Source organism: Comamonas thiooxydans, from assembly GCF_002157685.2.
Taxonomy (GTDB): domain Bacteria; phylum Pseudomonadota; class Gammaproteobacteria; order Burkholderiales; family Burkholderiaceae_C; genus Comamonas; species Comamonas testosteroni_H.
This window is the reverse complement of sequence record NZ_AP026738.1, coordinates 5,399,387-5,511,322: the sequence shown is the minus strand read 5'-3', so window position 1 is coordinate 5,511,322 and position 111,936 is coordinate 5,399,387. Positions and strand designations below refer to the sequence as shown.

Genomic DNA, 111,936 nt, shown 5'->3' with positions numbered 1-111,936 from the left:
TTCTCATCGTCGCTACGCAAGTGTTGGCGACATCATCAAGGTGAGCGTCAAGGAAGCAGCTCCTCGTGGTCGCGTCAAAAAAGGCGAGATCTACAGTGCTGTGGTGGTGCGCACCGCCAAGGGCATCCGTCGTGCAGACGGTTCGCTCGTGAAGTTCGACGGCAATGCCGCCGTGCTGCTGAACGCCAAGCTGGAGCCTATCGGCACCCGCATCTTTGGCCCCGTGACTCGTGAACTGCGTACCGAAAAGTTCATGAAGATCGTGTCGCTGGCCCCTGAAGTTCTCTAAAGGAATAGCACCATGAACAAGATTCGCAAGGGCGACGAAGTTATCGTGCTGACCGGCCGTGACAAGGGCAAGCGTGGCGTGGTTTCTCTGCGCAAGGATGACTCCCACGTGATCGTGGACGGTATCAACCTGGTCAAGAAGCACACCAAGCCTAACCCCATGAAGGGCACCACCGGCGGTATCGTGGAAAAGGCCATGCCTATCCATCAATCCAACGTGGCTATCTTCAATGCAGCGACCGGCAAGGCCGATCGCGTGGGCATCAAGGTGAACGCCGACGGCACACGTGTTCGCGTGTTCAAGTCCAATGGCGCTGAAATCGCCGCCTAAGGAGTAACACATGGCACGACTGCAAAAACTCTATCGCGAAAAGATCGCGGCTGAACTGAAGGAAAAGTTCGGCTACACCTCCGCTATGGAAGTGCCCCGTCTGACCAAGATCACTCTGAACATGGGTGTGAGCGAAGCCGTGGCCGACAAGAAGGTGATGGACAACGCCGTGGCTGACCTGACCAAGATTGCTGGTCAGAAGCCTGTGGTGACCAAGGCCAAGAAGGCTATCGCTGGTTTCAAGATCCGCGAAGGCCAAGCTATCGGCTGCATGGTGACCCTGCGTGGCGTTCAGATGTACGAATTCCTGGACCGTTTCGTGACCGTGGCTCTGCCCCGCGTGCGTGACTTCCGTGGTATCTCGGGTCGTTCGTTCGACGGTCGCGGCAACTACAACGTTGGCGTCAAAGAACAAATCATCTTCCCCGAAATCGAGTACGACAAGGTGGACGCTCTGCGTGGTCTGAACATCAGCATCACGACAACAGCGAAGAACGACGAAGAGTGCAAGGCACTGCTCGCCGCTTTCAAATTCCCCTTCAAGAACTGAGGTGGCGCATGGCTAAAGTAGCAATGATTCAGCGCGAACTGAAGCGCGAAAAGCTGGCAGCCAAGTATGCTGCCAAGTATGCAGAACTGAAGGCAATCGCCGGCGACGTGAAGCGTTCCGACGAAGAGCGCGACGCCGCTCGCCTGGGTCTGCAGAAGCTGCCCCGTAACTCGAACCCCACTCGCCAGCGTAACCGTTGCGAGATCACTGGCCGTCCTCGCGGTACCTTCCGCCAATTCGGTCTGGGTCGTGCCAAGGTGCGTGAATTGGCCTTTGCTGGCGACATCCCCGGTGTCACCAAGGCCAGCTGGTAAGCAAGCAGGAGAGATTAAACATGAGCATGAGTGATCCCATCGCTGACTTGCTGACCCGCATCCGCAATGCACAACTGGTCTCCAAGGCCACTGTGTCGGCTCCTTCCTCCAAGGTCAAGGTTGCCATCGCACAAGTGCTGAAGGAAGAAGGCTATATCGACGGCTTCGAAGTGAAGTCCGAAGGTGGCAAGTCCGAACTCGAAATTACCCTGAAGTACTACGCCGGTCGCCCTGTGATCGAGCGTATCGAACGTGTGAGCCGTCCCGGCCTGCGCGTGTACAAGGGTCGTCACGCAATTCCTCAGGTCCAGAACGGCCTGGGTGTGGCCATCGTCACTACTCCCAAGGGCGTGATGACTGATCGCAAAGCACGTGCTGCCGGTATCGGCGGTGAAGTGCTGTGCTATGTGGCCTAACGGACATTAAGGAGAAATACTGAAATGTCTCGCGTAGCAAAAGCTATTGTGACCATCCCCGCAGGTGTGGATGTGTCCATCAACGCTGAAACCATCAAGGTCAAGGGCAAGGGCGGCGATCTGTCGCTGGCTCTGAACGGCCTGGTGACCATCGGCAACAACGACGGCAAGCTGTCCTTTGCTCCCGCCAACGCTTCCCGTGAAGCTGACGCTCTGGCCGGTACCATCCGCCAGCTGGTCAACAACATGGTCAAGGGCGTGACTGAAGGCTTCGAGAAGAAGCTGACGCTGATTGGCGTGGGCTACAAGGCCGCTGCACAAGGTTCCAAGCTGAACCTGGCTGTGGGCTTCTCGCACCCCGTCAACTTCGAGATGCCTGCCGGCATCACCGTCGCTACCCCCACTCCGACTGAAATCGTGATCAAGGGTGCTGACCGTCAAGTGGTCGGTCAATTGGCTGCTGAGATCCGTGCCGTTCGTCCTCCCGAGCCTTACAAGGGCAAGGGCATTCGCTATGCGAATGAGAAGGTCGTGATCAAAGAGACCAAGAAGAAGTAAGGAGCTGCATGATGTTGAACAAGAAAGAGCAGCGTCTGCGCCGTGCCCGTCAGACTCGCATCCGCATTGCCCAGCAAGGCGTTGCACGTCTGAGCGTGAACCGCACCAATCTCCATATCTACGCCTCCGTGGTTTCGGAAGACGGCACTACCGTGCTGGCTTCGGCCTCCACTGCAGAAGTCGAAGTGCGTTCGCAACTCGGCGCCGCTGGCAAGGGTGGCAACGTGGCCGCCGCCACGCTGATCGGCAAGCGCATTGCTGAGAAGGCTAAGGCTGCTGGCGTTGAGAAAGTGGCTTTCGACCGCGCCGGTTTTGCATACCACGGCCGCGTGAAGGCTTTGGCAGAAGCCGCTCGCGAAGCGGGCCTGCAGTTCTAAGCGGAGCGGATACAAATGGCTAAATTTTCCCCCAAAGTGCAAGACGAAGGTCGTGACGACGGTCTGCGCGAAAAAATGATCGCGGTCAACCGCGTCACCAAGGTTGTGAAGGGCGGTCGTATTCTCGGCTTCGCTGCACTGACCGTGGTTGGCGACGGTGACGGTCGCGTTGGCATGGGTAAGGGCAAGTCCAAGGAAGTGCCTGCTGCCGTGCAAAAAGCGATGGAAGAATGCCGTCGCAACCTGATGAAGGTTGCACTCAAGAGCGGCACCATTCACCACTCGGTGAAGGGCCATCACGGCGCTGCCAAGGTCGAGCTGCACCCAGCTCCCAAGGGTACCGGCATCATCGCTGGCGGCCCTATGCGCGCTGTTTTTGAAGTGGTGGGTATCACCGACATCGTGGCCAAGAGCCATGGTTCGTCGAACCCCTACAACATGGTTCGCGCAACTTTCGACGCTTTGAAGAACTCCACGACCCCTGCGAACGTGGCAGCAAAGCGCGGCAAGTCGGTCGAAGACATCTTCACCGCCTGATCGGAGTCCAGCACATGACAACACAACAAACTGTCAAGATTCAGCTGGTTCGTAGCCCCATCGGCACCAAAGAGTCGCACCGTGCGACTGTGCGTGGCCTGGGTCTGCGCAAGCTGAACAGCGTCAGCGAACTGCAGGACACTCCTGAAGTGCGCGGCATGATTAACAAGATCGCCTACTTGGTGAAGGTTCTCTGAAAGGATTGATGATGGAACTCAATAGCATCAAGCCTGCAGACGGCGCCAAGCACGCCAAGCGTCGCGTGGGTCGCGGTATCGGTTCTGGTCTGGGTAAGACTGCCGGTCGCGGTCACAAGGGTCAGAAGTCGCGTTCGGGTGGCTACCACAAGGTGGGCTTCGAAGGCGGTCAGATGCCTCTGCAGCGTCGCCTGCCCAAGCGTGGCTTCAAGTCGCATCTGCTGAAGTTCAATGCAGAAGTGACCCTGTCCGAGCTGGATAAGCTCGGCCTGGCCGAAGTCGATCTGGCTGCTCTGAAGCAAGCCGGTCTGGTTGGCTCTATCGCTAAGGTCGTGAAGATCATCAAGAGCGGTGAACTGACTAAGGCTGTCAAGCTCAATGGTATCGGCGCTACCGCCGGTGCCAAGGCTGCCATCGAAGCTGCCGGTGGCAGCATCGCCTGATTAAAGTTCTGAAAGAAGACATCCGTGGCTACTAGCGCAGCTCAAATTGCAAAGACTGGAAAATTCGGCGACCTGCGTCGTCGTCTGGTTTTTCTGTTGCTTGCGCTGGTCGTATACCGCATCGGGGCGCATATCCCCGTTCCGGGCATCGACCCAGCGCAGCTGCAGCAGCTGTTCTCTGGCCAGCAGGGCGGCATTCTCAATCTGTTCAACATGTTCTCGGGTGGAGCGCTCTCGCGCTTCACAGTGTTCGCACTGGGGATCATGCCGTACATCTCGGCATCGATCATCATGCAGCTCATGACCTATGTGGTCCCGACATTCGAGCAGATGAAAAAGGAAGGTGAAGCGGGTCGTCGCAAGATTACCCAGTACACCCGCTATGGCACTCTGGGCCTGGCGCTGTTTCAGTCCTTGGGAATTGCTGTTGCCCTGGAAAGCTCCGCAGGCTTGGTTCTGAACCCTGGTTTTGGCTTCCGCATGACTGCGGTGGTCAGTCTCACGGCCGGTACCTTGTTCCTGATGTGGCTCGGTGAACAGATCACTGAACGTGGTCTGGGCAACGGTATCTCGATACTGATCTTTGGCGGTATCGCTGCAGGCCTGCCGAGCTCCATCGGCGGTCTGCTGGAACTGGTGCGCACCGGTGCCATGAGCATTCTGGCGGCAATCTTCATTGTTCTCGTTGTGGCAGCCGTGACGTATTTCGTCGTGTATGTCGAACGAGGTCAACGCAAGATCTTGGTGAATTACGCACGCCGACAAGTCGGCAACAAGGTGTACGGTGGTCAGTCTTCGCACTTGCCACTGAAGCTGAACATGGCAGGTGTGATTCCTCCCATCTTCGCTTCGTCGATCATCTTGCTGCCCGCTACGGTGGTGAATTGGTTCAGTGCAGGAGAATCCATGCGCTGGCTGAAGGATATTGCGAGCACGTTGACCCCTGGTCAGCCAATCTATGTCATCCTTTATGCTGCCGCGATCATTTTCTTCTGCTTCTTCTATACGGCCCTGGTTTTCAACAGCCGGGAAACTGCCGACAACCTGAAGAAGAGTGGCGCTTTCATCCCCGGGATTCGTCCTGGCGAACAGACAGCCCGCTACATTGACAAGATTCTGGTTCGCCTGACCCTGGCTGGCGCGATCTACATTACCTTCGTGTGCTTGTTGCCCGAATTCCTGATCCTGAAGTACAACGTTCCGTTCTACTTCGGCGGTACATCGTTGCTGATCATTGTGGTCGTGACAATGGACTTCATGGCGCAAGTGCAGAACTACGTGATGTCGCAGCAATACGAGTCGCTCCTGAAAAAAGCGAACTTTAAGGCTGGTATTTGATGACAAGGCTGCCCAAGGGGGCAGCCTGCCAAAAGTTAGTAGACGCCCATCGATCTATCGCGGGCATTGTTTCCCGGTCGATAGGCCGATAGTGGATGGAAAGTTTTAGGAGAAAAGAATGAGAGTTTCGGCTTCGGTCAAGAAAATCTGCCGTAACTGCAAGATCATCCGCCGCAAAGGTGTTGTGCGCGTGATCTGCACTGACCAGCGCCACAAGCAGCGCCAAGGTTGATTGAAAGCATTAGAGGACTAATATGGCACGTATTGCTGGCATTAACATCCCGCCGCACAAGCATGCTGAAATCGGCCTGACCGCCATCTTCGGCATCGGTCGCACTACAGCTCGCAAGATCTGCGAAGCATGCGGTATCGAGTATTCCAAGAAGGTCAAGGACCTGACGGACGCTGATCTGGAAAAGATCCGTGACTTCCTGAATCCCATGACTCTGGAAGGTGATCTGCGTCGCGAAACCACCATGAACATCAAGCGTTTGATGGACATCGGTTGCTACCGCGGTTTCCGTCATCGTCGCGGCCTGCCCATGCGCGGTCAACGTACCCGCACGAACGCCCGTACTCGCAAGGGTCCGCGCAAGGGTGCAGCGGCTCTGAAGAAATAAGAGATTGAAAGATCATTATGGCTAAGTCTCCCGCAAACAACGCAGCTGCTCGCGTTCGCAAGAAGGTCCGTAAGAATATTTCTGACGGCATCGCGCACGTGCACGCTTCGTTCAACAACACGATCATCACCATCACCGACCGTCAAGGCAACGCTCTGTCGTGGGCTTCGTCGGGTGGCCAGGGCTTCAAGGGTTCGCGTAAGTCGACTCCCTTTGCTGCTCAGGTTGCTTCGGAAGTGGCCGGTCGTGCTGCTATCGAACAGGGCATCAAGAACCTGGAAGTCGAAATCAAGGGTCCCGGTCCTGGCCGTGAATCCTCGGTTCGCGCCCTGGGTGCTCTGGGTATCCGTATCACTTCCATCTCGGACGTGACTCCGGTTCCCCACAACGGCTGCCGCCCTCAAAAGCGTCGTCGTATCTAATTTTTTATCAAGCCCACCGCCGCCCAGGTGCATTTGCATCGCGGGCGGCTCCCGTGTTTGCGCACGGTAGATGACACAAAGGAAATCAAGTGGCACGCTATATTGGCCCCAAGGCAAAACTCTCCCGCCGCGAAGGCACCGATCTGTTCCTGAAGAGCGCACGTCGCTCCATCGCAGACAAGGCAAAGTTCGACACCAAGCCTGGTCAGCATGGCCGCACTTCCGGTCAGCGCACTTCCGACTACGGTCTGCAACTGCGCGAAAAGCAGAAGGTCAAGCGCATGTACGGCGTGCTGGAGAAGCAATTCCGCCGCTACTTCGAAGCTGCTGACCGCAAGCGTGGCAACACTGGTGCCAACCTGCTGTCGCTGCTGGAATCGCGTCTGGACAACGTCGTGTACCGCATGGGCTTCGGCTCCACTCGCGCTGAAGCACGTCAGCTGGTTTCGCACAAGGCTATCACCGTGAACGGCCAGTCCGTGAACATTCCTTCTTTCTCCGTGAAGGAAGGCGATGTGGTTGCCCTGCGTGAAAAGTCCAAGAAGCAAGCTCGCGTGGTCGAGGCTCTGCAACTGGCTGCTCAAGTGGGCTTCCCCGCATGGGTTGAAGTGTCTGCTGACAAGGCAGAAGGTACTTTCAAGAAGTCTCCTGACCGCGATGAATTCGCAGCTGACATCAACGAATCCCTGATCGTTGAGTTGTACTCGCGTTAATCTTTAGCAGCGACATTTCTGTAAACCGTCCCCACGGCGCGAGGCATCGCGCCGTGGGTGCTTCACCAGCCTTACCGGTGTAACGAGCCGAGGGTATTGAGAGGAAGTCTGCATGCAAACGAATTTGCTGAAGCCCAAGACAATCAATGTCGAGCAACTTGGTCACAACCGTGCCAAGGTTGTTCTGGAGCCGTTTGAGCGTGGCTACGGTCATACGCTGGGCAATGCCCTGCGCCGTGTTCTGCTCTCCTCCATGGTGGGTTACGCAGCGACGGAAGTGACGATTGCTGGGGTGCTGCATGAGTACTCCTCCATCGACGGTGTCCAGGAAGATGTGACCAACATCCTGCTGAACCTCAAGGGTGTGGTGTTCAAGCTGCACAATCGTGACGAAGTCACCCTGAGCCTGCGCAAGGATGGCGAAGGTGTTGTCACTGCCCGTGACATTCAGACCCCCCACGACGTAGAAATCGTCAACCCTGATCATGTGATCGCCCATCTGTCGCAAGGCGGCAAGCTGGACATGCAGATCAAGGTGGAAAAGGGCCGCGGCTATGTGCCCGGCAACGTGCGCCGCTACGGTGACGAATCGACCAAGTCGATCGGCCGTATCGTGCTCGACGCTTCGTTCTCGCCCGTCAAGCGCGTGAGCTACGCTGTCGAATCCGCACGTGTGGAACAGCGTACCGATCTGGACAAGCTGGTTCTGGAAATCGAGACCAACGGTGCCATCACCGCTGAAGACGCAGTGCGCGCATCCGCCAAGATCCTGGTGGAGCAGCTGGCAGTGTTTGCCCAGCTCGACGGTGGCGATATCGCCAGCGTGTTCGACGCTCCTGCCGGTGGCCGCGGTGCTGCTACCTCGTTCGATCCCATCCTGCTGCGTCCTGTGGACGAGCTCGAGCTCACCGTGCGTTCTGCCAACTGCCTCAAGGCAGAGAACATCTACTACATCGGTGATCTCATCCAGCGTACCGAAAACGAGCTGCTCAAGACTCCCAACCTGGGTCGTAAGTCGCTCAACGAGATCAAGGAAGTTCTGGCTTCCCGTGGTCTGACGCTGGGCATGAAGCTCGAGAACTGGCCACCAGCTGGCCTGGAAAAGCGTTAATCGCTACAATAGAGGACTTTGCTGAAATCGATCGGTTTTGGCAAAGTCCAAGTGCCTCGGGCAGTACCTGATACGGCTGCCTGATTTAATTTAGAAAAGATCTCCGGATAAAAACGGGGAGCAAAGGAAAAGCACCATGCGTCACGGCAACGGCCTCCGCAAACTGAACCGCACTTCTGCACACCGCAAGGCAATGCTGCAGAACATGATGAACTCGCTGATCGAGCACGAAGCAATCAAGACCACGGTCCCCAAGGCCAAGGAACTGCGTCGCGTCATCGAGCCCATGATCACTCTGGCCAAGGTTGATACCGTGGCTAACCGCCGTCTGGCTTTCGACCGTCTGCGCGACCGCGACAGCGTGACCAAGCTGTTCAACGTGCTGGGTCCCCGCAACGCTCAGCGTCCCGGTGGCTACACACGTATCCTGAAGATGGGCTTCCGCGTGGGCGACAACGCTCCCATGGCCTATGTGGAGCTGGTCGAGCGCGCTGAAGAAGCCGCTGCAGCAGCTGAATAAGCCAGGGCAGGCTGCAAAGCCTGCTATAATTTGGAAATACCGCGCGATGGAGCAGTCTGGTAGCTCGTTGGGCTCATAACCCAAAGGTCGGAGGTTCAAATCCTTCTCGCGCAACCAAATTGAAAAGGTCACGACAATGTCGTGACCTTTTTTTTTGACCATTTTTTCCATGGACCGGAAGGCGGCTCCGGCCTTAGCTCGTCATACCCCCGACTGCGTGCCCGAGCGCCGGCTCAGATGCTCGCGCACCCGGCTGGCGATCACCTGGGCGATTTCCGGGCTCAGCACCTCGCTGATATGCAGAACTTCGGTGTAGTGCAGATAGAGCAGTCCGCGCAAGGTCTGGAATGCCGTCTCATGCGTCGCCCCGCAGATGCCGGCATCGTTGGCCAGCACGCGCTCCACGGCACCGGGCTCAAGCAGCCGGATCTTGCAGATAGCTGCCTGATGCAGGATCTCCAGGTCTATTTCCTCAAGGCGGCTTTCCCATTCATCGGGCAGGAATCGGTTCGCTGGCATTTAGGGTGTCTCTCCTGCTGAATCCATGGGCATGTGCCCAGTGCTTGAATACTGGCATGCACGAGGTCTTGCCATTGGTTTTGCTTCTGCAAGTCTTGCCGTCGATCAAACTTTGGTAACGTAAAAGTCGGCCTGGAGTCGAAGCCATGCGGCACTGCATCATGATGCCAGTCTGTGACCCGAGCGCCAATGTCCGTCGGGGACTTCTGGCTTTTGCTGGGCTGAGGTATGGTGTCTCGATGCGCTGCAGGTAAAGAAAAGGACTTCTATGTTCGAGAAGATCGTCTCGATGTTCCGTTACTTCAAATCGGCCGTTCCGTTTCGGGTCGTGCCTGCACTGATTTCCACCCTGGTACTGACCGGTCTGCTGCTGACGCCGGTGCCTGCGGGACTGGACAGCAAGGCCTGGCAACTGGTGGCCATCTTTCTGACGACCATCGTGGCGATCATCCTCAAGGTCATGCCCATAGGCGTGATGGCATTGATGGCGATTGTCATCGTGTCGCTGTCCCAGGTGACCTCCAGTTCCTCCAAGGGGGCGATCACGGATGCGCTGAGCAGCTTTGCGAATCCCCTGATCTGGTTGATCGTGGTGGCGGTTCTGATCTCGCGCGGTCTCAAGAAGACGGGGCTCGGCAACCGCATCGGATTGCTGTTCATTGCGTTGATGGGCAAGCGCACCATAGGCATAGGTTACGGACTCGCGATCTGCGAGCTGGTACTGGCCCCGTTCACACCCAGTAACACGGCACGCGGTGGCGGCATCGTGCACCCGATCATGAAGTCCATCGCCAACGCCTTCGAATCGGACCCGGCCAAGGGAACCCAGGGCAAGGTCGGGACCTATCTGGCGCTGGTCAACTACCATTCCAATCCGATCACTTCGGCCATGTTCCTGACCGCAACGGCGCCCAATCCGCTGGTCGTGGATCTGGTCGCCAAGGCCACGGGTCAGTCCCTGCACCTGAGCTGGACAAGTTGGGCTCTGTACATGCTGCTGCCAGGGCTGCTGTGTCTGCTGTTGATGCCGTTGGCAATCTATCTGCTTTCGCCACCCGAGCTCAAGGCCACGCCCAATGCCGTGGAGTACGCGCGCGCCGAGATGGCAGGCATGGGCCCGCTGTCAGGCAAGGAGCGGGTGATGCTCGGGACTTTTGGCGTGATGCTGTTGCTGTGGGCGAATGTGCCGCAAATGCTGTTCGGCCCGGCTTTCACGCTGGACCCAACCGTGGTGGCTTTTCTCGGTTTGTTTGCCCTGATCATCACGGGGACCATCGATTGGGATGATGTGCTGTCCGAGAAAAGCGCCTGGGACACCCTGATCTGGTTCGGTGCCCTGGTCATGCTGGCCGAGCAGCTCAACAAGCTCGGTGTGGTTGCCTGGTTTGCCGATGGCCTGAAGAGCGCCATCGTCGCCAGCGGCCTGGACTGGCTGCCCGTGGCGGCGATCCTGGTGGGCGTCTTCGTCTTCTCGCACTATCTGTTCGCCAGCACCACGGCCCATATCAGTGCCATGATGCTGGCCTTTCTGACCGTGGGGGCGCAACTGATCCCGGCCGACTATGTCGTCCCCTTCATGCTGATGATGACGGCCGGTTCGGCCATCATGATGACGCTGACGCATTACGCGACTGGCACATCTCCCATCATCTTCGGTAGCGGCTATGTGACGCTGGGTGTCTGGTGGCGCGTGGGGGCCGCGATGTGCGTGCTGGAGTTGCTGATCTTCGCTGTCGTCGGCAGTGCCTGGTGGAAGTTGCTGGGGTTGTGGTGAGCAGCCATGTCAGCCGGCTGTTCGCAGGGGTTCGCCCAGGGACAGCATGAGCCGGTTGGCCCAGTTGAAGAAGGCCGTGCCCTGCAGCGCATCGGAGATGGCCGCGTCGTCGAGACCGGCAGCGCGCAGCGCATCGATATGACTAGATTCCAGCGCAGGCGGTGTCTGCGTCAAGGCCACGGCGGCGGCGACGATGGCGTTCCAGCGCGGACCCAGATCGCTGCCCGGACCTTCATCGAGCAGGCGCTGCACATCGGCAGCGCGATGCGAGAAATGTGTCGCAAAGCGCGCATGTACCGAAGCACAGTAGATGCAGCCGTTGGTGCGTGAGGTTGCAGCGGCTGCCAGTTCGCGCTCGGCGCGCGGCAAGCCGGCATCGGGGTTGTAGAAGATGTCCTTGTCGGTGCGTGTGCGTGCTCCCAGCGTGTCGGGGTCGCGTGCCAGCAGCCGGAAATAGGGTGAACGCGCGCGCGCCGCGTCCACCAGTCCCGCATGGTGGCGCTCGCTCAGCTCGCTCTCCTGCAGAGGAGCTATCCATGGCTGCCAGTCAAGCTGTTCCTGGGTGAAGACCTGGGGGGAGATGTTGTGCGTGGTGGTCATGGCTGGGCTTGCAGGGCGATGGGGGAAGATGCCGTGGTGACTGCAGCTCGTGCGCCAAGCACGCGCAGCCCCGCCACGAGGCGGATCTGGAAGGACAGGAAAGAGGCGAGCTGGGACAGGATGACGATATCGGTCTCGCTCCAGCCGGCCTGCTGCAGCGCCAGCAAGGCCTGGGCACTCGCATCGCGTGGGTGGTAGGCCAGCAGATGGGCATGGGCCAGCGCGGCGCTCAGGCGCGGGCCCAGCAAAGCCGCATGAGCCGGATCCACGGCGTAGCTGGGGCCGCTCTGGTCCTCGCGGCTCAAGGGGCCGGCCGGATAGATTCCGTAGGGACCGTGCGGGCCGCTGCCGGCCTGCAGGCTGGCAGCGCGCCCGCGCACCACTTCCGAGCTCACGGCATCGGCCAGATCGGCATCCTCGGCCGCCAGGGCGCGTGTGTAGAAGGCCGTGCTGCGGGGCTCGCCATGCAGGCCTGCCGTGAAGGCGGCCAGCGTCAGGCGCTCGCGCAGCGAGACCGCGCCGGGCACGGGCTCGGCGGGGGTGAACAGCGCGGCAAAGCTTTGCTGGGCCTGGGTGCGCGCCTCGCTGCGGTGGCGGCGCACCTGATCCAGCGAGCTGCCGGCAGCGATATCGGCGAGATGGTCGATCACATCTTCAGGAAAGCGGGTCTGTGCGGTGTTGCTCATGGTCATGCAGCTTGAAGCAGTTCGGTCCGGACTAGGGGGTGGGAAGCGCTGGCGGGAGTCTCGCTGCGGCGCCAGCCCAGAGCCGGTGCCACGACGGATGCCGTCAGCTCAATCGAGCGCAGAATGGCTTGGTGCGGCGGGTCAATGGAGTGGACCTGAAACACGATGTCGGTGGCTTGCGCCAGCGCCGTGTCGGCGCGCAGCGAGGCGATCACCTCCTCGGGCGTGCCCACATGCACGTCATAGGCTTCAATGAGCTGCTGCAGCGGCGCCTGTGGATCGACGCGCGTTGCCCATTGCGTGGACGCGGATGAAGCCAGGGCCGCATGACGCAGGGCCGAGCGGCGCAGACCGGCCTCGGCCCATTGCCGTGCCTGGGCGCGCTGGTCGGAAACCAGCAGGGTGCGCGAAGCCAGGATGCGCGGTGCGCGTCCTGTGGGCAGGGCCGCGAGATAGGCCTCGATGATGGGGTTCTGTATTTCGGACAGCGTGGCCCGGGGGCGCCCTTCGGGTCGGGGCTGTGTGCGCGAGAGCATCAGGCCGTCCCCGTTGGCGCCGGCGCGTGCTCCGCCTTCGACCGAGAACGTGGCCTGCCAGACGCGTTCCAGCAGCTGCGGGGCTGCAGGGTACAGGCGCACGCCGCCTGCCAGCTCGCGCCCGGCCCAGGCATCCCGCAGCACGGCGAAGTTGCGCGCAAAGACTGCGCCGCGCTCGCTGCCTGTGACGCCGAAGGCCTCGAAGGACTCCGCCGTACCGCCCGTGCCCAGCCCCACTTCGAGGCGGCCGTCCGACAGCAGGTCCAGCACGGCCGCATCCTCGGCCACGCGCAGCGCGTTTTCCAGCGGCAGCGTGACCACGCCCGTGCCCAGGCGGATGCGCTGCGTGCGCGCCGCCACATGCGAGAGAAAGACAAAGGGCGAGGGCAGGCCGCCCTCGCTTTCATGGAAATGATGCTGGGCGATCCAGGCCGAGTCGAAGCCCTGGGCTTCGGCATGGGCGATCTGCTCGGTGACCAGGCGGTAGCGTTCGCCGGCCGGTACCTCATCGAGCAGGCGGCTGAAGAAGCCCAGGCGCGGGGCCGGGCGCGCGCGAGCAAGAGTGTCAGGCGGGGTGGGGGACAAAATCAATGCTCCTTTTGCCGGGAATGGCGTCCATGAGTTCGCGCGTGTAGTCGCTGGTGGGGCGCAGGAACACGTCCTCCACGCTGCCTGCGTCCACCACCTTGCCTGCGCGCAGCACCGACACCGTGTCGGCGATCTGGCGCACCACGGCAAGGTCGTGCGAGATGAAGAGATAGCTCAGGCCCAGGTCCTGCTGCAACTGCGCGAGCAGGGCGAGGATCTGGGCCTGCACGGTTACGTCCAGGGCCGAGACGGCCTCGTCCAGTACCACCACCTCCGGTTGCAGCACCAGGGCGCGTGCAATCGCCACGCGCTGGCGCTGGCCGCCCGAGAGCGCATGCGGGCGCCGTTCGAGCACGGCGCTCGGCAGGCCCACGCGCTCGAGCATGTCAAGCACGCGCTGGCGGCGCTCCCGGGGCGGCAGTGGCTCGAAGTTGAGCAGTGGCTCCTCGATGATGTCGAAGACACGCTGGCGCGGGTCCAGCGAGCTGAACGGGTTCTGGTAGACCAGCTGAACCTTGCGCCGCAGCTGGCGCAGGGCCTCGCCGCGCAGGCCCGTGAGCTCGGCGCCGGCGATGCGGATGCGACCCGATGTAGGGCGTGCCAGGCCCACGATGTCGCGTATGGTCGTGGTCTTGCCCGAGCCCGACTCGCCGACGATGGCATGCGTGGAGCCCCGACGCAGGCGCAGCGACACGCCGTCCACGGCGCGGAAAACGCCGCGCCCCTGGCCGGGGGCATGGAAGTCGTGAACAAGGTCCTCGACCTCGATGGCCCAGTCCTCGGTGACGGTCGCCGCCGCGGGCGGTGTGCGACGAGGGGCGGGCGTGAGTGAAGGTGCGTCCGACAGCAAGCGGCGCGTATAGGCGCTTTGCGGTTTGCGCAGAAGCTCCAGCGTCGGTCCTTGCTCCTGGATACGACCGCCCTGCATGACGATGAGGCGATGAGCACGGTCTGCGGCCACGCCCAGATCGTGGGTGACCAGCAGCACGGCGGTGCCGGTCTCGCGGCGCAGCTCGTCGATCAGATCCAGGATGCGCCGTTGCACCGTGACATCCAGCGCGCTCGTGGGCTCGTCGGCAATGATGAGGGCAGGCCGCAGCGCGATGGCGATGGCGATCAGCACCCGCTGGCGCATGCCGCCCGACAGCTCGTGCGGATACTGGCGCGCGCGCAATGCGGGCTGGGACAGGCCCACTCGGGCCAGCAGATCGATCACGCGCGCCTCGACGGCCGCGCGGTCACGCAGGCCATGGATGCGCAGTATTTCGCCTACCTGGTCGCCCACGGTGCGCACGGGATTGAGCGAGGTGGTCGGGTCCTGCGGCACCAGGCTGACCACGCGGCCGCGAATACTGTTCCAGCGCGTGGCGTTCCATTCCGAGACTTCGGTGCCCTGCAGCCGGATGCTGCCTTGCTCGCGGCGTCCGTTGTCAGCCAGCAGGCCGATCACGGCCTGGGCCGTGGTGGTCTTGCCCGAGCCCGATTCGCCGACCAGGGCCACGACCTCACCCGGTGCTATTGAAAACGACAGACCGTGGACCACGCGCTGCTCCTGACCGCCGTGGTCGCGGTAGGCGATGACCAGGTCCTGGACTTCGAGCAGCGGGGCAGCGGCTACGGCAGGGGTTGCAATGGCGGGGCGGTCTTGCAGCAGGGTACTCATGCCGGCCTCCGCGCGAAGGAGGCGCCGATGCGGTTTGCTGCCAGCACCACGGCCACCACGACCAGGCCTGGTGCCGTGGTCAGCCACCAGGCAGTGGCGATGTAGTTGCGCCCTTCGGCGATCAGCAGACCCCACTCGGGCGTGGGAGGCGGCGCGCCGTAGCCCAGAAAGCCCAGCGTGGAAATCGACAGGATGGCCGAGCCGAACTGCAGCGCGGCCAGGGCCACCACCGAGGTCAGCGAATTGGGTAGTACATGGCGCCACAGTACGGCGGCAAAGCGTCCGCCGCTGCCGAAGGCCGCCTCCACATAGTCGGAGCGCCGCACGCGAACCACTTCGGAGCGCACCAGGCGCGCGAAGCCAGCCACGGATGCCACCCCCACGGCGATGGCCGCATTGATGGTGCCAAAGCCCAGCAAGATGATGATGGTCAGCGACAGCAGCAGCGAGGGCACGGCCAGCAGCAGGTCAACGAGGCGCATCAGCGCATCATCGACACGGCCGCCCGTGGCACCGGCCAGCAGGCCGATCAGCGTGCCCGCCATCAGGCCCACGGCCACGGCGAGGAAGGCACCCGACAAGGAGTGCACCGAGCCATGCACCACGCGGGCCCAGAGATCACGTCCCAGCGCATCCGTGCCAAGCCAGTGCGCGAGGCCGGGCTCCAGCAGCTGCTGGCCGGCCTGGCCGACGACGGGGTTCTGATGTGCAAACCAGCCCGGAACCAGGGCCCACAGCGCGGCGGTGGCAATCACCAGCCAGGCAAGGGCCAGCGTGGGCGGCAGGCGCCTGAGCCTTTGCAGATCGATCAGGACGGGGCGCAGGCTTTTTGCGGCCGGTGTCGGTGCCGGCGGGGGCGCCGGCCTGGGCGCTGCGGACGACGCGGCGCTGGAGCCCAGGGGCGTGGGAATGATGGACGAGACGGCGGTGTTCATGCCCGGTTCTCCACAGAATGACGCAAACGGGGATCGAGCAGCGGGTAGAGCAGGTCCACGGCGAGGTTGATGAGCACGAAGGCGGTGGCCGAGACGACCACCACGGCCTGGAGCACGGCCGTGTCCTGGTTGCCCACGGCCTGCTGGGTCAGCGTGCCCAGGCCGTTGAGGCCGAACACGGCCTCGGTGACCACGGCACCGGCCAGCAGCTCGCCGAACAGCACGCCGGCAATCGTCAAGGTCGGAAGCAGGGCATTGCGCGCTACGTGGTGCAGCAGCACCCAGGCGCGAGAAGCGCCTTTGGCGCGCGCCACGGCCACGAAAGGCTGGGCCAGCACGGTGTCGATATTGCGCAGCAGGATCTGGGCCAGCGGCGCCGAAATCGGGACGGCCAGCGTCAGCGTGGGCAGGATCAGGCCTTCCCAGGGGCCGGGATTGATGACGGGAATCCAGCCCAGACGGAAGGACAGGACCTGGATCAGCATGATGCCCAGCCAGAACACGGGCACGGAGACAAAGACCGAGGGCAGGGCTTGCAGGACATTGCGCAGCCAGGCCAGAGGCGCGAGGCTGGCCGCAGCCGCCAGAGCGATGGCCAGCAGCGCCGCCGTGGAAAAGCCCAGGCCTGCCAGGCGCAGTGTGGGCGGCAGGCTGGTGGCCAGGCCCTGGCTCACGGGCACGCCGGCCTGCAAGGAGTAGCCGAAATGGCCCGTGAGGAACTGAGCAAGCGTGTGCAGGTATTGCTGCCAGACGGGCTGGTCGGCTCCGTAGGCGGCGCGGATGTCGGCGATCTCCTGCGGGCCCAGGCCCAGTTCGGGGTTCAGGAACTTGATCAGCACGGCGTCGCCCGGCAACAACTGCAGCAAGATGAAGGAGGCTGTGAAAGCCGCCCACAGCACCAGGGCGGCCTGGGCGATGCGGCCGAGCAGATAGCGGCGAGGCATGGGGCGATTCCTTTGTCAGCGCTTGGCCAGCCAGGTGCTGTAGAAGCTGGGACGGCCCACGGCCTCGAAGCCCACCTCACGCACCCAGGTCGCACCCGCGAAGGCCTGGGGTTCCTCGAAGATCGGGATCACATAGGCCTGGTCGATCAGATAGTTCTGTACCTCGCCGGTCAGTGCGAGGCGCCGGTTGGCATCGGTCTCGGCCGCGATGGCATCGAACAGGCGGTTGAGCTTGCTGTCCTCGAAGGATTTGACCTTCTGGCTCACGCCGCCTTTTTGCAGCAGCACATTGCGGTTGCTCGGGTAGTAGTTGCTTTTGATCACGTCGGGGTCGGCGCGGCCCACCATGCCCGGCAGCACACCGGTCTTGTCGGGGTCCAGCGTGTCCACCGTACGGCTGCCCGAGTCTCCGGCCAGCACATTGAGCTTGATGCCCAGCCTGGCCCATTGCTGGGCCACGAGCTGCAGGGTCTCCTTGTTCTGCGGCTGGGGCAGGGATTCGTAGGTCGAGAGCACGAAGTCCTGGCCGTTCTTCTGGCGCAGGCCGTTGGCGCCCAGGCTCCAGCCGGCCTCGTCGAGCAATTGTCTGGCCCTGGCCTCGTCAAAGACCAGCTTGGCTGACAGGTCCACATAACCGGCTGCCGTGGAGGCGATCACCGAACGTGCCTGCGGGTAGCGCGGCGAGAACAGGGTTTCCACGATCTCCTTGGTATTGGTGCCATGCAGCAGGGCCTGGCGTACCTTGAGGTCGGCCACCAGGGCGTTGTCGGGGCGGATGGCGATGCTGTTGTTCACACCGCGCGTGGACGGCGCGTAGATGCTGAACTTCTGTTGCTCCACGCGCTTTTCGTCATAGGCTTGGACCTGGCGGATGAAGCCGGCCTGGCCGGCCAGCAGCGCGCCGATGCGTACGCTGTCCTCGGGCGTGACGATGAACTTGACTTCATCCAGGCGCGCACGGCCCTGGTGCGCCAGCTTGGCCGGGCCCCAGCGGTAGTCCTGGCGTGCCTTGAGCACCAGCTCCTTGCCCAGGGTCTCGCTGGCCACCACAAAGGGGCCCGAACCTATGATGCGCGTGGCATCGCCAAGCTCCTCGAACGGACGATCCAGCGTGGCCGGCGAGACCAGGCCAGAGCCGATCACCGAAGTGCCCTGGAGAAAGCCCGGCGAGGGTTTCTTGAAGAAGAATTTCACGGTCAGCGGATCGACGACTTCGCTGCGTTCGTAGTTGTTGATGACCTCGGAAACCGGCTGCTTGAGCGCCTTGTTGCCCAGTCCGTAGGTGTCGAAGTTGCGCGCCACGGCGGCCGCGTCCAGCGGCGATCCGTCCGAGAAGCTCACGCCGGAGCGCAGCTTGAAGCTGTACTCGGTGGCATCGGCGTTCACGGTCCAGGACTCGGCGATCCAGGGCTGGATCTCCAGCGTCTCGGGGTCCTGGTAGGTCAGCTTGTCCGTGATCTGGTTGAGCACGCCGCCGTTGGGATAAAAGCCGCCGGCAGGCGGATAGAGATTGGTGTGTGCCTGCTGTTCGAGGTAGACCAAGGTGCCGCCCTGGATCGGTTCCGCCGAGGCGCCGGCCTGGGCCGTGCCGGATTGCCTGGAGCAGCCGGCCAGCAGCATGCTGCCCGTCAGTACCGCCACTGCGGCCCATAGGGCGCGGCGTTGGGCGGGTTTGTTCACCGGTTGTTTTATCGATGGATCCGTCTGCAAAGGGAAAAACACGTTCATACCTCGTCGCCACATGGCGTTGAAAACTCAGGTTCCGGACGCATCGCCGCAGCGACCGACCGAATTCATGGTTTTCATGCTATCGACGCCAAATATTCGTGCTCATATATTGAGTAGCATCGTTATTCGAAAAACAACTAAGAAGCGCGAGCCTGCATATTTGCTGAGCGCATAAGCGCAGACGAATTCCTTTGTTGGTCCGGCGTGCCGCTCTCACAACAATGGCCTGGCATTCCTTTATCGAAAGCCCGCTCATGAGTCATCTCAACGAATATCTTTCCGAAAAACGCGCGGCTGTGCTGGCACGCAGCGCCGCCATTGCGGCGGGCACGGCCCAGGCCGCCAGACTCAAGGCCAGCGTGCGTGCCGAGGGGCGCAGCGGCGTGCGCCGTCTGCGCATCCGCGAGCACCAGGTCATCAGCGACAGCCCACCCGACTTCGCAGGCTACAACCTGGGCCCAAGCTCTCCCGAGCTGCAACTGGGCGTGCTGGGCACCTGCGTGACCCATATCTTTCTGATCCAGGCGGCCGAGCGCCAGGTGCCGCTGGAGAGCCTCGAAGTCGAGGTCACGGGCGTCATCGACCCGCGCGGCGGCAAGCCCGGCCACGAGGCGACACCGATCTGGCCGCACGATATCGGCTACACCGTGCATATCGATTCGCCGGCCAGCCGCGCCGAGATCGATGCGCTGTTCGAGGCTGTGGAGAGAACTTGCCCCATCCTCAACCTGCTGCGCAACCCCCAGTCCATCCGCGCCGAGGTGCGCCATACCGACTCCAGCGCGCCCGAGCGCCTGGCGGCCTGAGAACCTTTTGGAAAGACTTTTGCATGAGCTTGCCACTCGACCATATCGTCATCGCGGTCCAGGACCTGGAACGCACGATTGCCGACTATCAGTCCCTGGGTTTCAACGTGCTGCGCGGCGGCGAGCACCCCGGGCGCTCGACGCACAACGCCCTGGTGGTCTTTGCCGACGGTGCCTATTTCGAACTGATCGCCTGGCGTGCCCCCGCGCCCGATGAGCGCTGGTGGCAGCAGCTGCAGCAGCATGGTGAAGGGCTGGTCGACTTCGCGCTGCTGCCTTCCGAGACCGGCGCCGTGGTGGCGGCGGCCCGGGCGCGCGGTCTGGGCTATGAAGCCCCTTACGAGGGCGGACGTCTGCGTCCCGACGGAGAGCAGCTGCGCTGGCGCAATGCACGCGCCCAAAGCCAGGATCTTCCGTTTCTGTGCGGCGACCTGACGCCGCGTGCCTTGCGCGTGCCCGAAGGCCAGGCCCGCGTGCATCCCAATGGCGCGACCGGCGTGGCTCGCCTGGAAGTGGCGGTCAAGGATCTGCAGGCCAGCCTGGCGCGCTGGCGGGCATTGCTTGGCGATGCAGTGAGCGTCGGCGCGCTACGGGTCTCGACCGACGGCAGCACGCAGCAGGTATCGCTGGGTCTGGGCACCACCGAGCTGGTGCTGGCCGCACCCGTCAAGGCTGAGGGCCCCCTGGCCCAAAGACTGGCCACGCGCGGCGAAGGCCCTTATGCCGTCGCACTGTCGGTGCCGCAGCAGGCGGTAGCAGGGGCACTGGACGAAGTCGCCACCCACGGGGTGCACCTCGAGCTGGCACAGCATTCCGGGACCGGGGTGGAAACCGCCGCCGCCTAGGCCCAATAAGGGGGCGCTAGAATAGCGCCCCCGCTGACACCCATGCCCACTTCGGTGGGCGTTTTCGTTGCGACTGCGGCAGCCTTTGCGGGCCGCTGCGGCGCAGCGCCGCCTTTCATGACCACAGCTCTCACGCCTGCCACTCTGGGCATCGATTTCGGAACCTCCAACTCTGCTGCTGCCTATCGCCTGCCTGGCAAGACCGCAACTTTGCTGCCTCTGGAAGGGGCTGCCACCGGCATGCCCACGGCGCTGTTCTTCAATACCGAAGAGCACAGCACGCATTTCGGCCGCGATGCCATGCAGCAGTATCTGGCGGGCGAGGAAGGGCGCTTGATGCGTTCCCTCAAAAGCCTGCTAGGCAGCAGCCTGCTGCTGGAAAAGACCGCAGTGCACGAGCAGCTCGTCAGCTATCAGGACATCATCGCGATCTTTCTCAAGCGTGTGGCCGATCAGGCACGTCGGGCGCTGGACGGCCGTCTGCCGGAGCGTGTGGTGCTGGGGCGTCCCGTGCATTTTGTCGACGAGCACCCGGAGCGAGACCGCCAGGCACAGGATGCCCTGGCCGCTGCGGCGCGCGCCGCCGGTCTGGGCGAAGTCAGCTTTCAGCTGGAGCCGATTGCGGCGGCACTGGACTACGAGCAGCGCCTGGGCGAGGAACAACTGGTGCTGGTGGTCGATATCGGCGGCGGCACCTCGGACTTCACGGTGGTGCGTCTGGGCCCGCAACAGGCCGGACATGCAGACCGTACTCAGGACATTCTTGCCACCACCGGCGTGCATATCGGGGGCACGGATTTCGACCATCGCCTCAACGTGGCCCAGGTCATGCCGCTGCTGGGCTACAAGCACATCGGCCCCAGCGGGCGCGAGGTGCCCAGCAGTGTGTTCTTCGATCTCTCCACCTGGCATCTGATCCAGTGGCTGTACACAGCCAAGGCCCTGGCTTCGGCGCGCGGTCTCAAGAGCGATTACAGCGATCCGCAACTGCACCAGCGCCTGATGAAGGTACTGGATTGGCGTGAAGGCCATAGGCTGGCCGATGCGGTGGAGCAGGCCAAGATTGCGGCTTCGCAAAGCCATGCGGCCTCGGCCATAGCGCTGGACTGGCTGGAGCAAGACCTGCCGGCGGCCATCTCCCCGCAGGTTCTGCAGGAGCAGTTGCAGGCCTTGCTGCTGCAGGTCGTTGAATGTGCGCAGGACTGTGTGCGCCAGGCCGGCGTCGCGGCGCCAGACGCCATCTATCTGACCGGCGGCTCGTCGGCCTTGCGCACCTTGCGCGATGCGCTCAGGGGCGCTTTCCCGGATGTGCCGCAGGTCGAGGGCGACCTGTTCGGCGGCGTGGCCACCGGTCTGGCTTATGCCTGAGCCTGAAGTCCCCTGAGCCGCAGCGAGGCGGGGCTGCGGGGCAACCCTTGCTGGGCGTCTCTGGTTTGTACCGCGCCCGGTTGACGTGCTTATTCCTCTTCGGCGGCTCGCTTGAGCTCCAGCGCACGGTCGTAGAGTGTGTTGCGGCTGGCTCCCGTGATTTCGGCGGCCAGCTTCACGGCCGTCTTGGTCGGCAACTCGGCCAGCAGCAGCTTGAGCACGCGCTCGGCCTCTCCCGACTCCTGTTGTACGGTCACGGGGTGGAGCACGATGGCGAACTCGCCCTTGACGCGCTGCGGCGATGCCTGCAGCCAGGCAGCCAGCTCGCTGGCTGGCATGCTGGCGATGTCTTCGAACTGCTTGGTGATTTCGCGCGCCAGCGTGACGCGGCGCTCGCCCAGCATGGCCAGGGCCTGGGCCAGCTCGATGATGCGGTGCGGCGCCTCCAGCAGCACGGTGCAACGCGGCTGGTCGGCCAGCTTCTGCACGGCGGCCAGACGCTCGGCATTCTTGGTGGGCAGGAAGCCGGCAAACACAAATCCGCCTTCGCCCTGTGCCGGAGTGACGGCGCCGGCCACGCTGATGGCAGATGTCACGCTGCTGGCGCCGGGCAGCGGAATGCTGCGCAGACCCACGGCCTGCAGCGCCGCGCACAGGCGCGCCCCCGGGTCGCTGACGCCGGGCGTGCCTGCATCGCTGACATAGGCGATGCGCTGGCCTTGCTGCAGGCGCTCGATCACCAGCTGGGCGGCTTCTGCCTCGTTGTGCTGGTGCACGGCCAGCAGCTGGTTGCCGGGGCGGTCCAGCCCGTAGCTGCGCAGCAGGCCCTGGGTGTGGCGTGTGTCTTCGCAGGCGATGCAGTCCACGATCTGCAGCACATGCAGCGAGCGCAGGCTGATATCGGCCAGATTGCCAATCGGCGTCGCCACCACATACAGGGCTCCCTGCGGATAATGCTGGGAAGCGGCCGCGTCATGTGCGGCAGTCAGTGCAGAGGCGAAAGAGGTAGTCAATGGATTTCCTTGGAAAGCGGCCCAAGCCGGCGCAAAGCACAACCGCACGCGGGCAGCAGGCCGAGGATGCCGCGTTGGCCCATTTGCAGGCGCGAGGCTTGAAGCTTGTCGAGCGCAATTATCGGACGCCGGGCCGTGGTGGCGGCGAAATCGACCTGATCCTGCGTGACCGCGACGGGTCTTTGGTGTTTGTCGAAGTCCGCAGCCGCAACACCGAGCGCTTTGGCGGTGCCGGCGGCAGCATCGGCCGTCTCAAGCAGCAGCGCATCGTGCTGGCCGCCAGACACTATCTGATGCGACTTGCGGCAGCGCCGCCATGCCGCTTTGATGTGGTGCTGGTCGACAGTTCCGGGAACCAGATGCGCATCGAGTGGCTCCAAGCAGCATTCGAGGCGCTTTAGTCGCCGCGTCACAGTTGTGCGCAACACTGATGCGCAAATAACGGTTTGCTACCAAAGAGATAACAGGTGGCGGGTATCATCGGGCCTCCATGCTAGAGCAACGAATTCAACAGCATTTCATCGACAGTGCCGACCTGAAGTACCAGGCCGCCCAGGCGCTGAGCCAACCTATTGCTTCCGCCGTACAGGCCATGCTGGCCTGCGTGACGGGCGGCGGCAAGGTGCTGGCCTGCGGTACGGGCGTTTCGGCCAGCGATGCCCAGTTATTTGCCTCCCTGTGCGTGACAGGGTTCGAACGCGATCGTCCCGAGCTGGCGGCCGTGGCCCTGACTTCCGATGGCGGCCTGCTAGGCAGCGTGGGAGCGACGGGCTCGGGCGGCAATGCCAGCCAGTATCTGGCGCGCCAGGTGCGAGCGCTGGGACAGCCCGGCGACCTGCTGCTGCTCATGTCGGTGACCGGCAACGACATGGCCGTGCAGGAAGCTCTTGAGGCCGCCCACGAGCGCGACATGATGGCCGTGGTGCTGACAGGCCGCACCGGCGGCAATCTGGCCACCACCGTGCGCGAGACCGATGTACTGATCTGCGTGCCCCACGACCGTGCGGCGCGCGTGCGTGAAACCCATACCTTGATCCTGCACTGTCTGGCCGACGGTGTGGACTCTCAACTGCTTGGTGACCAGGAGATGCCTTTATGAAGTTGAAGTGGACCCGTGTTGCATGTGCGGCCCTGACTGTTGCCGCTCTGGGCGGTGCCTTGAGCGGTTGCGTGGCTCTGGTGGGCGGCGGTGCTGCTGTGGCGGGCATGTCGGCAGTGGACAGGCGTACCACCGGCACACAGGTTGAGGACCAGGGCATAGAGCTGCGTGCCGGCAATCGCATCAGCGAGGTGATGGGCGACAAGGCCCGCGTCAGCGCCACCAGCTACAACCGTGTGGTGTTGCTGACCGGCCAGGCAGGCAATGCGACGGACAAGGTAACCATCGAGAAGCTGGTGCGCGAACAATCCACCGTGCGCCAGGTCTATAACGAGATCGAGGTCGCGCCTTTCACGGCCACTCTGGGTCAGCGTTCCCAGGATTCTCTGATCACGACCAAGGTCAAGGCCAGTCTGGTCAACGCCAAGGACATTTCATCCTCGGCCATCAAGGTCGTGACCGAGAACAATGTGGTCTATCTGATGGGCATAGTCACGCCGCGCGAATCCAAGCGGGCTGCCGAGATCGCTCGTGGCGTCAACGATGTGAGCAAGGTTGTGCGCCTGTTTGAGGTCATCTCCGAAGATGAACTGGCTGCAGCAACATCCAAGGCCGCCCCTGTGGTCGAGGATCGCTCCAGCATGAACTGAGGTGAACTGACGGTCACAAAAAAGCCGGACTCGAGTCCGGCTTTTTCATGGCGCAGCGGCTCAGCGCAGGCGCTGAATCAGGCTGGAAGTATCCCAGCGATTGCCTCCCATGGCCTGTACATCGGCATAGAACTGGTCCACCAGCGCGGTGACGGGCAGGCGTGCGCCATTGCGCTGGGCCTCGGCCAGCACCAGCCCCAGATCCTTGCGCATCCAGTCCACGGCAAAGCCGAAGTCGAACTTGCCCACGGCCATGGTCTTGCCGCGATTGTCCATTTGCCAGCTCTGGGCGGCTCCCTTGCCGATGACATCGAGGACCTTCTCTACATCGAGGTCGGCACGCAGACCGAAGGCAATGGCTTCGGACAGGCCCTGCACCACACTGGCCACGCAGATCTGATTGACCATCTTGGTCAGCTGACCGTTGCCGCAGGCGCCCATATAGGTGAAGGCGCGCGAGAAGGCGTCGGCCACGGGGGCAACCTGGTCAAATACCTCCTGATCGCCGCCGCACATGATGGTGAGCTGGCCGTTGACCGCACCGGCCTGACCGCCCGATACCGGGGCATCCATGAAGTGCAGGCCGCGCTGGCGGGCCTCTGCATACAGTTCGCGAGCAACCTGCGCCGAGGCCGTGGTGTGATCGACAAAAATGGCGCCAGGCTCCATGCCCGCAAAGGCGCCGTCGTCGCCCAGCACAATGGAGCGCAGGTCGTCATCATTGCCCACGCAGGAGAAGACCATGCGTGCGCCCTTGACGGCTTCGCGGGGCGTGGCCGCATGGCTGCCGCCAGAAAACTCTTCGGCCCAGGCTTCGGCCTTGGCCGCCGTGCGGTTGTAGACCGTGACCTGATGGCCAGCCGCAGCCAGGTGCCCGGCCATGGGGTAGCCCATGACACCCAGGCCCAGAAAGGCCACAGGCGTGGAAGTGCAGGGTGCGTAGCTGCGGGAGGCGATGGTGGCTGTGCTCATGAAATCCTCTAAGACTTGGTGCGGAACAGTTCGATCATGGTAGCGCCGCAGTGCATGGCCGTGGCGGAGAGCAGGGGCCTGGGCGGCCCTGCCGCCCCGCAGCAAGGCCTGCGCTCCTCCTGTGGGAGGAGATGCCGGCGCCTTGGGGTCAGACGATGGTCAGATGTTCGGTGCCGGCCGCCAGGTCCTGAGTCCGGGCGCGCTGGCTGTTGAGCTTGATCTGCAGACGCAGGTCGTTGACCGAGTCTGCATTGCGCAGCGCATCTTCATAGGTGATGAGGTTGGATTCGAACAGGTCGAACAGCGCCTGGTCAAAGGTCTGCATGCCGATATTGCGGCTTTTCTTCATGATCTCCTTGATCTCGACGACCTCGCCCTTGAAGATCAGGTCTGCGATCAGCGGCGAGTTGAGCATCACCTCGATGGCGGCGACACGGCCCTTGCTGTCCTGCTTGGGGATCAGGCGCTGGGAAATGATGGCCCGCAGATTCAGCGACACATCCATCAGCAGTTGCGGACGGCGCTCTTCGGGGAAGAAGTTGACGATACGGTCCAGTGCCTGGTTGGCACTGTTGGCGTGCAGCGTGGCCAGACACAGGTGACCGGTTTCAGAGAACGCAATCGCGTGCTCCATGGTTTCGCGGTCACGGATTTCGCCCATCAGAATCACATCGGGCGCCTGGCGCAGCGTGTTCTTGAGCGCGGCTTCCCAGCTTTCCGTGTCCAGTCCCACCTCGCGTTGCGTGACCACGCAGTTCTTGTGCGGATGCACGAATTCCACGGGATCTTCCACGGTGATGATGTGGCCGAAGGAGTTTTCATTGCGCCAGTCCACCATGGCGGCCAGCGTGGTGGACTTGCCCGAGCCCGTCGCGCCGACCAGGATGCACAGGCCGCGCTTGGTCATGGTCACTTCCTTGAGCACCTGCGGCACGCCCAGGCCGTCAATCGTGGGCAGGGTGGTGGGAATGGTACGCAGCACCATGCCGACCTTGCCCTGCTGCATGAAGGCGTTGACACGGAAGCGCCCCACACCGGCCGGCGAGATGGCGAAGTTGCACTCCTTGGTGTGTTCGAAGTCTGCCACCTGCCTGTCGTTCATGATGGAACGCGCCAGGGCCAGCGTATGCAACTGGTTCAGCGGCTGGGGCGAGACCTTGGTGACTTTGCCGTCAATCTTGATGGCGGGCGGAAACTCTGCAGTGATGAACAGGTCGCTGCCGTTGCGGCTGACCATGAGCTTGAGCAGATCGTTGATGAATTTACTGGCCTGATCGCGTTCCATGATCGTTCCTTGAGGCGGCGTCAAAATTGGCAGAGCCCAAGTGAGAGACGCCGAGCAAGAGCCGCCTCGCGGCGAGGGCGTCGTCCCCCTGGGGGGAAGCGGCAAAGCCGCTCAGGGGGGAGGCATCATCCAGGAAAGTTTTCGGGAATCTTCGCCTTGCTGCGCGCTTCGGCCGGGCTGATGAGGTTGCGGCGCACCAGATCGGTCAGGTTCTGGTCAAGAGTCTGCATGCCCATGTTCTGGCTGGTCTGAATGGTGGAGTACATCTGTGCCACCTTGGCTTCGCGGATCAGGTTGCGGATGGCGGGCGTGCCCAGCATGATCTCGTGTGCGGCCACACGGCCCTGGCCGTCCTTGGTCTTGCACAGCGTCTGCGAGATCACGGCCTGCAGCGACTCGGACAGCATGGCACGCACCATTTCCTTTTCCTCGGCCGGGAACACGTCAATGATACGGTCGATGGTCTTGGCTGCCGACGAGGTGTGCAGCGTGCCGAACACCAGGTGACCGGTTTCGGCCGCCGTCATGGCCAGACGGATGGTTTCCAGGTCCCGCATTTCGCCGACCAGGATCGCGTCCGGGTCTTCACGCAGCGCGGACTTCAGCGCTGCCGCAAACGACAGCGTCATGGGGCCGACTTCGCGCTGGTTGATCAGGCACTTCTTGGAGTCGTGCACGAATTCGATGGGGTCTTCCACCGTCAGGATGTGGCCGTACTCGGTCTCGTTGAGATAGTTGACCATGGCGGCCAGCGTGGTGGACTTGCCCGAGCCCGTGGGGCCGGTCACCAGCACCAGACCACGTGGCTTCAGGGCCAGGTCGGCGAAGATCTTGGGGGCGTTGAGCTGCTCCAGTGTCAGGATCTTGCTGGGAATGGTACGGAACACGGCCGCCGCGCCGCGGTTCTGGTTGAAGGCATTGACACGAAACCGGGCCAGGCCTTCAATCTCGAACGAAAAGTCCACTTCCAGAAACTCTTCGTACTGCTTGCGCTGGGCATCGCTCATGATGTCGTAGACCATGGCGTGCACGGTCTTGTGGTCCAGCGGATCGATGTTGATGCGGCGCACATCGCCGTGGACGCGAATCATGGGGGGCAGGCCTGCCGACAAATGCAAGTCCGAAGCCTTGTTCTTGACACTGAATGCCAGCAATTGCGTGATATCCACGGAGATCCCTCTCTGGTTTGATACTCTGGCGCCAATTATGACGACGATTGAAAACAATCTGGGGCAGATTCATGCCCGCATGGCAGCCGCTTGCGCCAGTGCAAGCCGGCCCGCGACATCGGTGCAACTGCTGGCCGTTTCCAAGACCTTTGGCGCGGATGCGGTGCGCGATGCGGTGCTGGCCGGCCAGCGCAGCTTTGGCGAGAACTATATCCAGGAGGCCGTGGAGAAAATTGCCGCGGTGCGCGCCATGCAGCTGGCGGGCGGTGAAGCGCTGCAGTGGCATTGCATAGGCCCCATCCAGAGCAACAAGACGCGGCTGGTGGCCGAGAATTTCGACTGGGCTCAGACCGTGGACCGGTTCAAGATCGCCGAGCGCCTTTCGGTCCAGCGTCCGCAGGGCATGGCACGGCTCAATGTCTGCATCCAGGTCAATGTGGATGGCGGTGCCACCAAGTCCGGCGTCATGGCGGAGCAAGCACTGGAGCTGGCCGAAGCCATGGTGAAACTGCCCAATCTGCAGCTGCGCGGCATCATGAGCATTCCTGACGATGCTCCTGATTTCGAGGCGCAATGCGCAGTCCACAAAAAGGCCAAAGCTGTTTTTGAGTCCATCAAGGCCAGTGGTCTCGCGGGGCTTGAGCATTTCGACACGCTGTCCATGGGCATGACCGGCGATCTGGAAGCCGCCGTGGCAGCAGGCAGCACCATGGTGCGCGTGGGCAGCGGGATCTTTGGAAAGCGGAGCTACACCCCCTGAGGCGCTTCGTGCCTTCCCCTCTCTGCTTCGCGGAGGGGGACGACACCTTCGGCGCGGGGCGGCCCTTCCTCGGTGTCTCGTTGTCAGGCCGCGGCAGTTTTTAGGCTTGTACTCAAGGCCGCTTCATCTGGCACTCCGTGGGTAGATCAAGCTGCTGGGCGGAATAGACGGCATCGGTTCTGAAGCCGTAGTTCGTGCCTTCCCAGCCTGTCTTGACCAGCTTGCCGTCCACGGGGGCGATGGTGTTGACGACCTGGGGCAGCAGCAGCTGATGGTCCTTGCCGCGCATCCTGACGGGGCCGAAGACCGTGTCCATGGACATGTCCTCCATGGCCCTGGCAATTTTCACGGGCTCGGTGGACTGGGCCTTGGCCATGGCTGCGGCCAGCATGCGCGGCACAAGATCCATGCGCGGGGCCAGAAAGTCCTGATTCATCCTGGCCTTGTACTCTTTGGCCCGGGCATCGGCCTGGGCGCGGTCGGCCATGCCGGGATGCCATTCCGCGACCCAGGTCACCTGGCCGATCCTGGCCTGGGAAATGGAGGTCACGGTGCCCGGAAAGCCGCCAGCGCTATGGTTGAAGTAGCGCAGGTTGTAGCCCGAATCTCCGGCGGACTTGAGCAGCAGGGCCAGATCCTGGCCCCAGTTGCCGGTGATGACCGAATCGGTTCCGACTTCCTTGATCTTGGCCACATAGGGGGCAAAGTCCTTGATGCGGCCCATGGGGTGCAGGGTCTCGCCCACGAACTGGATATCCGGTCTTGCCTTGCCGACCATGCTGCGCCCGAAGCTGGCCCATTGCTTGCCATGGGCATAGTCTTGGTTGAGCAGAAAGACCTTGCGGATCTCGGGCTGGGTCTTGATGTAGTTGGCAATGGCCTGCATGCGCATGGCCGTGTTGGCGTCGAACATGAAATGCCAGAAGCTGCAGGACTTGCCGGTCAGCTCGGGATCGATGGAGCTGTGGTTGAGTATCAGCACCTCCTTGCCCGGGTTGCGCTGGTTGTAGCGCGATGCCGCCTGCACCAGGGCCGTGACCACCGATGAGCCCGAGCCCCCCGTCACCACCACGCGTGCGCCCTGATCGATGGCGGCCTGCAGCGCGCTCTGGCTCTCCTGGGCCGAGAGCTTGCTGTCGAACTGCAGCAGCTGGAACTTGGCGCCGTTGTAGAGGCCGCCCTTGGCATTCACGTCATCGACGGCGTAGAGCACATGGTTGCGCATGACTTCACCCACATTGGCAAACGGGCCGGAGAGCGGGTCGATGAACGCGATCTTGAACGGCTCTGCCGTCTGGGCGGATACGGTGCCGGCGCACAGGCTGGCAGCCAGCGCAAGGGCTGAGAAGCGAACTGACATGGTTTTGTCTCCAGGGAGTTGGAATTGCGCCTTGGCCTCCGGGGCTCTCAGCTGGCGCTGTTGGTGGTGGATGAAGCGCTCTTGCGGCGCCTGGGGGGCGAAGGGTTCTGCGCTGCCGGCGCCGGTGTGGCCCTGGCCGCGCGTTTGTGCGCAGGGACCACCGCAGTGCGCAGGCCCAGCACGCGCGAAGCCAGATCGGTGAGCTCGACCACCATCTCGGCCGGGCCCAGCTTGCCGTTGGGTTGATACCAGTTGTAGAGAAAGCCGGGCAGACTGCAGGCCGCCTGAGCGGTGATGCGGGTGTCGCGGAAATCGAAATGCCCGCTGGCGCGGCCTTCGTCGAGCAGTGCACAGAACTGCTTGTAGAACTGCTGGGCCACATTGCGCGATGCCTTGAGATAGGCGGGGCTGAAAGCCTGCGGTTCGCGGTAGGGGAAGAAGCCCGCCGGGTAGTGCGCAATGGTGGCGGCGATCAGGCGCTGCAGGCCGTCGATGGCTTTTTCATGTGCGGGGCGCGGGTCGTCGGCCGCAAAGTCCAGCACCGTGAAGCAGGCCTCGGTCGGTGCCCAGCACAGGGTTTCGAAGATCTCCTGCTTGTTGCGGAAGTAGTAGTAGACAAAGGGCTTGGTCACGCCAAGCGCCTGCACGATCTGCTCGATGGTGGTGTTGGCATAGCCATAGCGGTCGAACAGGGCTTCGGCGGCCTTGAGAATGCGCTCGCGCTTCTCGTCGGAGCCGGCGGTGGGCAGGCGCTGGCGGCCGCGCGGCGCCACGGGCGCAGCCGGTTTTTTTTCGGTCTTTCTGGACGTGGCGGACATGAGGGTTTGCGTGTGTCGCATTCGTTATACCAATGGGTAGCATTGTTCTACCGACAGGTATACATTGACAAGACGCCGAGCAGCAGATTGCCCTAAGGCAATCCCTGAGAACGCCCGCAAAGTGGCGCCGCTGTTCGGTCCATACGAGACACCCAGGAGACAACCATGGCTGAATCCGAGACCCTCATTCCCCTGCATGAGGCCTTGCGCCGCAATGCGCGCCAGCATCCCGAACGCGATGCCTATATCTGGTACGGACAGCACATCAGCTGGCGCCAGGTGGATGAGGCCAGCGATGCCGTGGCCGCGCATCTGCAGCAACTGGGCGTGAAGCGGGGCGAGCCCGTCGCACTGTTCATGAACAACTGCCCGCAGTACATCGTTGCGCATTACGCGGTGCAGAAGATCGGAGCCATCGTCTGCCCCTGCGGGCCGCTGAACAAGGAGCACGAGCTCGAATACCAGCTCAACGATCTGCAGGCCCGGGTCATCATCGCGGCCGATGTGCTGCTGCCCGTGGTCGACAAGGTGCGCGGCAGCACCGCGCTGCAGCATGTGCTGGCCGTGCGCTACGGCGACTGGCTGCCCGCCAGAGCCACGCTGCCCCTGCCTGCCGAGCTGCAGGCCCCCGTGCAGCCGCTGCCCGCCAATGTGACGTCCTTCTGGGATCTCATGCACAGCGGTGCCAGGCCCGCGCCTGTCGATGTGGACCTGGACGAGGTGGCGCTGATGACCTATACCTCGGGCACCACGGGTCTGCCCAAGGGCGCCATGCTGAGCTTCGGCGCGGCCGCGTACAAGACCGCCGGCGCGTCCCAGGTGACCGGGGTCGGCGCCGAGGATGTCCTGCTGGCCGTGGCGCCGCTCTATCACATCGCCGGCATGTCCATGGGGGTGAACATGCCTGTGCATTCGGGGGCGACCTGCGTGCTGCTGCATCGCTTCGATCCGCTGGCCGTGGCGCAGGCGCTGGAGCGCTATCGCGTCAGCTGGTGGTACAGCATCGCGCCCATGAATGTGGCGCTGATGCAGGTGCCCGGCGTGGAGAAGATGGATTTCAGCGCGCTGCGCCGCAACACCGTCACCAGCTTCGGCATCACCTACACCGAGGACCTGGCCCAGCAGTGGCGCCGGTTCGCGCCCAATGCCATCTCCAGCGAGGCGGCCTACGGCCTGTCCGAAACCCACACCATGGATACCTTCATGCCGGGCGATGCCATCCGTTGGGGCACGCATGGCAAGCCCGCACCGGGCAACGAGATCCGGGTGATAGATCCGGAGACCGGTGCACCGCTGGCGGCAGGCGAGGTGGGCGAAATCATCATTCGCGGCCCGGGCAACTTCAAGGGCTACTGGAACAAGCCAGAGGCCACGGCCAGGACGCTCAAGAACGGCTGGGTGCATACCGGCGACATGGGCAAGTTCGATGCGGATGGCTATCTGACCTTCATCGGTCGCTTCAAGGAAATGATCAAGGTCTCGGGCTACAGCGTCTTCCCCGAGGAGGTGGAGACCATTCTGATCAAGCATCCGGCCATCGCCCAGGCTGCCGTGATCGGTGTTGCCGATGCCCAGAAAGGCGAGGTCGTGCGCGCCTTCATCGTGCGCAAGCCGGGGCAAAGCCTGGAGGCGGACGGGCTGCTGGCCTGGAGCAAGGAAAACATGGCCAGCTACAAGGCTCCGCGCGAGGTACGTTTCATCGATGCCTTGCCGGCCACCGGCGCTGGCAAGGTATTGCGCCGCCTGCTCAGGGACATCCCCTGATCGACACACGCTGCCGGCTCCGGATCGGCGCAAGTTGCGAACCATTCAAACGAGATTCCTATGTTCAAGAAAGTCCTGATCGCCAACCGCGGTGAAATCGCCCTGCGCATCATCCGAGCGCTGCAGGAGCTGGGCATTGCCAGCCTGGCGGTGTATGCCGCCGACGATGCGGCGGCCCCACATGTGCAGGCCGCTGACGAGGCGCAGGCACTGGGAGCCAGCGGCCCGCCAGCCTATCTCGATGGCGCGCAGCTGTTGCGGATCGCGCAGCAGCACGGCTGCGACGCGCTGCACCCGGGCTATGGCTTTCTCAGCGAGAACGCGGACTTTGCGCGCGCCTGTGCTGATGCGGGGCTGCGCTTTATCGGCCCGACGCCCGAGCAGCTGGCGCTGCTTGGCGACAAGGCCAGGGCCCGTGCGCTGGCGCAGCAATGTGGCGTGCCCCTGATGCCCGGCAGCACCGAGGCCGTGACGCTGGAGCAGGCCCAGCAGTTCTTTGCGCGGCAGCAGGCCGACGGTGCCAGCGGCATCATGATCAAGGCCATCGGTGGCGGCGGTGGGCGCGGCATGCGTGCGGTCACCGAGGCCGGAGAAGTGGCGGCCGCCTACCAGCGCTGCCGCAGCGAGGCCCAGGCAGCCTTCGGCGTGGACGGCGTCTATGTCGAGCGGCTGATGAGCGGCGCGCGCCATATCGAGATCCAGCTGCTGGGCGACGGCAGCGAATGGCCGATGGCGCTGGGCGAGCGCGAATGCACGCTGCAGCGGCGCTTTCAGAAGCTGGTGGAGATCGCGCCCAGCCCCAGCCTGACGCAGCCGCTGCGCGAGCGCATCACCGAGGATGCTCTGCGCATGGCAGCCAGGCTGCGCTACGAAAGCCTGGGCACGTTCGAGTTTCTGGTCGATCTGCAGTCCGAATCCCTGCCCTATGTATTCATCGAGGCCAACCCGCGCCTGCAGGTGGAGCACACGATTACCGAAGAGGTCTTTGGCGTCGATCTGGTGCAGGCCCAGATCCGCATTGCGGCGGGCGAGCATTTTGCCGACCTGGGCCTGAATGTGAATGCCCCGCCCCGGCCGCGCGGTTATGCCATGCAGTGGCGTATCAATGCCGAAACACTCGATGCCCAGGGCAATTCCCGCCCCGGCGGCGGCCGCATTGCCGAGCTGCACTGGCCGCAAGGGCCGGGCATACGCCTGGACAGCCATGCGCAGCAGGGTGGCAGCCCGTCGCCGCACTACGACACCTTGCTGGCCAAGCTCGTCGTGCACAGCCACGCGCCGCGTTTCGAGGATGTGCTGCGCCGCTCCCGGCGCGCGCTGGCCGATTGCCGCATCGCGGGCCTGGCCACCAATCTGCCGCTGCTGCAGGCCCTGGCCCAGCGGCCCGAGATGCTGGAGCAGACCGTGCACACGCGCTGGCTCGAAGAGGTCCTGCCGCAGCTGGTGGAAGCTGCGGGAAAGATAGCTTCAAGCGAAAGTCATTCAAGGAATTCAGATACTTTTGATTCTGAAAGCAATGTATTACAAGCGCAGCAAGCTCCTGAAAATGCAGTACTGGCTCCCATGCCCGCCAGGGTCGTGCAGTGGTCTGTTGCGGTGGGCGAGACGGTGGCCAAGGGCGCCGAGCTGGGCATTCTCGAAGCCATGAAGATGCAGCATGTGCTGTTCGCGCAGGCGGCGGGCCGGGTCCAGGTGCTGCTGGCGGAGGCCGGCAGCTATGTGGCGCAGGACCAGGCCTTGCTGGTGCTCGCGCCGGCTCAGGGCGATGCGGCGCATGCCGAGGTGGTGCAGCAGCGGCTGGACCCCGACCACATTCGGGACGATCTGCAGCGTGTCAAGGATCGCCATGCCTTCACGCTCGATGCGGCGCGGCCCGATGCCATGGCCAGGCGCCATGCCCAGGGCAGCCGCAGCGCGCGCGAGAACATTGCCGATCTCTGCGATGAAGGCAGCTTCATCGAATACGGGGCGCTGGCGATTGCCGCGCAGACACGCAGGCGCAGCCTCGACGATCTGGTGGCCAACACGCCGGCCGACGGCATGGTGACGGGCATGGGCTCCATCAATGCCGCGCAGTTCGGCGAGGAGCGGTCGCGCGCCGTCATCATGTCCTACGACGCCACCGTGCTGGCCGGCACCCAGGGCGCGCGCAACCATGCCAAGACCGACCGCATGCTGGGCATCGCGCTGCAGCAGAAGCTGCCCGTGGTGCTGTTTGCCGAAGGCGGCGGCGGCAGGCCCGGCGATACCGACACCCCCGTGGTCGCGGGCCTGCATGTGCATACCTTCGCGGCCTATGCGGCGCTCTCGGGGCAGGTGCCCGTGGTGGGCATCACCCATGGCCGTTGCTTTGCGGGCAATGCGGCGCTGCTGGGTTGCAGCGACGTGATCATCGCCACGCGCAGCAGCAATATCGGCATGGGCGGACCGGCCATGATCGAAGGCGGCGGGCTGGGCGTCTTCCGGCCCGAGGAAATCGGCCCCGCCGGCGTGCAGCATGTGAATGGCGTGATCGACATCCTGGTCGACGACGAGGCCCAGGCCGTGGCCGCAGCCAGGCACTATCTGTCCTTCTTCCAGGGGCGGGTCGAGCAATGGTCCGAGCCCGATCAGCGCCTGCTGCGCCAGGTCGTGCCCGAGAACCGCCTGCGTGCCTACGATACGCGCGCAGCCATGGCCGGGTTGGTGGACGAAGGCAGCCTGCTGATGCTGAGAGCCGGCTTCGGCGCCGGCATCCACACGGCGCTGGCGCGCATCGAGGGGCGGCCCGTGGGACTGATGGCCAACAACCCAGGCCATCTGGGCGGTGCCATCGATGCCGACGCGGCCGACAAGGCGGCGCGTTTCATGCAACTGTGCAATGCCCACGGCATCGCCATCGTCAGCATGGTCGATACGCCCGGCTTCATGGTCGGGCCGGAGATCGAGAAAACCGCCCAGGTGCGCCATGTCAGCCGGCTGTTCGTCATGGCGGCCAAGCTGCGTGTCCCGTACTTCAGCGTGGTGCTGCGCAAAGGCTACGGCCTGGGTGCCATGGGCATGACGGCGGGCAGCTTTCATGCGCCCATCTTCAATGTGGCCTGGCCCACGGGCGAGTTCGGTGCCATGGGCCTGGAAGGGGCGGTGCGGCTGGGCTTTCGCAAGGAGCTCGAAGCCCTGCCGGAGGGCGCGCAGCGCGAGGCGTTGTTCCAGAAGCTGCTGGCCCAGCAATACGCACATGGCGAGGCCATGCACATGGCGGCCACGCTGGAAGTCGATGCCGTCATCGACCCTGCGGAGACCCGCGCCTGGCTGGTGCGTGGCCTGGCCGGTGCGCGCCTGCGCGATGAGCCGGCCCGGTTTGTCGATACCTGGTAGGGCGGAGGGCTAGCGTTCGTAACCGGGGTTGCGCCTGTCCAGCCTGCGTAGCAGCCCCGGCCAGTTCAGCGCGCCGGAGCCCATGCCCTTGGTGACCTGCTGCGCCTGCTGCGCCGAGGTGGCGATGATGGCCGGGTCAATCATGGTCAGTCTGCCGCCGCCGGACTGCGCGCGTACTTGGATCATGCACACCGACTCGAAGGTATACATGGCCATGAAGGCGTCGGCGACGCTTTGGCCCACGGTCAGCAGGCCGTGGTTGCGCAGCATGAAGAAATTGTTGCTGCCCAGGTCGCGCACCAGGCGAGGCTTTTCATCGTCGCGCAGTGCTACGCCCTCATAGTCGTGGTAGCCGAGTGAGCTGAGCACGAAGATGGACTGCTGGGAGATGGGCAGCACGCCATCCGCCTGCGCCGACACGGCCACGCCGTTGACGCTGTGGGTGTGCAGCACGCACCCGGCGTCCTCGCGCGCCGCATGGACGGCGCTGTGGATGGTGAAGCCTGCCGGATTGATGGGGAAGGGCGAGTCCATCACCACATTGCCCGCAAGATCGACTTTCACCAGCGAGGATGCGGTGATCTCGTCGAACATCATGCCGTAGGGATTGATGAGAAAGTGGTGCTCGGGCCCAGGAATCTTGGCGGTAATGTGGGTGTAGACCATATCGTCCCAACCCATCAGCGCGACCAGGCGGTAGGCAGCCGCCAGATCGATGCGCGTGCGCCATTCCTCGGCGCTGATCTTGCCCTGGAGGCTGGGGATGTCCTGTATCGATGTCTTCATGAAGTGAACTCATTGCTGGGGGATAGAAGATAGAGGCTTGCGTGCAGGTATCCGGGGCGACTCAGGCCATCTGCGGCACGGCATGCCGTGGGGGCGGGCGCACGGTCAAGAGCAGCAGCAGACCCGCTGAGACATACAGTGCGATCACCAGATACATGCTGTAGGTGTTGTTGCCGGTCTGCTTGATGAGCAGGGCGTTCGCATAGGGGCTGAAGGCGCCGCCCAGGTTGCCCAGACAGTTGATAAGGGCGATGCCGATGGCGGCTACCTTGGCGGGCAGATACTCGCTGACCATGGCGAAGAACAGCGGCGTGGCCGAGGCCAGGCCGATGACCCCAAGCGACAGAGCGAGCAGCGAGCCCGGCAGATTGCCCTGCAGCAGGGTCGTCGCGTACAGGCAAACTGCGGCTAGGCCTGTGCAGGCGGCAAAGTGCAGACGGCGCTCGCGCTGGCGGTCCGAGTGGCGGCCAATCAGAATCATGCCCACCACGCCGCAGGCATTGGGGATGGCGGCCAGCAGACCGACGGTCAGCACGTCCTTGACGCCCCAACTCTGGATCAGCGTCGGCATCCAGAACACCATGGTGTAGCTGGCCCCCAGCAGGCAGAAATACGTCAGCGCGAGTAGCCACGTCTTCGGATCGCGTAGCAACTGGCCGTGGGTGGCGTTGGCGGCCTTGTCGGTGGCGGAGCTCTGCTCTTGGGCGAAGCTCTCGTTGATCACATCCTTTTCGGCGTGGGTCAGCCATTTGGCCGAGCCGGGCTTGTCCTGCAGCCAGAAAAAGGCCACCACGCCCAGCACTGCTGCGGGCAGGCCTTGCACCAGGAACAGCCATTGCCAGCCGTGCCAGCCGTTGACCCCATTCAGGTATTTGAGGGTGGCACCGCTCAACGGCCCGGCCAGAACGCCGATGATCGTCGTGGCTGCCATGAAGGTGGCGATCACTTGCCCTCGGCGCGTTGACGGATACCAGTATGTGAAATACAGAATCATGCCGGGGAAGAACCCGGCCTCGAAGGCCCCGAGCAGAAAGCGTGCAATGTAGAACTGTGTCGGCGTCTGCACGAACATCATGCCTGCGGCGATCAGGCCCCAGCACACCATGATGCGCAGCAGCGTCTTGCGCACGCCGATCCGCTCCAGCAGCATGTTGCTGGGCACTTCAAACAAAAAGTAGCCGATGAAGAAAATTCCTGCGCCCAGGCCGTAGACAGCCACATCCCAGGGCAGGGTCTCCTTCATCTGTAATTGGGCGTAGCCGACGTTGACGCGATCGAGGTAGGCCACCATGTAGGCAATCAGCAGCAGCGGCAGGATGCGCCAGCTGACCTTGGAAAAGACGGCATTGGTCACTGCCGTCGATGCATCGCCGGGCTGCCGAGCGCCTGGTGTGGGGAATCCTTGCGGTGGATTGCTCATGCTGCCTGCCTCCATCATTCGTTGTGTGGCAGGCAGTCTAGGAACAGGGGACAAGATGCGTCACCACCTGTTTGGGTGGTATTAGGGTTTGTCGCCAGGTCTTGCAGTCGCCCAGGCGTCTCGCGCTCCGGCCCTGGTCGCGTTGTCGGAAGGTGCGAATGAACCCCGAGTGTCCGAGGGGAACGATCAAAACGGACATGTGGGTTCGTGAACAGCGTCTCAGTCCAGCAGGTGCAGACGCCGGGCCTGGGCGATGGCCTGCGTGCGGTTGTGTGCATCGAGCTTCATGTACAGCCGTTTCAGGTACCACTTGACCGTGTTTTCAGTCAGCTGCAGCCGTTGGGCGATTTCCTGGTTGCGTCCGCCCAGTGCCAGTGCCTGAAGCAATTCGCGCTCGCGCTGGCTGAATGTGTCGATGTGTCGCGGCTTCTTCTGCGCATCAGCCGTGCTGCGTCCTGCCGCCAGCACCTGGTGGAGATATTCGCGCGGTGCAGGCAGTGGCGCGGCGCTGGTCAGCCAGGCGCCGATGCGGTCGAGCACGGGCGGCCCCTCGTCGGCAAAGCTGCGCACAAAGCCTTGTCGGCTACCCGTGTCCAGTGCTGAGGCCAATGCAGCATCGGCAGCGCTGCCTTGGCCCAGCGCGTCCAGCGCGCAGGCATGCAGAATGCCGAGCTTGAGCGCGCGCCAGCCGCGCTGCATGAACTGCGCCTGGGCCATCCGCTGCGCAATGGCTGGCAGTGCCTGGCGCGCCTGGCCGCTGCGCACCAGTAGGCGCAGCCAGGTCAGGTCGCCAGCTTCGGCATCGGTGGCGAAGTGAAAGCGGCCTGCATCGGGCCGTTCTGCGGGCATCAGCTTCAGCGCCAGGTCATGCTGGCCCGATAGCGTGGCCATGCGCACCTTCTCCCAGCGGCAAGCCATCACCAGCCGGTGAAAATTCCATTGCAGGGCACGTGCCAGCGTCCTGTCCAGAATGGCTTGTGCGGCCTCGTGGTTGCCGCGCGCAAAGTCCAGCCGTGCCGCAGCCAGATAGCTGCCTATCACCAGATCAGTGGCCTGGGAGTCGTCAGCATGTGGCGTATGCAGGGCCAGCAACGCTTGCAGCGCATCAAGCTGGTCGGTTTCGTAGAGCAATTCGCAGCGCAGCCCCAGGCCGGGGGCTGCATACTCGCTGCGTTCATCCATGCTCTGGCCGCTGTAGCAAGCCAGAGCCTTCCGCAGTTCACCGCGCGAACTCCAGATGGCCGCACGCAACCCCTGTGCAGCTGACAGGCCGAACAAGTGCAAGGCCTTGCGGTTGTGGAGGTCGGCCTGATCCAGCAGCGCCAGCGCCGTGTCGAAGTTCATGCGCGCAAGCTCGGCATAGGCTTGCACATTGAGCATGCTGCCTCGCGCATAGTCACCTTCGGTCCATGAAAGATTGCGCTGGATGACGCGGAGCACCTGCTCCATATCGCCCGAGGCAATGAAGAGCAGCGCCTCCAGCGCCAGATAGTCCTCCCGCATCGGGCGGTCGAACGCCTGCTGGGCGGACAGCGCGCGCAACTGCTGGAAGCGCGCCTGAGCCTCCTCGACTTGATGCAGATAGGCATGCGCGCGGGCAGAGGCCCAGACAATGCCTGGATGGCTGTCCGCGATATGCGCGGGCAGGCGGGCAATCGCTTGCTGGACTGTCGCCAGGTGTCCGCTGAGCACCAGCGGGCGAGCTGCGCGGTTCACCAGCGCGGCAGCGAAATCCGGGTTGCCGCAATCGAGACCGTGTCCCACGGCTTCGGTCAGCAGGCCTCTGGCTTCCAGCCAGGTAGCTGCCTTGCAATGCAGAAGCGCGGCGCGACCGGGGTGAAGGGCGTCCAGGCGCTTGCGCAAGAAATCCTGCAGCAGCGAGTGGCAGATCCAGGCGCCGCTCTGCCCCGGCCCCTGGCTCAGCGGCGTGATGAATTGCAGGCTCCGCGCCATCTCCTCCAGCAGCGGCGCGCTGTCGCTGCGTCCGCATAGCGCATCGCACAGGGAGGGCAGCAGATAGCGCAGCACGCAGGTGTCGAGCAGAAAGGCTCGCCATTGCGGCGGCTGTTGCTCGAAGACCTCGTTGGCCAGGTATTCGGCCAGATCGGAGCGGTTGTCCTGCAGCATGTCCAGGAAGCGCGGGCTGTTTTCGCTGCGATGCAGCGCGAGCGCGCTTAGGCGCAGTGCAGCAGGCCAGCCCTCGCAGCGTTGGGCGATCAGCTCCAGCCATGGCTGGGGTGGCGGGGGGCGGCCGACATTTCCCACCTGCAGCAAGGCCCGGGTTTCGCCGTCATCGAAGCGCAACTGACGTGCGCCCCACTCCAGCAGACCCGCGCCGACCTTCATGCGCGCGAGCGCAATGGGGGAATGGGGACGGGCGCTGGCGACGATACGCAGATTGTCCGGCGCAAAGCGCAGTAGCTGATGCAGCAGTCGCACCGAGGAGCTCGATTGCACCGATTCCAGCTCGTCCAGGAACAGCACCCGCTGCCCGGGCAGCAGGGCCACGGCCTGTAGCCATGTGCCCAGATCGGCAAAGCGCGCGATGCCGCTGGCGCTGCGGCTGCCCCAACTGCGGTCTATGCAGGCCTGCAGATGGGTCAGTAGGTGCAAGGGGTCCTCATCGCATGGGTCCAGCGTCAACCAGTGGCAAAAGGTGGCGGGCGCGCTGCCCAGGTGCTCGAAGAGCAGGCTCATCAGCGTCGTTTTTCCGTAGCCAGCCGGGGCGCGCAGCATCAGAACCCGCCATTCCGGCGTTTGTTTCAGCATTCCCAGCAGCTTGCTGCGCGGCACGCAGGCGTGGCCAAGCCTGGGCGGTTGCAGCTTCCCTTCAAGGGCTGCATAAGCGCAGGCATCGACAGATGGTGTTGGAGGCGCAGGCATTCGGGTGTTTCAGCAGTCGCGGTCGGCGGCGTGAGAGTGAGCTTGGCACAAGAGCGGCGCAGCGGGTGTAGCCAACGTGCCTGGCGGGCCAGAGGCTGTACCGCTGCGTGATAAGCTGCCTAGCTGTTTTTCTATGCGGAGATAACCCCCATGCCCGGACTTCTGCCCGATATCGATCCCGATGGCCTGCTCGAATTCTCGGTGGTCTACACCGATAGAGCGCTCAATCACATGTCCAAGAAGTTCGTGGGTGTGATGCAGGACATCCTGGGCATGCTCAAGGACGTCTATCACGCCAACACGGCCGTGCTGATTCCCGGCAGCGGCACCTTCGGCATGGAAGCCGTGGCGCGCCAGTTCGCCAATCGCGAGCGGGTGCTGATCGTGCGCAACGGCTGGTTCAGCTACCGCTGGACGCAGATCTTCGATGCCGATGCGGGCCTGGGCGGCGGCTCGGTGGTCTGCAAGGCGCGCAAGCAGGGCGAGGGCAGCCAGGACCCCTGGGCGCCATGCCCGGCCGAGGATGTGGCCGAGACCATTCGCGTGGAGCGTCCCAAGGTGGTGTTTGCCCCGCATGTGGAGACGGCCAGCGGCATCATGCTGCCCGATGAATACCTGCGCACCGTCGCCGACGCCGCGCACGAGGTTGGCGCGCTGTTCGTGCTGGACTGCGTGGCCTCGGGCGCCATGTGGGTCGATATGGAAAAAACCGGCGTGGACGTGCTGATCTCGGCGCCGCAAAAGGGCTGGAGCAGCTCGCCTTGCTGCGCCATGGTCATGCTCTCGGCGCGCGCTCGCGAGGCCATAGAGCACACGCAGAGCTCCAGCTTCTCCTGCGACCTGAAGAAGTGGATGCAGATCGCCGAGGGCTACGAAAAAGGCCAACACGCCTATCACACCACCATGCCTACGGATGCGTTGCTGCGCCTGCGTGACGTGATGCTGGAGACGCGCGAATACGGCTTTGCCAAGGTGCGCGAAGAACAGATGGAACTGGGACGCAAGGTGCGTGAGTTGCTGCAGTCGCGCGGCTTCCCCAGCGTCGCCGCCGAGGGCTACAAGGCGCCTAGCGTGGTCGTCAGCTACACCACTGACGCGGAAATCCAGAGCGGCCGTGCCTTCCTCAAGGTGGGCTTGCAGACCGCCTCTGGCGTTCCGCTGCAATGCGATGAAGGCCCGGACTTCAAGACCTTCCGCATCGGCCTGTTCGGCCTGGACAAATGGCATGACTCGGATCGCTCCGTGGCGCATCTGTCCAAGGCACTGGACGATATCGGCATTGCCCGGATCTGAGATAGGTGCGGCTTGCGGCATTGCTGCCGTGACATTTTTTTCGACCCGACTTCGTAATAAAGTCGGGTTTTGTTTACTCAGTGCATCCGATATGAAAAAAGCAATCTCCGTGATCGGGTTTGTATTTGCTCTGGGCGCTGGCGCAGTGGTTCATGCTGCGCCGGTCACTACCGCCAGCGGGCTGATCTATGAAAGCCAGGTCGAAGGCAGCGGGCCCAGTCCCAAGGCGACGGACACCGTCAAGGTGCACTACCGCGGCTACTTCCCCGATACCGGCAAGGAGTTCGACAGCTCCTATGCACGCAAGCAGCCCATCGAGTTCCCGCTCAATGGCGTGATTCCCTGCTGGACCGAGGGCGTGCAGAAGATGAAAGTGGGTGGCAAGGCCAAGCTGACATGCCCCCCCGGCATAGCCTATGGCAGCCGTGGTGCAGGCCGTGCCGTTCCCCCCAATGCCACGCTGAACTTCGATGTGGAGCTGCTGGGCATCCAGGGCCGCTGATCAAGGCCTGTCGATCTCAAGTCGCTTGGCCAGGCGCTGCAGATTGGCGCGATCGAGCTGCAGCTCGCGCGCTGCGGCGGCCCAGCTGCCCCGGTGGCGGGCCAGGCTGGAGCTGACCAGCTGGCGTTCATAGGCGCTGACGGCAGCGCGCAGACCGGCCTCGGGCGCTGCCGTTGCGGTGGCCGGGTCCATGGACGCGGTGGCCTGTGCGGCGGCAGGCGCCTCGACCCGCTCCCAGAGATCGGCAAGTCCCAGGGTCACGATGCGCAGTCTGGTTCCCGCGCGGCCGGCGCTGCCGTCATTGCGGCTCAGGGCCCTGAGCACGGCGCGGCTGATGCAGTGCTCGAGCTCGCGTACATTGCCGGGCCAGCTGCGATTGAGCAGGGCCGCCTGTGCGGCCGTATCCAGGCGAAGGCCGCCGAGCCTGAGCCTCGAGCGGTTCTCCTCGAGGAAATAGCCCGCCAGCTGCAGCACATCGCTGTCGCGCTCGCGTAGTGGCGGCACGGCGAGCGGATAGACATTGAGGCGGTGATAGAAGTCCGCGCGCATGCGCCCGGCGCGGACCTCCGCAGCCAGGTCGCGGTTGGTGGCGGCGATCACGCGCACATCCACATGATGCTCCCGGTCCGAACCCAGGCGCTGCAGCTGGCCGCTTTGCAGCACGCGCAGGAGCTTGGCCTGCACGGGCAGCGAGAGTTCGCCGACCTCGTCCAGGAACAGCGTGCCCTGATGCGCCTGCTCGAACTTGCCGCTGCGCTCGGTCAGTGCTCCGGTGAAGGCCCCGCGCACATGGCCGAACAGCTCGCTCTCGACCAGGTTGTCGGGCAGGGCCGCGCAGTTGATGCTGATCATGGGCTTGTCGGCACGGCCCGACTGCGCATGCACGGCCTGGGCCACCAGTTCCTTGCCGGTGCCGGTTTCGCCGGTGACGAGCACGCAAAGATCGCTGGCGGCGACCAGGGCAATGTCTTTCTGCAGCTGGCGCATGACGGGGCTTGCGCCCTGCAGTCCGCGCTCCGGCGGCGCGGCCGCTCTGGCCGAGCCGGTGGCGCCGCGCGCGAGCTGGGACAGCTGGTGCACGCGCTCGGCCGTGGCCACGGTGGCTGCGGCCAGATTGCTGAAGGCCTGCAGCATGGCCAGCGCCGCGGGGTCGGCGAACCGGCCCGGCTCCAGCGCGTCCAGCGTCAGCAGACCCCAGGGCAGGCCGCCCAGTTGCAGCACGCAGCCCATGCAGTCATGCACATGCAGCTCGCTGATGGCCTGGCCTTTGTGCGCCACCAGCCCGTCATAGGGATCGGGCAGGGGACTGTCGGGTTCGAAGCGCATGGCCTGGCCGGCTGCCAGCAGCTGGGCAAAGCGTGGATGCTCGCCCAGGCGAAAGCGCCGGCCCAGCGTGTCCGGCATCAGGCCGTCGATCGCCATGGGGCGTAGCCATTCGCCTTCGAGCTTCAGCAGGGCGACGGCATCGGCGGGCAACAGATTGCGCAGTGCGGCCAGAAGGCGGCGCAGACGTTCGCGCTCGGACAGGTCCTGGGCCAGATCGGCTATCAGCGGGCTGACGGCGTTGAGAATGTGAGATGTTGTCATAACGACATCGAATGGTGTCAATGGGACAGCAATTGATTGATGTCATATTGACGCATGTTTTTGCAAGCCATTGTTTTGCAATGGTCTTGTTGCTGGCACGCCGTTTGCATTTATTCGCTCAAGCCTTGCAGCTGGCAAGGCAGCAACCAGGAGATTTGCATGCTTACCGAACGTCAACGCGAGATCGTCAAGGCCACCGTACCGCTGCTGGAAACCGGCGGCGAGGCGCTGATCACGCATTTCTACCAGACCATGCTGGGCGAATACCCCGAGGTGCGCCCGCTGTTCAACCAGGCGCACCAGCAAAGCGGTGCCCAGCCACGCGCTCTGGCGCACAGCGTGCTGATGTATGCCAAGAACATTGACCGCCTGGAAAACCTGGGCAATCTGCCCGCCCAGATCATCAACAAGCATGTGGCGCTGCAGGTCCAGGCCGAGCATTACTCCATCGTCGGTGCCTGCCTGCTGCGCGCCATTCGCGAGGTGCTGGGGGCGGAGATCGCCACGGACGAGGTGATCGCCGCCTGGGCCGCCGCCTATCAGCAGCTGGCCGATATCCTGATCGGTGCGGAGCGCGCGGTGTACGAGCAGACTGCGGCAGCCGAAGGTGGCTGGCGCGGTGCGCGTGCCTTCAAGTTGGTGCGCAAAGAGGCCGAAAGCGCCGAGATCACGTCCTTCTATCTGGAACCCGTGGACGGCGGCGCGGTGATCGCCCATCAGCCAGGTCAGTACATCGGTCTGCGCGTGGTGGTTGACGGCCTGGAGCAGCGCCGCAACTACTCGCTGTCGGCGCCTGCCAACGGCAAGAGCTATCGCATCAGCGTCAAGCGCGAGGCCGGCGGCAAGGTCTCCAACCATTTGCACGACCAGTTGCACGTGGGCGATACGCTGGAGCTGTTCCCGCCCGCTGGCCATTTCACCTTGCAGGCCAATGCCAAGCCCCTGGTGCTGATCAGCGGCGGTGTGGGCATCACGCCCACGCTGCCCATGCTGCAGGCCGCGCTGCCCACGGGGCGCGAGATCACCTTCATCCACTGCGCGCGCGATCGCGGCGTGCATGCCTTCCGCGAGAAGATCGATGCGCTGGCTAACAGCCACGAGCAGCTCACGCGCCGCTATTGCTACGACCAGGCGGGAGCCGGCGACGAGGTCGACGCCCAGGGCCTGCTGAGCACTGACCGACTGGCCCAGTGGCTGCCCGAGTCGCGCGATGCCGATGTCTACTTCCTGGGCCCGCGCGGCTTCATGCGCAGTGTCAAGCAGTCGCTGCGTGAACTCGGTGTGCCCGACGCCCAGGTGCACTACGAGTTCTTCGGCCCTGCGGAAGCTCTGGCCTGACGGTATCGCACCCCCTGAGCGGTTTTGCCTAGGCGGCCCACCGCTTCCCCTCTCTCTACGCGCTGCGCGCTAGGGGTGGGGGACGACACCCTCGCTGGGGCAGCCCTCGCTGGGGCAGCCCTTGCTGCGGGGCGGCGGGGCCGCCCAGGCTCTTGCTCGGCGTCCCTCGTTTTGGGCGCGCCGGTTTTGAGCGCTGTGATCTGCAAACAAATGGATGCTCATGAAAAAAGAGCTGCCTGCGCTTGGTAATGCTGAGTTTCAGTGCATAAAGCATCTGAAACCCTTGCAGAACCAGCGCAAGCAGCTCTTTTTGCTGAGGCGGCGACTTGGCTAATTGCTCTTTGAATTGGGCGATTGCCAAGTGAGAGACAACGAGCAAGGGCCTGGGCGACCCCGCCCCGGCGCAAGCGCCTCAGGGGGTCAACGGTAATACGCTTCGACCGTACCCTTGAGCTTGATCAGCAGGGGCTTGCCCTTGCGGTCCAGGGTCTTGCCGGCGGGCACCTTGACCCAGCCTTCGCTGACGCAGTATTCCTCGACGTCAAAGCGATCCTTGCCGTTGAAGCGGATGCCGATGTCGTGCTCGAACACGGCGGCCACATGGTGGGGGCTGCGAGGGTCAACGGACAGATGGTCGGGCAGTTCGGGGCGGGTGGCTTCGGTCATGATTTTTCGAGAGTCAGGGAATACAAGAGCGCTATTTTCGGTGCAATTGCAAAAGCCTGTCTCCTGTTGTCGCAATGGCGCATGACAGGCAATGCGCCGTCATCAGTACCGCAGGCATAGGCGAGCCGGCCCGACTCGCCTATGCTGGAGTCATGCTCACCGAAGAACAACGCCTGTCCCTGCAGCGCGCCAAGCGGCTGCCGCTGATTTTGCTGCTGCTGGTGACAGCCGGCTTCATTGCCACGGCGCTGGCGGGCTCGCGCTGGGGACTGGAGGGCCAGGCCGTTCCGCTATGGCTGGTGTGTCTGCGGGCCATCTGCGAGGCCGCCATGGTGGGGGCGCTGGCCGACTGGTTTGCGGTCTCGGCGCTGTTTCGCCATATTCCGCTGCCGCTGGTGGGGCGGCACACGGCCATCATTCCGCGCAACAAGGATCGCATAGGCCGTAACCTGGCCACTTTCGTGCGCGACAAGTTTCTCGACGCGCCCTCGCTGGTGGCTCTGATCGAGCGCAACAACCCGGCCCAGGCGCTGGCGGACTGGCTGACGGCTCCCGCCAACAGCCAGCTGCTGGGCAGGCAGGTGGCGCGGCTGGCGCTGGCGGCGCTGGAGATGGTGCAGGACAAGCAGGTAGAGAAGTTTCTGACCCAGTCGCTCAAGGCCGTGATGCAGCATGTGGATCTGTCGCGCGCGGCGGCATCGCTGCTGTCGGGGCTGACGGCGGGCGGGCGCCATCAGGAGGTGCTGGACGATGTGCTGGCGCGCATCAGCAGCGTGCTGCGCCAGGAACAGACCCATGTGCTGATCGCGCAGACCATCGTGGTCTGGCTCAAGCGCGAGCATCCGATCAAGGAAAAAATGCTGCCCACGGACTGGCTCAGCGACAAGGGGGCCAGCGTGATTGCCAGCGCTCTGGACAGCCTGCTGCAGGATGTGGCCCAGAACCCCGGCCACCGTTTGCGCCAGGCCTTCGACAACTCCATACAGCGCCTGATAGACGGTCTGCAGAACGACCCCGCCTACGCCGAGAGGGTAGAAAAACTGCGCAACTATCTGCTGCATGACGAGAAGCTGGCCGTCTATCTGCGCGAGCTATGGGCCGGCTGGCGCGCCCGGCTGGAACGCGATCTGGCCGACGAAAACTCGGCCATGGCACGGCGTGCCGCCGTGATGGGGCGCTGGCTGGGGCAGGCGCTGGCGCATGACGAGGCGCTGCGCAACTCCATGAACGAGCGCCTCAAGCGCTGGGCGACCACGCTGGCACCCGATGTTTCGCAGTTCATCGCCCGCCATATTGCCGACACGGTGCAGCGCTGGGATGCCGAGCAACTGGCCACGCTGATCGAGGCGCATATCGGCAAGGATCTGCAGTACATACGCATCAACGGAACGCTGGTGGGCGGGGCCATCGGCTTGCTGCTGTTTCTGATCTCGCATGCCGCAGCCTTGTGGCGCAGCCTGCTGGCCTGGCTGGGATAAGGCTTTTCATCGCCCAGCAGCGCTTGCCGGTGCGAGTGCCGCCAAAGTACTTAACAGTAAAAATTCTTTGGAAGGCCTGTTAGTTGCGGTTACAATGAGAATTATTCGCAACAAGAAGACCTTGCTGCAATCTTTGACTCAGCCAGGCATGCCCATTGAATGGCCGCATGCCGCCATGCCCCGCTGCATGGTTTAGCCACGACGATCTCCTGCGCAGATCGTGATTGCCTTCTTCATCACTCCAACAGCGCGAATGCTTCGCTGACCGGCACCTGCTTTCCGTGGCCCTGGCCATGGGGCGCAGCCTTGCCTGGTCGATGTGCCTTTTTTTCCGAACTCATCATGCCAATTCATGCAGCCGCTGCTGCAGGCTTCGCCACGGCCTGCGCCTCTTCACCTTCCCGTCCTCTGATCACCGTCCGCCGGTCGCTGCGCCCCTTGCTGGGCATGGCGTTGGCGGCTGTCGGCCTGCTGACCCACGGGCTGACCGCGGCGCAGGAAAAATCGCTGGAGACGGTGGTGGTGACGGCCTCGGGCTTCGAGCAGGAGATCAAGGATGCGCCGGCATCGATTTCCGTCATCACGCGCGAAGAGCTGGAAAAAGGCAGCTACAACAATCTGCATGACGCGCTGCGCGATGTGCCCGGCGTGAATCTGGTGCCTTCGGACAACAATTCCAACGACATCAGCCTGCGCGGCATGGGCGTGAACTACACCCTGATCCTGGTGGACGGCAAGCGCACCAACACGCGCGAAACCCAGGCCAACGGCTCCACCGGCACCGACCAGAGCTGGGTGCCGCCGCTGGAGGCGATCGAGCGCATCGAGGTGGTGCGCGGCCCCATGTCCTCGCTCTACGGCTCGGACGCCATGGGCGGCGTGATCAACATCATCACGCGTAAGGTGGCCAAACAGTGGATGGGCTCCATCCGCACCGAAGCCACGCTGCAGGAGCGCTCGTCCTCGGGCAATATCTACCAGAGCAATTTCTATCTGTCCGGCCCCATACAGACCGATCTGCTGGGCCTGAGCATCTACGGCAACTACAACAAGCGCGGCGAGGACAATATCCTCAACGGCTACAACGACTACGACAACCGCGCGCTGAACGTCAAGCTGGCGCTGACCCCCAACAAGGACCACGACATCATTGCCGAGCTGGGCACGGGCAAGCAGCACTACACCTCGACACCGGGCAAGACGCTGGCGGCCACGGCGGCACTCAGCGATCGTAAGTTCGAGCGCGACAACTTCTCGCTGCAGCACAAGGGGCGCTGGGGCTGGGCGTCCTCGGACACCTATCTGCAGCAGGAGAAGACGCGCAATCTGTCGCGCGACATGACCATCAAGAACACGGTCTTCAACAGCAGCTGGGTGGCACCGCTAGGGGCCAGCCATCTGATGACCACGGGCGTGAGCTACAACGAGCAGGACCTGACGGACACCACCACCAACACCTTGCCCAATGCCAGCCGCACCGGCATCAATCGCAGCCAGTGGGCCGTGTTTGCCGAGGACGAGTGGCGTCTGCACCAGGACTTCGCACTGACCGGCGGCCTGCGCTACGACCATGACAGCCAGGCCGGTGGCCAGGTCAGCCCGCGTCTGTATGGCGTGTGGAATCTGGCCCCGCAGTGGACGGTCAAGGGCGGCGTTTCCACGGGATTTCGTGCGCCGTCGCTGCGTCAGACCGTGGGTGACTGGGGTCAGAGCAGCCGTGGCGGCAATATCTACGGCAACCCGGATCTGAAGCCCGAAACCTCGCTGACCAAGGAAATTGGCGTGCTCTACGACAGCGGCGCCGGCACCACGGCAGGGCTGACGGTGTTCGACAACGAGTTCGAGGACAAGATCACCCGCGTGGCCTGCCCCAGCTGCGGCCCGCTCAACAGCTCGGGCCGCGTGCCCACCACCAACATCAATGTGGACAACGCCATCACGCGTGGCCTGGAGGCCTCGCTGGGCACGCAGCTGAGCAAGACGCTGCGCCTGAAGACCAACTACACCTTCACCAAGTCCGAGCAAAAGAGCGGCGAGTTTGCTGGCATGCCGCTGAACCAGCTGCCACGCCATCTGTTCAATGTCTCGCTGGACTGGAGCCCCACGGCCCAGCTCAACGGCTGGCTCAAGGCTTCCTACCGCGGCGAGGAAAGCGCGCCCACGGGCGGAGCGTCCTCGGGCAGCTTCACCCAGAAGAGCTACACCATGCTGGATCTGGGCGGCTCCTACAAGCTCAACAAGACCGTCACGCTGTACGCGGGCATCTACAACCTGCTGGACAAGCAGGTCATCTATGACGGCGTCAATTACGACACCGTGCTCGACGGCCGCCGCTATTGGCTGGGCATGAACGTCAAGTTCTGATCCTGGTCAGCGCAGCCCGTTGCCGCAATGCGCGGCAAGGGCTGCTGACTCTTCTTCTGTTTTGCTTTTCAAGGTTTTTCATGCAACAACTGATCAGCCGTCGCGCCGCCACCCTGGCATTGCTGACGATGGCCGGCAGCGCCTGGGCGCAAACGCAGGCGGTCCTGTCGTCTGCGGCCCAGCCCGCCCGCATTCAGGTCCAGCATGCCAGGGGCGTGACCGAGCTGCCCCTGGCTCCCCGGCGCGTGGTGGTGTACGACCTGGCTTCGCTGGACACCATGCAGGCGCTCAAGCTGCCGGTGACGGGCGTGCCAAAGGTCCATTTCCCCGCCTATCTGTCGGGCTACGCCGATGCCCGTTATCAGGTGGCGGGCTCGCTGTTCGAGCCCGACTACGAGGCACTGAGCCGCATCCGCCCCGATCTGATCGTGGTGGCCGGCCGCTCGGCCGGCAAGTACGAAACGCTGAGCCGTATCGCGCCCACGCTGGACCTGAGCACTTCGGGCCAGGACTTGCTCGGCGATATGCAGCGCAATGTGACCGCACTGGCCAGCCTGTGGGGCAAGCAGGATGAGGGCGCGCAGCTCATGCAGCAGGTGCGCGGCGATGTGCAGGCCACCCGCGCTGCCGCGGCCAAGGCCGCGCCAGGCCTGCTGGTGCTGGCCGTCAACAAAAACATGAGCGCCCAGACGCCAGGCTCGCGCTTCGGCTTGCTGCATGACGTGCTGGGCATCAAGCCCGCCTTGCCCGCAGATCCGGCGCAGGCGCGCGGCATTGCGCTGAAGATGGAAGATATCGCCAGGATTGACCCCGAATGGCTGTTCGTGATCGACCGCAATGCGGGCACGGGCAGCACCAGGGACAAGGACGGCAAGCCGGTCGTGCCGTCGCGTGAGCTGTTCGACAACGACACCATCAAGAACACCCGTGCGGGCCGCAAGCAGCAGCTGGTGTTCGTCGATCCGCAGCTCTGGTATTTGCTGGGCAGCAGCGGCCCCCAGGCCATGCGGGCCAATGCGCAGCAGATTCGCGCCGCACTTGAGCGCTAGTCTCCGCGAAAGACAGCAAAGTTAATAGCTGCTTACGCCAATGAATAAAGGGTTTTAATGCATAAAAGCATTGAAACCCTTTGTTATTGAGCGCAGCAAGCTATCAAAAGTATCAGACGGCGGGCTCCGAAGGCTCGGGCGGCAGCAGCTGCTTGCCAATCAGCTGCCAGGCCTTGGCGGCATCGGCCTGGCCGGCAAACAGATGGCAGCTGGCAGCCGTCATGGCGATGCGGCCGTTTTCGGGCTCCAGGTCAAAGGCCAGCTCGCATTGCGCAGCGGCGTTGGCCCACATCAGCAGGGCGTTGCGGTTTTCTTCCTTCTGCAAGGCGTGGGCCTCGGCCATCCAGGCCTGTGCCAGGCGAAAGGCGGCTTCCGGTTCGTTCATATCGGCCTTGTGTGCCAGATAGAACTCCTTGCCGGCGGCCTGCCAGAACGCGCGGGCCTGCTCGAAGTCCTGCGTGGCAATCTTCTGGGCCTGCTGCACCAGCGCGTTGCCGGCCTGCAGATGGGCCTGATAGGTGGATGCGTCTTGATCTTGGGGCATGGCGCTTATTGTCCTCATTGCGGGGCCCGGCCGAGCCCGCCCGCGCGCATCGCCCCTGAACAGGCCCGGGGCATTGCCGGTGCCTGCCGGCGGCTCGCCGCTAGTAGCGAAAGTCCAGCTGATGCGGGCCCTTGCCGATCTCTGCCGCCTGGGTCTGGCTGGCGCCCTCCCTGGTGGTGGCGGTGATCTTGTAGCTGCCGGCGGGCAGCTGGATCAGACAGACCGGGCCGTTGGCCGTGAAGCGGCTGCTGTCCTTGCCGGAGCTGACCTCGACCGCCACATTGGCCAGGTAGGCGCCGTCCTTTTGCGCAAACAGCAGCGACAGCGGGTAGTCCTTCATCGCGGCGCGCATGAGCGTGGATTCGTCCTCACCTATGCCGCCGCAGCTATAGCGCAGGGCGCCGGCTTGCTGCATATCGGGAATCCGGCCCTGAGCCAGAGCGGGCAGGCCGAAGCCGGCACTGGCGGCCAGGACCAGACAGGCAGCGTTTCTCAAGCAATGCATGGTGTCTCCTTTCAGCGATACACGGCTGGCCATCTTGCGGCCTGACCGCGCAGCTCCCTGTCATCCCTGCACGGTGCTGCTTGTGGGCATCCCCGGCATTTACGCCTGGTTGCCTCCGGAAACAGGTGTCTGGGCTGATGCGTCCAGGTCCGCAGGCAGACTCAGCCCGATGCTGGTGACGGACAGGTCGGAGCGTGCAAACGCCTGTCCGCTGTGCATGCGCGCAATCGCAGCCACGATGGACAGGCCCAGGCCGTGGTTGCGATCGGCCTGGCTGCGGGCTGCGTCCGCGCGGTAGAAGCGGTCAAACAGCCTGGACAGATGTTCGGCTGAAATGGCCTGGCCCTGGTTCTGCACCGCGAGCGTGACCTGGCCGGCCTGCGGCGAGCTGATCTGTATCTCTATGCAGCTTCCCGGCGTGGCATAGCGGGTGGCATTGCCCAGCAGATTGGACAGCGCCCGGCGCAGCAAACGCGCATCGACCTGGGCCTGTGCATCGCCCTGCACCCGCACCTGCAGATCGGCCTCCTGCAGCGCGGCCTCGTGATACTCCACCACTTCGTGCGCGAGGCTGGCCAGGCTGGCCACCTGAATGCGGTGCGCGCTTTCGCCGCGATCGGCGTGAGAGAGAAAAAGCATGTCCGCCACGATGCCGGCCATGCGCTGCAGATCTTCAAGATTGGAAGCCAGGATATCGCGCAGCTCGTCGGCATCGCGGGGCTTGCGCAGAGCCAGCTCGCAGCTGCTGATGAGCGTGGTCAGAGGGGTGTTGAGCTCATGGGCCACATCGGCATTGAAGGCCTCCATCTGCCGGTAGGCCACCGCCAGCCGCTCCAGCAGCGCGTTGAACTGTGCAATCAGCGGACGCAGCTCCTGGGGCTGGTTGCTGTCGTCAAGCCTGGTCTGCCAGTCGTGCGTGAGATCCTTGGCGCCCAGTTGCCGGGTCTGCTCCACCAGCGAATGCAGAGGTGCCAGCCCGCGGCGCACCAGCCAGGCGCTGAACAGCGACACCAGCAGCGCACCGCTGACGGCGGCCAGGCCCAGAATCCAGGCCAGCTGGCGCAGCAGGGCATCGTCGGGACGGCGGTCCAGCATCAGCAGCACCTGCACGGGCTGCTGTTCCTGCTGATCCACTTGGGCTGGCAGCACGACGCTGAAGCTGCGCCGTGCGCTGTGAGCATCGTCGAGGGGCTGGTGCAGTTTCTCGAACAGCAGCGCGCCGCTGGCATAGCTGACGCGGATCGACATATCCTCGTGGCCCGTGAGAAAGTCGGACAGCATGTGCTGCATGCTGGACGCGGAGCGGTTGGCACGGGCCTGTTGCAGCAGATGCGTCACCGTGACCTGCTTTTGCTCCAGGCTTTCCTGCTGGCGCTGGGCCAGTGCCAGCCAGCTGCCCCAGTACACGGCCACGCAGACCAGGCCCAGGCCCAGCATGGTCTGCAGGGCCAGCGAGCGCGACAGCCGGCGGCTCAGGTTAGGGATCTGAGGAGTGCCTGGAGAGACGTGATCAGCGGTCATGAGTGGCTGCTATGCTGGAAGATTCATTGTTTGCGGTTTGCTGGAAAAAGGAACGGACCATGAGTCTTGGTAACGCCATCATGAACAACTACGCCTTCTTGCTGGAGATGTACGAGGACAGCTATTTCCCTGAAGAACTGGTTCGCAAGGGCGAGGATATTCTGAGAGAACTCTGTCTGCAGATAGAGCAGCAAAAGCCGCAGAATCTGGAGCAGCTGTATCGATTGGCCCACGCTGCGACCGAGCGTTTCAACGATCTGCAGCAGGAGTTCGAAGAGCAGGGCAGCGAGATAGAGACGGCGGCACGTGAATGCATTGCGGCTGACTTCGAGGCCATTGCCAAGGCTTATGGTTTTGAAGATGCGGATGTGGAGGAACTGATCGCGCTACGCGAATGGTAAGCACCGGCTATCAGGCATCAAGGCGAAGCTCCAGCACATAGCCCATGCCGCGCACCGTGTGCAGCAGGGGCAGCTCGAACGGTGCGTCGAGCTTGAGGCGCAGGCGGCGCACGGCGACCTCTACGACATTGGTTTCGCTGTCGAAGTTCATGTCCCAGACCTGGGAGGCCAGCTCGGTGCGCGACAGCACTTCGCCCTGGCGCCGCAGCAGCAGACTCAGCAGATTGAACTCCTTGGCCGTCAGGTCCAGTCGCTGGCCAGCACGTGTGGCGCGGTGACGCAGCAGATCCAGTTCCAGATCGGCCATGCGCAGCACAGTGGCTTCGGGTGTGGCCGTGGCCTGCAGGCCGCGGCGCAGCAGTGCATGAACGCGGGCCACCAGTTCTGAAAATGCAAAAGGCTTGACCAGATAGTCATCGGCGCCGGCCTGCAGTCCTTTGACGCGGTCCTCCACCTGGGCACGGGCCGTGAGCATGAGCACTGGCGTCTGGCGCGACTGGCGCAGAGCCGCCAGCACGGCCAGGCCGTCGATGCCGGGCAGCATGCCGTCCAGAATGATGAGGTCGTAGGGCTGCTCGGTGGCCAGATGCAGGCCGTCAATGCCGTTGTGCGCGGCATCAACCACAAAGCCTTCCTCGCCCAGGCCTTTTTGCAAGTATTCGGCGAGTTTGGTTTCGTCCTCGATGACTAGAAGCTTCATGCGCAGATTGTCGAGCAAGTCGGTCGCTTGCGAAGATGACAAATTTGTCATCTTGAGGTCAGAACCCTGTGGGGGCCGCGAGGCTAGATTTGCTCCGCTTGCACAAGACTGCCAATGGAAGGGCAGGCATGCCGGCGGAGCATCACCATGACATTCATCACCAAGGCGGCCGCTGTGTTGCTGGGCAGCGGTTTGGGCCTTTTCGTGCCCTGTGCCTGGGCGCAACAACCTGCGCCCGCAACAGCAGCGGCAGCCGCCCCCATCAGCCTGCAGGCCGCACTGGCGCTGGCCATGGAACACAACCCCGGTCTGCGGGCGGCAGCGCAGGCCCTGGCGGCCAGCGAGGGGGCATTGATACAGAGCCGTGCCAGACCCAATCCCGAGCTGGCCTATTCGCAGGAGGACACGCGCCGCGAAACCAGGTCCATGACTCTGCAATGGAACCAGTCCATAGAGATCGGTGGCAAGCGCGAGGCCCGCATGAAGGCGGCCGGGCATGGTCGCGAACTGGCCAGGGCCGAGCTGGAGGCCGCGCAGGCCGGTCTGCGCGCCGATGTGCGCACGGCTTTTGCCAATGTGCTGGCCGGCCAGCAACGCGTGCAGCTGCATCAGAAGACGCTGGAGATCGCCAGCAGTGCCCGCGATGCCGCGGCCAAGCGCGTGCTGGCAGGCAAGGTGGCTCCGCTGGAGGAAACCAAGGCCCGCGTGGCCGAAAGCAGTGCCGAGCTGGCGCTGGCGCAAGCGCGCTCCGGTCTGCGTGTGGCGCGTCAGCAGCTGGCGGCGCTGTGGGGAGCGCAGCCTGCGGCATTTGGCAGCGCAGTGGGGGAGCTGGCGCAACTGCCTGTGCTTCCCGATGAAGGCCTGATGCTGGAAAAGCTGGAGCACTCACCGCAGATGCTGCGCGCGCAGCAGGCCGTTTTTCAGGCCAGGTCCGTCGCCGAGCTGGAGCGTGCCAAGCGCCTGCCCGACCCCAGCGTGAGTCTGGGCATGAAGCGTGCGCAGGAAGTGGGCCGCAATCAGCTGGTGGTGGGTATCTCGGTGCCGCTGCCGATCCTGGACAGCAACCGCGGCAATCAGCTGCAGGCGCTACGTCTGGCCGACAAGGCCGAGGACGAGCTGCTGGCCACGCGCCAGCAAATGTACGCACAGTTGCAGCAGCAACGCGAGCAGTTGCAGACCAGCCGGGCCCAGGCCGAGCAGCTGACGCAGCAGGTCCTGCCGGCGGCCGAATCCGCTTACGAAGTCGCTGCCAAGGGCTTTGCCCTGGGCAAGTTCAGCTATCTGGAAGTGCTGGATGCCCAGCGCACGCTGGCCGAGGCACGCAGCCTCTATCTGGAGCAACTGGTGGCCACCCATCAGGCGGCTGCGGACATCACCCGCCAACTGGGCGATGTGCCCGGTCTTGAGTAAGAACAAGCACGTATCATGAATTCCACATCCCCTAAGCCCCGCCGCACGGCGATTGCCATCGCCATCATTCTGGCGCTCGGTGCGGCCGCTGCTGCAGCCATTGTCTACGGTACGCAGCCGGCGGCTGCAAGCGCTGAAGGTCACGGTGCTGCAGAGAAGAGTCATGCCCATGAAGAAAAGAACGGGCATGAGCATGACGAAAAAGAGGGGCATGACCATGGCAGCGAGCCTGGGCATGAACAGGCAGCAAGCACCGGAAAACCCGCAGCCGAGCCCGAATCCGCTCATGCCGATGATGAGGATGAAGGCCTGCTCAAACTCGATGCCGAGCGTGCCAGGGCTGCGGGCGTGGCGCTGGCCGAGGCCGGCCCGGCGTTGATAGCCAGCATGCTGCAGTTGCCGGGCGAGATTCGCTTCAACGAGGACAGGACGGCCCATGTGGTGCCGCGGGTGGCGGGCGTGGCGGAGAGCGTGGCGGCCAATCTGGGGCAGGTGGTAAAGAAGGGCCAGTTGCTGGCCACCCTGACCAGCCCTGCGGTATCCGAGCAGCGCAGCGAGCTGATGGCAGCGCAAAAGCGTCTCGCACTGGCGCGCACCACCTATCAGCGCGAAAAGCAGCTGTGGCAGGAAAAGATATCGGCCGAGCAGGACTATCTGCAGGCCCAGCAGGCGCTGCGCGAGGCCGAGATCGCGTCCGCCAATGCGCAGCAGAAGCTGGCCGCGATCGGTGCCGGCTCGGGCTCTGCCGGGGCTTTGAACCGCTTCGAGCTGCGCGCACCCTTCGATGGGGTGGTGGTGGAAAAGCATCTTTCCGTGGGCGAGGCCGTGCAGGACAGCACGGCCGTGTTCACCATCTCCGATCTGCGTTCGGTCTGGGCCGAAATGAAGGTGGCCGCCAGCGACCTGCCCTTTGTGCGCGTGGGCGAAAAGGCCACTGTGCACGCGACGGCATTTGAATCGAAAGCCACGGGGACGGTGGCCTATGTGGGCGCGTTGATCGGGCAGGAAACCCGCACCGCACCGGCACGCATCACCCTGGACAACCCGGACGGCATCTGGCGTCCGGGTCTCTTCGTGAATGTGGATCTGACGGCATCCAGCCAGAAGGCGGCGGTGACGGTGGTCAGTGCGGCCATCCAGAAGATCGACGGCGACAAGCCCGTTGTGTTTGTGCCGGTGGACGGTGGCTTCAAGGCGCAGACCCTGAAGCTGGGCAAGACCGATGGCCAGAACACCGAAGTGCTGCAGGGTCTGAGTACAGGCCAGCGCTATGTGAAGGACGGCAGCTTCGTCCTGAAGTCCGAGCTTGGCAAGGCAACGGCCGAGCATGTGCATTAAATGGAACCCCCTGAGGCGCGGAGCGCCTTCCCCCAGGGGACGACACCCTCGCCTGGGCGGCCCCGCTGCGAGGCGGCCCTTGCTCGGTGTCTCTCCGTCAGGTCGCATATGAGCGCGGGCCCTGAATCCTGTTTTGGAGTTTGAATGTTTGAGCGCATCATCCGCTTTGCGATTGCCCAGCGCTGGCTGGTCATGCTGGCCACGCTTGCCCTGGTGGGCCTGGGTATCTACAACTACCAGCGTCTGCCCATCGATGCCGTGCCAGACATCACCAATGTGCAGGTGCAAATCAATACCTCGGCCCCCGGCTATTCGCCGCTGGAGACCGAGCAGCGCGTCACCTTCCCCATCGAGACCGTGATGGCCGGCCTGCCGGGCCTGGAGCAGACCCGCTCGCTCTCGCGCTACGGCCTGTCCCAGGTGACCGTGGTGTTCAAGGACGGCACGGACATCTACTTTGCGCGCCAGCTGGTTAACGAGCGCATGCAGCAGGCGCGCGATGCCCTGCCTGCAGGCGTGGCGCCTGCGCTGGGGCCTATTTCCACGGGGCTGGGGGAGATCTACCTGTGGACCGTGGAGGCCGATGACGGCGCCACCAAGCCCGACGGCAAGCCCTACACGCCCATGGATCTGCGCGAGATCCAGGACTGGGTCATCAAACCCCAGCTGCGCAATGTGGCGGGCGTGACCGAGATCAACTCGATTGGCGGTTTCGCCAAGGAATATCTGGTGGCTCCGCAGCCGCAGAAGCTCGCGGCCTACGGTTTCACGCTGGCCGATATCGTCGCGGCGCTGGAGCGCAACAACGCCAATGTGGGCGCCGGGTATATCGAGCGCCAGGGCGAGCAGTACCTGATCCGCGCACCGGGTCAGGTGGGTGGCATTGCCGATATTCGCGAAGTCATCGTGGGGTCGGCACAAGGCCAGCCGATTCGCGTGCGGGACCTGGCCGATGTGGGCCTGGGGCGCGAACTGCGCACCGGTGCGGCCACGGACAACGGCCGCGAAGTGGTGCTGGGGACGGTGTTCATGCTGATTGGCGAGAACAGCCGTGCCGTGGCCCAGGCCGTGCATGAACGCATGCAGGTGATCAACAAAAGCCTGCCGCCCGGCGTGAAGGCCGTGACGGTGTACGACCGCACCAATCTGGTGGACAAGGCCATTGCCACGGTCAAGAAGAACCTGATCGAAGGCGCGGCGCTGGTTGTGGCGATCCTGTTTCTGTTCCTGGGCAATCTGCGCGCCGCGCTGATCACGGCGCTCATCATTCCGCTTTCCATGCTGTTCACCTTCACTGGCATGGTGCAGATGCGCGTCAGCGCCAATCTGATGAGCCTTGGGGCGCTGGACTTCGGCATCATCATCGACGGCGCGGTGGTGATCGTGGAGAACTGCGTGCGCCGTCTGGCCCATGCCCAGGCGGCAGCGGGCCGGCCGCTGACCCGCAGCGAGCGCTTCGAGGAGGTGTTCGCTGCGGCCAGGGAAGCCCGGCGTCCCCTGCTGTTCGGCCAGCTCATCATCATGGTGGTCTATCTGCCCATTTTTGCGCTCACCGGCGTGGAAGGAAAGATGTTCCACCCCATGGCGCTGACGGTGGTGATTGCGCTGCTGGGCGCGATGCTGCTGTCCATCACCTTCATTCCCGCCGCGATTGCGCTGTTCATGGGCGACAAGGTGGCCGAGAAGGAAAACCGTCTCATGGGCTGGGCGCGGCGTGCCTATGCACCGGTGCTGGACAAGGTCATGCATGCGCCGGCCGTGGTGCTGACGGCGGCAGCTGTCATCGTCGCCCTGAGTCTGCTGCTGGCCACGCGCATGGGCAGCGAGTTTGCGCCCAATCTCAACGAAGGCGACTTTGCGATTCAGGCGCTGCGCATACCGGGCACCAGCCTGACGCAGTCGGTGCAGATGCAGATGCAGATCGAGAGCGAGCTCAAAAAGCAGTTCCCTGAAATCGAGCGCGTGTTTGCGCGTACCGGAACGGCCGAGATTGCGTCGGACCCGATGCCGCCCAATATCTCGGACGGCTACATCATGCTCAAGCCGCGCGAGCAATGGCCCGATCCGGCGCGCTCGCGTGACGATCTGCTGGCTGCCGTACAAGAGACTGTGGAAAAGATTCCGGGCAGCAACTACGAGTTCTCGCAGCCGATCCAGCTGCGCTTCAACGAGCTGATTTCCGGCGTGCGCAGCGACGTGGCCGTCAAGATCTTCGGCGATGACATGGCCCAGCTGGAGAAGTCTGCGCAGGCCGTGGCAGCCATGCTGCAGAAGATCCCCGGTGCCTCCGAGGTCAAGGTCGAGCAGACCACGGGCCTGCCCATGCTCACGGTGCAGATCGATCGCGAGAAAGCTTCGCGCTACGGCCTGAACATGGGCGATGTGCAGGACGCCATCAGCACGGCTTTTGGCGGGCGCGAGGCCGGCACGGTGTTCGAGGGAGATCGACGTTTTGCCATCCAGGTGCGCCTGCCCGAGGCCATGCGCAGCGATGTGGACGGCATAGGCCGCCTGCCGATCGCGCTGCCGCGCGGCGGCGACGGGCGTCTGGGCTTTGTGCCCCTGTCATCCGTGGCAACGGTGGAGCTGGCGCCGGGGCCCAACCAGGTCAGTCGCGAGGACGGCAAGCGCCGCATCGTGGTCAGCGCCAATGTGCGCGGCCGCGATATCGGCTCCTTCGTGGCCCAGGCCCAGCAGGAGCTCGAAGGCATTGCCCTGCCGGCCGGCTACTGGACGCGCTGGGGCGGAACCTTCGAGAACCTGGAGTCCGCCCGCAAGCGCCTGATGATCGTGGTGCCCGTGGCGCTGGCGCTGGTGTTCACGCTGCTGTTTGCCATGTTCGGCAACGTGCGCGACGGTCTCATTGTCTTCACCGGCATTCCGTTTGCATTGACGGGCGGGATTGCGGCGCTGTGGCTGCGCGGCATTCCGCTGTCCATTTCGGCGGCCATCGGTTTTATCGCCCTATGCGGCGTGGCCGTTCTCAACGGCCTGGTCATGATCTCCTATATCCGCAGCTTGCGCGAGCAGGGCATGGATCTGGAACAGGCCGTGACCGAAGGGGCGCTCACGCGCCTGCGTCCCGTGCTGATGACAGCCCTGGTGGCATCGCTGGGCTTTGTACCCATGGCGATTGCCACGGGCACCGGGGCCGAGGTGCAGCGTCCTCTGGCCACGGTGGTGATCGGCGGCATTCTCTCGTCCACGGTGCTGACGCTGTTGGTGCTGCCGCTGCTGTACAGACTCGGCTACCAGAAGCGCCAATAGCCGTGCAAGCGCCAGCGCTCTGACCGGCGTTGAAATGTCTTCTGCACAGGGCCGATGCGAATGCATCGGCCCTTTTTGCATGGCGCTTCGTGCCGAGCAAGGCCCGCGAATTCCGGGCGCTGGCGCGATGCGAGGAAACGGATTGAAACACGGACGTCATCGGCATGACATGAGCTTTTCCTAGATTCTTGCCGGTCGAAACCTGTCGACATCAAAGCGAAAGACTCCATGCAAAACAAGCGTTTGATCAAGGCGCTGGCGCTCGCCTGTCTGACGGCCGCCACGCTGGCCGCCTGTGGCGGCAGCGATGACAGCCCGCCTGCTCCCACGAACCCGACCAATCCTACGACCCCCACGACCCCCACCGAGCCGGCCAAGCCGGAGATGCGCTGTGCTCCCTGAGCGCGGTGACAGACAAGGCTTCACCATGATTTCGCGACGCAACCTTCTACAGGCCGGCAAGAACGCCGCCTTTTCCGCTGCCGCACTGGCGGCCTTTCCGCCCAGCATCCGCCGTGCGCTGGCCATTCCGGCCAACAATGTCACGGGCACGGTCATGGACGTGCAGCATGTGGTGATCCTGATGCAGGAAAACCGCTCCTTCGATCAGTACTTCGGCACCCTCAAGGGGGTGCGCGGCTTTGGCGACCGGATGACGATTCCCGTGCCCAACGGCCGCAAGGTCTGGCAGCAGGAGCGTGCCAACGGTACGGTGATCACGCCCTACCATTTGGACGGAACGGCCAACAACGCGCAGCGCGTCTCCGGAACCCCTCATTCCTGGCTGGACAGTCAGCAGGCCTGGGACAACGGCCGCATGTCGCGCTGGCCCGTGGCCAAGACGGACACCTCCATGGGCTATTTCAAGGAGCAGGAGCTGCCCTATCAGTTTGCGCTGGCCAATGCCTTCACGATCTGCGATGCCTACCACTGCGCCATGCACACCGGCACCGACGCCAACCGGTCATTCCACATGACGGGCACCAACGGTGCCATACCGCAGAACGTGGCTTTCGTGAATAACGAGTGGGATGCCATCAACGGCGTGCCTAGCGATGCCACCACCGGCTATACGTGGAAGACTTATGCCGAGCGGCTGCAGGAAGCTGGGGTGAGCTGGATCAGCTACCAGAACATGCCTGACGAATGGGGCGACAACATGCTGGGTGCGTTCCAGAGCTTTCGGCGCGCCAATCTGGCCTCAGGCTTTCCCGTCTCCAGCGGCGGCGCACCCAATGCGCCGTACACCAGCACCGGCCAGGCCTTGCCCTACCATGCCTATGACGCGGCCAGCGACAACGCTGCCAACCCGCTGTACAAAGGCGTGGCCAACACCTTGCCCGGCAACAAGCCCGAGGAATACCTGGACGCCTTCAAGCGCGATGTTCGCGAGGGCAAGCTGCCCCAGGTGTCCTGGGTCAATGCACCGTCCATCTATTGCGAACACCCCGGCCCATCCAGCCCGGTGCAGGGCGCCTGGTTTCTGCAGGAGGTGCTGGATGCGTTGACGGCCAATCCCGAGGTCTGGAGCAAGACCGTGCTGCTGGTCAACTTCGACGAGAACGACGGCTACTTCGACCATATGCCTTCGCCCTCGGCGCCATCGCAGAATGCCGACAAGACCTATGCAGGCAAGACCACGCTGCCGGAGGCCGATCTGCAGGCCGAGTACTTCACGCATGGCGCGCCGGCAGGCAGCCGCAGCCAGCCCGCCCCCGATGGCCGTGTCTATGGTCCCGGGCCGCGTGTTCCGCTGTATGTGATCTCGCCATGGAGTCGTGGCGGCTGGGTCAACTCGCAGGTGTTCGACCATACGTCGGTGCTGCGTTTTCTGGAGGCCCGCTTTGGCGTGAAGGAACCCAATATCAGCCCGTTCCGTCGTGCGGTATGTGGAGATCTTCTGAGTACCTTCAACTTCAAGACGCCCAACAACGAGACCCTGCCCGTGCTGGCCGGACGATCCACACGCGATGTTGCTGACCAGCTGCGTGCCGATCAGCAAAAGCTGCCCGCCGTGCCGGTGCCGCGCGATATGCAGCTGCCTTTGCAGGCTGGCGGTACGCGTCCGTCGCGGGCTTTGCCCTACGAGCTGCATGCCAGTGCGCGCTGCCAGAGCAACGGCCCTGTGGAGCTGGTGTTTGCCAACACCGGCACGCAGGCGGCCGTCTTCCATGTCTATGACCGCTACAAGTTGGATCGCACGCCGCGCCGCTATATGGTGGAAGCGGGCAAGACGCTGTCCGATACCTGGGATGCCGTGCGTGACAATTTCGGCAAGTACGATCTCTGGGTGCTGGGTCCCAACGGGTTTCACCGCCACTTCAAGGGCGACCTGAATCGCCTGGGCAGTGCGCAGGCTGCCCCCGAGGTGCGTGTCTGCTACGACATCGCCAATGGCAATGTCTACGTGGATCTGATGAACAAGGGTGCTCAGGCTGCGGTGTTCACCATCACACCCATGGCCTACCTGAGCGACGGCCCATGGACGGTTAGCGTTGCCGCTGCCGCCAGCGCCGAGAGGCATTGGGAGCTGAAGGCCAGCGGCCAGTGGTATGACTTCGCCGTAACCTGCAACAGCGATCCGGCGTACTACCGGCGCTTTGCCGGTCGCGTGGAAACCGGTCAGCACACGATCAGCGACCCGGCCATGGGCGAGGTATAGCGACCATGCTGCGCCTTTGCTGACCTGTCTGGCATGCACCATTGGCCCTAATATGGCGGTCTTGTATGACGATGGATGCCTGCCATGACTTTCCCTGCACTGCGCGACCTTGTTGAAGACCTGCGTCATGCCCGGCCTGCGCTATGGGCCGGGCGCAGCGAGGGTGCTCGGTCCACGCACTCTATAGACGCAGCTCAGGTTCAGCAGGCTGTACAGCGTTTTGAACGTTTTGCACCCTTGCTGGCGCAGCTGTTTCCAGAGTTGCAGGCGTCTGGCGGACGTATTGAGTCGGCGCTGCTGCTCGTGCCGCAGATGCAGCAGACTTTGCAGCTGCCCGAGCAACTGGGGCGGCTCTGGCTCAAGGCCGATCACAGCCTGCCGGTAGCGGGCTCCATCAAGGCACGCGGTGGCGTGCATGAGGTGCTGGAGTATGCGGAGCAGATCGCTTTGCAGCATGGCCTGCTGGCCGATGGCGACTATCTGCAACTGGCCTCCGACGCTGCGCGTGCGGTGTTCGCCCGGTACCAGGTGGCGGTAGGCTCCACGGGCAATCTGGGCCTGTCGATTGGCGTCATGGCTTCGGGCCTTGGCTTCAAGGCAACGGTCCATATGTCTGCCGATGCCAAGGAGTGGAAAAAGCAGCGCCTGCGAGCCCGTGGCGTGCAGGTGGTGGAGCATGCCGGCGACTATGCCCAGGCCGTGGCTGCGGGCCGCGCGCTGGCCGACCGGGATACGCACTGTCACTTTGTGGATGACGAGCATTCGCTTTCGCTGTTGCTTGGCTATGCGGCGGCGGCTCCGCACTTGGTCGCGCAACTTGCAGAGAACGGGATTGCCGTGGATGAGACGCATCCTTTGTTTGTCTATATTCCCTGCGGCGTTGGGGGGGCGCCCGGCGGCGTGGCGCTGGGTCTGCAGCAGGCATTCGGGCCACATGTGCATTGTTTTTTTGCCGAGCCCGTGCAGTCGCCCTGCTTCATGGTGGAGATGCTGGCCGGTGCTGCAGCGCTGCCTGGTCTGGAAGCCCATCCTTCGGTCTATGAGCTGGGCCTGAACAACCAGACCGAGGCCGATGGCCTGGCAGTGCCGCGTGCATCGGAACTGGCTGCCGACGTGGTGCGTGGCTTTCTCGGCGGCGTGTTCACGGTGGAGGACGAAACCCTGTTTCGCCATCTGTGCCTGTTGAAGGATAGAGAGGGGCTGCAGATCGAGCCATCGGCCGCAGCGGGCTTTAGCGGTCCGCGCGCCTTGTTGGAGAGTGTTGCGGGTCAGGACTATCTGCAGCGCCAGAAGCTGCTGCCGCACATGGCAAACGCCACACATATTGTCTGGACCACGGGCGGCCTGTTTGTCCCCGACGAGGAGTACGCGAGGTTTCTGGCGCGTGGACGCGAGCTGCTGAACTGAGCACCTTGCCTGGTTACCTGGGTCTTGGCGCCGTGCCTGCTTCACTCATCAGCATCAGCAGGCTGCGGTTGAAGTCCTCCACCACCAGCAGGCGGCCCGCATGATCGAGGCCCATGCCCGTGGGGCGGCCGCCGGGACGCAGTCCGGGCCTGGCGTCCCAGTTGCTCAGCCATTGAATGGGTTTGCCAGAGGGCCGGCCCTTGTCGTCGCGCGCAAAGCCCACTAGGCGTTGACCGTCCGCGCGTTGGCCGTGCCAGGCCACCAGCAATTGCCCGCCAAACGCGCTGCCCACAGGCGTGGCCAGCATTTGCAGTGGAGCCACGTGGGCGGGCCAAAGCATATGTGGAGCCTCGGTCTTGCTGCAGTCGAAGCGCTTTTCATAGCCCTGTGCGTTCTGGCGTGCGCCTATGCAGTAGGGCCAACCGTAGTCGGCACCCGCGCGCAGCAGGTTGAGCTCCTCGGGCGGCTGCCTGGGGTCGCGGTAGTCGATATTGTTTTCGCCTTGCCAGACGGTGCCTGCCGCAGGGCCGTCGGGCATCACGGCCAGCGCCATGGAGTTGCGCAGACCGTTGGCAAAGGGTTTGAATTCCTTGACGGGCTGCTTGCCGGCCTGCAGCACCATGCGCCAGACGGCAGCGCGCGGCATGGCCGTGCTGCGCTCGGGGCAGGGCACGGCTTGCTTCTGGTCTTCACCCCGGCAGGCATCGGTGGCCGATCCCATATTGACGTAGAGGCTGCCGTCCGGCGCAAACGCCAGCTCCTTGAGCAGGTGCGCACCGTCGGCCGGCAGGCCGCTGGCCAGCAACTCGGGCTGAGGTGCCTGTCCGAGTGAAGGCACTACAGCGCGCCATATCTTGTCGGCCTCGCCGATATAGATTTTTCCGTCCGGACCGCGCGCCATGCCCGAAGGGTAGTTGAGCTTGCTCAGCAACACTCTGGCTTCCACGGCCCTGGCCGTGGTGTTGGCATTGGCGGGAGTCGCCGCGTCTGGCGGCAGCCTAAGCTCGATCAGCTGGCCCACCTGGGGCATCCAGTTGCCCATGTCAAGCACCCAGATACGGCCCGGCTCAATCTCCAATACGCGGCGCGGAAAGCGCAGGCCATGGGCGTCGTCGGCTATCAGCCCTACACAGGTGCCCGAGGGACTGGTGATGGCCAGGCGTGGATAGATACCGCATTTGCCGGTGGAGGCATAGCCGCGTGCATGCGCACCTGGGCTGGCAGCCATGAGCAGCAGCGCAGACAGTCTCAGAATCAACCGGTATTTGCGCTGCATGGCTCTCCAGGCGGTTAAAAGCGCGGCAGATCGGGATGGGCAATCTGTCCACCGCGCACCAGCATCTTGCCGTACTCGGCGCAGCGGTTGAGCGTGGGAATCACCTTGCCGGGGTTGAGCAGCGATTGCGGATCAAACGCCGCCTTGAGCGCGAACATCTGGGCGTTCTCGGCCGTTGTGAACTGGGTGCACATGCTGTTGAGCTTTTCCACGCCCACACCATGCTCGCCCGTCACCGTGCCGCCCATGGCCACGCTGGTTTCCAGAATGTCGGCTCCGAACAGCTCGCAGCGGTGCAGTTCGTCGGGGTTGTTGGCATCGAACAGTATCAAGGGGTGCAGATTGCCGTCTCCTGCATGGAACACGTTGGCGCAGCGCAGCTGGTACTTCTTCTCCATCTCCTGAATCGCCAGCAGGATGTCTGCCAGACGCTTGCGCGGAATGGTGGAGTCCATGCACATGTAATCGGGGCTGATGCGGCCGCTGGCGGGAAAGGCGTTCTTGCGCCCGCTCCAGAAGCGCAGACGCTCTTCCTCGCTTTCGCTGACGGTGATGGCCGTGGCGCCGGCGTGGCGCAGAACCTCGCTCATGCGGGCGATCTCTTCCTCGACCTCCTCGGGCGTGCCGTCACTCTCGCACAGCAAGATGGCTTGCGCCGTGAGGTCGTAGCCGGCGCGCACAAAGTCCTCCACGGCGGCCGTCATGGGCTTGTCCATCATTTCCAGTCCGGCGGGAATGATGCCGGCCGCGATCACCGCAGCCACTGCGTCGCCCGCTTTGCGCACATCGTCGAAGCTGGCCATGATGCAGCGCGCCAGCTGGGGCTTGGGCACGAGTTTGACCGTGACCTCGGTCACCACGGCCAGCATGCCTTCGCTGCCGATCATGATGGCCAGCAGGTCCAGACCAGGGGTGTCGAGTGCATCCGAGCCGAACTCGACGGGCTCGCCTTCGATGCTGAAGCCTTTGACCTTGAGCACGTTGTGCACCGTGAGCCCGTACTTGAGGCAGTGCACGCCGCCCGAGTTTTCGGCCACATTGCCGCCGATGGTGCAGGCGATCTGGCTGCTGGGGTCGGGCGCATAGTACAGACCGTAGGGGGCAGCGGCTTCGCTGATGGCGAGGTTGCGCACGCCGCACTGCACCAGGGCCGTGCGGCTGTAGGCATCGACGTCGAGGATTTTGTTGAACTTGGCCAGCGACAGCGTCACGCCCATGGGGTGAGGCATGGCGCCGCCCGAAAGGCCCGTGCCCGCGCCACGTGCAATGACGGGCGCTCCTATGGCATGGCAGGCCTTGAGCACAGCCTGCACCTGAGCATAAGTCTCTGGCAGGCAGACCAGCAGAGGGCGCTGTCGGTAGGCCGTCAGTCCGTCGCACTCATAGGGCGTGGTGTCTTCGCTCTGATAGAGCAGGGCATGCGCCGGCACATGGGGGCGCAGTGCCTCCACCACCTCGGCCTGGCGCCGAGCACGCTCGGACGGCTCGGGCGGGTGATGCGCGGCGTTGGCTGCAGCGCTGGAGGTAGCGACGAGATCGGTAAAAGTGCTGGCGAACGTCATGCCTGCAAATGTAGGGGATGCGCCCGCGCATTGGTGTGAGCTTTATTGCAAAGCTGCTTGAAATGCTTTGCGATGATGATGATATTTGCTCTTGAAACGATAGCTTTTGACGATTGATGAATAAGACTTGGAGTTGATTTATTCCCTGAAATGGCCGCTTGCATCAATCATGGTCAACCCCACATAGCTGGAGCCGGTACGCGGCGGTGTGAAGCGCAGATGCATGGCGCCGTAGCGAATCTCGCCCATGGCGTCGAGGGCGGCAGTCAGGCTCGCACGCTGATTGGAGGGCGTGGCCTTGCGCAGCGCATCCAGCAGGGTGCGGGTGTTGAGAAAGACTTCCAGCCCCAGATAGGAGGCGGGTGGCATGCCCGGCTGGCCGACGAGTTGCTGGTAGTCTTTGATGGCCGGAATCGCGCCCTTCCACGGGCTGGGCACCAGGGTGGTGAAGGCAATGCCGCGCGTATAGGGGCCCAGTCCTTGCACCACGGCACGGTTGGCCTGGGCGGCCAGGTTGTAGAAAGGCGCCGTGACATGAGCCTGTCTGGCCATGGTGATCAGACCTATGGTGGCAGGGGCGCCCGCCAGCATGATGACGCCTTGGAGATCGGGCAGGGCGGCCAGTTGTCGGGCCAGGTCAGGGGCGTTGCTGCCCGATGCCTCCACGGCCAGAGTTGCCGCGGCCTTGAGATCATTGGCGGCAAAGGCGTTCAGGGCGATCTGCAGGCTGCTTTTGCCGAAGCTGTCGTTCTGGTGAACGATGGCGATCCGCCGCAGACCTATGGTCTGCATCTGCTGCAGCATGGCCGCGACTTCAGCCTGGGTGCTGGCGCGCAGCGGATAAATGAAACGGCCCGGCTGCTGGCGCACGCTGCCGGCTCCTGCAATCACGCCCACCAGGGCCGTCTGGCCTTGCTGTACCTCGGGTTGCATGGCTGTGCAACTGGCTGTTCCCCAGCAGTTGAGCAGGGCCAGGGCTCCTTCCTGGATCAGTTGGCGTGCATTGCTGGCGGCGCGCTGTGGCTCGTAGCCATCGTCCAGTACCTTGAGTGTCAAAGCTTTGCCGTCCAGGCCTCCCTGCTTGTTGAATGCCTCCACCTGCGCCTGCATGATGCTCATCCCTTCCTTGCCGGCCTCGGCCTGAGAGCCTGACAGCGGCAAGCTGGCGCCTATGGTGAGCTTGCTCTCCTGCGCATGCAGGGTCAGGCTGGCGGTGATGCCGGCTGCCAGCAGCCAGGCGCAGCGCAATGGTGTTTGCATGGGTCTCCTCCTCGTTGTTGTGAGTCCATGGTGGGAGGGCTGCAACAAGGGTGGGAGAGGGCAACTGTGGCTATGTCGGCTGGGGGCGACGTTATGGTGTTTTGACCCGCCTATGAGATACGGGCTTGATTTGCATCGCCTCCATAGCCTTGCATCGTCATCTGCTTTCCAGTATCCACAGGCGCTTGCTGGCGCGGGTCATGGCGACGTAGAGCATGTTGCGCTGTGGGTCGCTCGCATTGGGCGAGAAGTGCCTGGGATTGACGAATGGTACGGCCACATACTCGTATTCATGGCCTTTGCTGCGTTCTACCGTGAGCAGTTGCAAGCTGGGTTTTTCATGGCGCTGATGCTGTGCGATGCTTGACTGGACCATGAGGCTGAGACGGCCCAGGAATTCATCGACGGTAAGCCCGGCGCAGATGCGCGACAGCGCTTGCAGGCTGGCCAGACACTGGCGCAGTTCGTCCTGGCTGATGGGGGCCTGGGCGAAGAACTGTCGCAACAGAGGGTGCTGGAGCAACTGCCCCGCATCCGCGCACTGGCCGGCGGGCAAGGCCAGCAACCGGGCACAGGGGGAGTCTGGAGCGATGTAGGCGGCGAGGAAGCGGCGCATGGCGGCTTGCTGTCCCATGAGTTCTGCGGCAATGCGCAGCGTGTCGGATTCCGGCGGGGCGTCGCCCAGTGCAGTCATGTCGAACAGGCCGTTGGCCAGCAGATCCCGGTCGGGTGGGCTGGCATGGCGCACGTAACGCATCAGGCCTTCGGCAGCGCTGCTCAGAATGCCTTGCGAGAGCAGCGCGCCGCCGCTGCAGCCCTGCATGGCCCATAGCATGGCCAGCACCAGGGCGATTTCGCGGCGCTGGTAGAAGCGCTGCATGCCTTTGCAGGCATAGTGCACGCCCTCGTGGGCGAACAGCCATTCAAGCAGAACCGAATCTTCGGGCGAATGCAGGATGACACGCAACACGGCTGGCGGGTCCTGCGGTTTGCGGGGCAGGCGGGCCACGGCGGCATGAATACCCAGCAATTGCCGGGCGCAATCCTCGTCATCGCCATGGCGATGTTCGAACCAGGCCGAGGCGTTGCGGTAATGGGCGTCGAACTCCACGCCAAAGCGCTGGTTCAGTTCCTCGCAGATGACGGGGCCGAAGCGATAGGTCGTGTTGAGCGTGGCCTGGCTGGTGCCTGTGGGCAGCTCCTGCAGGATGCGCTGGGCGCTGTCGCCAAAGATGGAGGAGGCGCCCGGCAGTATGTGCTGGTTGAAGTCGCCGACACCGATGAAGCGCCCGTTGCCGCGCGCCAGATGGCGCAGCACCAGCAGCGCGGCCTCGTCCAGGTCCTGCAGTTCGTCGAACAGCACGGCTTCGAAGCGCCCCTGCAGCAGCGGGAAGCCGGCATCGAAGTCCAGTGCTGCCAGCTGGCAGGCCAGCGCGTAGGTGCAGTCGCCGGGCGCATAGAACAGCGGCTCCTGGGTGGGGCCTGCGCGCAGCCGCTCATAGCTGCGCAGCAGTCGGTACAGGCCGTAGTCCAGAGCGTTGTCGCGGCAATATGCCAGCGCGCCGAGGCCGCTGTCGTCGATGTCGAGTTCCAGCATGCACTGCTTGGCCTGGGCCTCGAAAGCGAGGAAGGCGCTGATGTCCAGAGGCCGTGCGAAGTAGTCCGCCAGCTCGGGTATGTCGAGCTCGGCATGCCGTTCGACCTCTTGCGACAGCGCTTCATGCGCTTGCTGGATAAGCAGGTTCTTTTCCAGGCTGGAGGAGAGCATGGGGACAGGGTCGCCCTGCTCTTCGAGTAGGCGGGCGCAAAAATGCTCCAGAGTGAGCAGATGCAGGCCTTCGAGTCGCACGGCGGAGATCCGGTCCAGGCGCGCCTGAATGGCCTTGATGCCGGCCTCCGAGTAGGCCAGCATCAGCACGTTGCGCGCGCCCTGGGTGCGGATCAGGTCTGCGGCCTTGATGGCCAGCGTGGTCGTCTTGCCCGTGCCGGCCAGGGCGCGGATGAGCAGCGAGGACGCTTCGCTGTTGAGGGCCTGGTTCTGGTCAAGGCCGGGGTACAGCCTGGGCTGCAGGTTCATGCCGTGAGTGCTCCATCTTCGTTATCCATCGAGCAGCCCGTGCAACGAGCTGCTCGTCGGCCAGGGGCGGCGAGCAAGAGCTGCGCCACAGCGAAGCCGCCGGGTTGCAGCTCAGCCCATGGCCTTGCGCAGCCACTCTGCGAAGGCCGCACATTCCCAGCGGTCCATGATGCCGGTTTTCCAGCACAGATAGTGTGCGTGGGGACTGGGAGCATCGACATCGAACAGGCGCACCAGCGTACCGTTCTCCAGCCAGGGGGCGCCGAGCTTGTGGCGTACCAGGGCAATGCCCATGCTGGCCGATGCGGCGTCGCACATCAGACCGATGTCGTTGAACTGCGAGCCCTCGTTGGGCTCGGCCATGTCGAGGCCGGTCGCGGCGAACCATGTGCGCCAGGGCTCCAGCGGGCTGCGCAGCAGCGGCATGCCTTCCAGGTCGTCCGGGCGCTCGAACGGGCCATGTTCGCGGATGAAGCTGGGCGAGGCCAGCGGTGTGACAGTGTCGCGGGCTAGCTCGATATGCTCCACATCGGCATAGTGGCCGGCGCCGAAGCGCACCATCAGGTCGGCGTCCTCGCCGATCACATCCAGCAGCGGAATCGACACCTGCAGCGCGATGTCGATCTCGGGGTAGGCCTCGGTGAACTGGCGCAGGCGCGGGATCAGGATCACGCGCGCAAAGGTGGGGGTGACGGCCAGCTTCAGGCGTCTGCGCCCAGGCGAGGCTGACGCTCCCGGAAAGCGTTGCAAGGCGCCCAGGCCTTCACGCACATGGGCCAGATAGGAGCTGCCGTCCGTGGTCAGCGAGAAATCCGTGCGGCCGAACAGCCGCGCGCCCAGAATCTGCTCCAGCTGCTTGACCCGGTGGCTGACGGCGCTGGGCGTGACGCACAGCTCCTCCGCCGTCAACGTGACCGAGCGCAGCCGCGCCAGAGCCTCGAAGGTGAGCAGGCACTGTATCGGCGGAATCCGCCTGGCCGTAATGCTGTTCAAGGCGCCGGGGCTGCGGGTCATATGATCAATCCCAAGCCCAGGGATTTAGCGGAACACAACGGTCTTGTGACCGTTGAGAATGACACGGCGCTCGCTATGCCACTTCACGGCACGGGCCAGCACCTGGCTCTCGGTGTCGCGGCCACGGGCCGTCAGGTCTTCCACGGTGTCGGTGTGGTCGGCGCGTGCCACGTCCTGCTCGATGATCGGGCCCTCGTCGAGGTCGGCCGTCACATAGTGGGCTGTGGCGCCGATCAGCTTCACGCCGCGGTCATGCGCCTGGTAGTAGGGCTTGGCACCCTTGAAGCTGGGCAGGAAGCTGTGGTGGATATTGATGGCGCGGCCGGACAGCTTTTTGCACAGGTCGTTGGACAGCACCTGCATGTAGCGCGCCAGCACCACCAGCTCGGCGCCTTCCTCCTCGATGATCTCGTACTGGCGCTCTTCGGCCTGGGCCTTGGTCGCGGCAGTCACGGGAATGTGATGGAAGGGGATGTTGTAGCTGGCCGCCAGCTGATAGAACTCGCGGTGGTTGCTGATGATGGCCTTGATCTCGATGGGCAGCAGGCCCGACTTCCAGCGGAACAGCAGGTCGTTGAGGCAGTGGCCTTCCTTGCTGACCATGATGACGGTCTTGATGCGCTCGGCCTTGGAGTGCAAACTCCACTGCATTTGATATTGATCAGCTAATTCGGCAACGGATGCCTTTAAAGAGGCGGCGTCTTTGCCATCGCAGGCAAACTGCACGCGCATGAAGAACAGACCGGTTACCGGGTCGTTGTACTGCGCTGCTTCTTCAATATTGCCGCCTTGTTCAAGCAAGAATCCGGAAACGGCATGCACCAGGCCCAGTCGGTCTGGGCAGGATAAAGTCAAAATATAGGCTTGGGTCATAGCTCGGCAATTGTCGCAGCAAGGCGAGGACCCTGCGGACAAAGGAAATTCATGAAAAGCGAGGAGGGGCATTCTCCGCTCACACCCTGGGTGATTGTCACCCTCTATTTGTGCGTGGGGATGCTTTGGTTGGGGGCGCAGGCGGGCGTGCTCGGCTATTTTGATGTATCGCTGAATCGACAGTCGCTGCGTTGGCAGATAGGCCTGTTCATTGTTTGGTTGCTGGCGACAGCGCTGGTTGCACTTTTGTTCATGCAGCGCAAGGCGCGCGCCGACCAGCGTGGCCGGGAGACGGCGCAGGAGCTGGAGCTGGTGGTGCGTCACGCACCGGCCGGCATGGCTCGCGTGCATGTGGGCGGGGCCGAGATTGTCTGGGCCAATGCCAAGCTGGCGGGTTGGCTGGGGCGCAGTGTGGAATCGCTGCGCGGCCAGGATTTCCGGGTGCTGGTGCCGGTCCATGACCGGGACGAGGTGGTTCTGCAGCTGCAGCGCCTGCTGGACGGCAGCACCGACTACTTCCAGGTGCTGCGCCAGTGCGTGCATGCCGAAACCGGCAAGGTCACGCCCGTGCTGTGCACCACCAGCCGCGTGGCGGCTTCGGGTGTGGGCGGGCCGGTGGCCCTGGTCTGCGTGCTGCAGGATCTCAGCGAGATGGTGAGTGCGCGCAACGCCATGATGCGCAGCGAGACCATGCTGCGCCTGGCGCTGGAAGGCAGCGGCAATGGCGTGTGGGAGTGGGACGCGCTCGAGCAGCGGCTGAACTTCTCCACGGGCATGAGTGCCTTGCTGCGCTATCAGGGCCAGGATCTGGCCCGCGAGTTCGATTTCCATCAGCGCCTGCACCCTGAAGATGCCGCAACGGCGCGTGCCCAGGCTGAGCAAGCACTGGAGCAGGGCAGCATGCTGGTGCTGACGGCACGTCTGCTGTGCTTTGACGGTCTGTATCGCTGGTTCCGCGCACGCGGCCAGGCCTACAAGGACGAGAGTGGACGCCTGATACGGATTTCGGGCCTGCTCTCCGACCAGACTGCGAGTCGCGAGGCCGATGAGCGCAGCCGCCTGGCTTCCACCGTGGTGGACAACACCATCGAGGGTGTGGTGGTGACCGATGCACACAGCCGAATTCTCTCGGTCAACCACGCGTTCACGAAGCTGCTGGGCTTCAGCGAAGCGGAAATGTTGGGCAAGACGCCGCGCATGTTCAAGTCCGGCCGGCATGACAAGGCCTTTTATGACGCCATGTGGGCCAGCATGCATGCCACAGGGCACTGGCAGGGCGAAATCTGGAATCGGCGCAAGAATGGAGAGGTCTTTCCCGAGCGCATGTCGCTGAGCGCGGTCAAGGATGCCAACGACAAGGTGACGCATTACGTCTGCATGTTCACCGATATCTCGGCCGAGAAGGCGCGCGAGCAGCAACTGGAGTTTCTGGCCCATCGCGACACCTTGACCGGTCTGCCCAACCGCTCTCAATTCACGCGCATGCTGGGCGAGGCGGTGGAGTTGAGTCAGAGCACCAACCGTCGCATGGCCGTGCTGCTGTTCAATATCGACCGTTTCAAGGACGTGAACGACAGCTATGGTCATTCCATCGGCGACGAGGTGCTCAGGCATGTGTCTGTGCAGATGCAGGGCGCTTTGCGACACGGTGACATCATTGGCCGCCTGGCGGGCGATGAAATCTGCGTGGTGGCGCAATCCATTTGCGGCCGCGACAGCGCGGTGGACGTGGCCGAGCGCTTGATGGCAGCAGCCGGCCAGCCCTGGACCACGCCAGATGGCCTGTCGGTGGTGGTCAGCGTCAGCGCAGGCATCTGTCTGTATCCCGACCATGCATTGACAGCCGACGATCTGCTGCAGGGCGCCCATGCTGCGGTGTATGGCGCCAAGGCCAGAGGCTCCAATGCCTGGTGCTTCTTCCATGAGAACATGACCCAGGCCGCCCGCGAGCGTCTGGCGCTGGAGGCTCGCCTGCGCCGTGCGCTGGAGCTGGGCCATATGCGTCTGTATTACCAGCCGCAGATCGATCTGGCGACGGGGCGCGTGGTGGGGGCTGAAGCCTTGTTGCGCTGGCTGGACCCAGAGGAAGGCCTGATCTCGCCGGCCCGTTTCATTCCCGTGGCGGAAAACTCGGGCGTTATCGGCCCGCTGGGCCTGTGGGTGCTGGGTGAGGCCTGTCGCCAGGGCCAGCAATGGCGCGCTGCCGGTCTGCCCGATCTGACGATTGCGGTCAATGTCTCGCTGCATCAGTTCTTGCTGACCGATATTGCCGGGGCTACGGCCGATGCGCTCAACAAGTCGGGCTTTCCGGCCAGCCTGCTGGAGCTGGAAATCACCGAAAGCGCACTGGCCGAAAAGCCCGAAGAGGCGTTGGCCGTGCTCAACCGTCTGCGCGAGCTGGGCCTGCGCCTGGCCATCGATGACTTTGGCACCGGCTATTCCTCGCTGGCGCACCTCAAGCGTTTTCCGCTCGATCTGCTCAAGATCGACCAGGGCTTTATCCGCGACATTCCGCACAGCGCGGACGATATGACCATCAGCAGCTCGGTCATTGCCCTGGGTCATGCCATGGGTCTGAAGGTCCTGGCCGAAGGCGTGGAAACCCAGGAGCAGCTGAGCTTCCTGCAGCAAAAAGGCTGTGACTACTTTCAGGGCTATTTCTGCAGCCGGCCCTTGCCGGCCGAGGACTTCACGCGCCTGCTGGAAAAGACCCGCGAGGGTCAGTCGCTGGTGGCTGTCGCGACCGCGGGCTGAGGATCACAAGCGCTGCAGCAGCCCGTCAAGACTTGGGCGCGGGTCTGTTTTTCCATTGATCGCGCAGTTGCTGGCATTGATCCTCGGAGGCGTTGCCCTCCAGTGTCAGCTGTTTGTCTGCTTTCATCGTGATGGCAGTCTGCGCTTTGTCTGATTGGGCTATGGCCACTTTTTGCTTGAAATCGCCGGGCAGCCAGGTCGGCACGCCGATATCGCTGCGCACATGGCCGCGGCCCGCCACCAGCAGCACGCTTTTGCCGGGCTGGCCCAGCTCGCGCACCGCTGTTTCAGTCACCCTGGCCATGGCTTCGTCGCGAGCCAGCTGAATGCGGGCCATGGGCGCGAACTGCGATTCGGGCAGCAGGCCGCAGTGGCCATCCTTGATGGCGTCGAGCTGCAGCTGCCAGCCCGCAGCCGGCAGGTGTGCGTCGTAGCGGGACTCGCCCATGGCCTGCTTCATCCGGGGGCGCGGCAGATTGCCGCCGAGCACGGGCACGCCGGCTTTCACGGCAGCCATCACCACCGGGCCATAGTCCTGCCAGGGCCAGCCGCCCGGGCCGCCGCCCTGGGCCCATTGCAGCGCGGCCTTCACTTCCTCGTCGCTGGCCGATGCCGGCAGACTCCGGGTGCTGCCGCCTGCGGGGGCCATCTCGACCACCAGGGCTGCGAGCCTGCCTTGCGCTGCCAGGTGGCGCACGGTAGCGGCTTCCCACTGATGATGGGCGATCTGGTCATGCTGCTCGCCGAGCAGAATGACCGGTGTTCCGGCCCACTGCCCCAGTGTCTGCTGCCATTCGGTGTCGGAGGTCAACTGAGCGCTTTGATGGGCGCAGCCGCCCAGCAGCAGGGCGCTGGCTAGAGCTGTCAGGGCCAAAGGATTGAAACGCTGGCGCGGCTGCGCCGCAGAAATGAAAGTCCACATATGAGCTGATTGCGTTCGTCTGAGACGGGGCATGGCTTCGTAGCTGTAGATTTCGTACCGGCTTTGCCCACCGAGTTTTGCCGCGATACTGCGGGGCATTGCCCCTGTCGCGCGTCCATTGTCGTGCCTTGCCGGATTCCCGTGCACATGTCCGTATTGCTTCCCCCCGCGTTTCTGGCCCGTGTGGCCGCCACCCTGCTGCTGGCCTGGCTGGCCGCCCAGCTCTGTCTGATGCTGCATACGCCGCTGCCCTGGATGCTGGGGCCGCTGATTTCCATCTCCCTGCTATCGATTGGTGGAGCGCCCACCCAGAGCTGGGCCAGGTTGCGCGATCTGGGGCAGTGGACGATAGGCGGCGCGCTGGGCCTGTACTTCACGCCTGCAGTGACCGAACTGGTGGCCGGCCTGTGGTGGGCGATTGCGTTGGCCATTGCCTGGGCCTTGCTGCTGGGCTGGGGCTTCGGGCGCTGGCTGTATCGCGTGCAGGCAGCCTCCATGCTGGCGCAACCGGGCATGGACGAAGAGCGCTTGCGCGCCACGACCTATTTCTCGGGCGCGATAGGCGCAGCCTCGGAGATGACGCTGCTGGCCGAGCGCGAGCATGCACGCACCGATCTGGTGGCCGCGGCGCATAGCCTGCGGCTGGTGATCGTCACGGTGAGCATTCCTTTTGCCTTGCAATGGGCGGGGCTGCAGGGCGACCCCGGCCTGACGCTGCCCAGCGTGCGCAATGTGCAATGGCCGGGCTTTGCCTGGCTGGCGCTGGCCACTGGCGCCGGGGCATTGCTGATGCTCAGGCTCAGGCGTGCGAACCCCTGGTTTCTGGGCGCTCTGGCCGTATCCATGGGCCTGACCATGGCAGGCCTGGAGCTGTCCGCCGTGCCGCAATGGCTGATGAATGCCGCCCAGCTGGTGATCGGCGTCAGCCTGGGGGTGCGCTTTCGCCGTGAGTTCCTGCACACGGCGCCGCGCTGGCTGGGCATGGTGGCGCTGGGTACCGTGGGGCTGATGGCGGTTTGCGCGGGCTTCGCCTGGCTGCTGCACGGTGCCACAGGCCTGCCCTGGGTCACCTTGCTGCTGGGCACATCGCCGGGTGGCATTACCGAGATGGCCATCACCGCCAAGGTGCTGCAGCTGGGCGTGCCCGTGGTCACGGCCTTCCAGGTCTGCCGGCTGATTGCCGTGCTGTTGCTGGTGGCGCCGCTTTACCGCTGGCTGAGCAGTGCGCCGCCGAAGACGCAGCCATAATCCGCAGCATGCCAAAGCGCTGGAAGCTCTGCCTGATCATCAGTGTCTGCGTGGGCCTGCTGCTGGCCGGACTTCTGATGTGGATGGCCTGGGACCACAATCCCCAATGCGAGATTCACTGCGCAGGGCAGGGCATTGACTGGGGTCACTGGCTGACGCTGGGCGCGGCAGGGTGGCTGCTGGGTTTTTTCGGCTGCATGCTGCCTGCCAGCGTGTTGATGCTGTTGTGCAGAAAGTCATAGCAGCTCACGATTTCCTGATAGGTGCTGCAGCGTTATTCAGGCATCAAAAAAGCCACTCTTTCGAGTGGCTTTTTGCAAGGTGTTCAGTGAATGATGACCGGCTGCTGGGCCAGGCCCGTGTAGGTGTCGAGAATTTCCTCCACCTCCTCCTCGGTGGGGGCGTCCTGCTGCCAGGCGAGGATCTGCTTCTGGAACATTTCGGCCCAGGAGCCATCCAGATACACCTCCTTGCCCGAGCGCTTGTCCACGATTTCAAAGCCGTGGCGCGGCAGTTGGTGGGCTTGCTCGGTCTCGGCCTTGGCTTTGCCTGCCGGAACGTCTGCCTCCATATCGGGACGCAGATGGAGCACCGCAAAGGATTCAGAGTCGTAAAGCATTTGCATGGTGTTCCTCCTTTCACTTCCGTTATGAGCATGCCTGCCATGGATATGGCGACAGGGTGCCGCATTTCAAGGTGGAAATGCCTGCTCTTGGCACTTGGGCACAGTATTCCATGGATTTGACATGGTTGTGGGCAACCGGCTTTCCCGATCTGTAGTAGGCAAGTCCTTGAATGGCGCGACAGCGTTCAGCCCGAGCCGATGCAGGTTACAGGCCTTGACTGGGAGGTGAGTGAACGCTTGGGGCGCGGTGCTCCCGGGGTTTACGCCAGGGGGCGGCATGGAGGCTATTGCGGCGCGGGCAGATATTTCTTGAGCTGCAGGTCGACAAAGTCGTCCTGTCCCTGAGTGAGCTTGATGCGCACGGGCAGGTATTGCATGGACGGAGCCAGCCAGACCGAGCCGCGCTGGTCGCTGCTGCTTTTGCCGGGCAGTTTGTCCAGGCGCAGCGCCATGACGCTGCCAAACGGCAGCTCCAGCGCCTCGCTGGCACCCACGCGGAACTGCCAGCGCACGGCCGAGCGTGCGCTGCTGGTGGTCAGCTCTATCAGCGTGCCTGGTGGATATTTCTCGGGGGCGGCAGCCATCAGGGCCGAGAGCTGCAGAAACACGCTGAGGCGGTCCTGCACTCCATCGCCGATGGCCGCATCGGTCTGGCCGCCGCTGTAGTGCGCCTTGCCACTGGCCACATCAAAGGCGGCGGACTGGGTTTTTCGCCCCTTGTCGCTGAAGTTGAGCGGTTGCAGGCCCTTGGGCGTGATCAGCCCCTCGCTGGTCTGGGCGCGCTCGCCGAGCAGGAACATGCTGATCGACTGCCTGGCCTGGTAATACTGGCCGTCATGCTGCCATTGCAGCTGGGCGCCGGCCGAGTATTGAAAACCCTTGACCTGACCCGAGGCATTGAACTCCAGCGTGGCGGAGTTGGGCAGGGTGACGGGCAGCACGGAGCCAGGTGGCAGCGGTGCGCTGCCTGCGGGCGTGACCTGGATGGGGCGGGCCGTGTCGGCACCATTGGCTTCGGGAGGCTCGGCCATGGGCTCGGGAGCCGGCTCTGCAGCAGCAGTGGGCTGCTCCGTATTGACAGATGCTTCTGTTTCAGGAGCTGCTTGCGCTTGTGATTCCTGAGTTAGAGGCGGATTTGGTGCTGACTCCTGTTCGTCCGGGATGGGGGCAGGAGCCGGTACTGGCGCCCGGGGCGAAACCCGGGGCTTAGGAGCGGCAGGCGGCGCAGCCGGCTTGGGAGCGGCAGGCGGTGGCGGCGGAGGAGGGGGCGCCTGCAGCATGCGCGTCTCCATCACGATCTGGGCGTCCGCCGCTTGGTCCGGTGGGCTCAGTTCGGGCAGGCCCCAGAGCAGCAGCCCGTGGGCTGCCAGCACCACGCCGGTGATGGGCAGCAGTGCTTTGCGTGTCTGGCTTGCCTGAGGGGTGCGGCCCATGAGCGTGGATCGGAGATTGCGGGTTTCAGTGGCTGGGATCGGCGCGCCAGCCCAGATCGCTGGAAAGCTGGCGGGCGGCAGCCTGCAGTGGCGCGTCTATGGCTCCACCATAGTCCGGGTCGAAAGTCGCCAGCGAGCCCAGGGTCATCAGACCCAGCACGATATGGCCGGATGCGTCGAAGACCGGCACGCAAAAGGCCACGATGCCCGGCAGCACGGTGTCGACCACGCGGGCCGTGCCGCGCGTACGGACCTCGGCCAGCATGTCCGCCACGGCCTCTTCGGTCTGGGGCAGGTCCTGACGTCTGGCCTTGCGTGCACGCTCGATCTCGGGCTCCAGCAATGCGGCCGTAGCCTCGCGCGGCAGCCAGGCGCCGAAGCAGCGCCCCGTGGCCGAGGCCAGCATGGGCATAACGTCGCCCAGACGCAGGTTGGCGGTGACGGATTGCGCCGATTCCTCCCAATGCACGATGGTCGGGCCATGGTTGCCCCAGACGGCGATGGCCAGTGTGTGGTTCAGTGTCTCGAGCAGTGCCGGAATGCGCTCCCGTGCCAGACGCACCGGGTCGAGGCGGGCCAGCGATGCCAGGCCGATCTTGAGCGCCGCAGGGCCCAGGTCGTAGCGCGAATTGCGCTCGTCCTGCGTCACCAGACCGATGCGCTGAAAGCTCACCAGATAGCGGTGAGCCTTGGCGGCACTCATGCCGGCGGCAGCGGCGACATCCTTGAGCATCAGCGGGCCGCTGGCCTGTGCCAGCGCTTCGATGAGGGAGAAACCCACTTCGACCGACTGAATCCCTGCGCGTTCCTTTTCCATTGCAATAGAATCGTGTTTTGTTTAGTTAAATCAATTTAACCAATCGTAATTTTGGCTAGCGTTGTCAGGCATTGTGCCAGCACCGCTGCCGTGAGCAGAGGGGCAGAGAATGAAACTGGCAACGTACAAGGATGGCTCGCGCGACGGGCAACTGGTCGTGGTCTCGCGTGACCTGAGCCAGGCCTGCTATGCCACCGGCATTGCCAATCGCATGCAGCAGGTGCTGGACGACTGGAGCTATATGGCTCCCCAGTTGCAGGATCTGTCGCATGAACTCAATCACGGCAAGGCCCGCCACGCGTTTCCCTTCGATCCCCAGCGCTGCATGGCACCGCTGCCGCGAGCTTATCAGTGGGCCGATGGCTCGGCCTATATCAACCATGTGGAGCTGGTGCGCAAGGCGCGCAATGCCGAGGTGCCGGCCAACTTCTACACCGACCCGCTGATGTACCAGGGCGGCAGCGATGATTTCATCGGCCCCTGCGACGATGTGATCGTGCCCAGCACGGCCATGGGCATAGACTTCGAGGCAGAGATTGCCGTCGTCACCGGCGATGTGCCCATGGGCACGGATGCCAAGGATGCGCTGGATGGCGTCCGTCTCGTCATGCTGGTCAATGACGTGAGCCTGCGCAATCTGATTCCCGGCGAACTGGCCAAGGGCTTTGGTTTCTTTCAGAGCAAGCCCGCCACGGCTTTCAGCCCTGTGGCCGTGACACTGGACGAGCTGGGCGATGCCTGGAAGGGCGGCCGTCTGCATCTGACGCTGCAGAGCACCTGGAACGGCCGCAAGGTCGGCATGTGCGATGCGGGCGAGGAGATGACTTTTCACTTCGGCCAGTTGATCGCCCATATCGCCAAGACCCGCAATGTACGCGCCGGCTCCATCGTGGGCAGCGGCACGGTGAGCAACAAGGGCGTGGAGACCGGCAACGGCAAGAACAAGCGCATGGAATGGCCCAAAGGCTATAGCTGCATCGCCGAAAAGCGCTGCATAGAGACCATTCAGGACGGCGCGCCCAAGACCGAGTTCATGCAGTTCGGCGACACCATCCGCATCGAGATGAAGGGCAAGGACGGCCAGAGCATTTTCGGCGCCATCGACCAGAACATTGCGCCTCCCGGCGGCAGCAAGGATGACTTGCCCGAAGTTCAGCCTCTGGATAGCTCTGAAGACTAAGCCTCCGTTGCAGTCGCCATGCCCATGCCAAGTCTGAATCTCTCGCGCTGGATTTTGCCTCTGAAGGCCGTGCCGGCCATGGCGCTCGCTTTGTTGACGGGCCTGTCCATGGCGGCAGAGCCAGCCGCCGAATCTGCTGCCAGTTGCCCGCCACCGTTCAGCCCGCCAACGCCGGCCGAAGTGCAGGCCATGGCCCCCCATATGCAGGACAGAGGCCTGCTCTGGCGCGTGCAGGACGGCGAGCGCACCAGCTGGCTTTACGGCACTTTGCATGTGGGCAAGCGGGAGTGGATCTTGCCCGGCCGCACCATCTTGCGTGCCATGGTTGCGACGGATTTGCTGGCGCTGGAGCTGGATGTGCTGAATCCGCAGGTCATGCAGCAGTTGATCGACGGCTTCAAGGCCCGTGTCGACGCCCCTGCGCTGCCCGCAGAGCTGGACGCCCGGCTGGCGCAACAGCGCAAGCGAACCTGTGCCGAACATCTGAGCACGCAACGTCCGGACGCCCAGCTGCTGGGCCTGGTCAGCCAACTGGGCCGCAAGCAGGGGCTGGTGGCCGAGTTTGGCGCCGACCTGTTGCTGGCGGGCATGGCCCATGCATTGCACAAGCCCGTGCTGGGGCTGGAATCGGTGCAGACCCAGCTCGAGGAGCTGCTTTCCGACGATCCCTTGGAGGTGCAGGAAAGTGTGCGCGATGGGCTGGACCAGCTTGATGACCCCAAGGCTCCGGAAATCCTGCTGCAACTGGCGAATATCTGGGCCAGCGGCAATGAAAAACAGCTGGAGAACTATGCCGACTGGTGCGACTGCATCAAGACCGAGCGTGACCGGCTCAAGTACGCGCGCCTCATGGATGGACGCAATCCGGGCATGGCGGATGGCATTGTTCGTCAGCTCCAGCAGGGCAAGACCGTGTTTGCTGCCGTGGGTGCGCTGCATATGGTCGGGCCCAAGGGCCTGCCTGAGCTGCTGCGTCAGAAAGGCTACCGGGTCGAGCGCGTGAGCTTCAAACTGCCACCCATACAGAAATCGGAGTCAAAGCCGATTCAAACCGAATAGAGACAAGCGCAGGCAGCTATCAATTAATAGAAAAAGGCAGCCTGGCGGGGTCTAAAAAACATTCCACAACCCCCTACATCACCCTCAAGGAGACAAACGATGGATCGTCGTCAATTCCTGGCTGCCGTGGCAGCCAGTTCGGCTGCTGCCGCATCCCCCTTCGCCATGGCGCAGGACTGGCCCGCCAACCCTGTGCGCTGGGTTGTGCCCTACCCACCCGGAGGCGGTACCGATGTGCTGGCCCGCACCGTGGCAGAGTCCATGCGCAAGACGCTGAACCAGACCATCGTGGTGGACAACCGTCCCGGCGCTTCGACCAATATCGGCGGCCAGCTCGTTGCCGCGGCCAAGCCCGATGGCTACACCATCATGTCGGCCGACAACGCCATCCTGGCGTTCAACGAGCACCTGTTCAGCAAGCTGCCTTTCAGCCCCGACAAGGATTTCACCTATGTGGGCGGCATCAGCCGCTTCCCCATGGCGCTGGTGGTCAACCCCGCGTTCGAAGCCAAGGACTTCAAGGAATTCCTGGCCTATGCCAAGGCCAACCCCGGCAAGCTCAACTATGCCTCGCCCGGCAATGGCTCGCCCCACCATCTGGCCATGGAGCTGTTCAAGAACCGCACCGGCACCAGTCTGACCCATATCCCCTACAAGGGCGCCGCGCCCGCGCTGGCCGATGTGATGGGCGGCCAGGTGCCCTGCATGTTCCTGGATCTGGCATCGGGCCTGCCCGTGATTCAGTCCGGCAAGGTGCGGGCTCTGGCAATAGGCACGGCCAAGCGCGTGCCCAATCTTCCCAATGTGCCCACGCTGGCCGAGCTGGGTCTCAAGGATTCCGAGGTCTATGCCTTCCAGGGCATTCTGGGCCCCAAGGGATTGCCGCCAGCCATCGTGCAGCGTCTCAACGCAGACCTGCAAAAAGCCCTCAAGGACCCCGATGTGGTCAAGCGCATGGCCGACTTCGGCATGGAAGCCCTGCCCGGCACGCCAGAGCAGTTCCACCAGCTGGCGCGCACCGAAGCCAAGCGCTGGGGTGAGGTCATCAAGGCTGCTGGCGTGAAGCTGGACTGATCGTTCCGTCCCTGAGCTTCGCGAGGTTCTGGGCATGGCTTGAGCCGTTGCCGCAGACCTCGTCGGCTTGCATCGTAGCGGCCCTGCCACCTTGAGTTGCAGGGCCGTTTTCAGTAGGGAAGTATGCCGGGCAGGAGTGGGCGGCCGAGGCGCTCGCGCCACCATTGCTGGGCCCGGCCGCGGGCATCGCTGCGCCAGGCCAGCCAGAAGGTTTCGGGCGGGCGCGGTTCTTCCACCGCCAGTTCTACCAGTACCCCGGTCTCCAGCTCCACACGCACGCATGCGCGCGGCACAAAGCCGTGGCCCAGCCCGGCGGCCTGGCAGGCTATCTTGGCCTGCATATCGGGCACGGTGATGCGCCGCTGGCCGGTGAGCAGGCCCACGGTGCGGTCGGTCAGCGAACGGGCGCCGTCGCCCACCACCACGGCGGTGTGCTCCAGCAGGTCGGCGCGCGCCAGCGGACGGCCAAGACGCGCCAGCGGGTGGCTGGCAGTCACGCAGAACACGAAATCGAGCTGACCCACGGCCACGGCCTTGTGGCCGCCGCCGGCTGGACCCTCGCCCGCCGCCACGATCAGGTCGGCCCGGCCTTCGCGCAAGGCTTCCCAGGTACCGGTCAGCGTCTCGCTGCCGATGCGCAGCCGCGTGCCGCTGTTCAGTGCCTCGAATGCCTGGATGTCGGCGCCGAAGGCGCTCGTGGGGATCAGTGAGTCATGCACCAGGCGCACTTCGGTCTCGAAGCCCGTGGCGATCTGGCGCAGCCGCGACTCGAGCTGACGCGCGGCCGCGAGCAGCCAACGCCCCTCCTTGAGCATTTCCTCGCCTGCGGGCGTGAGGCTGACGCGCGGTCCGTTGCGCACAAACAGGTTCAGGCCCAGCTGTTCCTCGAGCTTGGACACGGCATAGGAGATGGTCGACGGTACTTTGTGCAGGCGCTCCGCCGCACCTGCGAACGAGCCATGGCGCGCAATGGTGTCCACCAGTTCTATGGCTTCCAGAGAGAGTTTGAGCATATGGGGGGTGCCTAAAAAACAATCATCGAAATTATCGATGATTGAGAAGATTTTCTTTCAGCATAACCGCAGATAAGGCCGCCGATACTTCATTCATCGCAACACGGAATGCAGAGAAAAAGGCAGGAAGGCCTGCAGCAGGAAGTGTGAATGCCATCGATTGTTTAGGAGATAGAAATGCTTGAAGTTCGCCCATCCAACCACCGCGGCCGTGCCAACCATGGCTGGCTGCAATCGCGCCACACCTTCTCCTTCGGGCATTACCGCGATGCCAATCAGCAAGGCTTTTCGGATCTGCTGGTCATCAATGACGACCATGTCTCCCCCGGTCAGGGCTTCGGCACCCACGGTCACCGCGACATGGAAATCTTCTCCTACGTGCTCGACGGCGCGCTGGAACACAAGGACTCCATGGGCACGGGCTCGGTGATCCGTCCCGGCGACGTGCAGATGATGAGCGCCGGCACCGGCGTGGAGCACAGCGAGTTCAACCACTCGGCCCAGGAACCGGTGCACTTTCTGCAGATCTGGATCGTGCCCGCCGAACGCGGCGCAACTCCACGCTATCAGCAGGTCCATGTGGACGATGCCGACAAGCGCGGCCGCCTGCGCCTGATCATCGCCCCCGAAGGCGCAGACGGCACGCTGGCCGTGCGCCAGGACGCACGGGTCTATGCCGGCCTGTTCGACGGTGAAGAGTCCGCCGAACTCGATGTGGGGTCCGAGCGCCATGTCTATGTGCATGTGGCCCGCGGCAGCATCAGCGTGAACGGCGAGCGCCTGTCCGAAGGCGACGGCGCCCGCATCCGCAACGCCGGGGCCCTGCGCTTCGATCAGGGCGAGCAGGCCGAGGTGCTGGTCTTTGACCTGCGTCCTCGTGAACTGCCCAGCTTGTAAGCACCGGCTTTCACACCCCGGCTTTCATCCTGCTTTCCTGTTTCCCCTGCAGCCTCTCGCTCACCTTTTACCCAGGAGTTTCACCATGACCAACGCCAATGCCTCCATCGCCCGTCCCGTCGCCGTCGCCAAGCCCGGTGCCAAGCTGCTCAATCCTCATGACCACACGCTGATCATGATCGACTTCCAGTCGCAGATGGCTTTTGCCACGCACTCCATCGATCCCGTGCAGCTGCGTTCCAACGCTGCCCTGGTCGCTTCGGCCGCTGCCGGCTTCGGTGCCTCGACCATCCTGACCACCGTGGCAGAAAAAAGCTTCTCCGGCCCCATGTTCGAGGAAGTGACCGCACCTTTCCCCGGCCAGACCCTGCTGGACCGCACCTCGATGAATACCTGGGAAGACGAGGCTGTGATCCGGAAGGTCAACGAGATCGGCAAGCCCCGCATCGTGCTGGCCGGCCTGTGGACCAGCGTGTGCATCGTCGGACCGGCCCTGTCGGCGCTGGACCAGGGTTTCGAGGTCTTCGTGATCGCCGATGCCTGCGGCGACATCTCCACCGAAGCCCACAACCGTGCCATGGAGCGCATGGTCCAGGCTGGAGTCCAGCCCATCACGTCCTTGCAATACCTGCTGGAAATGCAGCGTGACTGGGCCCGTACCGAGACCTATGACATGACCACGGGCATCGCCAAGAAGCTGGGTGGCGGCTACGGCATAGGCATCACTTACGCCAAGACCATGTTCGGTGCCCACGAAGGCTAAAAAGAGCACATCATCTTTCTGCAGCGCAGACCGATCTCGCGCCCGCGGTTCTCGCCGTACGTATGTACGGATGCGGCCCTCAAGGCGACCTCGGTCTGCTCGCCAAGAAATCTGGCGCACTCTTCGCGCCGCAGAACCACCGGAGACTTCCATGACCCAGCCCTCCGCCCCCGATCTGATCCTGTTCAACGGCCGTTTCACCACGCTGGACCGCAGCAAGCCCACGGCCACGGCCGTGGCTGTGAGCCGGGGGCGCTTCAGCGCCGTTGGCAGCGACCGCGAGGTCCTGCCTCTGGCAGGTCCGCAGACCAAACGCATCGATCTGGGCGGACGTAGCGCGCTGCCGGGTCTGATAGACAACCACCTGCATCTGATCCGTGGCGGCCTGAACTTCAACATGGAGCTGCGCTGGGACGGCGTGAAGAGCCTGGCCGATGCCATGGCCATGCTCAAGGCTCAGGTGGACGTGACCCCTGCGCCCCAGTGGGTGCGCGTGGTGGGCGGCTTCAGCGAGCACCAGTTCGTGGAAAAGCGTCTGCCCACGCTGGCCGAGCTGAATGCCGTGGCACCCGACACCCCGGTCTTCATCCTGCATCTGTACGACCGAGCCCTGCTCAACGCCGCTGCCCTGCGCGTCGTGGGCTACACCAAGGACACGCCCGAGCCGCCCGGTGGCCAGATCCTGCGCGACAGCGCCGGCAACCCCACAGGCCTGCTGCTGGCCAAGCCCAACGCCTCCATCCTCTACGCCACGCTGGCCAAGGGCCCCAAGCTGCCGCGCGACTACCAGGTCAACTCCACACGCCACTTCATGCGCGAACTCAACCGCCTGGGCGTGACCGGCGCCATCGATGCGGGCGGTGGCATGCAGAACTATCCCGACGACTACGACGTGATCCAGGAACTGGCCGATGCCGACCAGCTCACCATCCGCCTGGCCTACAACCTGTTCACGCAAAAGCCCAAGGAAGAGAAGGATGACTTTCTGCGCTGGACCGCCACCTCGCAGTACAAGCAGGGCACGGACTACTTCCGCCACAACGGCGCAGGCGAGATGCTGGTGTTCTCGGCCGCCGACTTCGAGGACTTCCGCCAGCCCCAGCCCGAGCTGGCGCCCGGCATGGAAGGCGAGCTCGAGGAAGTGGTGCGTATCCTGGCCCAGAACCGCTGGCCCTGGCGCATGCACGCCACCTATGACGAGACCATCGACCGCGCCCTCGACGTGTTCGAGAAGGTCAACCAGGACACGCCCCTGGCCGGCCTGAACTGGTTCTTCGACCACGCCGAAACCATTTCCGAGAAGTCCATCGACCGCATCGCGGCCCTGGGCGGCGGCGTGGCCGTGCAGCACCGCATGGCCTACCAGGGCGAATACTTTGTCGAGCGCTACGGCGCTGCCGCGGCCGAGGCCACGCCCCCCGTCAAGCGCATGCTGGAAAAAGGCGTGAACGTGTCCGCCGGCACCGATGCCACCCGTGTCGCCAGCTACAACCCCTGGGTCTCGCTGTCCTGGCTCGTCACGGGCAAGACCGTGGGCGGCCTGCAGCTCACGCCCCAGCGCAACTGCCTGAGCCGCGACCAGGCCTTGCGCATGTGGACCGAAAACGTGACCTGGTTCAGCAACGAACAGGGCAAGAAAGGGCGCATCCAGGTGGGGCAACTGGCCGACCTCATCGTTCCTGATCGGGATTTCTTTGCCTGCCCCGAGTCCGACATTGCCGACACCTCGGCCCTGCTCACCGTGGTGGGCGGCAAGGTGGTCTACGGCGCCGGCGCCTTTGCCGACTTCGACGAATCGGCCCCGCCCCTGGCCATGCCTGACTGGTCGCCCGTGCGTACCTTCAAGGGCTATGGCGCCTGGGGAGTGGAGGAAGGCGCGCCGCTGCAGTCCGTGATGCGCAATGCCGCCGTCAACTGCGCCTGTGCCAGCAACTGCAATCTGCACGGCCATGCCCATGCCACGGCCTGGAGCAGCAAGCTGCCCGTGGCCGATCTCAAGGGCTTCTGGGGTGCGCTGGGCTGTGCCTGCTGGGCGGTGTGAGATGGGCGAGACGCTGCATGCCGCAGCGACTGCACCACGGGTGCAGTCGCTGGCCCTCGCAGGTTTCACGGTGCTGGCGGCCTTGCTGGCCGAACGCCAGCGTGCGGCCAACGCATTTTTTGAACACCGGGGCCGGGTCGGCGGCATGTTGCTCGTCGCCTGGCACGATCTAGGAGGCTCCCATGCCGGATAACCCAAAAGCCGCCTCGGGCAGCTTCGCGCCCTTGGCCATTCCCGTCTTTGCAGTGCTGTGGGCCGCCACGGTGCTGGGTAATATCGGCAGCTTCATGCGCGATGTGGCCAGCGCCTGGATGGTGACCGAGCTCTCGTCCAGCCCAACGGCCGTGGCCCTGATCCAGACGGCGGCCACGCTGCCGGTCTTTCTGCTGGCCATCCCGGCCGGCGTGCTGTCCGATATCCTGGACCGCCGTCGTTTCCTCATCGGCGTGCAGGTGCTGCTGGGCGCTGTGAGCGGCACGCTGCTGGTGCTGGCCCAGACGAACACGCTGACAGTGGAGTATCTCGTGGCCCTGACTTTTGTGGGCGGCATCGGTGCCGCCCTCATGGGGCCGACATGGCAGTCCATCGTGCCCGAGTTGGTGCCGCGCAGCGAACTCAAGAGCGCCGTGGCCCTGAACTCCCTGGGCATCAACATTGCCCGTGCCATCGGCCCTGCCGCCGGCGGCCTGCTGCTGGCCAGCTTCGGCGCCGCGGCGGCCTACGGTCTTGATGTGCTGAGCTATGTGTTCGTGATCGCCGCCCTCATCTGGTGGAAGCGTCCCAAGGCCGAGGCCTCGGCGCTCAACGAGCAGTTCTTTGGCGCCTTCCGGGCCGGTGTGCGCTATGCCCGTGCCAGCCGCGAGCTGCATGTGGTGCTGCTGCGCGCTGCGGTCTTCTTTCTGTTCGCCAGCTCGGTCTGGGCCCTGCTGCCCCTGGTGGCGCGCCGCATGCTGGGCGGCACGGCCGGCTTTTATGGCGTGATGCTGGGTGCTGTGGGCGCCGGTGCCATCCTGGGTGCCGTGCTGCTGCCCAAGCTGCGCAAGCGTCTCGATATCGACGGTCTGGTGTTGCTGGCTTCTGTGGTTACGGCCTCGGTCATGGGTATGCTGACCCTGGCGCCGCCTCAGTGGGCTGCCGTGGCGCTGATGCTGGTGCTGGGCCTGGGCTGGATTGTTGCGCTGACCACACTCAACGGCGTGGCTCAGGCGGTGCTGCCCAACTGGGTGCGCGGCCGGGGTCTTGCCATCTACCTGATGGTATTCAACGGCGCCATGGCCCTGGGCAGTCTGGGCTGGGGCCTGATCGCCGGCCAACTGGGCCTGCCGGTCACGCTGCTGATCGGAGCCGTGGGCCTGGTGCTTGTGTCCCTGGTCTTCCACCGCGTCAAGCTGCCAGCTGGTGAGGCGGATCTGCAGCCGTCCAACCACTGGCCCGAGCCCCTACTGGCAGAACCCGTGGCCCACGACCGTGGTCCGGTCATGATTCAGATCGAGTACCGGATTGCTCACGAAGACCTGACCGCCTTTTTCCAGGCCATGCAGCAAGTGGCCCAGGAGCGCCGTCGCGATGGGGCTTATGCCTGGGGCGTGGCCGAACACACCGGCGAGCCGGGCCGGGTGATCGAGTGGTTTCTGGTCGAGTCCTGGGCCGAGCACCTGCGCCAGCATGGTCGAGTGTCCAAGGCCGACGCCGATCTACAGGCCGCCGCTTTGCGCTACCACCAGGGGCCGGACAAGCCCGTGGTTCACCATTTCCTGGCCCTGGATGCGCGCAGCGCCCAGCAGGAAACGGGTTCCCACACTCACTGAGCGGCGCTGGATGAGCGACGCTGGAATCGGCATTCATCGCTGACGGGGCAGGCGATGAATGCAAGGCCGGCGCGTTACTTACTTGACGGGTTTGGCGGCACGCACTGCCACGACCTCGATTTCCACATACCAGGCCGGGTTGGCCAGGGCTGCAATCTGGAAGGCCGAGCGTGCGGGCAGGTTGGGCTGGGTCGCCGTGCCAAAGAACTGGGTGTAGCCACGCATGAAGCCGGCAAAGTCCATCTTGTTGCCCTTGGCGGGATCGGCCACCAGGAAAACCTGCATCTTCACCACGTCGCTCATGCCGAGATTCATGCTCTTGAGCTGCTCTTCCAGGCTCTTGAGGATGGCCACGGTCTGGCCTTCGGTGTCGCCGCCATAGGCAGCAGGATCGGCAGCCGGCTTGGATTTGTCCACCACGGGCGGCACCTTGCCCGAGAGGTAGACGGTGCGGGCGTCGGTGGGGATTTCCACGGCTGCGGCGATGGGGAAGGTCGAGCCCGGTGTCTTGTAGCGCAGCACATCGCCGCCTCCGGAGGTGGTGGCGGCGCAGCCGGTGAGCAGGGCTGCCGTACCCAGCAGGGCGGCGGTGGTGGCGGTCTTGAAGAGGGAGGGGAAGTTCATGTGATCTCCTGAATGGATTTATGGGGTGACGCGAAAGGGTTTGACGTCGGCGGCAGACAGCTTGTCCGGGTACTGATTGCCGAAGCTGCTGCGCACATAGTTCACGACGTCGGCAATCTGCTCATCGGACAGCTTGCTGGCAAAGGACGGCATGCCGTGCAGGCCGTTCATGACGACCGAGGCCGGGTAGGCAGCGGCTGCCAGCTTGGGGTTGGAGGCCAGCGCTGGGTAGAAGCCGGCGCCCTTGGCACCTTCGCCCTTGACCATGTGGCATCCCTGGCAGATGGCCTGGTACAGGGTCTCTCCGCCGCTCTGGCTGAAGCGTGGGCGGACTGCCGAGAAGTTCTGCATCAGCGCCTGGGTGTCGGCGGGCGAGATGGACAGGACGGCTGCGGACTGCAGCGTTTGCAGGTTTTTCACATCCTGGGTTTTCATGCCCTGCGATTGGGCCAGGACGGCGCCGGAGAGACCCAGGGTCAGGGCGCCAGCGGTGCAAAGACGGTGCAAGGTGTGCATGGTGAAGTTCCTTGTGGCAGACATGGGCGATCAGAGGCTGGAGGCCTTGGCGTGCAGACGCTGGATGGCGTCCAGCGAAGACAGCACGGCACCTTCCTGCCAGGCGGGGATGTACGAGACATGCTCGCCCGCGAGCACCAGGCGACCGTCGATCTGGGCCAGATCCTTGTAGTGCTGCTCGCGCAGCGCATCGGTCCAGTTGCCGAAGCAGCCGTTGATCCAGGGCATGCGATGCCAGGCTACCGACACACCGTTGAGGAACTCCTGCTTGTACTGCGGATGGATCTGCGCGCCGTACTCCAGCGCCAGACGGATGCGCTCGGCCGGCTTGAGCGAGGAGAAGCGGTAGCTGTTGGAGTTCTCAAAGGCATAGGCGCCCAGCAGCACGGCGGGGCCGTTGCCCATATAGCCGGTGGAGGGATAGGAGATCTGCTGAATCGGCAGATCGGTGTAGCTGATGCCGCCGTAGATGCGTTCGTCCTCTTCCCAGAAGCGGCGCTTGAACTCCAGACCGACCTTCATGGAGCTGCCGTAGGGCACGGCAGCAATCGCGTTCTGCATGGCGCTGCCGGCCTGCACTTCGATCTGGCTCAGGATGGACAGCGGAATCGTGCACACGCACCAGTCGGCGCGGGCCTGCAGCGTGGCGCCGGGCTTGAGGGCGTCCACATAGTCCACGGTCACGCCCTTGTCGTTCTGGGCGATTTTGGTGACCTTGGCGTTGTAGCGTATGGCCGAGCCCAGATCGCGCGCCATGGCCTGGGCCAGCATGTCCATGCCGCCTTCGGGCTGGAAGATGGCGCTGTGGAATTCGTAGATATTGCCCACGCCCATCTGGCGCCACAAATTGGATTCGAGCAGCTCGTGCAGGCCCATGGGCGTCGAAGGTTTGGCCTGCGCCATCAGCCCGCCGCCGGGGTCGATGTCGTAGCCACGGAAATCGCTGACCGCATTGCTGGCGCGGTAGCGGTATTCCTTGTCCAGCACGCCCCAGGCCTTCAGGCTCTCCAGCAGGCGCTCCTTGTCTTCCCGGCTGACGCTCTGGTCCAGCGCGCCCTGATTGGTAGCCTTGGACAGCAGCTCGGCCACATGGCCGTAGACATCGGTCTGCACATGGCGAAAGCGCTGGGGCTTGCCGGCCAAGGCCTTGCTGTTGTGCAGATAGGCGTTGTAGTTGACCTGGTTGAAGGCTTCGAGCTTGATGCCGAAACGCTTGTAGTAGTCCAGCATCGCATGGTGGTGGTAGGGCACGCGCCAGGGGCCGGGGTTGAAGTAATTGCCCTTGGCAAAGCCCACTTTCTGGCGTGTACCGTCGAGTTCGCTGAACTCATCGCCGCCGCGCAGCGTCCAGCAGCGGCCGCCGGCGCGACTCTGGTATTCAAGCAGCTGCACCTTGTAGCCGGCCGCGCGCAACTCGTGGGCTGCCACCATGCCTGCCAGGCCCGCGCCCAGCACCAGAACCGATGCGCCAGGTCTGGCGTTGCCGAGCTTGACCGGACCGCTGTAATGCGACTCGGCGGCGTAACCCAGTGAACTCATGGCTTGGTACATGGCACTGCCGCCCGCGACCTTTCCGATCATCGAGAGCAGTTGTCTGCGACTGACATGCTTGCTTGGCTCTGGCATCTGAAATTCCTTTGCTGTTGTGTATTCCGCTGTCCATCAGGGGTTGCGGGGCAAGGGTTTTCAGCAAGAGCTGTGCCAGGGCTGAGGGCTCAAGGCATTAGTTCAATGAAATCAGCTACTTGTTATGGAATTCAGATCGATTCGCGCTCAATCCTTTTAACGCTTATGGTGCATGCTCACTAATTTGAAGCGTCAATGGCCAAATTGGTGCAACGGAGTCACACAATAAGCTGAAAAAAAGCGTATCGGCTGCGACAGCGGATACGCCTTGAGTGTGGGAGCGGAGCTGCGGTGCTGCCGGGCTCAGAGCTCGCTGGGAGGCTCGCTGGCCTCGCTGACCATGACACGATTGCGTCCACCCCGCTTGGCTGCGTAGAGCATGGCATCGGCCTGCTGGAAGACGGCCTTGATATCGGGATCGCTGTCGGGCCAGTGCGCCACGCCCAGCGAGATGGTGATATGGCCCACTGGCGGTATCTCCATTTTCTCGACCAGCTGACGCAGGCGCTCGGCGGCATGGGTGGCGGCCTCCAGCCCCGTGCCGGGCAGCAGCAGCAGAAACTCCTCGCCACCCACGCGGCAGGGCAGGTCATCGACACGCGAGACTTCGCGCATGGTGCGTGCGAGCTGTCTGAGTACCTCGTCACCTGTATCATGGCCAAAGCCGTCGTTGATATGCTTGAAGTGATCGATGTCGATGGCAATCACCGAGAACGGCAGCGCTTGCGTCTGAAAGGCGCTGATGGCTGCCTCCAGATGGCGGCGATTGCCCAGCCCGGTCAGCGGATCGGTGTTCACGTCCTCGCGCAGCTTGGTGATATTGCGTTGCAGCAGGCCCAGCCCCTTGAGCATGGCTTTCTTGAGTTCGTAGGACTCGAAGTACCAGGACTTGACGGCCTGGATGTTCTGCGCCGTCTCGGGCTTGTCCATGTCGTGAGCACCATTGGCGAGCTGGCGCAGCGGGCTGGCAATGCGGCGCGCGCTCCACCAGATGACCACCAGCATCAGCAGGGCGATGGGCAGGGTCTTGTAGAGCACGGAGCGCATCAGCTTGTTGAGCGGGGCCAGCGTGGCCGCCTTGGGGCGCTGGGCCACAATGCCCCAGCCCGAGGCATGGATGACGGCATAGCCGGCCAGCATTTCCACGCCCTTGCTGTTGACGACCGGCGCCGTACCCGACTCGCCCCGGATCACGGCGTTGATGACATCGTTGTTGATCACCTGATCGCCGATACGGTGGTTGTCGGGGTGATAGATGATGTGCTTGTTCTTGTCCACCACATAGACATAGGTGCCGTCCTGGTAGAAGTGCGAGCCCAGCAGGGTGTCGAGGATGCTGTCTTCCTTGAGGTAGATGCTGCCGCCTACCGCTCCCAGGAATTCGCCCTGAGGGTCGAAAATGGGCTGCGAGACAAAGACGATGTAGTTGCCGGCCGTGGACATATAGGGCTGGCTGATGACGGGCCCGCGAGTGCTCAATGTCTGTGTCACTCCGGCGCTTTGCAGCGTCTTGCCCTTGATCTGCAGGGTTTCGGGCGATGTCGCCAGCACATAGCCCGTGGGGTCGATGATGGTGACGGAGTTGAAGCTCTTGGTTTGCAGGCGCAGACGTGTGGCCTCCTTGGCCAGATAGTCCACGTCATCCATGTGCGCGCCCATCAGGTTGGCGCTGTATTCCAGCTGCTGCAGGGCGGATTGCAGAAAATCATCCGTGCTCTGCGCCAACTTGGTCGCATAGGCATGGTGACCTTCAAGCGTGTTGTCTATCAGTTGCTGGCGCTGCACCAGATAGCCGGCATAGAAGGTGTTGAGAAACGGGATCAGCGCGCTGCAGATGGTCAGGACCAGGATCAGGCGGCGCAGGTCAAGTCGGGTCGGTGCGAGGCGGCGTTGCCAGGGGAGAGATTTCTTCACAGATGATGTCGCGAGAGCAGGGCGGCTCTGCGCTGTACCTGTGTGCTCTGACAGGCTCAGACCCCGGCCGCATATTCATTGAGTGTCTGCATTATGGTTGCTCGCGCCGTGGCCCTGCTCATGGTCAACCACAATGCAGCCGCGTCAGGCTGACAACTCCTTGAACTTTTCCACCTGTACCGCGCAGTCGTAGAAGCAGGGCGCTCGGCCAATATCGGTGAGCTGCTGATGCGTCAGCTCGTTCACATTTGTGCCGTTGGCTCCCTGCTTGCGCCACCAGATGCCCAGGCCCACCACCACGCCGGCGCGAGCGCGGCCGTTGACGGCGGCATGGCAGACATGCTCGCCGCGCTGGTTGAAGACGCGTAACCGGTCGCCGTCGGCAATGTCGCGCGCAGCTGCGTCATCGGGGTGCATCTCCAGCAGCGGGCGCTCTTCCATGCGGGCCAGACTGGCCACATTGGCAAAGCTGCTGTTGAGGAAGTTGCGTGCGGGCGGCGAGATCATGGCCAGCGGGTAGGCGGCCGTGGGCGGCTCGTAATTGGGCAGATAGTCGGGCAGGGTGTTGATGCCCTGCCGCGCCAGGGCGGGGTTGTCGAATTCGCATTTGCCCGAAGGAGTGGCAAAGCCACCTTCGGCAAACGGCGCATCGGGCAGCGGGATATGGGCAAAGCCCTGTTGCAGAAGATCGTCGAAATCAATGGCTGTCTGTGCTACCGCTGCGCGGCACAGCGCTTCGTCGGAATCAGAGAAGCAGGCCGCGGTAAAAGCGGGGTCCAGCCTGGCCATATGCCTGGCCAGATCGCGAAAGATCTGCGCGTTGCTGCGCGCCTGGCCTTGAGGCTCGATCGCGGGACGATTCAGCAGCACATCGGTATGGCCGTAGCTGCCGTGGATGTCCCAATGCTCCAGCTGCGTGGTGGCGGGCAGCACATAGTCGGCATGGTCTGCGGTGTCAGTGAGGAAATGCTCAAGTACCACGGTGAACAGATCTTCGCGCGCAAAGCCTGCGGCCACCTTGGCCGACTCTGGCGCCACCGCCACGGGATTGCTGTTATAGACCACGACGGCTTCCACCTTGGGGCCGAAGCCGGCATCGCCCTCATGCAGCAGCACATCGCCAATCTGGCTCATGTTCAGCGTGCGTGGGCGACGCTCGCCCAGCAACTGCGGCATTTGCAGATCTACGCGCCTGAAAGGCGAGACCCCCGAGGCGGACAGCAGCAGCCCGCCAGCGCGGTGGCGCCAGGCGCCGACAAGAGCCGGCAGGCAGGCCACGGCGCGCACGGCATTGCCGCCGCCGCGCGCTCGCTGCATACCGTAATTGAGGCGGATGGCCGCAGGCCTGGTCGTGCCGTAATCGCGTGCCAGGGACTGAATCTGTTCCATGCTCAGGCCACAGACACTGGCGGCGCGCTCGGGCGGCCATTGCAATGCTCTGGCCTTGAGTGCGTCCCAGCCCAGGGTGTGCTGGGCGATGTAGTCATGGTCCAGCCAGTCGTGCACGATCAGCTCGTGCATCAGCGCCAGAGCCAGTGCCGCATCGGTGCCTGGCAGCAGTTGCAGGTGTTCCTGGCATTTGTCGGCGGTCTCGCTCTTGCGCGGGTCTATGCAGATGAGCTTGGCGCCCTGGCGCTTGGCTTCCTGCGCATAGCGCCAGAAATGCAGATTGCTGGCAATGCTGTTGCTGCCCCAGATCAGTATCAGCTTGCTTTCGGCAAAGAACTCCACACGCATGCCCAGCTTGCCGCCATAGGTAGCGGTCAGCGCCTCGCTGCCGGCACTGGCGCAGATGGTGCGATCCAGCAGGCTGGAGCCCAACTGGTGAAAAAAACGTCGGTCCATGCTCTCGCTCTGCACCAGTCCCATGGTGCCGGCATAGCTGTAGGGCAGTATGGCTTCGGGTGCGCGCCGGGCAATGCCGTGCAGGCGCTGGGCAATATCGCTCAGCGCTTCGTCCCAGCTCACAGGGGAGAAATGGCCGCTGCCTTTGGGGCCGCTGCGTTTGAGAGGCAGCAGCACTCGCCCGGCGTGGTAGGTGCGTTCGGTGTACTTGCTGACCTTGGCGCAGAGCACGCCGCCCGTGTGAGCGTGTTCTGCATTGCCTTGCACCTTGGTGGCCGTGCCATCGACCACCGTGGTGAGCAGGGCGCAGGTGTCCGGGCAGTCATGCGGGCAGGCACCGCGTACTTGAACGATATGAGGCATGTCGTGGGCTCGAAAATCTGGATCGGTTTGCGGCTGAGGACCGTTTTGTGGGCCTATTATGCGGCGCGCATCCGTGCCAAAAAACCTGAGATGCAAGACCCCAGAAGCGGGCCGATCCAGCCCGTAGCAATGAGTAGCCCCTAGAGAGAGATCAAGAGCAATGCCGTACAAGCGAGTGGAGTGGAACCGTCGTCAATTCATGACTGCTGGCGCAGCTGTGGCAGCCGGGAGCTGGATCGGCGCAAGTCATTCCCAGGATTCGAGCGGGCCCATTGTGCTTGGGCAGTCCTGCGCGCTGAGCGGTCCCTCGGCGCAGCTGGGTATGCAGTTTGTGCAGGGCGCCAAGCTGTATTTCGATCAGCTCAATGCCCAGGGCGGCATCGGCCGCCGCCAGGTGGAGCTGCGCACGCTGGACGATGGCTATGAGCCAGAGCGCTGCGTGGCCAATACCCAGAAATTCATTGCCGATGATGTGATGGCCCTGTTTGGCTATCTGGGCACGCCCACCAGCATGGCCGCACTGCCTTTGCTGCAGAAAGCCAGGCTGCCGCTGATTGCTCCACTGACGGGGGGCGCCGGCCTGCGCGACCCCAAGCTGGCACAGGCGGTCTTCAATTTGCGTGCTTCCTATGCCGATGAAACCGCGCTCATGGTCAGACAACTGGTTTCTTTGGGCCTCAAGAAGATCGCGGTGTTTCATCAGAACGACGCCTATGGCCAGTCAGGTCTCGAGGGGGTGATGCAGGCGCTGCAAGGCCATGGCCTCAAACCCGTGGGTGCAGCCACGGTGGAGCGCAACTCCCAGGATGTGACCAAGGCCGTCAAGACTCTGGTGCCGCTGGGGGCCGATGTCATCGTGCAGGTCGGCACCTATGCGGCCAGCGCTGCCTTTGTGCGAGCGGCACGCCAGGCAGGCTATGGCGGTCAGTTCTACAACGTGTCGTTCGTGGGAACTTCTGCACTGGCACAGGCCCTTGGCAAGGAGGCCGAGGGCGTGGTGGTCACCCAGGTCGTGCCCTCGCCCTTCAAGACCTCGCATCCCCTGGCACGCGAGTTTCAGGCAGCCCTGCAGAAAAGCGGTGCGTCGCTGCAGCCCGATTACTCGAGCATGGAGGGCTATCTGGCCGCCCGTGTCGTGGGCGAGGCGCTGAAATCTGCCGCTACCGCTGGCCGGCTGCAGCGCGATGGCCTGGTGGCGGCACTGGAGGCCATGAATGGCCAGCAGGTGGCGGGTTTTCCCATCGCCTTCCGCCCGCAGGCCGGCAAGCCGCGTTTTGTCGAGCTGTCCATGCTCACGGGCGACGGCAAGGTCCGGGTGTGAGGCATAGAGGCGTGCAGGGCGCAAGCTCTCTCGCTTTGGGCCATCATGGCATCTTTGCCATTGATGACCCCAAGGAGAGAGCGCATGGCCCTGCTGCCCGAACTTCAAGCAAGCGCCCCTGACATTGCCGCGCTGCGTCGCGATATCCACGCCCACCCCGAGCTGTGTTTCGAGGAAATACGGACCTCGGATCTGGTCGCGGCGAAGCTGGAGCAATGGGGCATAGCGATCCATCGCGGTCTGGGCAAGACCGGGGTGGTGGGCATCATCCATGGTCGTGATGGCGGCAGCAGCGGCCGTGGCATCGGCCTGCGTGCCGATATGGATGCCCTGCCCATGCAGGAGTTCAACACCTTTGACCATGCCAGCCGCCATGCGGGCAAGATGCATGCCTGCGGTCACGACGGCCACACGGCCATGCTGCTGGCGGCGGCGCAATATCTGGCCGCGCATCGCGACAGCTTCGAGGGCACGGTCTACACCATCTTTCAACCTGCCGAGGAAGGCGGTGGCGGCGCCCGCGAGATGGTCAACGACGGACTGTTCGAGCAGTTCCCCATGCAGGCCGTGTTTGGCATGCACAACTGGCCGGGCATGAAGGCCGGCACCATGGCCGTGGGGGCAGGGCCTGCCATGGCATCCAGCAATGAGTTCAGGATCGTGGTGCGCGGCAAGGGCGGCCACGCGGCCATGCCGCATATGGTGGTGGACCCGGTGCCCGTGGCGGCCCAGCTCATCATGGCCTTCCAGACCATCGTCAGCCGTAACGTCAAGCCCATTGAGGCGGGCGTGGTGTCGGTCACCATGGTCCATGCCGGCGAGGCTACCAACGTCGTGCCGGACAGCGTGGAGCTGCAGGGCACGGTGCGTACCTTCACGCTGGAGGTGCTGGACCTCATCGAGCAGCGCATGCAGCAGATCAGCGAGGCCGTCTGTGCGGCGCATGGCACGCAATGCACGTTCGAGTTCGTGCGCAACTACCCGCCCACCATCAACACGGCCCCCGAGGCCGAATTTGCCCAGGCCGTGATGCGCGAGATTCTGGGCGATGCCGGTGTGGTGTCGCAAGAGCCATCCATGGGGGCGGAGGACTTCGCCTTCATGCTGCTGGAAAAGCCCGGCGCCTACTGCTTTATCGCCAACGGCGATGGCGATCACCGCGCCCTCGGGCATGGCGGTGGCCCCTGCACCTTGCACAACCCCAGCTACGACTTCAACGATGCGCTGATTCCGCTGGGAGCGACCTTCTGGGTCAAGCTGGCTCAGCGCTGGCTGGACCAGCCTACGCGCGGCTGAAGGCTTGGGCCCGCCGTTGCGGGCTGGGTGGAAGATTTCTTTCACGCCAGACCTCGGGCGGGCAGCCAAAGAGCGTGCTGAACCAGCGTGTGAAAGCACTGTGGCTGTTGTAGCCCAGCATGGAGGCGATCTGGCCGACGGGGTAGTCAGGGTTGCGCACATAGCGCTGGGCAAGATCTGAGCGAACCTCCTGCAGCAGGTCGGTAAAGCTCAGGCCTTCACCGTCAAGCTCGCGCTGCAGGGTCCGTACGCTGCGCCCCAGACCCTGGGCCACGCAGATGCAGGTGGCATTGCCCGAGGGCAGCATGAGATAGATGGCCTTGCGCACCTGCTGGCCGATGGAGGCCTGACGGCCCTGCTGCGTGGTGTCCACCATGGTCTTGGCATAGCGCACCAGAACCGGGTCGGCCAAGGGGTTGGGAGCATCCAGGTCCTCGGTGCGAAACACAATGCCGTTGAAGTCCGCATCAAACTCCACGCGGCAACGAAACATCTGCTTGTGCAGGCCGGTGTCGCCGGGCGCGGGGTGGCTGAAGCAGACCCGCAGCGGGCGCCATTGTTCATGCAGCAGCAGGTTGCAGGTGCGAAACAGCACGCCGATTGCCAGCTCCATGGATTGCGGCAATGCATCCGGCAGGGTGAGCTCTTCGCGCAGCACCACGACGCCATTGGCGTCGTCCATATGAATCACCAGCGACTCATTGAGCATGTGTACATGCTCGATCAGCGTGCTCAGCACCTTGCGCAAGGTGGGTTGGTGCAGCAACAAAAGGCTGACGACACCGAAGTTTGAAATCTGCCGTGATTGCGCCATGCGCAGCCCGAAGTTTTCGCAACCCGTGATGCTTGCAGCTTCTTCCAGCAGGCGCCCGGCCGTCAGCGCATCGATCAGCTGATCCTGCTCGCGCACCACGGCTGGGCGCAGGCCGGCACGACGCAATGCAGCATCAGGGTCTCCTCCCAGTTCGCTGAATAGTTCCGAGAAATTCGTCAGAGATGCCGCGCGCACAAAAGTGACCATGACTGCTCCACGCAAAAAGTCGGAGAAATTCTGGCATGAGATGCATAGCGTGCGGCATGAAATGCACAACCTATGTGACACAGGTTTTCTACAGTGGACTTACCGGGCGGCAGAGACTAGCAACAAGCCTGGGTTCAAAAAAGTGTAGGAGACAGTTATGCAGATAAACCCTCTGACCTGTGCCATAGGCGCGGAGTTGGTCGATGTGCAACTGGCGGATGCGCTGCGCGATGACGGGCTTTTCGCAGAGATCAAGACGGCCTTGCTCAAGCACAAGGTGCTGTTCTTGCGCCGCCAGAGTATCAGTCGCGCCGAGCATGTCGGTTTTGCCCGGCGTTTTGGCGAGCTGGAGGATCACCCGGTGGTCGGCAGCGACCCCGAGCATCCCGGCCTGGTGCAGATCTACAAGACGCCGGACAAGCCGCTGGACCGGTATGAAAACTCCTGGCATTGCGATGCCACCTGGCGCGAGGTGCCGCCCATGGGCTGCGTGCTGCGCTGCGTCGAGTGTCCGCCGGTTGGCGGCGACACCATGTGGGCGAATATGGCACTGGCTTACGAGATGCTTCCATCGCATATCAAGGAAGTGATAGCCCCGCTGCGGGCACGCCACAGCATTGAGTGCACTTTTGGCGCCGCCATGCCTGCGCAGAAGCGTCTGGCCCTCAAGGCGCAGTTTCCGGATGCGGAGCACCCGGTGGTTCGTACACATCCGGAAACCGGTGAAAAAGTGCTGTTTGTCAGCGGCTTCACCACTCATTTCACGAACTTCCACACGCCCGCCAATGTGCGTGTGGGCCAGGACTTCACCCAGGGCTCATCCAGTCTGCTGCAGTTCCTGATCAGCCAGGCCGCGATCCCCGAGTACCAGGTCCGCTGGCGCTGGGAGCCCGGCAGCATCGCCATCTGGGACAACCGCGCGACACAGCATTACGCAGTGATGGACTATCCGCCCAGCCATCGAAAGATGGAGCGCGCCGGAATCATTGGCACACCGACTTTTTGAGCATCGGAAGACGCCCGTGGCAAGGCGCAGAACCTGACCAAGCAGTGCGATGCAAGCACAGTTGTACGCAAGGCTCTGAGCGCGGGCATGGCATTCATATAACAACGGAGACACCATCATGAATTTCCTCGACGGTCACCTGGTTGCCGAAAATCAGCAGCCTCTCATCATCACTGCAGCTCCTTATGCACCTTCGTGGCTGCCGGAGGACTTCCCCGGCGAAATTCCCGTCACGATGGAGGAGCAGATTCAAAAAGCCGTGGACTGCTACAACGCCGGCGCCCAGGTGCTGCACTTGCATGTGCGCGAGCTCGACGGTCGCGGCAGCAAGCGGCTTTCCAAGTTCAACGAGTTGATTGCCGGCGTGCGTGCCCGTGTCCCGGACATGATCATCCAGGTGGGGGGGTCGATCAGCTTTGCACCCGAAACTGATGGCGCGGCCGCCAAATGGCTGTCTGACGATACCCGCCACATGCTGGCCGAGCTGGACCCCAGGCCCGATCAGGTGACGGTGACCATCAATACCTCGCAGATGAACATCCTGGAGCAGTTCGATGCGCGGGATATCCAGGGCACTTCGATGGAGGACCCAGCGGTGTTCAATGCCTACAAGGAAATGACCGTGCCAGCACAGCCGGGCTGGGCCGAAGAACATATACGCCGCCTCAGTGAGGCCGGCATTCAGAGTGCCTTCCAGTGCTACAACATCAACAGCTTCGAGTCGGTTGAGCGGCTGATGCGTCGCGGCATCTACAAAGGTCCGCTGGTGCTGAACTGGGTGGCCATCGGCGGCGGAATGGACCAGCCAAGCGTTTACAGCCTGGCCAATTTTGTGCGCGCCGTGCCCGACGGTGCGGTGCTCACGGTAGAGGCCTCGGTGCTGAACGTGCTGCCCATCAATCTCATGGGCATTGCCATGGGCCTGCATGTGCGCTGCGGCACCGAAGACAATCTGTGGAATCAGACCCGAACCCGAAAAATGGGCACGGTGGAGCAGATCGAGCAGTTGGTGCGCATTGCCAAGGAATGCAGCCGCCCCATCGCCACTCCTGCCCAGGCGCGCGAGATCTGCCAGATCGGGGTGTTCTACGACACGGTGGAGGAGAGCCTGGCAAGGAACGGCTTTGCTCCGAATCGCAACGGTGCTCAGCAGGGTTTTCTGCGCAAAGTCGCCTGAGGTCAAAGGAGCGCACGATGCAACGCATTCCAGTCCTGCTGTCCATTGCTCTGGCTGCAGCTTTGCCAACTGGCAGCGCCCTCGCTTTCACCGACAAGCCCGTCAAGCTCATTGTTCCTGCCCCGCCCGGCGGCACGATCGATGTGTTTGCTCGCATCATCAGCGATCAGTTGGCGCATGAGCTCAAACAGCCTGTGATTGTGGAAAACCGCCCCGGTGCTGGCGGTGCCATGGCGGTGAAGTACATGCTGTCCCAGCCCTCAGACGGCAATACCCTGCTGGTGACGGTGACCAATATCCTGACCGAGGTTCCGCATGTGCTGAAGGGGGGCTTTGATGCCATGAAGGATGTCAGACCCGTCTCGCAGATGGCACGTTCCGTCATGGTCTTCATTGCTTCGCCTCAGTTCCCGGCCAAGGATGCCAAGGAGGCTATTGCCTATATCAAGGCCCATCCGGGTCAGCTGTCCTTTGCCTCCTACAGCCAGGGGACGGCATCGCAGTACGCAGGGGCGATCCTGAATCAGAAGGCCGGCCTGGACATGCAGCATGTGCCGTTTCCAGGCTCTGCACCGGCACTGGCTCAAGTCATGGGCAATCAGATTCCGCTGATGTTCGATGGCTCCGTGACCACCAAACCGCTGGTTCCCAGCGGCAAGGTCAAGCTGCTGGCCGTTGCTTACAAGAGCCGCTTGTCCGATTTTCCCAATGTGCCGACGATGGCCGAGCTCGGTTATCCGGAGCTTGATTTCAGCAACTGGGCCGGCGTCTTTGCCTCGGCAAAGACGCCGCAGCCGTTGCTGGAGAAGATCAATGCCACGCTGCAAAAGGTCAACGCCAGCCAGGCGGTGCAGGCGCGCTATCTGTCCACCGGCTTCGAGCCCATCAAGCAGGAGCGCACGCTGGAGCAGCTGTCTACCGATCTTCAGGCCGAATACCAGCGCAATGGCGAGATCGTCAGGAATTTCGGCATCAAGCTGAACTGAGCCGGCTCGTCAATTGGTCCGGGCATGTCTGCGACTGAGGATGCCCGGATTTTGCTTTGCAGCGCTTGCTGCACCTCAATAGATACAGGAGCATTTCATGACTCAGGCCATTCGCTTTTACGAGACTGGCGGTCCAGAAGTTCTGCGACTGGAAAACGTTGCTGTAGGAGACCCCGGCCCAGGCCAGGCCCGTGTGCGGCATAGCTATATCGCGCTCAACTTCATCGATGTGTACTTCCGCTCCGGGCGTTATCCGTTGGCCCTGCCCAACGGGTTGGGCTCGGATGCCGTCGGTGTGGTCGAGGCCGTCGGAACGGGTGTGACGGATATCCGGGTGGGTGACCGCGTTGGCTATCTGATCGGTCCGCAAGGCGCTTATGCACAGGCGCGTGTGATGCCTGCAGAAGTGCTGATTCCGTTGCCCGACGGAATCTCAGATCGTACTGCAGCCACACTCATGATGAAGGGCATGACGGCCCAGTATCTGTTCCGTCAGGTCTATCCGCTGCAGGGCGGTGAAACCATTCTCTATCACGCAGCTGCCGGAGGCGTAGGCCTGATTGCCTGTCAGTGGGCCCGCGCCATGGGGGTCAACATGATTGGGACGGTCAGCACGGATGAGAAGGCCGAACTGGCCAGGGCGAACGGATGCGCGCACACCATCGTGACTTCGCGTGAAAACATCGTCGAGCGAGTGAAGGAAATCACGGCAGGCAAGGGCGTTCCCGTGGTGTACGACTCGGTAGGCAAGGACACACTGATGGACTCCCTCGATTGCCTGCAGCCGCGAGGCTCGCTGGTCAGCAACGGAACCTCTTCCGGCTCCGTGGTGGTGGACTCATCGCTGCTGGCCGCCAAAGGCTCGATCTGGATGACCAGGCCGGCCATGATGCATTACATCCAGCCCCGCTCACATATGCTGGAGATGGCTGCAGAGCTGTTCGAGCACGTGCTGGCGGGGCGCATCGTGAGCGAGCCGCAGCAGGAGTTTGCCTTGGCCGAGGCGGCACAAGCCCATCGTGCATTGGAAGCGCGCAAGACGGTGGGGGCCACGGTACTCGTGCCATGAGCTGCTGGGTGCAAATGTTGGGCGCGTAAAGCCATTGCGAAAATCTGTGCCGGTGCCTTTTCCAAGGCGCCGGCTTTTTTTTGTCTGACATTGGCCATGCAACAGGGCGACATTCCTAGGGAATTCACCTTGGGAACGTGGCGCCAAATAAGCAATGAATGGCATCAACTGCACAAGAGCTGCAGCCTTCCTTTTCTAGAGTGATTTCGCGGATCAATACCGCGAATTCATAACGAAAAGGAGACATGACATGCCACGTATTTCACGCTATATCTGGAGTCTTTTTGCCTTGTCCGCCAGCAGCCTGGCCAGCGCTCAGTCATCCGTGACGCTGTTCGGTGTCATGGATGCGGGCGTCAGCCGCTACATGGTGCGCAGCAATTCCTGGGATGGCTCCGGCCGCACGGCCAGCCAAGGTATCTGGGCGCTGTCACCCTCGGGTAATCTGGCCAGCCGTCTGGGTGTTCGTGCCGTTGAAGATCTGGGTGCTGGAATGTCTGCCAGCATGTGGCTGGAAGCGCCTGTGACCAACGACACGGGCGGCGGTGCGCTGAACTTTGGGCGACGCTCCACCGTCAGCCTGGCGGGCAATTGGGGCGAGCTGCGCCTTGGGCGTGATCACACACCGTCGTTTCTGAATGACTGGGCCTTTGATCCCTATTCCGTCAACGGCGTGGGCGTCAATTTGCTGGCGGTGGTCAGCAGCAACCTGGCCATCAACCGTGCGCTGAGTACGCAGACCAGCGGCACGCTGCCCGAACGCTTGCTGGGAAACGGTTTGTCGGCAGGCACGGACAATTATCTGCGCGCCAACAACTCCATCGGCTACCACCTGCCGACAGGGCTGGGCGGAATTTATGGTCAGCTGATGTATGCCTTCCCGGAAAATGATGCCAGGCGCGGCCGCTATGCTGGTGGGCGCATTGGCTGGGCCAGTGGCCCCACCGATATTGCGCTGGGCTATGGCGAAAGCATGCTGGGCACTTTCAACGGCCGCAAGGAAACCATCAAGTCCCTGAACCTGGGCGGTTCGTACAACTTCGGCCCGGTCCGCGTGCTAGGCGAGTGGTCGCAGGTGCGCAATGCGCCCAGCGATGTGCGGGCCACAGACCGCTATGACGGGCTTCTGGCTGGTGTGCAAATCCCTGTCGGACTGCATCAGCTCAGGGCGTCGGTGGCCAGGGTGCAATTCAAAAATGGCCAGGGAGCCGGCGACGCATCGGTGAACAAGCTCGCCTTGGGCTATGTGCATAACCTCTCCAAACGCACGGCGCTCTACGCCACGGTGTCACGTATCAGCGTGAGCAATGGACACAACAATCCTGCGGTGATGGGTGTGACGCCGCTGGCAGTCAGTAGCCCGGTCATCATGCCGCAACCGGCCTACAGCAACAGCCCTGGCATGCAGCCACGCAGCGCATTGGGCTTTGATGCGGGTCTGCGCATGATGTTCTGAAGGCAGTCCGTTGCTGCTGCCGCGAGGCGAATCACGAAGAGGTGGATCTGAGGGAGAGCGTGCCGCAAAGGGCTGCTTGCTTGCCGGCGTTGTGGTACTTTGTGAAATAAAAAGAACGGTCGTTCTAATTTAGCGGATTTTTGGCTACACTGGCCTCGACTATTAAAGCCCAGGAGACCTTTCATGTCCGATCTGAACGCCCGGTTTGAAGAGACCGTCAAGAATTCCACCTCGCTCGGCGAGCGCCCCGACAACGCCACCTTGCTCAAGATTTATGCCTTGTACAAGCAGGCGACCGAGGGTGACAACGAAGCCAAGAAGCCCAGTTTCACCGATATGGTGGCCCGCGCCAAGTGGGATGCCTGGGCCAAGCTGGAAGGCACGACGCCGGATGAGGCCAAGCAGCAGTACATCGATCTCATCGAGTCGTTGCGCTGATCCGTGCCACCCCTGATCGCCGACAAGGCCCCGGGCTCCGGGGCTTTGTCGTTTCAATTCAGACCACGTCACACCGCACCAAAGACGGGGGGGCTGGAACCCCAAGCCAGGGGCACCGAGGAAGGGCCGCCCGCCCCGAAGGTGTTGTCCCCTTGGGGGACGCGACAGGGCTGCTCGGGGAGTGTCAGTACCTGTTCGAGAAATTGGCGCTGATGCGCTGACGCAAATATTCCGCCCCTGTGATGGGCGGATATTTTCTGGCCGGCCCTTCGATCACCGCATCTTCATTGGCCTGGCAGAAGAAGGCCAGGCTGTAGCGGGCTCCCTGGTACTCATGGGGCTGCGGGTTGCGCACGCGGTGGAAGTTGCTGGGCAGCTGGTCGTCGCTCCAGCGCATCAGCATGTCGCCGATATTGCAGGTGATGACGCCATCCACGGGCTTCACGGGCGTCCATTGCTGGGCCTCGGCCTCCTTGCCGGGCAGCACCTGCAGACCCCCCTGGCCGGCGCGCTGGAACAACAGCGTCAGGCAGTCGAAGTCCGTATGTGCGCCTGCACGCCACAGGCCGATTTCGTCCTTGAGAGCAGGGTCCACGGCAAAGTAATGCAGCATGCGCAGCGTGCTCTGGTAGCTGGGCACGGCGGGGTCATGTGCGCGGGTGAAGAACTCCTCGTCAAAGCACAGCTTGTAGGCAAAGCAGGACAGCAGCTGCATACCCACCTGCCAGCATTGGCGCTCAAAGGCCAGCGTGGCCTGCTTGAAGCCGGGCAACTCCTGCTCGCTGGGCCACAGGCCCTGCATGCGCGGGCGTGTGACCTGATAGGACTCTTTCTGGTCGGGGGTGCGTGTGGAGGGGCGGATCTGCGCCTTGTGCTCCCAGCCCGCATTGCGCGATAGCGGCCATTGCGCCTTGGTTTCGGGCGGCAAGTCAAATAGCTGTTCGGCCCTGCCGAATGCGGCGTCGATATCGGCCTGGGCTATGCCGTGGCCGGAAACCTGGAAGAAGCCGATTTCCACCGAAGCGTTCCAGATCTGTTCGGCAATCTCCTGCTTGTGCTGCTCGAAGTCGCTGATGTCTATGACGCGAACTTCGCGCGCCGAGGTTTCTGCGCCTTGCCCGCCCATGCGGGCCTCCTTGTCCAGTTCGCCAAGGCTGTAAGAGTGGCTGGTCATGGTCTGCATAGGAATTTCTCTTGCGATGACTTCAGACACCGGCGTTGCCAGTGAAGCTTGGGGTTGCGGGCATCTGAAGTGTGGATATCAGGCGCTGCTGCTTGCCGCGCCCACTTCAAGAGCAATGACCCGCGAAGCTGCTGACCGGGGGCGGTCAGAGCATCGTGCTGAACGCTTCTACTCTTGATTTGAGTGCAGCAAACAGCGTGCCAGCTGTTCACCAGGGCGCAGGCGCTCTTGGTTTTGGTGCATGGCTTCAAACTGGTGCGTTGCCGTGCATGAATCCATGCATCCATCTCTTTCGCATGCACTTTGTTGATACCTGGAGAGGAACAACCCAAAGCAGGCACGCCAATTGCTAGAAGGTTGAACGAGTAGAAGCGTTCAGCCTGCATCCGCGTGCAGTGCCCGGAAATTGCTCAAGTCCTGTCAGCAGCGGCAGCTGCTGGCGTTCCTGTCGCCAGAGACCTGAGAGTTCCACCATGCTACGTCGCCATTTCCTTGCTGCCCTGCCTCTTTGCGGCGCACCCTGGGTTCATGCCCAGGGCAAGTCGCTGACTGCGCTGAAATTCACGCTGGATTTCCGCGTCAACGGCCAGACGGCGCCGTTCTTTCTGGCCCAGCAAAACGGCTACTACCGCGATGAGGGGCTGGATGTGAGTCTGGACGTAGGGTCGGGCTCGGTGGCTTCAATTACTCGTATCGCCAGCGGTGCCTACCAGCTCGGACTGGGCGATATCAGTTCGCTGATCGAGTTCAATGCACAGAACGCCGGCACACCTCGCGTGCAGGCCGTCTACCAGTACTACAACCGCGCGCCCTTTGTGATCATCGGGCGCAAGGACCGGGGCATCACTTCGGACTTCGCAAGTCTCAAGGGCAAGAAGGTGGCTGCAGCGGCAGTGGAGTCCACGCGCCGTGCCTGGCCCATGGTGGCGCGGCGCAAGAACCTGCCCGCCGATCTGTTTGCCTGGTCGACGACGGAGTTCTCGGCACGCGACAACGTCATGGTGCGTGGCGATGTGGATGCCGCCACCTACTTCCATGACTCCGCGGTGTCGCTGTTTGCGCGCATCAAGCCCGAGGAGCTCTCCATAATGCGCTACAGCGATGCAGGCGTTCATCTGTATGGCAATGCGATTCTGGCGTCCAGTCAGCTGATCGCCGAGAAGCCGCAGGTCGTGGCCGCCTTCCTGCGCGCCACCAACCGAGCGATTGTGGAGTGCCTTGCCAACCCTGCAGCAGGCATTGCCGCCGTGCGCCAGCGCGAGCCGATTCTCGACGAGAAGCTGGAGCTGGAGCGCTGGTCCATCACCGCACAGTACGTAGCCGCGGCAGACACGAAAAGCCATGGACTGGGAGACTTCAGCAAGCGTTTGATGGAGCAGCAGCTGGACAGCGTGGTGCAGACCTTCGCGCTCAAGACCACGCCATCTGCCGATGCACTGTTCAACAGCAGCATGCTGCCCGCCAGGTCGGCGCGCATGCTCAAGGCCTGAGGAGGAAGCCACCATGCCCCTGCCTCAAGCCCTGACCTTGAACGACAGCGATGGCCGCTATCTGCGTGAAGCCATTGCGCTTGCCGATACAGCGCGCGAGCGCGGCAACCGGCCGTTTGGCGCTCTGATCGTGGCTGCCGAAGGGCGCGTGCTGGCCCAGGCCAGCAATGCCAACGGCGAGAGCGGCGATTGCACGGCCCATGCCGAGCTGTCCGCCATCCGCCTGGCCAGTCCCTTGCATTCACGCGACGAGCTCGCCGTCGCCACGCTGTACTCGTCTGCCGAGCCCTGCGTGATGTGTGCCGGCGCGATCTTCTGGTCCGGCATCGGGCGGGTGGTCTATGGCATCGATGCCGAGCGGCTGCGCGTGTTCCGTGGCGAGCGGCTTGATCAGAAGGATGCCGAGCTGTCCTGCCGCGATGTGTTTCAGGCCGCTTCGCATGCCATCGAATGCATCGGGCCGGCCTTGATCGAAGAGGCCAGCAGCTCGCACCAGGGGGCCTGGAAGGTCTGAGCGTCGGCACGCATTCAACCGCAATTCATTGACATAGAGAGAGGGAAGCCACCATGCAAACCAAGCGCCTGTTCCTGCAATCCGTTCTGGCCCTGGGCAGCTTTGCCAGTACCACGGCCGCCTTTGCCGCCACGCCCATCAAATTCCAGCTCGACTGGCGTTTCGAAGGGCCAGCGGCGCTGTTTCTGCAGCCCGCCGCCAAGGGCTATTTCCAGGCCGCAGGGCTCAATGTGACGGTGGATGCCGGCAGCGGCTCGGGTGGAGCCATCCAGCGCGTGGCATCGGGCTCCTACGACATGGGCTTTGCCGATCTGGCCGCGCTGATGGAGTTTCATGCCAACAACCCCGATGTCAAAGACAAGCCCGTGGCCGTGATGATGGTCTACAACAACACGCCGGCCTCGGTCATGGCGCTCAAGAAGAGCGCCATTGCCAAGCCTGCAGACCTGACGGGCAAGAAGCTGGGAGCGCCGGTCTTTGATGCAGGCCGACGCGGCTTCCCGCTGTTTGCCAAGGCCAACAAGGTTGGCGATGTGCAATGGACCACCATGGATCCACCGCTGCGCGAGACCATGCTGGTGCGTGGCGATATCGACGCCATCACGGGCTTCACCTTTACTTCGCTGCTGAACCTGGAGGCACGAGGCGTGAAGGCGGCCGATGTGGCGGTCATGCCGTTTGCCGACAACGGCGTCAAGCTCTATGGCAACGCCATCATCGCCAGCGCCAAGCTGGTGCGCGAGAACCCCGAAGCCGTGCGCGCCTTCCTCAAGGCCTTCAGCAAGGGCGCCAAGGAAGTCATGGCCAACCCCGCAGCCGCCATCGCCTATGTGAAGGAGCGCGACGGCATCGTCAACACCGCTCTGGAAACCCGCCGTTTGCAGCTGGCGATCGACACGGTGATCAACACCGCCGATGCACGTGGCGAGGGCTTTGGCCAGGTCAGCCCGACACGCATGGCCTTGATGGCTTCCCAGATCTCTGACGTCTATGCGACCAAGACACGCGTGAACCCCGAGACGCTCTGGAATGGCCGCTTTCTGCCGCCCGTCGCGGATCTCGACGTCTTTCCCCAAAAGTAATTGCTCATTGATTGATAGCTTGGTGCGCTTGTGAGACAAGCGCTACGGCCTTGTTTTATGAAGTCATCAGATACAGAAGCCGCCCGGCCCTTCGTCGAATTCAAGGACGTCTGGCTGGCCTATAACGAAGAGCTGCTGCAGGCCAATCACTTTGCGGTGGAGGCCATCGACCTCACGGTGCAGCGCGGCGAGTTCATCGCCATCGTCGGTCCCTCGGG

Annotated in this window: 104 protein-coding genes and 1 tRNA gene (2 of these 105 only partly in view); 64 read left to right on the top strand and 41 right to left on the bottom strand. The window is 63.5% G+C overall.

What is annotated here, in order from left to right; genetic code table 11:
* The 18 genes from rplN to CTR2_RS25560 form a co-directional block, all read left to right on the top strand.
* Positions 1–289: the 3' portion of a 50S ribosomal protein L14 gene (gene rplN, locus CTR2_RS25645; RefSeq protein WP_003050500.1), read on the top strand. It extends 80 nt beyond the left edge of the window; 289 of the gene's 369 nt are visible here — the last part of the coding sequence; the start codon falls outside the window, past its left edge; the stop codon is at positions 287–289.
* Between the two features lie 12 nt (positions 290–301).
* Entirely contained in the window at positions 302–619 is a 318-nt protein-coding gene (rplX, locus tag CTR2_RS25640) for a 50S ribosomal protein L24 (RefSeq protein WP_003050504.1), read from the top strand.
* A gap of 10 nt (positions 620–629) precedes the next feature.
* Positions 630–1,169 carry a 50S ribosomal protein L5 gene (gene rplE, locus CTR2_RS25635; RefSeq protein WP_003050507.1) on the top strand — a complete coding sequence of 180 codons (540 nt, stop codon included), beginning with the start codon at positions 630–632 and terminating at the stop codon, positions 1,167–1,169.
* 8 nt (positions 1,170–1,177) lie between these two features.
* The gene (rpsN, locus tag CTR2_RS25630) at positions 1,178–1,483 is read left to right on the top strand and encodes a 30S ribosomal protein S14 (RefSeq protein WP_003050509.1); all 306 of its coding nucleotides are present in this window, start codon (positions 1,178–1,180) and stop codon (positions 1,481–1,483) included.
* Between the two features lie 20 nt (positions 1,484–1,503).
* Positions 1,504–1,899, top strand: a complete 396-nt coding sequence (rpsH, locus tag CTR2_RS25625; RefSeq protein ID WP_003050510.1) for a 30S ribosomal protein S8 — start codon at positions 1,504–1,506, stop codon at positions 1,897–1,899.
* 24 nt (positions 1,900–1,923) lie between these two features.
* Positions 1,924–2,457 (top strand): 50S ribosomal protein L6, encoded by a 534-nt coding sequence (rplF, locus tag CTR2_RS25620; protein ID WP_041744356.1) that lies wholly within the window; start codon positions 1,924–1,926, stop codon positions 2,455–2,457.
* 11 nt (positions 2,458–2,468) lie between these two features.
* Positions 2,469–2,834, top strand: a complete 366-nt coding sequence (rplR, locus tag CTR2_RS25615; protein WP_003050513.1) for a 50S ribosomal protein L18 — start codon at positions 2,469–2,471, stop codon at positions 2,832–2,834.
* 15 nt (positions 2,835–2,849) lie between these two features.
* On the top strand, positions 2,850–3,371 hold the full coding sequence (gene rpsE, locus CTR2_RS25610) for a 30S ribosomal protein S5 (protein ID WP_003050515.1): 522 nt from the start codon (positions 2,850–2,852) through the stop codon (positions 3,369–3,371).
* Positions 3,372–3,385: 14 nt separating this feature from the next.
* Positions 3,386–3,568 (top strand): 50S ribosomal protein L30, encoded by a 183-nt coding sequence (gene rpmD, locus CTR2_RS25605; protein ID WP_003050517.1) that lies wholly within the window; start codon positions 3,386–3,388, stop codon positions 3,566–3,568.
* Positions 3,569–3,579: 11 nt separating this feature from the next.
* Positions 3,580–4,011 carry a 50S ribosomal protein L15 gene (rplO, locus tag CTR2_RS25600; protein ID WP_003050519.1) on the top strand — a complete coding sequence of 144 codons (432 nt, stop codon included), beginning with the start codon at positions 3,580–3,582 and terminating at the stop codon, positions 4,009–4,011.
* Positions 4,012–4,035: 24 nt separating this feature from the next.
* A complete protein-coding gene (gene secY / locus CTR2_RS25595; RefSeq protein WP_003050520.1) occupies positions 4,036–5,349 on the top strand; it encodes a preprotein translocase subunit SecY in 1,314 nt (437 codons plus the stop codon).
* A gap of 118 nt (positions 5,350–5,467) precedes the next feature.
* Positions 5,468–5,581, top strand: a complete 114-nt coding sequence (gene rpmJ / locus CTR2_RS25590; RefSeq protein WP_003050535.1) for a 50S ribosomal protein L36 — start codon at positions 5,468–5,470, stop codon at positions 5,579–5,581.
* Between the two features lie 22 nt (positions 5,582–5,603).
* Entirely contained in the window at positions 5,604–5,969 is a 366-nt protein-coding gene (rpsM, locus tag CTR2_RS25585; protein ID WP_003050537.1) for a 30S ribosomal protein S13, read from the top strand.
* Between the two features lie 17 nt (positions 5,970–5,986).
* Positions 5,987–6,391, top strand: a complete 405-nt coding sequence (gene rpsK, locus CTR2_RS25580; RefSeq protein ID WP_003050538.1) for a 30S ribosomal protein S11 — start codon at positions 5,987–5,989, stop codon at positions 6,389–6,391.
* A gap of 89 nt (positions 6,392–6,480) precedes the next feature.
* Positions 6,481–7,104 (top strand): 30S ribosomal protein S4, encoded by a 624-nt coding sequence (rpsD, locus tag CTR2_RS25575; RefSeq protein ID WP_003068426.1) that lies wholly within the window; start codon positions 6,481–6,483, stop codon positions 7,102–7,104.
* A 112-nt stretch (positions 7,105–7,216) separates the two neighbouring features.
* Positions 7,217–8,215, top strand: coding sequence for a DNA-directed RNA polymerase subunit alpha (locus tag CTR2_RS25570; RefSeq protein WP_003050542.1), 999 nt, complete (start codon positions 7,217–7,219; stop codon positions 8,213–8,215).
* A 136-nt stretch (positions 8,216–8,351) separates the two neighbouring features.
* Positions 8,352–8,735 (top strand): 50S ribosomal protein L17, encoded by a 384-nt coding sequence (rplQ, locus tag CTR2_RS25565; protein WP_003050544.1) that lies wholly within the window; start codon positions 8,352–8,354, stop codon positions 8,733–8,735.
* A gap of 40 nt (positions 8,736–8,775) precedes the next feature.
* Positions 8,776–8,852 (top strand) — tRNA-Met (locus CTR2_RS25560).
* 84 nt (positions 8,853–8,936) lie between these two features.
* Here CTR2_RS25560 and CTR2_RS25555 read toward each other — a convergent pair.
* Positions 8,937–9,254 carry a hypothetical protein gene (locus CTR2_RS25555; protein WP_087079958.1) on the bottom strand — a complete coding sequence of 106 codons (318 nt, stop codon included), beginning with the start codon at positions 9,252–9,254 and terminating at the stop codon, positions 8,937–8,939.
* Between the two features lie 268 nt (positions 9,255–9,522).
* Here CTR2_RS25555 and CTR2_RS25550 point away from each other — a divergent pair, with 268 nt between their 5' ends.
* A complete protein-coding gene (locus CTR2_RS25550; RefSeq protein ID WP_087079960.1) occupies positions 9,523–11,028 on the top strand; it encodes a DASS family sodium-coupled anion symporter in 1,506 nt (501 codons plus the stop codon).
* 9 nt (positions 11,029–11,037) lie between these two features.
* Here CTR2_RS25550 and CTR2_RS25545 read toward each other — a convergent pair whose 3' ends face one another.
* The 7 genes from CTR2_RS25545 to CTR2_RS25515 are packed head-to-tail and all read right to left on the bottom strand — an operon-like array spanning position 11,038 to position 18,708.
* Positions 11,038–11,628 carry an alkylhydroperoxidase domain protein gene (locus tag CTR2_RS25545; protein WP_087079962.1) on the bottom strand — a complete coding sequence of 197 codons (591 nt, stop codon included), beginning with the start codon at positions 11,626–11,628 and terminating at the stop codon, positions 11,038–11,040.
* Positions 11,625–12,320: a CMD domain protein gene (locus CTR2_RS25540; RefSeq protein WP_087079964.1), complete on the bottom strand. Its 696-nt coding sequence runs from the start codon at positions 12,318–12,320 to the stop codon at positions 11,625–11,627. Before CTR2_RS25540 ends, CTR2_RS25545 begins: the two co-directional genes overlap by 4 nt.
* A complete protein-coding gene (locus CTR2_RS25535) occupies positions 12,317–13,435 on the bottom strand; it encodes a putative FMN-dependent luciferase-like monooxygenase (RefSeq protein ID WP_087079966.1) in 1,119 nt (372 codons plus the stop codon). Before CTR2_RS25535 ends, CTR2_RS25540 begins: the two co-directional genes overlap by 4 nt.
* Entirely contained in the window at positions 13,416–15,101 is a 1,686-nt protein-coding gene (locus CTR2_RS25530) for a dipeptide ABC transporter ATP-binding protein (RefSeq protein WP_087079969.1), read from the bottom strand. The genes CTR2_RS25535 and CTR2_RS25530 overlap by 20 nt, the downstream gene beginning before the upstream one ends.
* Positions 15,098–16,036: an ABC transporter permease gene (locus CTR2_RS25525; RefSeq protein ID WP_087079971.1), complete on the bottom strand. Its 939-nt coding sequence runs from the start codon at positions 16,034–16,036 to the stop codon at positions 15,098–15,100. Before CTR2_RS25525 ends, CTR2_RS25530 begins: the two co-directional genes overlap by 4 nt.
* A complete protein-coding gene (locus tag CTR2_RS25520) occupies positions 16,033–16,980 on the bottom strand; it encodes an ABC transporter permease (RefSeq protein ID WP_087079973.1) in 948 nt (315 codons plus the stop codon). The genes CTR2_RS25525 and CTR2_RS25520 overlap by 4 nt, the downstream gene beginning before the upstream one ends.
* A 15-nt stretch (positions 16,981–16,995) precedes the next feature.
* The gene (locus tag CTR2_RS25515) at positions 16,996–18,708 is read right to left on the bottom strand and encodes a TIGR04028 family ABC transporter substrate-binding protein (RefSeq protein ID WP_176391567.1); all 1,713 of its coding nucleotides are present in this window, start codon (positions 18,706–18,708) and stop codon (positions 16,996–16,998) included.
* Between the two features lie 221 nt (positions 18,709–18,929).
* On the opposite strand from CTR2_RS25515, the gene CTR2_RS25510 reads away from it, so the two are divergent.
* The 3 genes from CTR2_RS25510 (at position 18,930) to CTR2_RS25500 (ending at position 21,727) form a co-directional block, all read left to right on the top strand.
* Entirely contained in the window at positions 18,930–19,514 is a 585-nt protein-coding gene (locus tag CTR2_RS25510) for an OsmC family protein (protein WP_176391568.1), read from the top strand.
* 23 nt (positions 19,515–19,537) lie between these two features.
* Complete coding sequence (locus tag CTR2_RS25505; protein WP_087079978.1) at positions 19,538–20,359, top strand: VOC family protein; 822 nt, start codon at positions 19,538–19,540, stop codon at positions 20,357–20,359.
* 117 nt (positions 20,360–20,476) lie between these two features.
* The gene (locus tag CTR2_RS25500) at positions 20,477–21,727 is read left to right on the top strand and encodes an Hsp70 family protein (RefSeq protein ID WP_087084413.1); all 1,251 of its coding nucleotides are present in this window, start codon (positions 20,477–20,479) and stop codon (positions 21,725–21,727) included.
* Positions 21,728–21,816: 89 nt separating this feature from the next.
* Here the strand turns inward: CTR2_RS25500 and rsmI are convergent, their stop codons facing one another.
* Complete coding sequence (gene rsmI / locus CTR2_RS25495) at positions 21,817–22,740, bottom strand: 16S rRNA (cytidine(1402)-2'-O)-methyltransferase (RefSeq protein WP_087079980.1); 924 nt, start codon at positions 22,738–22,740, stop codon at positions 21,817–21,819.
* On the opposite strand from rsmI, the gene CTR2_RS25490 reads away from it, so the two are divergent.
* The 3 genes from CTR2_RS25490 (at position 22,740) to CTR2_RS25480 (ending at position 24,489) form a co-directional block, all read left to right on the top strand.
* Complete coding sequence (locus tag CTR2_RS25490; protein ID WP_003050571.1) at positions 22,740–23,141, top strand: YraN family protein; 402 nt, start codon at positions 22,740–22,742, stop codon at positions 23,139–23,141. The two genes, rsmI and CTR2_RS25490, sit on opposite strands and share 1 nt — an antisense overlap.
* Positions 23,142–23,230: 89 nt before the next feature.
* A complete protein-coding gene (locus CTR2_RS25485) occupies positions 23,231–23,839 on the top strand; it encodes an SIS domain-containing protein (RefSeq protein WP_003050573.1) in 609 nt (202 codons plus the stop codon).
* Positions 23,836–24,489 (top strand): BON domain-containing protein, encoded by a 654-nt coding sequence (locus CTR2_RS25480; RefSeq protein ID WP_087079982.1) that lies wholly within the window; start codon positions 23,836–23,838, stop codon positions 24,487–24,489. The genes CTR2_RS25485 and CTR2_RS25480 overlap by 4 nt, the downstream gene beginning before the upstream one ends.
* Positions 24,490–24,549: 60 nt before the next feature.
* On the opposite strand, the gene CTR2_RS25475 is transcribed toward CTR2_RS25480, so the two are convergent.
* From CTR2_RS25475 to CTR2_RS25465, 3 genes are all read right to left on the bottom strand, one after another.
* Positions 24,550–25,461, bottom strand: a complete 912-nt coding sequence (locus CTR2_RS25475) for an NAD(P)-dependent oxidoreductase (RefSeq protein WP_087079984.1) — start codon at positions 25,459–25,461, stop codon at positions 24,550–24,552.
* A gap of 148 nt (positions 25,462–25,609) precedes the next feature.
* Entirely contained in the window at positions 25,610–26,746 is a 1,137-nt protein-coding gene (locus tag CTR2_RS25470) for a PilT/PilU family type 4a pilus ATPase (RefSeq protein ID WP_087079986.1), read from the bottom strand.
* Between the two features lie 125 nt (positions 26,747–26,871).
* Positions 26,872–27,915 (bottom strand): type IV pilus twitching motility protein PilT, encoded by a 1,044-nt coding sequence (locus CTR2_RS25465; RefSeq protein WP_087079988.1) that lies wholly within the window; start codon positions 27,913–27,915, stop codon positions 26,872–26,874.
* A gap of 37 nt (positions 27,916–27,952) precedes the next feature.
* On the opposite strand from CTR2_RS25465, the gene CTR2_RS25460 reads away from it, so the two are divergent.
* Complete coding sequence (locus tag CTR2_RS25460; RefSeq protein WP_087079990.1) at positions 27,953–28,675, top strand: YggS family pyridoxal phosphate-dependent enzyme; 723 nt, start codon at positions 27,953–27,955, stop codon at positions 28,673–28,675.
* Between the two features lie 112 nt (positions 28,676–28,787).
* Here the strand turns inward: CTR2_RS25460 and CTR2_RS25455 are convergent, their stop codons facing one another.
* Positions 28,788–30,035 carry a branched-chain amino acid ABC transporter substrate-binding protein gene (locus tag CTR2_RS25455; protein ID WP_087079992.1) on the bottom strand — a complete coding sequence of 416 codons (1,248 nt, stop codon included), beginning with the start codon at positions 30,033–30,035 and terminating at the stop codon, positions 28,788–28,790.
* Positions 30,036–30,082: 47 nt separating this feature from the next.
* Positions 30,083–30,853, bottom strand: coding sequence for a TetR/AcrR family transcriptional regulator (locus CTR2_RS25450; protein ID WP_087079994.1), 771 nt, complete (start codon positions 30,851–30,853; stop codon positions 30,083–30,085).
* 165 nt (positions 30,854–31,018) lie between these two features.
* Between CTR2_RS25450 and CTR2_RS25445 the strand changes: the two genes are divergently transcribed.
* Both CTR2_RS25445 and CTR2_RS25440 read left to right on the top strand, forming a co-directional pair.
* A complete protein-coding gene (locus tag CTR2_RS25445; protein ID WP_087079996.1) occupies positions 31,019–32,617 on the top strand; it encodes an AMP-binding protein in 1,599 nt (532 codons plus the stop codon).
* 60 nt (positions 32,618–32,677) lie between these two features.
* A complete protein-coding gene (locus CTR2_RS25440; protein ID WP_087079998.1) occupies positions 32,678–35,974 on the top strand; it encodes an acetyl-CoA carboxylase family protein in 3,297 nt (1,098 codons plus the stop codon).
* A 9-nt stretch (positions 35,975–35,983) separates the two neighbouring features.
* On the opposite strand, the gene CTR2_RS25435 is transcribed toward CTR2_RS25440, so the two are convergent.
* From CTR2_RS25435 to CTR2_RS25425, 3 genes are all read right to left on the bottom strand, one after another.
* A complete protein-coding gene (locus CTR2_RS25435) occupies positions 35,984–36,760 on the bottom strand; it encodes a class II aldolase/adducin family protein (RefSeq protein WP_176391569.1) in 777 nt (258 codons plus the stop codon).
* A 61-nt stretch (positions 36,761–36,821) separates the two neighbouring features.
* The gene (locus CTR2_RS25430) at positions 36,822–38,180 is read right to left on the bottom strand and encodes an MFS transporter (RefSeq protein ID WP_254913199.1); all 1,359 of its coding nucleotides are present in this window, start codon (positions 38,178–38,180) and stop codon (positions 36,822–36,824) included.
* 219 nt (positions 38,181–38,399) lie between these two features.
* Positions 38,400–40,949, bottom strand: a complete 2,550-nt coding sequence (locus CTR2_RS25425; protein WP_176391570.1) for a winged helix-turn-helix domain-containing protein — start codon at positions 40,947–40,949, stop codon at positions 38,400–38,402.
* Positions 40,950–41,213: 264 nt separating this feature from the next.
* Between CTR2_RS25425 and CTR2_RS25420 the strand changes: the two genes are divergently transcribed.
* Both CTR2_RS25420 and CTR2_RS25415 read left to right on the top strand, forming a co-directional pair.
* Positions 41,214–42,356, top strand: a complete 1,143-nt coding sequence (locus tag CTR2_RS25420) for an aminotransferase class V-fold PLP-dependent enzyme (RefSeq protein ID WP_087080004.1) — start codon at positions 41,214–41,216, stop codon at positions 42,354–42,356.
* A gap of 91 nt (positions 42,357–42,447) precedes the next feature.
* A complete protein-coding gene (locus tag CTR2_RS25415) occupies positions 42,448–42,858 on the top strand; it encodes an FKBP-type peptidyl-prolyl cis-trans isomerase (protein WP_039050153.1) in 411 nt (136 codons plus the stop codon).
* On the opposite strand, the gene norR is transcribed toward CTR2_RS25415, so the two are convergent.
* On the bottom strand, positions 42,859–44,445 hold the full coding sequence (gene norR, locus CTR2_RS25410; RefSeq protein ID WP_087080006.1) for a nitric oxide reductase transcriptional regulator NorR: 1,587 nt from the start codon (positions 44,443–44,445) through the stop codon (positions 42,859–42,861). It abuts the gene before it with no gap.
* Between the two features lie 159 nt (positions 44,446–44,604).
* On the opposite strand from norR, the gene hmpA reads away from it, so the two are divergent.
* Positions 44,605–45,783: an NO-inducible flavohemoprotein gene (hmpA, locus tag CTR2_RS25405; protein ID WP_087080008.1), complete on the top strand. Its 1,179-nt coding sequence runs from the start codon at positions 44,605–44,607 to the stop codon at positions 45,781–45,783.
* A 420-nt stretch (positions 45,784–46,203) separates the two neighbouring features.
* Here the strand turns inward: hmpA and CTR2_RS25400 are convergent, their stop codons facing one another.
* Positions 46,204–46,449 carry a DUF3297 family protein gene (locus CTR2_RS25400; protein ID WP_003050615.1) on the bottom strand — a complete coding sequence of 82 codons (246 nt, stop codon included), beginning with the start codon at positions 46,447–46,449 and terminating at the stop codon, positions 46,204–46,206.
* A 152-nt stretch (positions 46,450–46,601) separates the two neighbouring features.
* Between CTR2_RS25400 and CTR2_RS25395 the strand changes: the two genes are divergently transcribed.
* The 3 genes from CTR2_RS25395 (at position 46,602) to CTR2_RS25385 (ending at position 51,340) form a co-directional block, all read left to right on the top strand.
* Entirely contained in the window at positions 46,602–47,927 is a 1,326-nt protein-coding gene (locus CTR2_RS25395; RefSeq protein WP_176391571.1) for a DUF445 domain-containing protein, read from the top strand.
* A gap of 342 nt (positions 47,928–48,269) precedes the next feature.
* Positions 48,270–50,291 carry a ligand-gated channel protein gene (locus CTR2_RS25390; RefSeq protein WP_087080011.1) on the top strand — a complete coding sequence of 674 codons (2,022 nt, stop codon included), beginning with the start codon at positions 48,270–48,272 and terminating at the stop codon, positions 50,289–50,291.
* An 80-nt stretch (positions 50,292–50,371) separates the two neighbouring features.
* A complete protein-coding gene (locus CTR2_RS25385; protein ID WP_087080013.1) occupies positions 50,372–51,340 on the top strand; it encodes a siderophore ABC transporter substrate-binding protein in 969 nt (322 codons plus the stop codon).
* A 112-nt stretch (positions 51,341–51,452) separates the two neighbouring features.
* Here CTR2_RS25385 and CTR2_RS25380 read toward each other — a convergent pair whose 3' ends face one another.
* From CTR2_RS25380 to CTR2_RS25370, 3 genes are all read right to left on the bottom strand, one after another.
* The gene (locus tag CTR2_RS25380) at positions 51,453–51,884 is read right to left on the bottom strand and encodes a hypothetical protein (RefSeq protein ID WP_087080015.1); all 432 of its coding nucleotides are present in this window, start codon (positions 51,882–51,884) and stop codon (positions 51,453–51,455) included.
* Between the two features lie 100 nt (positions 51,885–51,984).
* Positions 51,985–52,389 carry a hypothetical protein gene (locus tag CTR2_RS25375; protein WP_254913200.1) on the bottom strand — a complete coding sequence of 135 codons (405 nt, stop codon included), beginning with the start codon at positions 52,387–52,389 and terminating at the stop codon, positions 51,985–51,987.
* 99 nt (positions 52,390–52,488) lie between these two features.
* Entirely contained in the window at positions 52,489–53,910 is a 1,422-nt protein-coding gene (locus CTR2_RS25370; protein WP_087080019.1) for a heavy metal sensor histidine kinase, read from the bottom strand.
* Positions 53,911–53,969: 59 nt separating this feature from the next.
* Here CTR2_RS25370 and CTR2_RS25365 point away from each other — a divergent pair, with 59 nt between their 5' ends.
* Positions 53,970–54,311, top strand: coding sequence for a DUF5713 family protein (locus CTR2_RS25365; protein WP_012840052.1), 342 nt, complete (start codon positions 53,970–53,972; stop codon positions 54,309–54,311).
* Positions 54,312–54,321: 10 nt separating this feature from the next.
* On the opposite strand, the gene CTR2_RS25360 is transcribed toward CTR2_RS25365, so the two are convergent.
* The gene (locus tag CTR2_RS25360) at positions 54,322–55,011 is read right to left on the bottom strand and encodes a heavy metal response regulator transcription factor (protein WP_087084415.1); all 690 of its coding nucleotides are present in this window, start codon (positions 55,009–55,011) and stop codon (positions 54,322–54,324) included.
* 147 nt (positions 55,012–55,158) lie between these two features.
* On the opposite strand from CTR2_RS25360, the gene CTR2_RS25355 reads away from it, so the two are divergent.
* The 6 genes from CTR2_RS25355 to CTR2_RS25330 all read left to right on the top strand — a co-directional run bounded on the left by CTR2_RS25355 (position 55,159) and on the right by CTR2_RS25330 (position 65,095).
* A complete protein-coding gene (locus tag CTR2_RS25355; protein ID WP_087080021.1) occupies positions 55,159–56,421 on the top strand; it encodes a TolC family protein in 1,263 nt (420 codons plus the stop codon).
* A gap of 15 nt (positions 56,422–56,436) precedes the next feature.
* Positions 56,437–57,759 (top strand): efflux RND transporter periplasmic adaptor subunit, encoded by a 1,323-nt coding sequence (locus tag CTR2_RS25350; RefSeq protein WP_087080023.1) that lies wholly within the window; start codon positions 56,437–56,439, stop codon positions 57,757–57,759.
* A 144-nt stretch (positions 57,760–57,903) separates the two neighbouring features.
* On the top strand, positions 57,904–61,026 hold the full coding sequence (locus CTR2_RS25345) for an efflux RND transporter permease subunit (protein WP_087080025.1): 3,123 nt from the start codon (positions 57,904–57,906) through the stop codon (positions 61,024–61,026).
* Between the two features lie 228 nt (positions 61,027–61,254).
* The gene (locus CTR2_RS25340) at positions 61,255–61,428 is read left to right on the top strand and encodes a hypothetical protein (protein WP_012840047.1); all 174 of its coding nucleotides are present in this window, start codon (positions 61,255–61,257) and stop codon (positions 61,426–61,428) included.
* 25 nt (positions 61,429–61,453) lie between these two features.
* Positions 61,454–63,688 carry a phosphocholine-specific phospholipase C gene (locus CTR2_RS25335; RefSeq protein WP_176391572.1) on the top strand — a complete coding sequence of 745 codons (2,235 nt, stop codon included), beginning with the start codon at positions 61,454–61,456 and terminating at the stop codon, positions 63,686–63,688.
* A 75-nt stretch (positions 63,689–63,763) separates the two neighbouring features.
* A complete protein-coding gene (locus CTR2_RS25330; protein ID WP_087080029.1) occupies positions 63,764–65,095 on the top strand; it encodes a D-serine ammonia-lyase in 1,332 nt (443 codons plus the stop codon).
* Between the two features lie 13 nt (positions 65,096–65,108).
* Here CTR2_RS25330 and CTR2_RS25325 read toward each other — a convergent pair whose 3' ends face one another.
* From CTR2_RS25325 to purU, 6 genes are all read right to left on the bottom strand, one after another.
* Positions 65,109–66,371, bottom strand: coding sequence for a PQQ-dependent sugar dehydrogenase (locus CTR2_RS25325; RefSeq protein ID WP_087080031.1), 1,263 nt, complete (start codon positions 66,369–66,371; stop codon positions 65,109–65,111).
* 14 nt (positions 66,372–66,385) lie between these two features.
* A complete protein-coding gene (locus CTR2_RS25320; RefSeq protein WP_087080033.1) occupies positions 66,386–67,933 on the bottom strand; it encodes an FAD-linked oxidase C-terminal domain-containing protein in 1,548 nt (515 codons plus the stop codon).
* Positions 67,934–68,071: 138 nt separating this feature from the next.
* Positions 68,072–69,193 (bottom strand): ABC transporter substrate-binding protein, encoded by a 1,122-nt coding sequence (locus CTR2_RS25315; RefSeq protein WP_087080035.1) that lies wholly within the window; start codon positions 69,191–69,193, stop codon positions 68,072–68,074.
* Between the two features lie 157 nt (positions 69,194–69,350).
* On the bottom strand, positions 69,351–71,270 hold the full coding sequence (locus CTR2_RS25310; protein ID WP_087080037.1) for a UvrD-helicase domain-containing protein: 1,920 nt from the start codon (positions 71,268–71,270) through the stop codon (positions 69,351–69,353).
* 111 nt (positions 71,271–71,381) lie between these two features.
* A complete protein-coding gene (locus tag CTR2_RS25305; protein WP_012840040.1) occupies positions 71,382–72,284 on the bottom strand; it encodes a LysR substrate-binding domain-containing protein in 903 nt (300 codons plus the stop codon).
* Between the two features lie 24 nt (positions 72,285–72,308).
* The gene (gene purU / locus CTR2_RS25300; RefSeq protein WP_003068559.1) at positions 72,309–73,157 is read right to left on the bottom strand and encodes a formyltetrahydrofolate deformylase; all 849 of its coding nucleotides are present in this window, start codon (positions 73,155–73,157) and stop codon (positions 72,309–72,311) included.
* 51 nt (positions 73,158–73,208) lie between these two features.
* On the opposite strand from purU, the gene CTR2_RS25295 reads away from it, so the two are divergent.
* Positions 73,209–75,911, top strand: coding sequence for a sensor domain-containing protein (locus CTR2_RS25295; RefSeq protein ID WP_087080039.1), 2,703 nt, complete (start codon positions 73,209–73,211; stop codon positions 75,909–75,911).
* A 25-nt stretch (positions 75,912–75,936) separates the two neighbouring features.
* Here CTR2_RS25295 and CTR2_RS25290 read toward each other — a convergent pair whose 3' ends face one another.
* Entirely contained in the window at positions 75,937–76,833 is an 897-nt protein-coding gene (locus tag CTR2_RS25290; RefSeq protein WP_087080041.1) for a ChaN family lipoprotein, read from the bottom strand.
* Between the two features lie 147 nt (positions 76,834–76,980).
* Here CTR2_RS25290 and CTR2_RS25285 point away from each other — a divergent pair, with 147 nt between their 5' ends.
* Positions 76,981–78,081 (top strand): AbrB family transcriptional regulator, encoded by a 1,101-nt coding sequence (locus CTR2_RS25285; protein ID WP_087080043.1) that lies wholly within the window; start codon positions 76,981–76,983, stop codon positions 78,079–78,081.
* Positions 78,082–78,089: 8 nt separating this feature from the next.
* Positions 78,090–78,323: a hypothetical protein gene (locus CTR2_RS25280; protein ID WP_087080045.1), complete on the top strand. Its 234-nt coding sequence runs from the start codon at positions 78,090–78,092 to the stop codon at positions 78,321–78,323.
* A gap of 83 nt (positions 78,324–78,406) precedes the next feature.
* On the opposite strand, the gene CTR2_RS25275 is transcribed toward CTR2_RS25280, so the two are convergent.
* The 3 genes from CTR2_RS25275 to CTR2_RS25265 form a co-directional block, all read right to left on the bottom strand.
* Positions 78,407–78,706: a BTH_I0359 family protein gene (locus CTR2_RS25275; protein WP_003068569.1), complete on the bottom strand. Its 300-nt coding sequence runs from the start codon at positions 78,704–78,706 to the stop codon at positions 78,407–78,409.
* Between the two features lie 284 nt (positions 78,707–78,990).
* On the bottom strand, positions 78,991–80,139 hold the full coding sequence (locus tag CTR2_RS25270) for a DUF3108 domain-containing protein (RefSeq protein ID WP_087080047.1): 1,149 nt from the start codon (positions 80,137–80,139) through the stop codon (positions 78,991–78,993).
* A gap of 25 nt (positions 80,140–80,164) precedes the next feature.
* Positions 80,165–80,956, bottom strand: coding sequence for an IclR family transcriptional regulator (locus CTR2_RS25265; protein WP_087080049.1), 792 nt, complete (start codon positions 80,954–80,956; stop codon positions 80,165–80,167).
* A 109-nt stretch (positions 80,957–81,065) separates the two neighbouring features.
* Here CTR2_RS25265 and CTR2_RS25260 point away from each other — a divergent pair, with 109 nt between their 5' ends.
* The 3 genes from CTR2_RS25260 (at position 81,066) to CTR2_RS25250 (ending at position 84,269) form a co-directional block, all read left to right on the top strand.
* Complete coding sequence (locus CTR2_RS25260) at positions 81,066–82,136, top strand: fumarylacetoacetate hydrolase family protein (protein ID WP_087080051.1); 1,071 nt, start codon at positions 81,066–81,068, stop codon at positions 82,134–82,136.
* A gap of 18 nt (positions 82,137–82,154) precedes the next feature.
* Entirely contained in the window at positions 82,155–83,195 is a 1,041-nt protein-coding gene (locus CTR2_RS25255) for a TraB/GumN family protein (RefSeq protein ID WP_087080053.1), read from the top strand.
* A 99-nt stretch (positions 83,196–83,294) separates the two neighbouring features.
* Positions 83,295–84,269, top strand: coding sequence for a Bug family tripartite tricarboxylate transporter substrate binding protein (locus tag CTR2_RS25250; protein ID WP_003068579.1), 975 nt, complete (start codon positions 83,295–83,297; stop codon positions 84,267–84,269).
* Between the two features lie 110 nt (positions 84,270–84,379).
* On the opposite strand, the gene CTR2_RS25245 is transcribed toward CTR2_RS25250, so the two are convergent.
* Positions 84,380–85,282, bottom strand: coding sequence for a LysR family transcriptional regulator (locus tag CTR2_RS25245; RefSeq protein ID WP_087080055.1), 903 nt, complete (start codon positions 85,280–85,282; stop codon positions 84,380–84,382).
* A 177-nt stretch (positions 85,283–85,459) separates the two neighbouring features.
* Here CTR2_RS25245 and CTR2_RS25240 point away from each other — a divergent pair, with 177 nt between their 5' ends.
* From CTR2_RS25240 to CTR2_RS25220, 5 genes are all read left to right on the top strand, one after another.
* Positions 85,460–86,179 carry a pirin family protein gene (locus CTR2_RS25240; protein WP_087080057.1) on the top strand — a complete coding sequence of 240 codons (720 nt, stop codon included), beginning with the start codon at positions 85,460–85,462 and terminating at the stop codon, positions 86,177–86,179.
* Between the two features lie 85 nt (positions 86,180–86,264).
* Positions 86,265–86,942: an isochorismatase family protein gene (locus CTR2_RS25235; protein WP_087080059.1), complete on the top strand. Its 678-nt coding sequence runs from the start codon at positions 86,265–86,267 to the stop codon at positions 86,940–86,942.
* Positions 86,943–87,093: 151 nt separating this feature from the next.
* Complete coding sequence (locus CTR2_RS25230; RefSeq protein WP_140400965.1) at positions 87,094–88,983, top strand: amidohydrolase; 1,890 nt, start codon at positions 87,094–87,096, stop codon at positions 88,981–88,983.
* A 1-nt stretch (position 88,984) separates the two neighbouring features.
* Positions 88,985–89,176, top strand: coding sequence for a hypothetical protein (locus CTR2_RS25225; protein WP_087080063.1), 192 nt, complete (start codon positions 88,985–88,987; stop codon positions 89,174–89,176).
* Positions 89,166–90,791: an MFS transporter gene (locus CTR2_RS25220; protein WP_087080065.1), complete on the top strand. Its 1,626-nt coding sequence runs from the start codon at positions 89,166–89,168 to the stop codon at positions 90,789–90,791. Before CTR2_RS25225 ends, CTR2_RS25220 begins: the two co-directional genes overlap by 11 nt.
* 78 nt (positions 90,792–90,869) lie before the next feature.
* Here CTR2_RS25220 and CTR2_RS25215 read toward each other — a convergent pair whose 3' ends face one another.
* The 5 genes from CTR2_RS25215 to CTR2_RS25195 form a co-directional block, all read right to left on the bottom strand.
* Positions 90,870–91,415, bottom strand: coding sequence for a RidA family protein (locus CTR2_RS25215; RefSeq protein ID WP_087080067.1), 546 nt, complete (start codon positions 91,413–91,415; stop codon positions 90,870–90,872).
* An 18-nt stretch (positions 91,416–91,433) separates the two neighbouring features.
* Complete coding sequence (locus CTR2_RS25210; RefSeq protein ID WP_087080069.1) at positions 91,434–91,931, bottom strand: c-type cytochrome; 498 nt, start codon at positions 91,929–91,931, stop codon at positions 91,434–91,436.
* 30 nt (positions 91,932–91,961) lie between these two features.
* Entirely contained in the window at positions 91,962–93,557 is a 1,596-nt protein-coding gene (locus CTR2_RS25205; protein ID WP_087080071.1) for a flavin monoamine oxidase family protein, read from the bottom strand.
* Between the two features lie 303 nt (positions 93,558–93,860).
* Positions 93,861–95,471, bottom strand: coding sequence for a sensor domain-containing diguanylate cyclase (locus tag CTR2_RS25200; RefSeq protein ID WP_087080073.1), 1,611 nt, complete (start codon positions 95,469–95,471; stop codon positions 93,861–93,863).
* 144 nt (positions 95,472–95,615) lie between these two features.
* Positions 95,616–97,679, bottom strand: coding sequence for a molybdopterin-containing oxidoreductase family protein (locus tag CTR2_RS25195; RefSeq protein WP_087080075.1), 2,064 nt, complete (start codon positions 97,677–97,679; stop codon positions 95,616–95,618).
* Between the two features lie 160 nt (positions 97,680–97,839).
* Here CTR2_RS25195 and CTR2_RS25190 point away from each other — a divergent pair, with 160 nt between their 5' ends.
* Positions 97,840–99,000 carry an ABC transporter substrate-binding protein gene (locus tag CTR2_RS25190; RefSeq protein WP_087080077.1) on the top strand — a complete coding sequence of 387 codons (1,161 nt, stop codon included), beginning with the start codon at positions 97,840–97,842 and terminating at the stop codon, positions 98,998–99,000.
* A gap of 84 nt (positions 99,001–99,084) precedes the next feature.
* Positions 99,085–100,296, top strand: coding sequence for a M20 aminoacylase family protein (locus CTR2_RS25185; protein WP_087080079.1), 1,212 nt, complete (start codon positions 99,085–99,087; stop codon positions 100,294–100,296).
* On the opposite strand, the gene CTR2_RS25180 is transcribed toward CTR2_RS25185, so the two are convergent.
* Positions 100,283–101,317 (bottom strand): AraC family transcriptional regulator, encoded by a 1,035-nt coding sequence (locus CTR2_RS25180; RefSeq protein ID WP_087080081.1) that lies wholly within the window; start codon positions 101,315–101,317, stop codon positions 100,283–100,285. The two genes, CTR2_RS25185 and CTR2_RS25180, sit on opposite strands and share 14 nt — an antisense overlap.
* A 157-nt stretch (positions 101,318–101,474) precedes the next feature.
* Between CTR2_RS25180 and CTR2_RS25175 the strand changes: the two genes are divergently transcribed.
* From CTR2_RS25175 to CTR2_RS25150, 6 genes are all read left to right on the top strand, one after another.
* Complete coding sequence (locus CTR2_RS25175; protein ID WP_087080083.1) at positions 101,475–102,323, top strand: TauD/TfdA dioxygenase family protein; 849 nt, start codon at positions 101,475–101,477, stop codon at positions 102,321–102,323.
* A gap of 118 nt (positions 102,324–102,441) precedes the next feature.
* On the top strand, positions 102,442–103,500 hold the full coding sequence (locus CTR2_RS25170) for a beta-keto acid cleavage family enzyme (RefSeq protein ID WP_087080084.1): 1,059 nt from the start codon (positions 102,442–102,444) through the stop codon (positions 103,498–103,500).
* Positions 103,501–103,517: 17 nt separating this feature from the next.
* Positions 103,518–104,486 (top strand): Bug family tripartite tricarboxylate transporter substrate binding protein, encoded by a 969-nt coding sequence (locus CTR2_RS25165; RefSeq protein ID WP_087080087.1) that lies wholly within the window; start codon positions 103,518–103,520, stop codon positions 104,484–104,486.
* Between the two features lie 97 nt (positions 104,487–104,583).
* Positions 104,584–105,555, top strand: a complete 972-nt coding sequence (locus CTR2_RS25160; protein ID WP_003068616.1) for a quinone oxidoreductase family protein — start codon at positions 104,584–104,586, stop codon at positions 105,553–105,555.
* 250 nt (positions 105,556–105,805) lie between these two features.
* Positions 105,806–107,011: a porin gene (locus CTR2_RS25155; RefSeq protein WP_087080089.1), complete on the top strand. Its 1,206-nt coding sequence runs from the start codon at positions 105,806–105,808 to the stop codon at positions 107,009–107,011.
* Between the two features lie 183 nt (positions 107,012–107,194).
* Entirely contained in the window at positions 107,195–107,449 is a 255-nt protein-coding gene (locus tag CTR2_RS25150; protein ID WP_003050754.1) for an acyl-CoA-binding protein, read from the top strand.
* Between the two features lie 184 nt (positions 107,450–107,633).
* Here CTR2_RS25150 and CTR2_RS25145 read toward each other — a convergent pair whose 3' ends face one another.
* Positions 107,634–108,632: an isopenicillin N synthase family dioxygenase gene (locus CTR2_RS25145; protein ID WP_087080090.1), complete on the bottom strand. Its 999-nt coding sequence runs from the start codon at positions 108,630–108,632 to the stop codon at positions 107,634–107,636.
* Positions 108,633–109,105: 473 nt separating this feature from the next.
* Between CTR2_RS25145 and CTR2_RS25140 the strand changes: the two genes are divergently transcribed.
* The 4 genes in view from CTR2_RS25140 to CTR2_RS25125 are tightly spaced (at most 57 nt apart) and all read left to right on the top strand, a layout consistent with a single transcriptional unit that may run on beyond the window.
* Positions 109,106–110,122, top strand: coding sequence for an ABC transporter substrate-binding protein (locus CTR2_RS25140; protein WP_087080092.1), 1,017 nt, complete (start codon positions 109,106–109,108; stop codon positions 110,120–110,122).
* A gap of 13 nt (positions 110,123–110,135) precedes the next feature.
* Positions 110,136–110,636, top strand: a complete 501-nt coding sequence (locus tag CTR2_RS25135) for a nucleoside deaminase (protein ID WP_087080094.1) — start codon at positions 110,136–110,138, stop codon at positions 110,634–110,636.
* A 53-nt stretch (positions 110,637–110,689) separates the two neighbouring features.
* Positions 110,690–111,718 (top strand): ABC transporter substrate-binding protein, encoded by a 1,029-nt coding sequence (locus tag CTR2_RS25130; RefSeq protein WP_087080096.1) that lies wholly within the window; start codon positions 110,690–110,692, stop codon positions 111,716–111,718.
* A gap of 57 nt (positions 111,719–111,775) precedes the next feature.
* Positions 111,776–111,936: the 5' portion of an ABC transporter ATP-binding protein gene (locus tag CTR2_RS25125; RefSeq protein WP_087080098.1), read on the top strand. It continues 688 nt past the right edge of the window; only the first 161 of its 849 coding nucleotides appear in the window; the start codon lies at positions 111,776–111,778; its stop codon lies off the right edge, out of view.

Excerpts from the sequence above, each read along its gene's own strand:
- CTR2_RS25320 (WP_087080033.1), bottom strand. The coding sequence starts at position 67,933 with ATGACGTTCGCCAGCACTTTTACCGATCTCGTCGCTACCTCCAGCGCT.
- CTR2_RS25365 (WP_012840052.1), top strand. The coding sequence starts at position 53,970 with ATGAGTCTTGGTAACGCCATCATGAACAACTACGCCTTCTTGCTGGAG.
- CTR2_RS25250 (WP_003068579.1), top strand. The coding sequence starts at position 83,295 with ATGGATCGTCGTCAATTCCTGGCTGCCGTGGCAGCCAGTTCGGCTGCT.
- CTR2_RS25390 (WP_087080011.1), top strand. The coding sequence starts at position 48,270 with ATGCCAATTCATGCAGCCGCTGCTGCAGGCTTCGCCACGGCCTGCGCC.
- CTR2_RS25510 (WP_176391568.1), top strand. The coding sequence starts at position 18,930 with ATGGCCTGGCATTCCTTTATCGAAAGCCCGCTCATGAGTCATCTCAAC.
- CTR2_RS25275 (WP_003068569.1), bottom strand. The coding sequence starts at position 78,706 with ATGCAAATGCTTTACGACTCTGAATCCTTTGCGGTGCTCCATCTGCGT.
- rpsE (WP_003050515.1), top strand. The coding sequence starts at position 2,850 with ATGGCTAAATTTTCCCCCAAAGTGCAAGACGAAGGTCGTGACGACGGT.
- CTR2_RS25225 (WP_087080063.1), top strand. The coding sequence starts at position 88,985 with ATGGGCGAGACGCTGCATGCCGCAGCGACTGCACCACGGGTGCAGTCG.
- CTR2_RS25245 (WP_087080055.1), bottom strand. The coding sequence starts at position 85,282 with ATGCTCAAACTCTCTCTGGAAGCCATAGAACTGGTGGACACCATTGCG.
- rpmJ (WP_003050535.1), top strand. The coding sequence starts at position 5,468 with ATGAGAGTTTCGGCTTCGGTCAAGAAAATCTGCCGTAACTGCAAGATC.
- CTR2_RS25435 (WP_176391569.1), bottom strand. The coding sequence starts at position 36,760 with ATGAAGACATCGATACAGGACATCCCCAGCCTCCAGGGCAAGATCAGC.
- rplO (WP_003050519.1), top strand. The coding sequence starts at position 3,580 with ATGGAACTCAATAGCATCAAGCCTGCAGACGGCGCCAAGCACGCCAAG.
- CTR2_RS25445 (WP_087079996.1), top strand. The coding sequence starts at position 31,019 with ATGGCTGAATCCGAGACCCTCATTCCCCTGCATGAGGCCTTGCGCCGC.
- rpsM (WP_003050537.1), top strand. The coding sequence starts at position 5,604 with ATGGCACGTATTGCTGGCATTAACATCCCGCCGCACAAGCATGCTGAA.
- rpsN (WP_003050509.1), top strand. The coding sequence starts at position 1,178 with ATGGCTAAAGTAGCAATGATTCAGCGCGAACTGAAGCGCGAAAAGCTG.
- CTR2_RS25145 (WP_087080090.1), bottom strand. The coding sequence starts at position 108,632 with ATGCAGACCATGACCAGCCACTCTTACAGCCTTGGCGAACTGGACAAG.
- CTR2_RS25430 (WP_254913199.1), bottom strand. The coding sequence starts at position 38,180 with ATGAGCAATCCACCGCAAGGATTCCCCACACCAGGCGCTCGGCAGCCC.
- CTR2_RS25215 (WP_087080067.1), bottom strand. The coding sequence starts at position 91,415 with ATGAACTTCCCCTCCCTCTTCAAGACCGCCACCACCGCCGCCCTGCTG.
- CTR2_RS25280 (WP_087080045.1), top strand. The coding sequence starts at position 78,090 with ATGCCAAAGCGCTGGAAGCTCTGCCTGATCATCAGTGTCTGCGTGGGC.
- CTR2_RS25380 (WP_087080015.1), bottom strand. The coding sequence starts at position 51,884 with ATGCCCCAAGATCAAGACGCATCCACCTATCAGGCCCATCTGCAGGCC.
- rpmD (WP_003050517.1), top strand. The coding sequence starts at position 3,386 with ATGACAACACAACAAACTGTCAAGATTCAGCTGGTTCGTAGCCCCATC.
- CTR2_RS25195 (WP_087080075.1), bottom strand. The coding sequence starts at position 97,679 with ATGCCTCATATCGTTCAAGTACGCGGTGCCTGCCCGCATGACTGCCCG.
- CTR2_RS25295 (WP_087080039.1), top strand. The coding sequence starts at position 73,209 with ATGAAAAGCGAGGAGGGGCATTCTCCGCTCACACCCTGGGTGATTGTC.
- rpsK (WP_003050538.1), top strand. The coding sequence starts at position 5,987 with ATGGCTAAGTCTCCCGCAAACAACGCAGCTGCTCGCGTTCGCAAGAAG.
- CTR2_RS25165 (WP_087080087.1), top strand. The coding sequence starts at position 103,518 with ATGCAACGCATTCCAGTCCTGCTGTCCATTGCTCTGGCTGCAGCTTTG.
- CTR2_RS25415 (WP_039050153.1), top strand. The coding sequence starts at position 42,448 with ATGAAAAAAGCAATCTCCGTGATCGGGTTTGTATTTGCTCTGGGCGCT.
- CTR2_RS25420 (WP_087080004.1), top strand. The coding sequence starts at position 41,214 with ATGCCCGGACTTCTGCCCGATATCGATCCCGATGGCCTGCTCGAATTC.
- CTR2_RS25530 (WP_087079969.1), bottom strand. The coding sequence starts at position 15,101 with ATGAGTACCCTGCTGCAAGACCGCCCCGCCATTGCAACCCCTGCCGTA.
- CTR2_RS25395 (WP_176391571.1), top strand. The coding sequence starts at position 46,602 with ATGCTCACCGAAGAACAACGCCTGTCCCTGCAGCGCGCCAAGCGGCTG.
- CTR2_RS25335 (WP_176391572.1), top strand. The coding sequence starts at position 61,454 with ATGATTTCGCGACGCAACCTTCTACAGGCCGGCAAGAACGCCGCCTTT.
- CTR2_RS25160 (WP_003068616.1), top strand. The coding sequence starts at position 104,584 with ATGACTCAGGCCATTCGCTTTTACGAGACTGGCGGTCCAGAAGTTCTG.
- CTR2_RS25485 (WP_003050573.1), top strand. The coding sequence starts at position 23,231 with ATGCTAGAGCAACGAATTCAACAGCATTTCATCGACAGTGCCGACCTG.
- CTR2_RS25130 (WP_087080096.1), top strand. The coding sequence starts at position 110,690 with ATGCAAACCAAGCGCCTGTTCCTGCAATCCGTTCTGGCCCTGGGCAGC.
- rplQ (WP_003050544.1), top strand. The coding sequence starts at position 8,352 with ATGCGTCACGGCAACGGCCTCCGCAAACTGAACCGCACTTCTGCACAC.
- CTR2_RS25330 (WP_087080029.1), top strand. The coding sequence starts at position 63,764 with ATGCCTGCCATGACTTTCCCTGCACTGCGCGACCTTGTTGAAGACCTG.
- CTR2_RS25490 (WP_003050571.1), top strand. The coding sequence starts at position 22,740 with ATGGATTTCCTTGGAAAGCGGCCCAAGCCGGCGCAAAGCACAACCGCA.
- CTR2_RS25540 (WP_087079964.1), bottom strand. The coding sequence starts at position 12,320 with ATGACCATGAGCAACACCGCACAGACCCGCTTTCCTGAAGATGTGATC.
- CTR2_RS25355 (WP_087080021.1), top strand. The coding sequence starts at position 55,159 with ATGACATTCATCACCAAGGCGGCCGCTGTGTTGCTGGGCAGCGGTTTG.
- CTR2_RS25315 (WP_087080035.1), bottom strand. The coding sequence starts at position 69,193 with ATGCAAACACCATTGCGCTGCGCCTGGCTGCTGGCAGCCGGCATCACC.
- CTR2_RS25285 (WP_087080043.1), top strand. The coding sequence starts at position 76,981 with ATGTCCGTATTGCTTCCCCCCGCGTTTCTGGCCCGTGTGGCCGCCACC.
- CTR2_RS25310 (WP_087080037.1), bottom strand. The coding sequence starts at position 71,270 with ATGAACCTGCAGCCCAGGCTGTACCCCGGCCTTGACCAGAACCAGGCC.
- CTR2_RS25500 (WP_087084413.1), top strand. The coding sequence starts at position 20,477 with ATGACCACAGCTCTCACGCCTGCCACTCTGGGCATCGATTTCGGAACC.
- rplR (WP_003050513.1), top strand. The coding sequence starts at position 2,469 with ATGTTGAACAAGAAAGAGCAGCGTCTGCGCCGTGCCCGTCAGACTCGC.
- CTR2_RS25520 (WP_087079973.1), bottom strand. The coding sequence starts at position 16,980 with ATGCCTCGCCGCTATCTGCTCGGCCGCATCGCCCAGGCCGCCCTGGTG.
- CTR2_RS25175 (WP_087080083.1), top strand. The coding sequence starts at position 101,475 with ATGCAGATAAACCCTCTGACCTGTGCCATAGGCGCGGAGTTGGTCGAT.
- CTR2_RS25385 (WP_087080013.1), top strand. The coding sequence starts at position 50,372 with ATGCAACAACTGATCAGCCGTCGCGCCGCCACCCTGGCATTGCTGACG.
- CTR2_RS25150 (WP_003050754.1), top strand. The coding sequence starts at position 107,195 with ATGTCCGATCTGAACGCCCGGTTTGAAGAGACCGTCAAGAATTCCACC.
- CTR2_RS25450 (WP_087079994.1), bottom strand. The coding sequence starts at position 30,853 with ATGTCCGCCACGTCCAGAAAGACCGAAAAAAAACCGGCTGCGCCCGTG.
- CTR2_RS25185 (WP_087080079.1), top strand. The coding sequence starts at position 99,085 with ATGGCCCTGCTGCCCGAACTTCAAGCAAGCGCCCCTGACATTGCCGCG.
- CTR2_RS25265 (WP_087080049.1), bottom strand. The coding sequence starts at position 80,956 with ATGGAAAAGGAACGCGCAGGGATTCAGTCGGTCGAAGTGGGTTTCTCC.
- CTR2_RS25350 (WP_087080023.1), top strand. The coding sequence starts at position 56,437 with ATGAATTCCACATCCCCTAAGCCCCGCCGCACGGCGATTGCCATCGCC.
- purU (WP_003068559.1), bottom strand. The coding sequence starts at position 73,157 with ATGACCCAAGCCTATATTTTGACTTTATCCTGCCCAGACCGACTGGGC.
- rplE (WP_003050507.1), top strand. The coding sequence starts at position 630 with ATGGCACGACTGCAAAAACTCTATCGCGAAAAGATCGCGGCTGAACTG.
- CTR2_RS25210 (WP_087080069.1), bottom strand. The coding sequence starts at position 91,931 with ATGCACACCTTGCACCGTCTTTGCACCGCTGGCGCCCTGACCCTGGGT.
- CTR2_RS25570 (WP_003050542.1), top strand. The coding sequence starts at position 7,217 with ATGCAAACGAATTTGCTGAAGCCCAAGACAATCAATGTCGAGCAACTT.
- CTR2_RS25230 (WP_140400965.1), top strand. The coding sequence starts at position 87,094 with ATGACCCAGCCCTCCGCCCCCGATCTGATCCTGTTCAACGGCCGTTTC.
- CTR2_RS25505 (WP_087079978.1), top strand. The coding sequence starts at position 19,538 with ATGAGCTTGCCACTCGACCATATCGTCATCGCGGTCCAGGACCTGGAA.
- CTR2_RS25455 (WP_087079992.1), bottom strand. The coding sequence starts at position 30,035 with ATGTCAGTTCGCTTCTCAGCCCTTGCGCTGGCTGCCAGCCTGTGCGCC.
- CTR2_RS25305 (WP_012840040.1), bottom strand. The coding sequence starts at position 72,284 with ATGACCCGCAGCCCCGGCGCCTTGAACAGCATTACGGCCAGGCGGATT.
- CTR2_RS25180 (WP_087080081.1), bottom strand. The coding sequence starts at position 101,317 with ATGGTCACTTTTGTGCGCGCGGCATCTCTGACGAATTTCTCGGAACTA.
- CTR2_RS25360 (WP_087084415.1), bottom strand. The coding sequence starts at position 55,011 with ATGAAGCTTCTAGTCATCGAGGACGAAACCAAACTCGCCGAATACTTG.
- CTR2_RS25345 (WP_087080025.1), top strand. The coding sequence starts at position 57,904 with ATGTTTGAGCGCATCATCCGCTTTGCGATTGCCCAGCGCTGGCTGGTC.
- CTR2_RS25460 (WP_087079990.1), top strand. The coding sequence starts at position 27,953 with ATGACGACGATTGAAAACAATCTGGGGCAGATTCATGCCCGCATGGCA.
- CTR2_RS25470 (WP_087079986.1), bottom strand. The coding sequence starts at position 26,746 with ATGGAACGCGATCAGGCCAGTAAATTCATCAACGATCTGCTCAAGCTC.
- CTR2_RS25170 (WP_087080084.1), top strand. The coding sequence starts at position 102,442 with ATGAATTTCCTCGACGGTCACCTGGTTGCCGAAAATCAGCAGCCTCTC.
- CTR2_RS25370 (WP_087080019.1), bottom strand. The coding sequence starts at position 53,910 with ATGACCGCTGATCACGTCTCTCCAGGCACTCCTCAGATCCCTAACCTG.
- CTR2_RS25325 (WP_087080031.1), bottom strand. The coding sequence starts at position 66,371 with ATGCAGCGCAAATACCGGTTGATTCTGAGACTGTCTGCGCTGCTGCTC.
- CTR2_RS25140 (WP_087080092.1), top strand. The coding sequence starts at position 109,106 with ATGCTACGTCGCCATTTCCTTGCTGCCCTGCCTCTTTGCGGCGCACCC.
- CTR2_RS25235 (WP_087080059.1), top strand. The coding sequence starts at position 86,265 with ATGACCAACGCCAATGCCTCCATCGCCCGTCCCGTCGCCGTCGCCAAG.
- CTR2_RS25135 (WP_087080094.1), top strand. The coding sequence starts at position 110,136 with ATGCCCCTGCCTCAAGCCCTGACCTTGAACGACAGCGATGGCCGCTAT.
- CTR2_RS25550 (WP_087079960.1), top strand. The coding sequence starts at position 9,523 with ATGTTCGAGAAGATCGTCTCGATGTTCCGTTACTTCAAATCGGCCGTT.
- CTR2_RS25425 (WP_176391570.1), bottom strand. The coding sequence starts at position 40,949 with ATGCTGAAACAAACGCCGGAATGGCGGGTTCTGATGCTGCGCGCCCCG.
- norR (WP_087080006.1), bottom strand. The coding sequence starts at position 44,445 with ATGACAACATCTCACATTCTCAACGCCGTCAGCCCGCTGATAGCCGAT.
- rpsH (WP_003050510.1), top strand. The coding sequence starts at position 1,504 with ATGAGCATGAGTGATCCCATCGCTGACTTGCTGACCCGCATCCGCAAT.
- CTR2_RS25155 (WP_087080089.1), top strand. The coding sequence starts at position 105,806 with ATGCCACGTATTTCACGCTATATCTGGAGTCTTTTTGCCTTGTCCGCC.
- CTR2_RS25555 (WP_087079958.1), bottom strand. The coding sequence starts at position 9,254 with ATGCCAGCGAACCGATTCCTGCCCGATGAATGGGAAAGCCGCCTTGAG.
- CTR2_RS25290 (WP_087080041.1), bottom strand. The coding sequence starts at position 76,833 with ATGTGGACTTTCATTTCTGCGGCGCAGCCGCGCCAGCGTTTCAATCCT.
- CTR2_RS25340 (WP_012840047.1), top strand. The coding sequence starts at position 61,255 with ATGCAAAACAAGCGTTTGATCAAGGCGCTGGCGCTCGCCTGTCTGACG.
- CTR2_RS25545 (WP_087079962.1), bottom strand. The coding sequence starts at position 11,628 with ATGACCACCACGCACAACATCTCCCCCCAGGTCTTCACCCAGGAACAG.
- CTR2_RS25475 (WP_087079984.1), bottom strand. The coding sequence starts at position 25,461 with ATGAGCACAGCCACCATCGCCTCCCGCAGCTACGCACCCTGCACTTCC.
- CTR2_RS25400 (WP_003050615.1), bottom strand. The coding sequence starts at position 46,449 with ATGACCGAAGCCACCCGCCCCGAACTGCCCGACCATCTGTCCGTTGAC.
- CTR2_RS25515 (WP_176391567.1), bottom strand. The coding sequence starts at position 18,708 with ATGAACGTGTTTTTCCCTTTGCAGACGGATCCATCGATAAAACAACCG.
- CTR2_RS25270 (WP_087080047.1), bottom strand. The coding sequence starts at position 80,139 with ATGGGCCGCACCCCTCAGGCAAGCCAGACACGCAAAGCACTGCTGCCC.
- CTR2_RS25375 (WP_254913200.1), bottom strand. The coding sequence starts at position 52,389 with ATGCATTGCTTGAGAAACGCTGCCTGTCTGGTCCTGGCCGCCAGTGCC.
- rplX (WP_003050504.1), top strand. The coding sequence starts at position 302 with ATGAACAAGATTCGCAAGGGCGACGAAGTTATCGTGCTGACCGGCCGT.
- hmpA (WP_087080008.1), top strand. The coding sequence starts at position 44,605 with ATGCTTACCGAACGTCAACGCGAGATCGTCAAGGCCACCGTACCGCTG.
- CTR2_RS25190 (WP_087080077.1), top strand. The coding sequence starts at position 97,840 with ATGCCGTACAAGCGAGTGGAGTGGAACCGTCGTCAATTCATGACTGCT.
- CTR2_RS25525 (WP_087079971.1), bottom strand. The coding sequence starts at position 16,036 with ATGAACACCGCCGTCTCGTCCATCATTCCCACGCCCCTGGGCTCCAGC.
- CTR2_RS25440 (WP_087079998.1), top strand. The coding sequence starts at position 32,678 with ATGTTCAAGAAAGTCCTGATCGCCAACCGCGGTGAAATCGCCCTGCGC.
- CTR2_RS25260 (WP_087080051.1), top strand. The coding sequence starts at position 81,066 with ATGAAACTGGCAACGTACAAGGATGGCTCGCGCGACGGGCAACTGGTC.
- CTR2_RS25255 (WP_087080053.1), top strand. The coding sequence starts at position 82,155 with ATGCCCATGCCAAGTCTGAATCTCTCGCGCTGGATTTTGCCTCTGAAG.
- CTR2_RS25240 (WP_087080057.1), top strand. The coding sequence starts at position 85,460 with ATGCTTGAAGTTCGCCCATCCAACCACCGCGGCCGTGCCAACCATGGC.
- CTR2_RS25205 (WP_087080071.1), bottom strand. The coding sequence starts at position 93,557 with ATGCCAGAGCCAAGCAAGCATGTCAGTCGCAGACAACTGCTCTCGATG.
- rplF (WP_041744356.1), top strand. The coding sequence starts at position 1,924 with ATGTCTCGCGTAGCAAAAGCTATTGTGACCATCCCCGCAGGTGTGGAT.
- CTR2_RS25480 (WP_087079982.1), top strand. The coding sequence starts at position 23,836 with ATGAAGTTGAAGTGGACCCGTGTTGCATGTGCGGCCCTGACTGTTGCC.
- CTR2_RS25220 (WP_087080065.1), top strand. The coding sequence starts at position 89,166 with ATGCCGGATAACCCAAAAGCCGCCTCGGGCAGCTTCGCGCCCTTGGCC.